Origin of the sequence: Enterobacter sp. 241F3, assembly GCF_034106785.1 — a bacterium.
Classification (GTDB): domain Bacteria; phylum Pseudomonadota; class Gammaproteobacteria; order Enterobacterales; family Enterobacteriaceae; genus Enterobacter; species Enterobacter vonholyi.
Window position 1 is genome coordinate 1 of sequence record NZ_JAWNDD010000011.1, and the last position, 81602, is coordinate 81602.

The 81602-nt window shown below is 56.2% G+C and carries 75 protein-coding genes, 6 tRNA genes and 1 rRNA gene; 21 read left to right on the top strand and 61 right to left on the bottom strand.

From position 1 onward, the window contains the following. Positions 1-159: 159 nt before the first annotated feature. From hemG to pepQ, 4 genes are read right to left on the bottom strand one after another with little or no spacing between them, the layout of a single operon-like run. Positions 160-705, bottom strand: coding sequence for a menaquinone-dependent protoporphyrinogen IX dehydrogenase (hemG, locus tag UR504_RS19870; RefSeq protein ID WP_115877030.1), 546 nt, complete (start codon positions 703-705; stop codon positions 160-162). A 10-nt stretch (positions 706-715) separates the two neighbouring features. Continuing rightward, positions 716-2167 carry a Trk system potassium transporter TrkH gene (gene trkH / locus UR504_RS19875; protein WP_023309600.1) on the bottom strand — a complete coding sequence of 484 codons (1452 nt, stop codon included), beginning with the start codon at positions 2165-2167 and terminating at the stop codon, positions 716-718. A 39-nt stretch (positions 2168-2206) separates the two neighbouring features. Continuing rightward, positions 2207-2821, bottom strand: a complete 615-nt coding sequence (locus tag UR504_RS19880) for an IMPACT family protein (RefSeq protein ID WP_024908007.1) — start codon at positions 2819-2821, stop codon at positions 2207-2209. Continuing rightward, positions 2821-4152 carry a Xaa-Pro dipeptidase gene (pepQ, locus tag UR504_RS19885; protein WP_111963551.1) on the bottom strand — a complete coding sequence of 444 codons (1332 nt, stop codon included), beginning with the start codon at positions 4150-4152 and terminating at the stop codon, positions 2821-2823. Before pepQ ends, UR504_RS19880 begins: the two co-directional genes overlap by 1 nt. Before the next feature lie 189 nt (positions 4153-4341). Between pepQ and fadB the strand changes: the two genes are divergently transcribed. Next, entirely contained in the window at positions 4342-6531 is a 2190-nt protein-coding gene (gene fadB, locus UR504_RS19890) for a fatty acid oxidation complex subunit alpha FadB (protein WP_302238148.1), read from the top strand. A gap of 9 nt (positions 6532-6540) precedes the next feature. Further along, the gene (gene fadA, locus UR504_RS19895; protein WP_302238150.1) at positions 6541-7704 is read left to right on the top strand and encodes an acetyl-CoA C-acyltransferase FadA; all 1164 of its coding nucleotides are present in this window, start codon (positions 6541-6543) and stop codon (positions 7702-7704) included. A 78-nt stretch (positions 7705-7782) separates the two neighbouring features. Here the strand turns inward: fadA and fre are convergent, their stop codons facing one another. Together fre and ubiD are read right to left on the bottom strand one after the other, a co-directional pair. Continuing rightward, positions 7783-8484 carry an NAD(P)H-flavin reductase gene (gene fre, locus UR504_RS19900; protein ID WP_008501516.1) on the bottom strand — a complete coding sequence of 234 codons (702 nt, stop codon included), beginning with the start codon at positions 8482-8484 and terminating at the stop codon, positions 7783-7785. Positions 8485-8526: 42 nt separating this feature from the next. Continuing rightward, positions 8527-10020: a 4-hydroxy-3-polyprenylbenzoate decarboxylase gene (gene ubiD / locus UR504_RS19905; protein WP_133295312.1), complete on the bottom strand. Its 1494-nt coding sequence runs from the start codon at positions 10018-10020 to the stop codon at positions 8527-8529. Between the two features lie 170 nt (positions 10021-10190). On the opposite strand from ubiD, the gene rfaH reads away from it, so the two are divergent. Further along, positions 10191-10682 (top strand): transcription/translation regulatory transformer protein RfaH, encoded by a 492-nt coding sequence (gene rfaH / locus UR504_RS19910; RefSeq protein WP_111963548.1) that lies wholly within the window; start codon positions 10191-10193, stop codon positions 10680-10682. On the opposite strand, the gene tatD is transcribed toward rfaH, so the two are convergent. The 9 genes from tatD to udp all read right to left on the bottom strand — a co-directional run bounded on the left by tatD (position 10679) and on the right by udp (position 18589). Then, complete coding sequence (gene tatD / locus UR504_RS19915) at positions 10679-11461, bottom strand: 3'-5' ssDNA/RNA exonuclease TatD (RefSeq protein WP_302238159.1); 783 nt, start codon at positions 11459-11461, stop codon at positions 10679-10681. The genes rfaH and tatD overlap by 4 nt on opposite strands. Positions 11462-11502: 41 nt before the next feature. Then, a complete protein-coding gene (gene tatC / locus UR504_RS19920; RefSeq protein WP_115877026.1) occupies positions 11503-12273 on the bottom strand; it encodes a Sec-independent protein translocase subunit TatC in 771 nt (256 codons plus the stop codon). A 2-nt stretch (positions 12274-12275) separates the two neighbouring features. Then, positions 12276-12818 carry a Sec-independent protein translocase protein TatB gene (tatB, locus tag UR504_RS19925; protein WP_302238164.1) on the bottom strand — a complete coding sequence of 181 codons (543 nt, stop codon included), beginning with the start codon at positions 12816-12818 and terminating at the stop codon, positions 12276-12278. Positions 12819-12821: 3 nt separating this feature from the next. After that, positions 12822-13076, bottom strand: coding sequence for a Sec-independent protein translocase subunit TatA (gene tatA, locus UR504_RS19930; RefSeq protein ID WP_020882874.1), 255 nt, complete (start codon positions 13074-13076; stop codon positions 12822-12824). A 76-nt stretch (positions 13077-13152) separates the two neighbouring features. Continuing rightward, positions 13153-14793, bottom strand: a complete 1641-nt coding sequence (gene ubiB, locus UR504_RS19935; RefSeq protein WP_111963544.1) for a ubiquinone biosynthesis regulatory protein kinase UbiB — start codon at positions 14791-14793, stop codon at positions 13153-13155. Beyond that, a complete protein-coding gene (gene ubiJ, locus UR504_RS19940; RefSeq protein WP_302238168.1) occupies positions 14790-15395 on the bottom strand; it encodes a ubiquinone biosynthesis protein UbiJ in 606 nt (201 codons plus the stop codon). The genes ubiB and ubiJ overlap by 4 nt, the downstream gene beginning before the upstream one ends. Before the next feature lie 13 nt (positions 15396-15408). Beyond that, on the bottom strand, positions 15409-16164 hold the full coding sequence (gene ubiE, locus UR504_RS19945) for a bifunctional demethylmenaquinone methyltransferase/2-methoxy-6-polyprenyl-1,4-benzoquinol methylase UbiE (RefSeq protein WP_023309612.1): 756 nt from the start codon (positions 16162-16164) through the stop codon (positions 15409-15411). Positions 16165-16230: 66 nt separating this feature from the next. Then, complete coding sequence (rmuC, locus tag UR504_RS19950) at positions 16231-17688, bottom strand: DNA recombination protein RmuC (protein WP_320740065.1); 1458 nt, start codon at positions 17686-17688, stop codon at positions 16231-16233. A 139-nt stretch (positions 17689-17827) separates the two neighbouring features. Beyond that, the gene (gene udp / locus UR504_RS19955; protein WP_003860792.1) at positions 17828-18589 is read right to left on the bottom strand and encodes a uridine phosphorylase; all 762 of its coding nucleotides are present in this window, start codon (positions 18587-18589) and stop codon (positions 17828-17830) included. Between the two features lie 255 nt (positions 18590-18844). On the opposite strand from udp, the gene UR504_RS19960 reads away from it, so the two are divergent. Continuing rightward, positions 18845-19651, top strand: a complete 807-nt coding sequence (locus tag UR504_RS19960; protein WP_115877022.1) for a dienelactone hydrolase family protein — start codon at positions 18845-18847, stop codon at positions 19649-19651. Positions 19652-19700: 49 nt separating this feature from the next. On the opposite strand, the gene metE is transcribed toward UR504_RS19960, so the two are convergent. Further along, on the bottom strand, positions 19701-21962 hold the full coding sequence (gene metE, locus UR504_RS19965; RefSeq protein WP_320740066.1) for a 5-methyltetrahydropteroyltriglutamate--homocysteine S-methyltransferase: 2262 nt from the start codon (positions 21960-21962) through the stop codon (positions 19701-19703). Between the two features lie 115 nt (positions 21963-22077). On the opposite strand from metE, the gene metR reads away from it, so the two are divergent. Then, the gene (gene metR, locus UR504_RS19970; RefSeq protein ID WP_274241236.1) at positions 22078-23031 is read left to right on the top strand and encodes an HTH-type transcriptional regulator MetR; all 954 of its coding nucleotides are present in this window, start codon (positions 22078-22080) and stop codon (positions 23029-23031) included. Here the strand turns inward: metR and UR504_RS19975 are convergent. The 3 genes from UR504_RS19975 to pldB form a co-directional block, all read right to left on the bottom strand. Beyond that, the gene (locus UR504_RS19975; RefSeq protein WP_115877019.1) at positions 22919-23818 is read right to left on the bottom strand and encodes a carboxylate/amino acid/amine transporter; all 900 of its coding nucleotides are present in this window, start codon (positions 23816-23818) and stop codon (positions 22919-22921) included. The genes metR and UR504_RS19975 overlap by 113 nt on opposite strands. Positions 23819-23900: 82 nt before the next feature. Beyond that, positions 23901-24701: a sugar/pyridoxal phosphate phosphatase YigL gene (gene yigL / locus UR504_RS19980; protein ID WP_029741831.1), complete on the bottom strand. Its 801-nt coding sequence runs from the start codon at positions 24699-24701 to the stop codon at positions 23901-23903. A gap of 31 nt (positions 24702-24732) precedes the next feature. Next, the gene (gene pldB, locus UR504_RS19985) at positions 24733-25725 is read right to left on the bottom strand and encodes a lysophospholipase L2 (protein WP_149367412.1); all 993 of its coding nucleotides are present in this window, start codon (positions 25723-25725) and stop codon (positions 24733-24735) included. Between the two features lie 110 nt (positions 25726-25835). Between pldB and rhtB the strand changes: the two genes are divergently transcribed. Then, positions 25836-26456 carry a homoserine/homoserine lactone efflux protein gene (gene rhtB / locus UR504_RS19990; RefSeq protein ID WP_111963537.1) on the top strand — a complete coding sequence of 207 codons (621 nt, stop codon included), beginning with the start codon at positions 25836-25838 and terminating at the stop codon, positions 26454-26456. On the opposite strand, the gene rhtC is transcribed toward rhtB, so the two are convergent. The 3 genes from rhtC to pldA all read right to left on the bottom strand — a co-directional run bounded on the left by rhtC (position 26453) and on the right by pldA (position 29924). Further along, a complete protein-coding gene (gene rhtC, locus UR504_RS19995) occupies positions 26453-27073 on the bottom strand; it encodes a threonine export protein RhtC (RefSeq protein WP_111963536.1) in 621 nt (206 codons plus the stop codon). The two genes, rhtB and rhtC, sit on opposite strands and share 4 nt — an antisense overlap. Before the next feature lie 61 nt (positions 27074-27134). Continuing rightward, positions 27135-28964, bottom strand: a complete 1830-nt coding sequence (gene recQ / locus UR504_RS20000; protein ID WP_047345452.1) for an ATP-dependent DNA helicase RecQ — start codon at positions 28962-28964, stop codon at positions 27135-27137. Between the two features lie 90 nt (positions 28965-29054). Then, positions 29055-29924: a phospholipase A gene (gene pldA, locus UR504_RS20005; protein WP_045417650.1), complete on the bottom strand. Its 870-nt coding sequence runs from the start codon at positions 29922-29924 to the stop codon at positions 29055-29057. Between the two features lie 163 nt (positions 29925-30087). On the opposite strand from pldA, the gene yigI reads away from it, so the two are divergent. After that, positions 30088-30555, top strand: coding sequence for an acyl-CoA thioesterase YigI (gene yigI / locus UR504_RS20010; RefSeq protein WP_008501538.1), 468 nt, complete (start codon positions 30088-30090; stop codon positions 30553-30555). Positions 30556-30606: 51 nt separating this feature from the next. Beyond that, complete coding sequence (gene rarD, locus UR504_RS20015) at positions 30607-31503, top strand: EamA family transporter RarD (protein WP_008501539.1); 897 nt, start codon at positions 30607-30609, stop codon at positions 31501-31503. A gap of 83 nt (positions 31504-31586) precedes the next feature. On the opposite strand, the gene corA is transcribed toward rarD, so the two are convergent. The 8 genes from corA to lptM all read right to left on the bottom strand — a co-directional run bounded on the left by corA (position 31587) and on the right by lptM (position 38515). Next, positions 31587-32537, bottom strand: a complete 951-nt coding sequence (corA, locus tag UR504_RS20020) for a magnesium/cobalt transporter CorA (protein ID WP_008501540.1) — start codon at positions 32535-32537, stop codon at positions 31587-31589. A 150-nt stretch (positions 32538-32687) separates the two neighbouring features. Beyond that, positions 32688-32744 (bottom strand): YsgD/CorL family protein, encoded by a 57-nt coding sequence (ysgD, locus tag UR504_RS20025; RefSeq protein WP_212743980.1) that lies wholly within the window; start codon positions 32742-32744, stop codon positions 32688-32690. Positions 32745-32893: 149 nt separating this feature from the next. Next, positions 32894-35056 carry a DNA helicase II gene (gene uvrD / locus UR504_RS20030; protein ID WP_032646073.1) on the bottom strand — a complete coding sequence of 721 codons (2163 nt, stop codon included), beginning with the start codon at positions 35054-35056 and terminating at the stop codon, positions 32894-32896. Positions 35057-35132: 76 nt separating this feature from the next. Next, on the bottom strand, positions 35133-35849 hold the full coding sequence (gene yigB, locus UR504_RS20035) for a 5-amino-6-(5-phospho-D-ribitylamino)uracil phosphatase YigB (protein ID WP_111963534.1): 717 nt from the start codon (positions 35847-35849) through the stop codon (positions 35133-35135). Then, positions 35849-36751, bottom strand: coding sequence for a tyrosine recombinase XerC (xerC, locus tag UR504_RS20040; RefSeq protein ID WP_023345086.1), 903 nt, complete (start codon positions 36749-36751; stop codon positions 35849-35851). Before xerC ends, yigB begins: the two co-directional genes overlap by 1 nt. Further along, complete coding sequence (locus UR504_RS20045) at positions 36748-37455, bottom strand: DUF484 domain-containing protein (protein WP_248175586.1); 708 nt, start codon at positions 37453-37455, stop codon at positions 36748-36750. Before UR504_RS20045 ends, xerC begins: the two co-directional genes overlap by 4 nt. Then, positions 37452-38276 carry a diaminopimelate epimerase gene (gene dapF, locus UR504_RS20050; protein WP_008501545.1) on the bottom strand — a complete coding sequence of 275 codons (825 nt, stop codon included), beginning with the start codon at positions 38274-38276 and terminating at the stop codon, positions 37452-37454. The genes UR504_RS20045 and dapF overlap by 4 nt, the downstream gene beginning before the upstream one ends. 35 nt (positions 38277-38311) lie before the next feature. Then, positions 38312-38515 carry an LPS translocon maturation chaperone LptM gene (gene lptM, locus UR504_RS20055; RefSeq protein ID WP_024907980.1) on the bottom strand — a complete coding sequence of 68 codons (204 nt, stop codon included), beginning with the start codon at positions 38513-38515 and terminating at the stop codon, positions 38312-38314. 135 nt (positions 38516-38650) lie between these two features. Between lptM and cyaY the strand changes: the two genes are divergently transcribed. After that, on the top strand, positions 38651-38971 hold the full coding sequence (gene cyaY, locus UR504_RS20060) for an iron donor protein CyaY (RefSeq protein ID WP_111963531.1): 321 nt from the start codon (positions 38651-38653) through the stop codon (positions 38969-38971). 91 nt (positions 38972-39062) lie between these two features. On the opposite strand, the gene cyaA is transcribed toward cyaY, so the two are convergent. Beyond that, positions 39063-41606, bottom strand: coding sequence for a class I adenylate cyclase (gene cyaA / locus UR504_RS20065; RefSeq protein ID WP_115877016.1), 2544 nt, complete (start codon positions 41604-41606; stop codon positions 39063-39065). Between the two features lie 349 nt (positions 41607-41955). On the opposite strand from cyaA, the gene hemC reads away from it, so the two are divergent. The 5 genes from hemC to UR504_RS20090 all read left to right on the top strand — a co-directional run bounded on the left by hemC (position 41956) and on the right by UR504_RS20090 (position 47437). After that, a complete protein-coding gene (gene hemC / locus UR504_RS20070) occupies positions 41956-42897 on the top strand; it encodes a hydroxymethylbilane synthase (protein WP_143345649.1) in 942 nt (313 codons plus the stop codon). Beyond that, positions 42894-43634 carry a uroporphyrinogen-III synthase gene (gene hemD, locus UR504_RS20075; RefSeq protein WP_302238193.1) on the top strand — a complete coding sequence of 247 codons (741 nt, stop codon included), beginning with the start codon at positions 42894-42896 and terminating at the stop codon, positions 43632-43634. Before hemC ends, hemD begins: the two co-directional genes overlap by 4 nt. A 20-nt stretch (positions 43635-43654) precedes the next feature. After that, positions 43655-44851, top strand: a complete 1197-nt coding sequence (gene hemX, locus UR504_RS20080; protein WP_302238196.1) for a uroporphyrinogen-III C-methyltransferase — start codon at positions 43655-43657, stop codon at positions 44849-44851. Between the two features lie 2 nt (positions 44852-44853). Continuing rightward, positions 44854-46053, top strand: a complete 1200-nt coding sequence (hemY, locus tag UR504_RS20085; RefSeq protein WP_008501551.1) for a protoheme IX biogenesis protein HemY — start codon at positions 44854-44856, stop codon at positions 46051-46053. 172 nt (positions 46054-46225) lie between these two features. Continuing rightward, positions 46226-47437: an MFS transporter gene (locus UR504_RS20090; RefSeq protein ID WP_302238199.1), complete on the top strand. Its 1212-nt coding sequence runs from the start codon at positions 46226-46228 to the stop codon at positions 47435-47437. Between the two features lie 506 nt (positions 47438-47943). On the opposite strand, the gene UR504_RS20095 is transcribed toward UR504_RS20090, so the two are convergent. From UR504_RS20095 to trxA, 17 genes are all read right to left on the bottom strand, one after another. Further along, positions 47944-48020: transfer RNA gene (locus UR504_RS20095), tRNA-Pro, on the bottom strand. Between the two features lie 45 nt (positions 48021-48065). After that, positions 48066-48151, bottom strand: a tRNA-Leu gene (locus UR504_RS20100). A 22-nt stretch (positions 48152-48173) separates the two neighbouring features. After that, positions 48174-48249 (bottom strand) — tRNA-His (locus UR504_RS20105). A gap of 67 nt (positions 48250-48316) precedes the next feature. Continuing rightward, positions 48317-48393 (bottom strand) — tRNA-Arg (locus UR504_RS20110). A gap of 102 nt (positions 48394-48495) precedes the next feature. Beyond that, a complete protein-coding gene (gene thrP / locus UR504_RS20115) occupies positions 48496-49881 on the bottom strand; it encodes a bifunctional threonine/serine APC transporter ThrP (protein WP_111963524.1) in 1386 nt (461 codons plus the stop codon). A 197-nt stretch (positions 49882-50078) separates the two neighbouring features. Continuing rightward, the gene (gene wecG, locus UR504_RS20120) at positions 50079-50819 is read right to left on the bottom strand and encodes a lipopolysaccharide N-acetylmannosaminouronosyltransferase (RefSeq protein WP_115877011.1); all 741 of its coding nucleotides are present in this window, start codon (positions 50817-50819) and stop codon (positions 50079-50081) included. 12 nt (positions 50820-50831) lie between these two features. Continuing rightward, positions 50832-52184, bottom strand: coding sequence for an ECA oligosaccharide polymerase (gene wzyE / locus UR504_RS20125; RefSeq protein WP_111963522.1), 1353 nt, complete (start codon positions 52182-52184; stop codon positions 50832-50834). Next, positions 52181-53260 (bottom strand): TDP-N-acetylfucosamine:lipid II N-acetylfucosaminyltransferase, encoded by a 1080-nt coding sequence (locus UR504_RS20130; RefSeq protein ID WP_271369691.1) that lies wholly within the window; start codon positions 53258-53260, stop codon positions 52181-52183. Before UR504_RS20130 ends, wzyE begins: the two co-directional genes overlap by 4 nt. Next, a complete protein-coding gene (gene wzxE / locus UR504_RS20135) occupies positions 53257-54507 on the bottom strand; it encodes a lipid III flippase WzxE (protein ID WP_111963520.1) in 1251 nt (416 codons plus the stop codon). Before wzxE ends, UR504_RS20130 begins: the two co-directional genes overlap by 4 nt. A 1-nt stretch (position 54508) precedes the next feature. Then, entirely contained in the window at positions 54509-55639 is a 1131-nt protein-coding gene (gene rffA, locus UR504_RS20140; protein WP_023309640.1) for a dTDP-4-amino-4,6-dideoxygalactose transaminase, read from the bottom strand. A 4-nt stretch (positions 55640-55643) separates the two neighbouring features. Beyond that, positions 55644-56321, bottom strand: a complete 678-nt coding sequence (rffC, locus tag UR504_RS20145) for a dTDP-4-amino-4,6-dideoxy-D-galactose acyltransferase (RefSeq protein ID WP_302238208.1) — start codon at positions 56319-56321, stop codon at positions 55644-55646. Continuing rightward, the gene (gene wecC / locus UR504_RS20150; protein ID WP_302238211.1) at positions 56318-57580 is read right to left on the bottom strand and encodes a UDP-N-acetyl-D-mannosamine dehydrogenase; all 1263 of its coding nucleotides are present in this window, start codon (positions 57578-57580) and stop codon (positions 56318-56320) included. The genes rffC and wecC overlap by 4 nt, the downstream gene beginning before the upstream one ends. Continuing rightward, positions 57577-58707, bottom strand: coding sequence for a non-hydrolyzing UDP-N-acetylglucosamine 2-epimerase (wecB, locus tag UR504_RS20155; RefSeq protein ID WP_115877005.1), 1131 nt, complete (start codon positions 58705-58707; stop codon positions 57577-57579). The genes wecC and wecB overlap by 4 nt, the downstream gene beginning before the upstream one ends. A 56-nt stretch (positions 58708-58763) precedes the next feature. Then, on the bottom strand, positions 58764-59810 hold the full coding sequence (gene wzzE, locus UR504_RS20160) for an ECA polysaccharide chain length modulation protein (RefSeq protein ID WP_111963515.1): 1047 nt from the start codon (positions 59808-59810) through the stop codon (positions 58764-58766). Between the two features lie 13 nt (positions 59811-59823). Continuing rightward, entirely contained in the window at positions 59824-60927 is a 1104-nt protein-coding gene (gene wecA, locus UR504_RS20165) for a UDP-N-acetylglucosamine--undecaprenyl-phosphate N-acetylglucosaminephosphotransferase (RefSeq protein WP_111963514.1), read from the bottom strand. A gap of 242 nt (positions 60928-61169) precedes the next feature. After that, positions 61170-62429, bottom strand: a complete 1260-nt coding sequence (gene rho / locus UR504_RS20170; protein ID WP_008501566.1) for a transcription termination factor Rho — start codon at positions 62427-62429, stop codon at positions 61170-61172. Between the two features lie 345 nt (positions 62430-62774). Then, positions 62775-63104, bottom strand: coding sequence for a thioredoxin TrxA (trxA, locus tag UR504_RS20175; protein ID WP_006179218.1), 330 nt, complete (start codon positions 63102-63104; stop codon positions 62775-62777). 144 nt (positions 63105-63248) lie between these two features. Here trxA and rhlB point away from each other — a divergent pair, with 144 nt between their 5' ends. Both rhlB and gppA read left to right on the top strand, forming a co-directional pair. Next, positions 63249-64517, top strand: coding sequence for an ATP-dependent RNA helicase RhlB (gene rhlB, locus UR504_RS20180; protein ID WP_111963512.1), 1269 nt, complete (start codon positions 63249-63251; stop codon positions 64515-64517). Positions 64518-64523: 6 nt separating this feature from the next. Beyond that, the gene (gene gppA / locus UR504_RS20185) at positions 64524-66008 is read left to right on the top strand and encodes a guanosine-5'-triphosphate,3'-diphosphate diphosphatase (RefSeq protein ID WP_320740070.1); all 1485 of its coding nucleotides are present in this window, start codon (positions 64524-64526) and stop codon (positions 66006-66008) included. 50 nt (positions 66009-66058) lie between these two features. Here the strand turns inward: gppA and rep are convergent, their stop codons facing one another. Continuing rightward, on the bottom strand, positions 66059-68083 hold the full coding sequence (rep, locus tag UR504_RS20190; protein ID WP_115877002.1) for a DNA helicase Rep: 2025 nt from the start codon (positions 68081-68083) through the stop codon (positions 66059-66061). Positions 68084-68195: 112 nt separating this feature from the next. Between rep and ppiC (UR504_RS20195) the strand changes: the two genes are divergently transcribed. Both ppiC (UR504_RS20195) and ppiC (UR504_RS20200) read left to right on the top strand, forming a co-directional pair. Beyond that, a complete protein-coding gene (ppiC, locus tag UR504_RS20195) occupies positions 68196-68477 on the top strand; it encodes a peptidylprolyl isomerase PpiC (RefSeq protein ID WP_004886860.1) in 282 nt (93 codons plus the stop codon). Positions 68478-68527: 50 nt separating this feature from the next. Further along, positions 68528-68809: a peptidylprolyl isomerase PpiC gene (gene ppiC, locus UR504_RS20200; protein WP_023309650.1), complete on the top strand. Its 282-nt coding sequence runs from the start codon at positions 68528-68530 to the stop codon at positions 68807-68809. Between the two features lie 93 nt (positions 68810-68902). Here ppiC (UR504_RS20200) and ilvC read toward each other — a convergent pair whose 3' ends face one another. Next, complete coding sequence (gene ilvC / locus UR504_RS20205; RefSeq protein ID WP_021242831.1) at positions 68903-70378, bottom strand: ketol-acid reductoisomerase; 1476 nt, start codon at positions 70376-70378, stop codon at positions 68903-68905. A 152-nt stretch (positions 70379-70530) separates the two neighbouring features. On the opposite strand from ilvC, the gene ilvY reads away from it, so the two are divergent. Then, entirely contained in the window at positions 70531-71421 is an 891-nt protein-coding gene (ilvY, locus tag UR504_RS20210) for an HTH-type transcriptional activator IlvY (RefSeq protein WP_111963506.1), read from the top strand. Here ilvY and ilvA read toward each other — a convergent pair. From ilvA to ilvL, 7 genes are all read right to left on the bottom strand, one after another. Further along, positions 71418-72962: a threonine ammonia-lyase, biosynthetic gene (gene ilvA / locus UR504_RS20215; protein ID WP_039267211.1), complete on the bottom strand. Its 1545-nt coding sequence runs from the start codon at positions 72960-72962 to the stop codon at positions 71418-71420. The two genes, ilvY and ilvA, sit on opposite strands and share 4 nt — an antisense overlap. A 2-nt stretch (positions 72963-72964) precedes the next feature. Beyond that, on the bottom strand, positions 72965-74815 hold the full coding sequence (gene ilvD, locus UR504_RS20220; protein WP_115877001.1) for a dihydroxy-acid dehydratase: 1851 nt from the start codon (positions 74813-74815) through the stop codon (positions 72965-72967). A gap of 60 nt (positions 74816-74875) precedes the next feature. Beyond that, a complete protein-coding gene (gene ilvE / locus UR504_RS20225) occupies positions 74876-75805 on the bottom strand; it encodes a branched-chain-amino-acid transaminase (protein ID WP_127732610.1) in 930 nt (309 codons plus the stop codon). 18 nt (positions 75806-75823) lie between these two features. Next, positions 75824-76087 carry an acetolactate synthase 2 small subunit gene (gene ilvM / locus UR504_RS20230; RefSeq protein ID WP_024907956.1) on the bottom strand — a complete coding sequence of 88 codons (264 nt, stop codon included), beginning with the start codon at positions 76085-76087 and terminating at the stop codon, positions 75824-75826. Continuing rightward, entirely contained in the window at positions 76084-77730 is a 1647-nt protein-coding gene (gene ilvG, locus UR504_RS20235) for an acetolactate synthase 2 catalytic subunit (RefSeq protein WP_302238228.1), read from the bottom strand. The genes ilvM and ilvG overlap by 4 nt, the downstream gene beginning before the upstream one ends. A gap of 2 nt (positions 77731-77732) precedes the next feature. Beyond that, positions 77733-77783 (bottom strand): peptide IlvX, encoded by a 51-nt coding sequence (gene ilvX, locus UR504_RS20240; RefSeq protein ID WP_166792073.1) that lies wholly within the window; start codon positions 77781-77783, stop codon positions 77733-77735. Positions 77784-77869: 86 nt separating this feature from the next. Further along, positions 77870-77968 carry an ilv operon leader peptide gene (ilvL, locus tag UR504_RS20245; RefSeq protein ID WP_001311244.1) on the bottom strand — a complete coding sequence of 33 codons (99 nt, stop codon included), beginning with the start codon at positions 77966-77968 and terminating at the stop codon, positions 77870-77872. 341 nt (positions 77969-78309) lie between these two features. Between ilvL and UR504_RS20250 the strand changes: the two genes are divergently transcribed. Further along, entirely contained in the window at positions 78310-79830 is a 1521-nt protein-coding gene (locus tag UR504_RS20250) for a YifB family Mg chelatase-like AAA ATPase (protein WP_115876998.1), read from the top strand. A 30-nt stretch (positions 79831-79860) separates the two neighbouring features. On the opposite strand, the gene UR504_RS20255 is transcribed toward UR504_RS20250, so the two are convergent. Further along, positions 79861-80199, bottom strand: coding sequence for a DUF413 domain-containing protein (locus UR504_RS20255; protein ID WP_008501577.1), 339 nt, complete (start codon positions 80197-80199; stop codon positions 79861-79863). A 118-nt stretch (positions 80200-80317) separates the two neighbouring features. Between UR504_RS20255 and hdfR the strand changes: the two genes are divergently transcribed. Then, positions 80318-81139: an HTH-type transcriptional regulator HdfR gene (gene hdfR, locus UR504_RS20260; protein WP_133295337.1), complete on the top strand. Its 822-nt coding sequence runs from the start codon at positions 80318-80320 to the stop codon at positions 81137-81139. Between the two features lie 97 nt (positions 81140-81236). On the opposite strand, the gene UR504_RS20265 is transcribed toward hdfR, so the two are convergent. The 3 genes from UR504_RS20265 to rrf all read right to left on the bottom strand — a co-directional run. After that, positions 81237-81312: transfer RNA gene (locus UR504_RS20265), tRNA-Trp, on the bottom strand. Positions 81313-81365: 53 nt separating this feature from the next. Further along, positions 81366-81442: transfer RNA gene (locus UR504_RS20270), tRNA-Asp, on the bottom strand. A gap of 55 nt (positions 81443-81497) precedes the next feature. After that, positions 81498-81602 (bottom strand): 5S ribosomal RNA (rrf, locus tag UR504_RS20275); the annotation flags it as partial.

Genomic DNA, 81602 nt, shown 5'->3' on the forward strand with positions numbered 1-81602 from the left:
GCTTCAGAGTCAAGCGTTTATTTACGCTATTCTCTGCTGACCCGGCGGCGTGTGTGCCGTTGTTCCGTGTCAGTGGAGGCGCATTATAGGGAGTTATTCCGACGTGACAAGCACAAAATACAAAAAACTTATCGTTCGCTCATTTTTCAAGCTTAACGCTTATTTAAGTCGCGAATCGCCCGTTAAATGTGCGATTTCCCGGGCAAAACTAGCCACCTGCGACCAGTCGGTATAAACCACTTCTTTACGCGTATCGGTTTCACCTCCGGTCATCTTCATAATAAGACGGATCATAAAGCGGTCATACCAACGATAACGAGGGTAGCGCAGCGCGCCGGCAAAGACAGCGCAAAGGTCTGGCTGCCACGGCGAGCTGAGTAAAAACTTGCGCGTGTAGCTGTTAGTCTGCGGCGTACGCTTCTCTGCTTTACGTGCGACCAGATTTACCGAGTAAAACGCTCCGGGCAATTTATTGAGCACCGCGGTGTGCTTTTTCACAAAGCGATCCAGCGCCGGATGGAAATGCCCGTAACGAATTGACGCGCCAATTACCACGCGATCGTAATCCTGCCAGGCTATCTGATCCGCACGGTTCAGGTTTACCACATCCGAATATATCCCCAGTTCTTTGAGTTCAGATGCCAGATACGCGGCAATCTCACGCGTTTGCCCGTCTCGCGTAGAGAAAAGAATGAGTGTTTTCATCAACGGCTCCTTACTCGCGCCAGAATGTAGGGGTGAAGAGCACCAGCAGCGTAAAGACCTCAAGGCGACCAAACAGCATATTGGCGATGAGGATCCATTTCGCGACGGGGTTCATACTCGCAAAGTTATCCGCCACAACCCCCAGGCCAGGCCCGAGGTTATTCAATGTTGCCACCACGGACGCAAAGGCGGAGAAATCATCCACACCCGTCGCGATAATCGCCAGCATACTGACGATAAAGACCAGCGCATACGCCGAGAAGAATCCCCACACCGCTTCGAGGATACGTTCCGGCAGCGCGCGGTTCCCCAGCTTAATGCTGTAGACCGCGTTCGGGTGGACCAGGCGCTTCAGCTCACGGTTGCCCTGCTTAAACAGCAGCAGAATACGAATTACCTTCAGGCCACCGCCCGTGGACCCCGCACAACCCCCAATAAATGCAGAGCATAAAAGCAGCACCGGCAGGAACAGCGGCCAACGGGCGATACTGTCCGTGGTAAACCCGGCTGTCGTCGCCATCGATACCACCTGGAAGAACGCCTGATTTAGCGTGGTCAGCGCGGAGTTGTAGACATCATGGAACCACAGCACCAGGGTACAGATGATCACCAGCGTAAGCTGGACGCCAATGAACATGCGGAACTCAGGATCGCGCCAGTACACCTTCAGGCTGCGTCCGCTCAGTAAAGAGAAGTGCAGGCCGTAGTTACAGCCAGAGATCAGCAGGAAAATGGCAATGATAGTGTTAATCGTTGGGCTGTCGAAGTAGCCCACGCTGGCATCGTGGGTAGAGAACCCGCCAATGGCAATCGTCGCGAAACTGTGTCCGATGGCGTCGAAAGCAGGCATCCCGGCAAACCATAGCGCCAGCGCACAGGCTACCGTCAGCAAGACATAAATCAGCCACAGGGTTTTCGCCGTCTCGGCAATACGCGGGCGCATCTTGTTATCTTTCAGCGGCCCGGGCATTTCGGCGCGATAGAGCTGCATGCCACCAACGCCCAGAATAGGGAGAATAGCCACCGCCAGGACGATGATCCCCATACCGCCGAACCACTGCAGCATCTGGCGATAAAAGAGAATCGCGTGCGGAAGCGAATCCAGCCCGACCAGCGTCGTCGCCCCAGTGGTTGTTAAACCTGAGAACGATTCAAAAAAGGCATCCGTGATGCTCAGATTAGGCTGTTCAGAGAAGATAAAGGGCAGCGAACCGACGCTCCCCAGCACCGTCCAGAACAGGACCACAATCAAAAATCCTTCGCGGGATTTCAGTTCACCTTTCTGACGACGGTTTGGCCACCACAGCAGCGAGCCAATCGCCAGCGCGACAAAGAAGGTCTGGGTGAATGCCCGCCCCGCACCGTCCCGGTAGATAAGCGCCACCAGTCCTGGGAGAATCATCGTCCCGGAAAAGAGTATGACCAGCAGTCCAACGATTCGGGTTATGGCACGAAAATGCATCTCTGCCGCTTCCTTTGGTATTCAAAAGTGAGGTGGGGATTATTCTTCAATCGGCAGCAATTGCAACGAACCACGACTAAAATCAGCCAGTTTTGCTGAAAAAGCAGCCAGCTCCGCCTGAGGAAGCGCCACGCGTAATTGCACCATTGCCTGATATTCGCTGTGTGCGATGACACCGTTAAACTGCCGCAGCAGCGCTTCAATACCCGATAGCTGGGCGTAATCGCATAATAAAGTATATTCGGTAAGCGGCGTTTTGCGGGTAGTGACCAGCATATTAAGCGCCTGCTGCACGCCCCCGCCATAGGCTTTTACCAGCCCACCGGTGCCTAACAAAATGCCGCCGTAGTAGCGCACCACCACGGCGGTTATTTCGCCCACGCCGCTGCCCATCAGCTGCGAAAGCATAGGCTTACCGGCCGTGCCCGCCGGTTCACCGTCGTCGGAAAACCCCAGCTGTTGTGAATCGTCCGGCGGCCCTGCTACCCACGCCACGCAGTGGTGGCGGGCGTCAGGATGCTCAGCCCGAACGGACTCGACAAACGCCTTTGCCGCCTCTACGCCGTCGGTATGCGCCAGCAGCGTAATAAAGCGGCTTTTCTTGATTTCCTCAACAAAGGTGACCGGTTCAGCCGGTATCAGCCAGCTTTCCATCAGGCCAGCTTCAGGTCTCGCGTCATGTTCTCGATACCGTTTTCATGAACCACAACGTTATCTTCGATGCGAATACCGCCAAACGGCTTCAGCGCGTCAATTTTTTCCCAGTTGAAGTGCTTGCTGAACTGGCCTTCACGCCACGGCGCCAGCAGGGATTCAATAAAGTAGATCCCCGGCTCAATCGTCAGCACCATACGCGGCTCCAGAATACGGGTGCAGCGCAGGTAAGGATATTTAGACGGTGCCGCCAGGTGCGTGCCGGTATCATCCTGCATAAAGCCCGCAACGTCGTGAACCTGCAGGCCCAGCGGGTGGCCGATACCGTGCGGCATGAATGGCCCGGTCAGATCGTTCTCGACCATCGCCTCTTCGCTCATGTCTTTCACAATCTGATGCTTACGCAGCAGTTTAGCAATGCGCTGATGGAACTGAATGTGGTAATCCACATAGCTGGTTCCCGCCTTCATGGTGCCAATAAGCGCCAGCTGTTCATCGTTTACGTCTTTAATAAGCTGCGCGAAATCGGTATCCGCATTCGCCGCCCAGGTACGGGTCAGGTCAGCCGCGTAGCCGTTATATTCTGCCCCTGCGTCCAGCAGGAAGCTGCGCATTTCCGACGGAACATGGTGATCCAGTTTGGTGTAGTGAAGCACAGACGCGTGCTCATTCAGCGCGACGATGTTGCTGTACGGCACGTCGGTATCGCGATGACCGGTGGCGGTCAGGTACGCCTGGTTGATATCGAACTCGCTCATGCCGGACTGGAAGGCTTCATGCGCCGCACGGTGACCGTTCACCGCGGTCTTTTGCGCTTCACGCATGCAGTAAAGTTCGTAGTCGGTTTTATACGCGCGGTAATAGTGGAGGTAATCCAGCACCCCTTTCGGGTTGAGTTTGTCTGCCGCAATATCCAGGCCTAATGCACGCTCCGGAACAGGGCCAATATAAGCGATGTTGCCACGCGCGGCAGGCAGCTGGCTGCCAATGCCGTCCGCTTTTGGCAGCGCAATCACCTCAATTTCTTCCGTCCAGAAAGAGGTCGGCAGCGGCTCAACGTTGTGCCAGTAATCGACCGGCAGGTAGAACCACAGTTTCGGCTTGTTCACACCATCTACCAGCAGCCAGCAGTTGGGAACCTGCGTCACCGGCACCCAGGCCTTAAACTGTGGGTTCACCTTAAACGGATAAGCGTGGTCATCCAGAAAGGTATTCATTAGCTCGCCGGAGTGGATCAGCAGCGCATCCAGCTTAAAACGGGCCAGTACATCGCGGGTACGTTCCTGTAGGGTAACGATATGATTTTTATAAAGCGAAGCCAGTGAGTCCATCATTATTCCTTTCGTTTTTTGACCTCAAGTCATCGCATCTTAGCACACCTCACTCCGGCTGCGTGATTTCCACCGACCGTGATCAATGCAGCATTTTCTTAATGAGTAATTTGCATTTTATTAACATAAATCCCACACTCCGATTCATCTGGTATGACCAGATCCAATTGCTGGATTCAGGAGACTGACATGCTCTACAAAGGCGACACCCTGTACCTCAACTGGCTGGAAGATGGCATTGCCGAACTGGTGTTCGATGCCCCCGGCTCAGTGAACAAACTTGATACCGCGACGGTGGCCAGTCTTGGCCAGGCGCTGGATGTTCTTGAAAAACAACCTGAATTAAAAGGGCTGCTGCTGCGTTCGAACAAAGCGGCCTTTATCGTCGGTGCCGATATCACCGAGTTCCTTTCGCTATTCCTGGTTCCGGAAGAACAGTTGAGCCAGTGGCTGCACTTTGCCAACAGCGTCTTTAATCGTCTGGAAGATCTGCCTGTCCCGACCATTTCCGCCGTTAACGGTTATGCGCTGGGCGGTGGCTGCGAATGCGTGCTGGCGACCGACTACCGCCTGGCGACGCCGGACCTGCGCATCGGCCTGCCGGAAACCAAGCTGGGCATCATGCCGGGCTTTGGCGGCTCCGTGCGTATGCCGCGCATGCTGGGTGCCGACAGCGCCCTGGAGATCATTGCCGCAGGTAAAGATGTCGGCGCCGAACAGGCGCAGAAAATTGGCCTGGTCGACGGCGTTGTAAAACCTGAGAAGCTGGTTGAAGGCGCACTCGCCATTCTGCGTCAGGCAATCAACGGCGATCTCGACTGGAGAGCCAAACGTCAGCCGAAGCTGGAACCGTTAAAACTCAGCAAGATTGAAGCCACCATGAGCTTCACTATCGCCAAAGGCATGGTGATGCAGACGGCGGGTAAACACTACCCGGCGCCGATCACGGCGGTGAAAACCATTGAAGCTGCTGCCCGCCTTGGTCGCGATGAAGCGCTGAAGCTCGAAAATCAGAGCTTTGTCCCGCTGGCGCACACCAATGAAGCTCGCGCGCTGGTCGGTATCTTCCTCAACGATCAGTTCGTGAAAGGGAAAGCCAAACAGCTGACCAAAAACGTTGAAACGCCAAAACATGCGGCGGTACTCGGCGCAGGCATTATGGGTGGCGGCATCGCTTACCAGTCCGCCTGGAAAGGCGTGCCGGTGGTGATGAAAGACATCAGCGAGAAATCCCTGACGCTGGGCATGACCGAAGCGGCCAAGCTGCTGAATAAACAGCTGGAACGCGGAAAAATTGACGGGCTGAAGCTCGCAGGCGTGATCTCCACCATCCAGCCCGTGCTGGAATACAGCGGTTTTGATCGTGTCGACGTGGTGGTCGAAGCCGTCGTCGAGAACCCGAAGGTCAAAAAAGCGGTGCTGGTGGAAACGGAAGACAAGGTTCGCCCGGATACCGTGCTGGCCTCTAACACCTCCACCATTCCAATCAGCGAACTGGCGAGCGTGCTGAAGCGTCCGGAAAACTTCTGCGGTATGCACTTCTTCAACCCGGTACATCGTATGCCGCTGGTCGAAGTGATCCGCGGGGAAAAGACCTCTGACGACACCATCGCCAAGGTGGTGGCGTGGGCCAGCAAGATGGGCAAAACCCCGATCGTTGTTAACGACTGCCCGGGCTTCTTCGTCAACCGCGTGCTGTTCCCTTACTTCGCCGGATTCAGCCAGCTGCTGCGCGACGGCGCGGACTTCCGCAAAATCGACAAAGTGATGGAAAAGCAGTTCGGCTGGCCGATGGGCCCGGCGTATCTGCTGGACGTTGTAGGCATTGATACCGCCCACCACGCCCAGGCGGTGATGGCGGCAGGCTTCCCGCAGCGCATGCAGAAAGACTATCGCGACGCCATTGACGCGCTGTTCGACGCTAACCGCTTCGGCCAGAAAAACGGTCTGGGCTTCTGGCGCTATAAAGAAGACAGCAAAGGCAAACCGAAGAAAGAAGAAGATGCCGCGGTGGATAGTCTGCTGGCCGACGTTAGCCAGCCAAAACGCGACTTCACCGACGATGAGATCATCGCCCGCATGATGATCCCGATGATCAACGAAGTGGTGCGCTGCCTCGAAGAAGGCATCATCGCCAGCCCGGCAGAAGCCGACATGGCGCTGGTTTACGGCCTGGGCTTCCCTCCGTTCCACGGCGGCGCGTTCCGCTGGCTGGACACGCTCGGCAGCGCCCGCTATCTCGATATGGCTCAGCAGTATCAGCACCTCGGCCCGCTTTATGAGGTGCCGGAAGGGCTGCGTAACAAAGCGCGCCATAACGAACCCTACTATCCCGCAGTTGAGCCAGCCCGTCCGGTTGGCGAGCTGAAAACGGCTTAAGGAGTCACAATGGAAAAGGTTGTCATTGTTGATGCGATTCGCACCCCGATGGGCCGTTCAAAAGGCGGCGCGTTCCGTAACGTGCGTGCGGAAGACCTCTCCGCGCACCTGATGCGTAGCCTGCTGGCGCGTAACCCGGTGCTGGATCCGGCTGCGCTGGACGATATCTACTGGGGCTGCGTGCAGCAGACCCTGGAGCAGGGCTTCAACATCGCCCGCAACGCGTCGCTGCTGGCGGAGATCCCGCATTCGGTTCCGGCCGTCACCGTCAACCGCCTGTGCGGTTCATCAATGCAGGCGCTGCACGACGCGGCCCGCATGATCATGACCGGTGATGCGCAGGCCTGCCTGGTGGGCGGCGTCGAGCATATGGGGCACGTGCCGATGAGCCACGGGGTCGATTTCCACCCGGGGATGAGCCGCAACGTGGCGAAAGCCGCGGGGATGATGGGTCTGACCGCCGAGATGCTCTCCCGCCTGCACGGCATCAGCCGCGAAATGCAGGATGCCTTTGCCGCGCGCTCTCACGCTCGCGCCTGGGCCGCCACGCAGTCCGGCGCCTTTAAGAATGAGATCATCCCGACCGGCGGCCACGATGCAGACGGCGTTCTGAAGCAGTTCAGCTACGACGAAGTCATCCGCCCGGAAACCACCGTCGAAGCGCTTTCCACGCTGCGTCCGGCGTTTGACCCCGTCACCGGTACGGTCACAGCAGGGACCTCGTCGGCGCTGTCAGACGGCGCCGCCGCGATGCTGGTGATGAGCGAAAGCCGCGCCCGCGAGCTGGGATTAACGCCTCGCGCTCGGGTACGCTCGATGGCGGTCGTGGGCTGCGATCCGTCGATCATGGGTTACGGCCCGGTTCCGGCTTCTAAGCTAGCGCTGAAAAAAGCGGGATTAACCGCCAGCGACATCGACCTGTTTGAGATGAACGAAGCGTTCGCCGCGCAGATCCTGCCGTGCATTAAGGATCTGGGGCTGATGGAGCAGATCGACGAGAAGATTAACCTCAACGGCGGCGCGATCGCCCTCGGTCACCCGCTGGGCTGCTCCGGGGCGCGTATCAGCACGACGCTGATCAACCTGATGGAACGCAAAGATGCCCAGTTTGGTCTGGCAACGATGTGTATTGGGCTGGGTCAGGGTATCGCGACGGTGTTTGAGAGAGTGTGATAAAAAACCGGGTCGCAAATGCGACCCGGCAGAAGTTTAGTTGCCGTTCTTCCCGCCTGTCAGGGGCGGGTTTTTTACTTAAATGAAGGCAAACGCATCGCCAAACAGGCGGTCTTCACGCGCGTCACGTTCGTTACAGAACAGGTCACGGGCAATTTTCGCCATCTCAAAACGGCCAGCGATATAGATATCGTGTCCTGCCAGCGTGCCGTGATCCTGCAGCACCGCCGTCAGCACCGTCCCGCTACGCCCGCGCCAGCCCTCTTCCGGCTGCTCAACCACCGGCTCAATGCGCAGGTTAGGATGGGTTACGCTCAGCGCTTCCAGTTCAGACAGGTCATACAGGTGTTTCTCTTCACGGCCACCCCAGTAAATGGTGATGTCACGGTCCGGGTTACGCGCCAGGGCGGTTAACAGAATGGATCGCACGTAGGAGAAGCCTGTACCACCGGCAATCAGGATCAGCGGACGGTCTTCGTCATCGCGCAGCCACGCATCGCCGTGCGGAATATCCACCACGATTTCACGTTCCTTCAGGATCCGATCCATCACCGCCATTGCATACAGGTTAAGCTCTGACGCACCAATATGAAGCTCAATAAATTCCTGCTCCGCTGGCGTGGAGGCCATGGAGAAAGGACGCTTATCACGCTCATCCATCACAACCATCAGGTACTGACCCGCGCGGAAAGAGAATGGCGCTTCTGGCACTAAACGGACGCGATATACGGTGTCGGTGATGGCATCTACCGAGGTCACTTTACAGCTTAAGGTTGTCATTCGCTCTCTCTGTCGGGAAGTCTATAGGGCTTAACGGTCAGCTCAGGGTTTACCGTTATTCATTATGGCCAGCTCGTCCCAGATCGCGTCAATGCGCGCGGTCACAGCAGGATCTTTTTTGATCGGGCGACCCCATTCACGGTCGGTTTCGCCAGGCCATTTATTTGTGGCATCCAGTCCCATCTTTGAGCCAAGACCGGAAACCGGCGAGGCAAAATCCAGATAATCAATCGGCGTGTTTTCGACTAACACGGTATCGCGCGCCGGGTCCATTCGCGTGGTAATGGCCCAGATTACGTCATTCCAGTCGCGGGCGTTAACGTCATCATCGCAGACAATAACAAATTTGGTATACATAAACTGGCGCAGGAAAGACCACACGCCCATCATCACGCGTTTCGCGTGACCAGGATACTGCTTCTTCATCGTGACCACCGCCATGCGATACGAGCATCCTTCAGGCGGCAGATAAAAATCAACAATTTCCGGGAACTGCTTTTGCAGAATCGGCACAAACACTTCGTTCAGCGCCACGCCCAGTACCGCGGGTTCATCCGGTGGACGCCCGGTATACGTGGAGTGATAAATCGCATCTTCACGCTGCGTAATGTGCGTTACGGTGAACACCGGGAAGTTATCCACTTCGTTGTAATAGCCGGTGTGGTCGCCGTAAGGGCCTTCTGGCGCCATTTCACCCGGTTCAATGTAACCTTCCAGCACAATTTCTGCACTGGCCGGGACTTCGAGATCGTTAGAGATACACTTCACAACTTCCGTTTTCGTCCCGCGCAGCAGGCCTGCAAAGGCATATTCCGAGAGCGTATCCGGTACGGGTGTGACGGCCCCCAGAATGGTGGCCGGATCGGCGCCCAGGGCGACAGATACCGGGAAACGTTCACCCGGGTGTGCAGCACACCACTCCTGAAAATCCAGCGCGCCGCCGCGATGCGACAGCCAGCGCATGATGAGCTTATTCTTGCCAATCAACTGCTGGCGGTAAATACCGAGATTCTGGCGTTCTTTGTGCGGGCCGCGCGTGACGGTCAGTCCCCAGGTGATCAGCGGCGCAGCATCTTCCGGCCAGCACTGCATGATAGGGATTTTAGTCAAATCAACCGCATCGCCTTCCAGCACCTTCTGCTGGCACGGCGCGCCGCGCAGGCGTTTGGTGGGCATGTTCAGCACCTGCTTAAACTGCGGCAGTTTGTCGAACAGATCGCGGAAGCCTTTCGGCGGCTCCGGCTCTTTCAGGAAGGCCAGCAGCTTACCGACTTCACGCAGCGCCGTGACGTCTTCCTGCCCCATCCCCAGTGCGACGCGACGCGGTGTACCAAACAGGTTGCACAGAACCGGCATTGAGTAACCTTTTGGATTTTCAAACAGTAATGCGGGGCCACCGGCACGCAGGGTGCGGTCAGCAATTTCTGTCATCTCCAGATAAGGATCAACAGGAAGTGTAATACGCTTGAGTTCACCCTGCTTTTCCAGCAGCGTCAGGAAGTCGCGGAGATCGTGGTATTTCATGCAGTTAATCATGGCCTCTCTGTAAGCGCTTCATTATACGGCGTAAGCCTGCTTGATGCTGTAATTTTGTTAAATAAGCGTGAACTTATGCGTTCTGTTCCATTTTCCCCCATTATAATCAACTTAGCGATCCCGCCAGGGTTTTGATATGCTTGCGCCCCGAACTAAGGGAAAGAGTGATTATGCAGGCCTGGTATTTACTGTATTGCAAACGCGGGCAACTTCAGCGCGCGCAGGAACATCTTGAACGTCAGTCTGTAAATTGCCTGACGCCCGTGATCACGCTTGAAAAAATGCAGCGCGGGAAGCGCACAACCGTCAGCGAGCCGTTGTTCCCGAACTACCTCTTCGTGGAATTCGACCCGGAAGTCATCCACACCACCACCATCAGTGCAACGCGCGGCGTCAGCCACTTCGTTCGTTTTGGTGCCCACCCGGCAACAGTTCCGTCGACGGTTATTCATCAGCTGTCGATATATCAACAGCCCGAAGGTCTCACCGACCCGGAAACACCCTATACGGGCGATAGCGTCGTGATTACCGAAGGGGCTTTCGAAGGCCTGCAGGCGATTTTTGCCGAGCCGGACGGGGAAGCGCGCTCTATGCTGTTGCTTAATCTGCTGAACAAGCAGGTGCTGCAGAGCGTTAAAAACACCGACTTCCGTAAACTTTAAACATTTATCCCGAACAGCTTACGCACGTTGTCATCCGTCTGTGCCGAAAGCCAGTGCGGATCGTCTCCGCGCCACTTCGCGACGCTCTCAATAATGTGCCCCAGATAAGCGGGCTCATTTCGTCGCGATGCCGGTTTGGGTTTCATATCGCGCGGCAGGAGATAAGGTGCGTCCGTTTCAAGGAGCAACCGGTCAGCCGGGATCGCTGGCAACAGCTCCCGAAGCTCAAGCCCGCGGCGCTCATCGCAAACCCAGCCGGTAATCCCCAGATAAAGCCCACGCTCCAGGCATTCCAGCGCCTCCTGCCGTGAGCCGGTGAAGCAGTGCAGCACCGCGCCGGGCAGTTTCTCGAGCCACGGATCAAGCAGAGTCAGAAAACGCTCATGCGCGTCGCGGCAGTGCATAAATACGGGCATTTCAAGCTCTGCCGCTAGCGCAAGCTGGGCAGTGAATGCCTTTTCCTGCTCTTCAGGCGTGGAAAAGTTACGGTTGAAATCGAGGCCGCACTCGCCAATCGCCACCACTTCTGGTGTCTTTGCCAGCCTGCGTAGGGTGTCGCCACTTTCCGCGGTCCACTGGCTGCTGTCGTGAGGATGCACGCCAGCAGTAGACCAACAGCGATCGTATCGTTGCGCCAGCTGCTGCGCCTGCTCGCTCTCATGCAGGTTGGTGCCCGTCAGCAGCAGTCCTTTCACCCCGGCGGCAAACGCACGCGCAACCACCTCATCACGATCTTTCGCAAACTGCGAGCTGGTCAGGTTGAGTCCGATATCAAACATGCAAATCCCCATATAACAACCGCCCTCACGGGCGGCTGGTTTTACTCTTCAGTGGTCTTGTCGGACGTATCGTCTTCGTCATCCGCTCGACGTCCTTTACCCACGTAGAAACGCGAGAAGAAAACGCCGACCTCAAACAGACAGTACATCGGTATGGCCAGCAGCGTCTGCGAGAACACATCCGGCGGCGTTAGCAGCATGCCGACCACGAAGGCGCCCACCAGAATATACGGACGCTTCTTACGCAGGTCATCCGGAGTCGTAACCCCTACCCAGCAAAGCAGCACAATGGCCACCGGCACTTCGAATGCCACGCCAAACGCCATAAACAGCGCCATCACAAAGCTGAGGTAGCTGGCAATATCCGTCGACACCTGGACCCCTTCCGGCGCGGTATGCGTCAGGAAGCCGAAGGCCAGCGGGAAGACAACGAAATAGGCAAACGCCATGCCGATATAGAACAGCAGCGAGCTGGACACCAGCAGCGGGATAACCAGCTTGCGTTCGTGTTTATACAGCGCGGGCGCCACAAACGCCCATACCTGGTAAAGAATGACGGGCGCAGAGGCTATCAACGACACCCAGAAGGTCAGCTTGATGGGGGTAAAGAACGGAGAAGCCACATCCGTCGCAATCATCGTTGCGCCCAGCGGCATCTGCTTAATTAATGGTGCAGAGACAACCTGGTAGATATCGTTGGCGAAATAAACCAGGCATAGAAAAATAACAAAAACTGCAATAATGCAGTTTAACAGGCGCTTACGCAGCTCTATGAGGTGCGTAATCAGCGGTTGAGTATCATCTACTGCCATGTTTACGCTTTATCACTCGACGAGGGGGATGATTCGGAAACGGACGCAGCGGGCTTTACTTCCGCCGTTTTAGTTACCGGTTCTTCCGGCTGCGTCTGTTTTTTCACTTCGGTTTCCTGCGGCGTCTGTTCTGGCGCAGCAGCCTGATGTTCAGCGCTGGCAGGCGTTACGCCCTCGCGCTGCTCCTCGCTGCCCTTCACCACCGGGTTATGGATGGTGTTCGCTTCATCGCTCGCTTTTTCAGGATCGTTGACGCTGTAAGAGCGCTTCATGGATTCCGCCGCTTCACGCAGTTCATCCATTGAGGCTTTCAGTTCCGGCGTCAGATTATCCATGCTCGCCTTCTCGACCTTTTTGAGGCTTTCCTGAAATTCCTGCAGCTTAAGCTCCTGCGCCAGCTCATTCTGAACGGTCGATGCCAGCGATCTCAGCGCACGCACCCAGCCCGCAACGGTTTTCACCGCCACCGGCAGACGCTGCGGCCCCAGCACGATCAGGCCAATCACAAAGACCAGCAGCAGCTCACCAAAACCAATGTCAAACACGACTTATACCTGCTCTTTATCGTGGCGTTTGGCGTCTTCCTTTTTGGCTTCTTCTTGCTTGTCGGAGATGGATTTAGCAGTAAAGTCAGCGTCCTGGCTGGTTTTATCCTGCTTGCTCTCATCATCGCTCATCGCTTTCTTAAAGCCTTTGATAGACGCGCCCAGATCGGAACCAATAGAACCGAGCTTTTTGGTGCCAAACAGCAGCACGACGATGACGGCAATGATCAACAATTGCCAGATACTGATACCACCCATACATGTTCCTCAGGGATAGATGATTAATGAGTCAGGTCGCATTATACGTATGCGACCCATCGATGGCGACGCAAACTCAGCGCGTTTTTCGCCATCCGGCAAGCCAGACTACCACCCCGCCAGCCATCAGCCAGGCTGGCATCATCTGCCAGTCCGGACGGTTGATCAGCAGCAGCGTACCGCTCAACAGCAGCGTTGCGCCAATCCCAAAGAGATAGCGGGACTGCCCCTGGCGAACGCGGCTGGACTGAAGCTCGCGGGCGATTTTATCCATGCTGTGCTGAAGGTTCTTGCTCTGACGCAAACTGTCATAAACCAGTTCGGGAATTTCAGGCATTTTTTCTATCCAGAACGGGCCCTTCTCTTTCAGCGAGCGCACCAGCGCCGGAATGCCAACCTGATCCTTAATCCAGGATTCAAGGAAAGGTTTCGCAGTCTTCCACAAGTCTAACTGAGGATAGAGCTGTCGGCCTACACCCTCAACGTAAAGTAATGTTTTCTGAAGTAAAACTAGCTGTGGCTGAACTTCCATATTAAACCGGCGAGCCGTGTTGAACAGGTTCAACAGTACGTGCCCAAAGGAGATTTCCGCCAGTGGTTTTTCAAAAATCGGTTCACAAACGGTCCGGATCGCAAACTCGAACTCTTCGACGTTAGTGTCCGGCGGAACCCAGCCGGAATCGACGTGCAGCTCGGCCACCTTACGGTAGTCGCGGTTGAAGAACGCGATGAAGTTCTCAGCCAGATACCGTTTATCTTCTTTGTTCAGCGACCCCACAATCCCGCAGTCGATACCGATATATTTCGGGTCCTCAGGGTGTTCGTAGCTCACAAAGATATTGCCCGGATGCATGTCCGCATGGAAAAAGCTGTCGCGGAATACCTGGGTAAAGAAGACCTGTACGCCACGTTCGGCCAGGAGCTTCATGTTTGTTCCCTGCTTCTCCAGGGCTACGACATCCGAAACCGGAATACCGTAGATACGCTCCATCACCATCATGTTCTGGCTGCAGTAGTCAGAATAGACTTCAGGTACATAGAGCATCGGGCTGTTTTCAAAGTTGCGGCGCAGCTGAATGGCGTTTGCCGATTCGCGCAGCAGGTTAAGCTCATCAATCAGCGTTTTTTCATATTCCCGCACCACTTCCAGTGGACGAAGGCGGCGCCCGTCCGGCAGCAAGCGTGGCACCCAGCGCGCCAGACGATAAATCAGCTTCATGTCCGCTTTGATGACTGGCAGGATGTCCGGACGAATAACTTTGATAACGACTTCTTTGCCGTTTTCTTTCAAACGCGCGGTGTGCACCTGCGCGATAGAGGCCGACGCCAGCGGCTGAATATCGAAATCGTCAAACCAGGTTTCGACGGGTACATTTCCCATCGCCTCTTCAATTTGCTTTTTCGCGCGCGCGCCGTCAAAGGGTGCGACGCGGTCCTGAAGCATTGCGAGCTCATCGGCAATGAGAGGCGGGAAGAGGTCGCGGCGGGTCGAGAGCATCTGCCCGAATTTAATCCATACCGGACCGAGTTCCTGCAGCGCCAGGCGCAGACGCTCACCCAGCGGTTGACCTTTGTGGCGATTAGGCATCCAGAACAGCATTCGCCGCCATATGCGAAGCGGCAGCGTGATGCGCATTTTGGGAATAAGCTCGTCGAGCCCGTAGCTCAAAAAGGTGCGAATAATAAAATAGAGGCGCCGAATTTCACCAGGCGTCATTTGCCCTCCAGTTTTTCCAGCCGTTTGGTAAACGCATCAACCGCGCGTTCAACAGCAGCGGTTTCTTCCGCAAACCATGCAACTTCCAGTGGCCCGGGCGCCATTCGCCACTCCTCAGTCATCACTTCCGCCACATAGCGTTGTTGGCGCTGGAGGCTTTTACGCGCAAAGGAGGCGCCACCATGAAGGACTTTCCCGATGCCTTCGGCAGCAATGTCGCCGATAAAAGGCGCGAGCAGCTCTGCCGGATCGAACTCCGCCAGATCGGTGAGGGCAACGAAGTTCTGCACGACCTGAATGTCGCCTTCCACCTCCAGCTCACCGCTGCGGATAAGCGCCGTTAATTGCTGGCGATCGCGCAGTTTTGGCAGCACGCTCATGTGCGTGATGACCGAGCAGTCAGCTTCACCTTTCCACGCCCCCAGAACGTCAAGCTGGCGTTCGCTGAATACCAGCACAAGCGGCGTCGAGAACTCTTTTAAAACAATACGTAATATCTTCCCGTTTAGCCGCTGACGCGCTGCTTTCAGCGCCGGAGCACGATAGAGAAAGGCATTCAGTACGTTTTCGATACCTGCGGTGACTAAGGGCTTAAAGGGCACGGGACACCTCCACTCAGAACTTGTAACCGCGATGCAGCGCGACGACGCCCGCCGTCAGGTTGAAATATTCAACGTTCTCAAATTCTGCATCCTGCATCATGGCTTTTAATGTGTCCTGATCCGGGTGCATACGGATAGATTCCGCCAGATAACGGTAGCTTTCAGCGTCGTTAGCCACAAGCTCACCGATGCGCGGCAGCACGTGGAAGGAATAGGCGTCGTAAGCTTTGCTCAGCGGCTCAATAATCGGTTTGGAGAATTCAAGCACCAGCAGGCGTCCACCCGGCTTCAGCACGCGGTACATGGAGCGCAGCGCTTTTTCTTTATCGGTCACGTTACGCAGACCGAAGGAGATAGTGATGCAGTCAAAGGTATTGTCCGGGAACGGCAGCGCTTCGGCGTTTGCCTGCACATATTCAACATTCCCCACCACACCGATGTTACGCAGCTTTTCGCGTCCCATTTTCAGCATGGAGTCATTAATATCGGCGAGAACAACGCGACCGGTTTCACCCACCAGACGAGAGAATTTCGCGGTTAAATCGCCCGTACCGCCAGCTAAATCCAGCACCGTTTGTCCGCGACGCACGCCGCTACAGTCAATGGTGAAGCGCTTCCACAAGCGATGAATGCCGAACGACATCAGGTCATTCATCACATCGTACTTCGCCGCCACGGAATGAAATACGTGGGCCACCATGTCAGCTTTCTGCGCTTTGGCGACAGTCTGAAAGCCAAAGTGCGTTGTGTCTTGTGAATCGTCAGCCATCTTAGAGCCTGCTTATCAGTAAAATGTTCGTGAAGTGTATCAGATTGGGCGCGTTTGCCCTACGTTTCAACCACCGCGAAAAAAACGCGCTGGAATCTCGTCTGGTGATGAATCCGCCGCTAACGTATTGTCTTCACTGTTTGTCTTTTGTTCGTTCGCCCCTTCTCGCAGGCGAAACTCGTCGTCCTGGGCGGTGGCCTGCTCGACCAATTCCGGATTAATCTCGCGTTTAACTTCTACTCCCAGACTGCGGAATGATTCAGCCTGCGCCAGCAGATTGCCACGTCCGGAGGCGAGTTTTTTCATCGCCTGGCGATAGTTATCCTGCGCACGATCCAGGCTTTGCCCGACTGAAGACATGTCGTCCACAAAGAGGCGCATTTTGTCGTACAGCTTGCTGGCACGATCGGCAATCTGCTGCGCGTTGCGGCTCTGGTGCTCATAGCGCCACAGGTTCGCAATGGTGCGTAACGCCACCAGCAGCGTGGTGGGGCTGACCAACATAATATTATTTTTGAGCGCTTCGGTTATAAGCTCAGGCTGTCTGTCGATTGCCAGCAGAAATGCGGGCTCTACCGGAATAAACATCAGGACATAGTCCAGTGAGCGCAAACCCGGCAGCTGCTGGTAGTCTTTTCTGCCGAGCAGGCGAATGTGATTACGCACCGAGGCAATGTGCTCCTGCAGCGCCGATTCGCGGGTGTATTCATCCTCCGCGTTGAAGTAACGCTCATACGCTACCAGCGTCATCTTGGCGTCAATCACCACATCTTTGCCCTGCGGCAGCCGCACGATCACATCTGGCTGCATGCGCGAGCGGGCATCGTTTTCGATACTCACCTGCGTTTCGTATTCATATCCTTCCCGCAGGCCGGAAGCTTCCAGTACGCGGGTCAGCACCACCTCACCCCAGTTGCCCTGGGTTTTGTTGTCCCCTTTGAGCGCTCGGGTGAGGTTGACCGCTTCCTGCGCCATCTGTGCATTTAGCTGCTGAAGATTGCGAATCTCATGAGCCAGGGTGTGCCGCTCACGAGCTTCCTGACCAAAACTGTCCTGCACCTGACGACGAAAACCGTCCAGCTGTTCACGCAGGGGCGTCAGCAGACTGTTCAGGCTCTGGCGGTTTTGTTCGTCAACGCGGCGGTTGCTGTGCTCAAAAATGCGGTTCGCGAGATTCTCAAACTGTTCGCTGAGACGCTGCTCGCTGTTGATCATCTGGCGGATTTTGTCTTCCGCATGCAGTTGGGTGGATTCAAGGCGGGTGGTCACTTCGCGGAGATCGGCCTCCAGTGACGTGTTGATATCACGCAGGTTGCGCAGCTCGTTGTTGAGCAACTCACACTCATCGCGCCAGTGTTCGCTCAGCACAAGCTGCTGTTTTATAGCGCTTAAATCTGCGACCATCTCTTCTCGCTCAGCCAGCTGGTCGGCCTTCTGCTGCGCATGCTGGTAGCTGGAAATCAGCCAGCCAATCCCTAAGCTCACCAACGCAATCACCGCGTAAATCAGGATTGAGATATCCACAATGCCCCCTGCATCAACGTATTACCCGCACAAAATAGAATTGTGCTGTATAAACGTCCAGTTTGAAAGGGTTTTCCTGCGAGGCGCTACGCAAAAAATAAAGGCCGAACGTGTCGGCCTTTGATTTAAGAAGAGAGGACTAGATCAGGCGACGCGCTGCTTCCACCACGATTTTCACTGCATGACTTTCGGTCTGCTTCATGGTTTCGGCGTTCGGGATCTCCTGCTGGGTACGGTTGACGATAACGCCCGCCACCATACCGGCACGCAGACCCTGGCTTGCGCACATGGTCAGCAGCGTTGCGGATTCCATTTCGTAGTTCATCACACCCATGGACTGCCACTCTTCCATTGAGCCTTTGAAACGGCTAACCACGCGGCCTGAGAAGGTATCGTAACGCTCCTGGCCCGGGTAGAAGGTGTCGGAAGACGCGGTTACGCCCACGTGAGTGGTTGCGCCTACGGATTTCGCAGCTTCAACCAGCGCGGTGGTACATTCGAAATCAGCCACTGCCGGGAATTCCATTGGTGCAAAATGCAGGCTTGCGCCGTCCAGACGGACGGACGCGGTCGTGACCAGAACGTCGCCGACGTTGATATGCGGCTGAATAGCGCCGGTCGTACCGATACGCAGGAAAGTGCGGATACCCAGCTGCGCCAGCTCTTCAACAGCAATAGACGTAGACGGACCACCGATACCGGTAGAGCACACGATCACCGCTTTGCCATCCAGCTCTGCGCGCCAGGTGGTGAACTCACGATGGGCAGCCAGCTTGACCGGCTTATCCATCAGCGCGGCGATCTTTTCCACACGCTCCGGATCGCCAGGGACGATGGCGAGCGTAGCCCCTTGTAAATCGTTTTTAGTGAGGCCGAGATGAAAAACATCAGACTTAGACATAGGTGACTCCTCTGTGGGTCGGTTAGTCAGAAGAAGTAAAACGGTACTTTACAGAAGCAGTAAGCATATTTTCGTGACGAACCTCACCATGAATGAAAATGGTTACATTGAATTTCCATAAAAAAGTGATTTACATCACATTAACAAGTTATATCGCCAGGTGCTGCACAAAAGATAGACCGTTTAAGGCACTGTGAGTTGTTAACCTGGTGTCTATATTTACCTTTGCGCTAACTCATTGGTACGGAGAATGCCATGACTGAAAAAACCGGTTTTGCACCTGCTGCGGCCCCACATGCTTCAACCATCGTGTCGACTCCAGAAGCGGCAATTACCGCGGGCGAGACCTCTATTCCCTCGCAGGGGGAGAATATGCCTGCTTATCACGCCCGACCAAAATCGGCAGAGGGTCCGCTACCCATCGTGATTGTGATTCAGGAGATATTTGGTGTTCACGAACACATTCGCGACCTCTGCCGCCGGCTGGCGCTGGAAGGGTATCTGGCCGTTGCGCCAGAGCTCTACTTCCGTCAGGGCGATCCGAACGACTACAGTGATATTCCAACATTGCTCAGCAACCTGGTCAGCAAAGTCCCGGACGCGCAGGTGCTGGCCGATCTCGATCATGTCGCCAGCTGGGCGGCGCGCAACGGCGGCGATCCGCATCGTCTGCTGGTCACCGGTTTCTGCTGGGGCGGTCGCATTAGCTGGCTGTATGCCGCGCATAACCCGCAGCTCAAAGCTGCTGTCGCCTGGTACGGCAAACTGGTGGGTGAAAAAACGCTGAATTCGCCTAAACATCCCGTCGATATCGCCACCGAGTTAAATGCCCCCGTGTTAGGGCTTTATGGCGGTCAGGACACCGGTATTTCGCTGGATTCGGTAGAAACCATGCGCCATGCGCTGCGTGCGGCCAATGCGAAGGCGGAGATTGTGGTGTACCCGGATGCCGGGCATGCGTTTAACGCCGATTATCGTCCGAGCTATCACGCGGAATCAGCCAAAGATGGCTGGCAGAGAATGCTGGCGTGGTTTAGCCAGTACGGCGGTAAGAAAGCGTAATAACAATAAGCCCGGAGGCAGTTACGCCTTACCGGGCCATCCAATACCCCTACGCCTGACGCAAATTCTGCGCTGCCTTCACCATGTTCGCCAGCGCTGCGCGGGTTTCAGGCCAACCGCGGGTTTTCAGTCCGCAGTCCGGGTTTACCCAAAGACGCTCTGCCGGAATACGCTGGGCCGCTTTTTTCAGCAGGGCTTCAATCCACTCCACGCTCGGCACGTTCGGGGAGTGGATGTCGTACACGCCCGGCCCGATTTCGTTCGGGTAGTCGAATTCTTCAAACGACTCCAGCAGCTCCATATCTGAACGCGAGGTCTCAATAGTGATCACGTCGGCGTCCAGCGCGGCAATCGAATCCATGATGTCGTTAAATTCGCAGTAACACATGTGGGTGTGGATCTGAGTGTCGTCCTTCGCCACCGCGGCGTTGATGCGGAACGCCTCCACGCCCCACTGCAGGTAGGCGTCCCAGTCGCTGCGACGCAGCGGCAGACCTTCGCGCAGGGCCGGTTCGTCAATCTGAATAATGCCAATGCCTGCGGCTTCCAGATCCGCCACTTCATCACGCAGCGCCAGGGCGATCTGTTTGGCGATGGTTTCACGGGTCACGTCTTCACGCGGGAAGGACCAGCAAAGAATGGTCACAGGACCGGTGAGCATGCCTTTCACCGGCTTGTCGGTCAGGGACTGGGCGTACTTCGCCCACTCCACGGTGATCGCTTCCGGACGGCTGACGTCACCGATGACCACCGGCGGCTTCACGCATCGGGAGCCATAGCTCTGCACCCAGCCGTTCTGGGTAAAGACGAAGCCGTCCAGGTGCTCCCCAAAATATTCCACCATGTCGTTACGCTCGGCCTCACCGTGCACCAGCACGTCCAGCCCCAGGCGTTCCTGCTCGATAATCGCCTGCTTGATGTGTTCCGCGATCCCGGTGCGGTAGTGATTCGCATCCAGATTGCCCTTTTTAAAGTCCAGACGCAGGCCTCGGATCTCGGTGGTCTGCGGGAAGGAACCAATCGTCGTGGTCGGCCACGCAGGTAGATTGAAGCGGGCGCGCTGGGCTTCGGCGCGCACCTCATACGGGCTCTGGCGCTGGCTGTCCTGGGCGGTGATGGCCGCCAGACGTTTTTCCACCGCCGGGTTATGCACGCGCGCGGAGTGGCGGCGCGCCCGGATCGGGGCGCTCCATTCGGTAATTGCCGCCGTGTAGCCGCTGTTCAGCGCGTCGCGCAGCAGGGCCAGCTCTTCACATTTTTGCAGCGCGAAGGCAAACCAGCTCTTTACTTCAGGGTCGAGACGGGTTTCCACGCTCAGGTCGATCGGGCTGTGCAGCAGCGAGCAGGACGAGGCCACCCACAGCTCACGTTTACCGACGATGTCTTTGATTTGTGCGTATTTCTCGGTCAGGTCGGCGCGCCAGACGTTACGGCCATTCACCAGACCGGCGGAGAGCAGCCAGTCTGCGGGCAGGCGCTTGTGCAGCTCCGTCACATCATCTTTACCGTGTACAAGGTCTACGTGCAGGCCCTGCACCGGCAGCGCGGTAATCGTGTTCAGGTTCGGCGTCACGCCTTCGAAATAGGTTGTCAGTAGCAGCTTCACCTCCCCGGTGAGCGCGTCATACGCCGGTTTGAAGGCATCGAGCCATTCCTGAGGCAACTCGAGCACCAGCGCCGGTTCGTCGATTTGCACCCACTGAATGCCGCGTTTGCCCAGCTCAATCAGCACCTGTTTGTAGACCGGCAGAATGTCCTTCAGCAGGCTCAGACGATCGAACTGCTCGCCTTTGACTTTCCCCAGCCACAGATAGGTCACTGGCCCCAGCAGCACGGGTTTAACCTGGTGGCCCAGCGCCAGCGCTTCGTCCACTTCATCCAGAAGCTGCGTCCAGGTCAGTTTAAACTGCTGACCTTTTACGAACTCCGGCACCATATAGTGATAGTTAGTGTTAAACCACTTAGTCATTTCCGCCGCTGCCGCTGGCTCACCCGTTGGCGCACGGCCACGGCCGATGCGGAACAGGGTATCGATATCTACCGATCCATCTTTGTTCTGATGACGAGCCGGCACGTTGCCAAGCAGCAGGCTGGTCGTCAGAACATGGTCGTACCAGGCGAAATCGCCCACCGGCAGCAGGTCAATGCCCGCCTGCTTCTGCTGATCCCAGTGGCGGGCGCGCAGCTCGCGTCCCACTGCCAGCAGCTCTTCACGCGTGGCGTTCCCCGCCCAGTAGCTTTCTTGCGCTTTTTTCAGCTCGCGACGCAGGCCAACGCGAGGGAAACCGAGAGTGTGATTGCGGATTGTCATGGTGTACCCCTTGTGAAATTCGTTATTTAGACGTCCAGATGTTTACACTTCTATAATTGGCAGGTACTGTATATTCCTCAAGCGCAAAATGTTCATGGCGAAGTGAAGGACTTTCATGATCGAGATTAAACACCTGAAAACGCTACAAGCGTTGCGAAACTGCGGTTCGCTCGCGGCTGCTGCGGCCACGCTGCACCAGACACAGTCCGCCCTTTCTCACCAGTTCAGCGATCTGGAACAACGCCTCGGCTTCCGTCTTTTTGTGCGTAAAAGCCAGCCGCTACGCTTTACGCCGCAGGGTGAAATTCTCCTTCAGCTGGCGAATCAGGTTCTGCCACAGATCGCGAGCGCGCTGCAGGCGTGTAACGAACCGCAGCAGACCAAACTGCGTATCGCTATTGAGTGCCACAGCTGTATTCAGTGGCTGACCCCCGCGCTTGAGAACTTCCGCCAGAAGTGGCCGCAGGTGGAGATGGACTTTAAATCCGGCGTGACGTTCGACCCGCAGCCCTCGCTGCAGCAGGGCGAGCTGGATCTGGTCATGACCTCTGACATTCTGCCGCGCAGCGGCCTGCACTATTCGCCGATGTTTGATTATGAGGTGCGCCTGGTGCTGGCGCCGGACCACCCGCTGGCGGCCAAAACGCGCATCACGCCGGAAGACCTGGCGACGGAAACGCTGCTGATTTACCCGGTTCAGCGCAGTCGTCTGGATATCTGGCGTCACTTCCTGCAGCCCGCGGGCATTAGCCCGCAGCTAAAAAGCGTGGATAACACCCTGCTGCTGATTCAGATGGTGGCGGCCAGAATGGGTATCGCGGCGCTGCCGCACTGGGTGGTGGAGAGCTTTGAACGCCAGGGTCTGGTGGTGACCAAAACCCTGGGAGAAGGACTGTGGAGCCGGCTGTACGCTGCCGTGCGCGATGGGGAGCAGCGTCAGCCGATTACGGAGGCGTTTATTCGCTCAGCGCGGAACCACGCGTGCGACCATCTTCCGTTTGTGCGGAGCGCGGAGCGACCCAGCGTCGATGGACCCACAGCGAAGCCAGGATCACCGCTCCCCCAATAAGGAAGCTTGGCCAGTGCGGCTGTTGCTGCCAGATGGCAAGGTTGACCAGCAGCCCTGCCGGGACATGCACGTTGTTCATAATCCCCAGCGTACCGGCGTCGACCTGCGTCGCGCCGTAGTTCCACATGAAGTACCCCAACCCGGAAGCCACGACGCCCAGCCAGACCAGAACACCCCACTGTACGATGGTGGTAGGCAACTTTTGCGGGTTACCGAGCATAAACCACGCCGCTACCGCGACAATCGCGGCGCCCATATAAAACCATGCGAACGCGTTATGCTGCGGCATCGGACGGGTTTCCATCAGGCGTTTGTAGCCCACCATGCCGATAGCGAAACTGATGTTGGCGAGCTGGACGAACATCAGCCCGGTCCAGAAGTGATCGCTTACTTTGTCGTAGCGAATAATCGCCGCGCCAATCACCGCCAGCGCCGCGCTCAGCAGGTATCCCCAGCGCAGACGGCGTTTACTCAGCAGATCGTAAATCAGCGTGATGTAGAGCGGCGTCAGCACGGTAAAGAGCAGGAATTCCGAGACGGACAGATAGACGTAAGCCCGGAAGCTGAACAAATACATGATGCCGAGCTGCATCGCCCCCACCAGCATATACAGCACAATCGTTTTCAGCGACTGTCCGCGCGTGCGCAGAAACGGCAGGAACACCAGTGCCGCCAGCCCCACGCGCATCAGCACCGAGAAGTAGCTGTCGACCGAACCGGCAAGGTATTCGCCAATCAGGCTAAAGGAGAAGGCCCACAGGATAGTGGTGATAATGAGTAGCGCCACAATGCTTGTCTCTCAGAAAGAAGGAGAGGCATTGTAGCGAACTCTTTAGTTGACAACTGAGCAATAAACAATCAAGTGAAGATTATTCAAGGAACAGCTTGCGCAGATACTTCGGTACCGCGTTGTCAGCGTTAGAACCAATGACTTCCAGTTCAGGGTGGAGATCCTTCAGACGCTGGTGCGCGTTCTGCATGATGCAGCCCTTGCCTGCCATTGAAAGCATCTCGGCGTCGTTCATGCCGTCACCGAAGGCGATACAGTCTTTGAGCCCGAAGCCCAGGCGTTTCGCAACCGCTTCCAGCGCGTGACCTTTGGAGACGCCACCCGCCATCACTTCAAGACAGGTCAGGGTTGAGAAGCTTACGTTGACGCGATCGCCCCAGCGAGCGTTGATCGCCTGTTCCAGCGGGAGCAGCTCTTCGTGGCTGTCGCAGGTGAAGAACACCTTGCTGATCCCTTCCGGCTCCAGCAGGCCCGGTTCGTAAAGGGAGTAGTTGAATACCGCTTCCTTGAAGAAACGCATTTCATCCGGGCGGTGGCGGTTCATAAACCAGTCGTCGTCGCGGTAAACGTTAGTGACGATAGCCGGGTTGTTATGCACCACGCCAAACAGATCGGCGGCAATATCGCGATCCAGGTTGTGGGTAAAGATCAGGTTGCCGTCGGTATCATGCACGCGCGCACCGTTGGAGGTGATCATGTACGATTTGATCTCGAGATTATCGCGGATCTGCCCCACGTCGACGTGGTGGCGGCCGGTGGCGAACACAAAGTTCACGCCACGGGCAGTCAGGAGTTTTAAGGTCTCTTTCGCGTAAGGCGACAGGGTGTGGTCGGGGGAAAGCAGCGTGCCATCTAAATCAGATGCAACAACCTGGTACATAGGGATTTCAACCTCTGGTGGAAAACAAAAATCAATTATGCCTGTTGAAAAATTCAACAATGGCGTTGAGCGCGACTGAGCGCATAGCGTCCTTTTCAAAAAGGATCTCATGGAACGCGCCGTTAATGACCAGCGGTTTACCCCCTTCACAAGGGTGACCGGCAGCAGCGCGCAGTTCACAATAGCGGTCATGCATGCGGTTATCCACCACACGCTCTTCTTCCGCCTGAATCAGAAGCGTCGGCGTGTCATCATCGCCTACGCCCGCCAGCACCTGCTCACCGGCCATAATACCCTCCCGCACCCAGTGCCAGGTCGGGCCGCCGACGCGTAAGCGTGGTTCATCGGCATAAAAGCGCAGGTTGCGGCGATAACGCTGCCGACTGTGGGTTAAGACGTTGATGGCGAACGGCAGCGCGCGCCAGCGTCCTGTACCTATGGCGTAACCTTCACGAATGCGCTGATGGCCCTCAGCCCAGTCAAGAAGATGGCGCACCATCCAGTCAGGAAAACGGATAACGATACCGTACATCGGCGCGGTCAGCGCAATGGCATCGCACTGGTGTTCATAACGCTGCAAAAACAGCGTCGATATCGCGCCCCCCATGGAGTGCGCAAGGATGTATCGCTTACGCCAGGGACCGGGCTGAACGTCCTGCTGCCAGAACGCGGCAAAATCGTCGACGTAATCGCTGAAGCGATCGACGTGCCCACGGTGCGTGTCCGGTAGCAGTCTTCCGGACAGCCCCTGTCCACGATGGTCGATAATCAGGACATCGAACCCCATATGGACCAGGTCGTAGGCCAGCTCAGCGTATTTAACGTAGCTTTCAATACGCCCAGGGCAGACCACAATCACCCGGTCATTTTTTTCATTTCGGAAACGAACGAAACGCACCGGGATGCCCCCGACGCCCGTAAACTCATCTTCCTCACGCTGCCGCCAGAAATCGGTCAGCGGCCCCATAGAGAAAGCAGCAAAAGCGTTTTCTCGTGTTTCCCAGTCCTTTTTCTGCTGAAACATTGGGTTTCCACTCACGTAATCCAGGGAATATCGTTTTTTTCGTCACCGGTCACAAAATGACTCAATAATAGCGTATTGTGGCATAAAAATAGACGGTTCGGGAGTTTCAAATGACCTTCGAGTGGTGGTTCGCCTACCTGCTGACATCCATTATCCTCAGCCTTTCTCCGGGTTCAGGTGCTATTAACACCATGACTACCTCAATCAACCACGGTTACCGCGGTGCGGTGGCATCCATTGCCGGACTGCAGGCCGGGCTGGGCATTCATATCGTGCTGGTCGGGATTGGTCTGGGGACACTTTTCTCCCGCTCGGTGCTGGCGTTTGAAGTGCTGAAATGGGCCGGGGCAGCCTATCTGATTTGGCTCGGCATCCAGCAGTGGCGCGCGGCAGGTTCCATCAACCTGAATACTCTCGCGCAGACGCAAAACCGCGGCCATCTGTTTAAGCGAGCGGTGTTCGTCAACCTGACCAACCCGAAGAGCATCGTTTTCCTCGCCGCGCTGTTCCCGCAGTTTATCGTTCCGCATCAGCCGCAGGTGATGCAGTACGTGGTGCTGGGCGCGACCACCATTATCGTCGATATCATCGTGATGATTGGATACGCGACGCTGGCGCAGCGAATTGCGGCGTGGATTAAAGGGCCTAAGCAGATGAAGGCCCTGAATAAAGTCTTTGGCTCGCTGTTTATGCTGGTTGGCGCGCTGCTTGCGTCAGCGCGTCATGCTTAGCGAGAAATGATGAGATGAATGCCGAAGCCGGCGAACAGCGCGCCGGCGCAGCCGTCAATCCACTTCGCGATACGCTGGTAGCCGCGGCGCATCGCCGGTAAGGCGAACAGGCTGGCCACGATAGTAAACCAGGCAAAGGTTTCAACGACGATCAGCAGGAAGATGCCCCAGCGTGCGCCCGCACCGACGCTATCGCCGACAAACAGCGAGAACACGGAGCCGAAATAGATAATCGCTTTTGGGTTCGCCAGATTAGTCAGCAACCCTTTTACAAAGCTGCGACCGCCCGTTGCCAGCTCCACCTTTGGCTCTTCCGGTTTTTTCTCTTCTTTCTTCAGCGCCCCGCGCAGCATTTGGTAGCCCATCCAGCACAGGTACAGCCCGCCGCCGACCATAATGATGTTATGCAGCCAGGCCATCTTCGCCAGGATCAGGTTCAGACCGAGCAGCGCAACGGCCGCCCAGACCATAACGCCCATGGTGATACCGAGCACGCCCATCATCGCCTCTTTTCGGGAGCGGCTGACGGCCGTTTGTGACACGAAGAAAAAGTCTGGGCCGGGGCTCATCAGCGCAACGATGTGCACTAATGCCACGGTGAGAAATAGCATTAACATAATTAGCTCGCGGGGAAATAATTTAGTGAGTCATCATCCTGGCACTTTTTCGCCCGGCTGACTACTCCTCATCGTCACCGTCGGCGTGAGAGCGGATGAGCGCCATAAACTCTTTACCGAAGCGCTCCAGCTTGCGCGTGCCGACGCCGTTGACGCTGAGCATTTCGCTGGCGCTGAGCGGCATCTGCTCGGCCATCTCAATCAGCGTCGCGTCGTTGAACACCACGTAAGGCGGGATGTTTTCCTCGTCGGCGATGGCCTTACGCAGCTTGCGCAGTTTGGCGAACAGCTTGCGGTCGTAATTGCCGCCGTAGGACTTCTGCATCACGCGCGGCTTCAGGGCGATGACGCGCGGCACGGCGAGCTTCAGTTCAACGTCACCGCGCAGCACCGGACGCGCCGCTTCTGTCAGCTGCAGGGCGGAGTGCTGGGCAATGTTCTGCGTGGCGAAGCCGAGGTGGATTAGCTGGCGAATGATACTCACCCAGTGCTCGTGGCTCTGGTCCTTGCCAATACCGTAGACAGGCAGCTTGTCGTGGCCCATGTCGCGGATACGCTGGTTGTTGGCGCCACGCAGCACTTCCACCACGTAGCCCATCCCGAAGCGCTGGTTCACGCGGTAAATGGTCGAGAGCGCCTTACGCGCGTCCATCAGGCCATCATACTGCTTCGGCGGATCGAGGCAGATATCGCAGTTGCCGCACGGCTCCTGTCGCCCTTCACCAAAGTAGTTGAGCAGAACCAGACGACGGCAGGTTTGCGCTTCGGCAAACGCGCCCATCGCGTTGAGCTTGTGGCGCTCGATATCCTGCAGCTGTCCCTGCGGCTTCTCTTCCAGACAGCGGCGCAGCCACGCCATATCGGCCGGATCGTAAAACAGCATCGCTTCCGCAGGCAGGCCGTCGCGCCCGGCGCGGCCGGTTTCCTGATAGTAGGATTCGATATTGCGCGGAATGTCGAAATGCACCACAAAGCGCACGTTGGGCTTGTTGATCCCCATCCCAAACGCTACCGTCGCGACCACGATCTGCAGGTCATCGCGCTGGAATTTTTCCTGCACGTCGGCGCGGATGTGGTTCTCTAATCCGGCGTGATAGGCGGCGGCGCTAAAGCCGCGGTTTTGCAGACGCGCGGCGGTGTCTTCCACCTTCGCACGGCTGTTGCAGTAGATGATGCCGGACTTGCCGCGCTGCTCCTGGACGTAGCGCAGGAGCTGATCCAGCGGCTTGAACTTTTCCATCAGCATATAGCGGATGTTTGGGCGATCGAAGCTGCTGACCTGGATATAGGGGTCGTTCAGCCCGAGCAGGCGAACGATATCCAGCCGCGTGGTATCATCCGCCGTGGCGGTAAGCGCCATAAACGGCAGCTCGGGGAAGCGCTGACGCAGCTGGCCGAGGGCGGCGTATTCCGGGCGGAAATCGTGTCCCCACTGGGAAATACAGTGCGCTTCATCCACCGCCAGCAGGACCGGGTTCCAGTGCGCCAGGTGATCGAGGAAGTTATCCAGCATCAGGCGCTCCGGCGCGATATACAGCAGGCGGATCTGCCCGGTGCGGCACCCTGCCATGACCTCTTGCTGCTGCTCCCGGGTTTGGGTCGAGTTGAGACAGGCCGCCGCCACGCCGTTGGCGAGTAGCTGGTCAACCTGGTCTTTCATCAGAGAAATGAGGGGGGATACCACGACCGTCAGGCCGTTAAGCACCAGCGCGGGAACCTGATAACAGAGGGACTTGCCGCCACCGGTAGGCATCACCACCAGGCAATCACGACCTTCCAGCACCGTTTCAATGATGGTTTCCTGGCCAGGGCGGAACTGCTGGTAGCCAAAGGTTTCATGCAAAACCTGTTTAGCCAGCGACTCCTGATTCAATACTTCCGCCTGCGCCACGTTAACCCCATATGCCTGAAATGAAACAGGCGCTATTTTCAGCGCCTGAGAGAGAAACTTCAACGTTTAACGCAAAAACATTCGAACAGCCTAGAGAATATCGTTCAGCATCACGCCCACGCCGACGCGGGTCTGGTTGAAGTTGTAATCGATAAGCGACTCGCCGTAACCGCTGTAGACTTGTGTATAAAGGCGGACATGCTTGCTTACCGGATAGCTTAAGCCCACTTCCGCGCCGCCGTAGCCGGTGTTCCAGTTGTACTGACCTTTCGCACTCAGCACGGCATCACCTAACTGGTAGCCGACTTTAAGCTGGTAGTAGCCCATATATTTGGTGATGTCCGGGTTGTCATCAGTGCTGCCGACCACATACCACGGCTTCACTTCCACCATCCAGTTACCGTTCTGCGCCATCAGGCGCGTATAGGCACGGTTCCAGCTACGGGATGTCGGATCGGAACGTCCGTTAGAATCATGGTTAAAGCCCACTTCCACATCGCGTAACGTCCAGCCCGCAAATTCATAATCCGTTGCGAAGCCGAGGAACAGCTGGGGCTCATAGTTGGTTTCGCGGAACGGCGAGGATTCCCCGCTGTTAGAGAGCTGCCACCAGGACTTCTGCGTATAGGAGGCACCAAACACCGAGTTCGGTCCCAGAATGCCGCGCCAGAACGGGAAAGCGAGGCTGAGCTGGAACTTCACCTCATCTTTACGCGCATTATCAGACCAGTTATAGGAGCTTATCGCCTCTTTGTTGAGATCGCTGGTCTGGGTGTAAATCACGTAGTTGGTGTCATACGGATAGAGCGTGAACGGATTGTCATGCTCCTGAAGAAGGTTCGCGATAATGCTACCGTGAACGGCAGGCTTATCATGCACCTCTTTGATTGTCGCTTCCTGCGCATAGGCTGTGAGGGGCAGCGAAATCGCCGCCAGTAACCAGGCCAGATACGTCCGCATCGGTGGTGTTCTCCTGCAAAAGAGTAAAATTAGCTAAATAGTTATGTGGCGGACATTCTACAGACTTCTGCGACAACTGCTGCATCCTCGTTTCTGAAAGTGGAATTCCTTGTTGCTGAGGCATAAAATCAACATTTCGTTAACAATAAGGATGTGATGCCTCATGTCAGCCATGCTTACCGCCGAAGAAGTGTTAAAACTCGTGGGCGAGATTTTTGTTTACCATATGCCGTTTAACCGCGCGCTGGGACTGGAGCTGGAGCGTTACGAGAAAGACTTTGCCCAGCTGAGCTTCAACAACCAGCCGATGATGGTAGGTAACTGGGCGCAAAGTATTTTGCACGGCGGCGTGATTGCCTCCGCGCTTGACGTGGCGGCAGGTCTGGTCTGCGTGGGCAGTACGCTGACCCGCCATGACACCATCAACGAAGACGAACTCCGCCAGCGTCTGGCGCGCATGGGCACCATCGATCTGCGCGTCGACTATCTTCGGCCGGGACGTGGAAATCGCTTCACCTGCACGAGCAGCCTGCTGCGCGCGGGGAATAAAGTCGCCGTGGCGCGCGTTGAATTACACAACGAAGAACAGGTGTATATCGCCAGCGCAACCGCCACTTATATGGTGGGTTGAGGCGGCAAAATCGGGTAAAATTAATTCACTTTTTTGTAACGGATTTTCCCGATGGATGCTAAACAGACGCGGCAGGGCGTTTTACTCGCCCTTGCCGCTTATTTTATTTGGGGTATCGCCCCGGCGTATTTCAAGCTTATCGCCTACGTTCCGGCCGATGAGATCCTGACTCACCGCGTCATCTGGTCGTTCTTCTTTATGATTGCGCTGATGAGCCTCAGCCGTCAGTGGTCGGGCGTCAAAACGCTGCTGCAAACCCCGAAGAAGATCTTCCTGCTGGCACTTTCTGCCGTGCTGATTGGCGGCAACTGGTTGCTGTTTATCTGGGCGGTGAATAACCATCACATGCTCGAAGCGAGCCTGGGGTACTTCATTAACCCGCTGGTGAATATCGTGCTGGGGATGATTTTCCTCGGTGAGCGCTTCCGCCGGATGCAGTGGGTGGCGGTGATTCTGGCCTTCTGCGGCGTACTGGTGCAGCTCTGGACCTTCGGCTCGCTGCCGATTATTGCCCTCGGCCTGGCGTTCAGCTTTGCGTTCTACGGCCTGGTGCGTAAGAAGATTGCGGTAGAAGCGCAGACGGGGATGCTGTTTGAAACCTTGTGGCTGCTGCCCGTGGCGGCGATTTATCTTTTCGGCATCGCCGACAGCCCAACCAGCCACATGGGCAGCAACCCGTGGTCGCTAAACCTGATGCTGATGGCGGCGGGCGTGGTGACCACTATTCCACTGCTGTGCTTCACCGGTGCGGCGACGCGCCTGCGTCTCTCCACGCTGGGTTTCTTCCAGTACATTGGCCCGACGCTAATGTTCCTGCTGGCGGTGGTGTTTTACGGCGAGGTGCCGGGGGCGGATAAGATGGTGACGTTCGCCTTTATCTGGGTGGCGCTGGCGATTTTCGTCGCCGATGCGATTTATACCCAGCGCAGGGGGCGCAAAGGGCTGTGAAGTTGCCCTAACTCTAACCCTCTCCCACAGGGAGAGGGAATTCGATCGTAGGGCGGGTAAGCGCAGCGCCACCCGCCAGATTTTTACAGCCAGTTCCGGCGCTTAAAGTACAGATACGGTGCCAGCCCCGCGAGGATCATAAAGATAATCGCCCCCGGGTAACCAAAGCTCCACTTCAGCTCCGGCATAAACTCGAAGTTCATCCCATAGCTGGATGCCACCAGCGTTGGCGGCAGGAACACTACGGACACCACCGAGAAGATCTTGATGATGCGGTTCTGCTCGATGTTGATAAAGCCCATCGCCGCCTGCATCAGGAAGTTAACCTTCTGGAACAGGGATTCGTTGTGCGGCAGCAGGGATTCGATATCGCGCAGGATCTCACGCGCCTGCTCCAGCTGACCGCCCGGCAGACGCGCCTTGCGCACCAGGAAGTTCAGCGCGCGCTGGGTATCCATCAGACACAAACGCACCTTCCAGCCGATATCTTCCAGCTCAGCCAGCGTGGAGAGTGCCTCGTCGTACTCATCGCCCTGATGGCCTTCCATGATCACGCGGCTCAGCTTTTCCAGATCGCTATAGATGTTTTCAATTTCGTCCGCCAGCTGTTCAATTTTGGTCTCGAACAGATCGAGCAGCAGCTCGTAGGCGTTGCCGTCCACCATCGCCTGGCTGCGGGCGCGCATGCGGTAGAGACGGAATGCCGGCAGCTCGCGCTCGCGCAGCGTAAACAGGCGGCCGTCGCGAATGGTAAACGCCACGGTGGAGTTACCCGCGTGGTCTTCCGCATCTTCAAAGAAGAAGAAGGAGTGAATATGCAGGCCGTCTTCGTCTTCAAAAAAACGCGCGGATGCTTCGATGTCTTCCAGTTCCGGGCGGGTTGCCAGGCTTTGCCCCAGCTCAGATTGTACGCGAAGGCGCTCATCGTCGTCCGGCTCGACCAGATCCACCCATACGGCATCAATGAGGGGCTGTGACTCTTCGGCTTCAAGCCGAGTCAGTCGGTTATTTTCGAGTTGAAATGCGCTCAACATGACCGGGACTCCCAATGCAAAAAATATCGGACAGTTCGGTGGGCACACAGAAACAAATTGGGTTTCAGACCATTAAACAGCCTGACTCAGCGCGACGGGAATAATGCAGTCGCTGACAACCACTAAGGCCATCAGCAAGAGGAGATAGCCTTAGGAGTTGTTCCTGGATGACAGGGAATTGAGCCAGTATCTACTGGGTGTGTCCAAGGCGAATGTCCTCTTAGCGTAATCGTGCGCGCATGTTACGCCAGCTATAACTGTGGCGTCAACACGCAACGAAACGCTGAAGGGCATTAATTGACCTTCAACGTATAAGGCTAGCAGATTATTACAAAATAATGATATTTTTCTGAATGTTAGACTGTTTCCAGCTTCGCGTAGGCCGCCACCAGCCATTTGATCCCCTGCCCCTGGAACGCCACCTGCAGGCGGCTGTGCTCGCCGCTGCCTTCCAGATTCACAATGGTGCCCTCGCCAAACTTCGAATGGCGCACGCGCTGGCCCAGCTTGTAGCCAGTGTCGGTTTCCGCAATCGGCGATCCCATGCGCTGATGGCTGACAGGACGACTGATGCTTGCCCGCAGACGCACCTCCTCCACGCACTCTTCCGGCAGTTCACCGATAAAGCGCGACGGACGGTGATAGACCTCTTTACCGTACAGACGGCGGGTTTCCGCATAGGTCAGCGTCAGCTTTTGCATCGCGCGCGTCACGCCCACGTAGGCCAGACGACGCTCCTCTTCCAGACGGCCGCCTTCATCCAACGACATCTGGCTCGGGAACATCCCCTCTTCCATCCCGACGATGAATACCTGCGGGAACTCCAGCCCTTTGGCGGAGTGCAGGGTCATGAGCTGAACCGCATCCTGCCAGGTATCGGCCTGTCCTTCCCCCGCTTCCAGCGCGGCGTGGGAGAGGAACGCCTGCAGCGGCATCAGGTCTTCGTCTTCTTCGTTGTAGCTGAACTGGCGCGTTGCCGTGACCAGTTCCTCTAAGTTCTCAATACGGGTCTGGCCCTTCTCACCTTTTTCCTGCTCATACATGGTGCGCAGGCCGGAATCTTTAATCACCCGGTCGGTCTGCACGTGCAGCGGCATGTCGGCCGTTTCCTGCGCGAGGGCGTCAATCAGCTCAAGGAAGCGCTGCAATGCGCTGGCGGCACGTCCGGCGAGCGCTTTTTCCTGCAGCAGCTCGCGGCACGCCTGCCACAGAGTCAGCTGGCGGTCGCGCGAGGCCTGACGCACCACGTCCAGCGTGCGGTCGCCAATCCCGCGGGTCGGAGTGTTGACCACGCGTTCAAACGCCGCGTCGTCGTTACGGTTGGCAATCAGACGCAGATACGACAGCGCATCTTTGATTTCCTGACGTTCGAAGAAGCGCATGCCGCCATAAATGCGGTACGGCATGCTCACCTGCAGCAGCGCCTCTTCCAGCACGCGCGACTGGGCGTTGCTGCGATAGAGAATGGCGCACTGCTCCAGCGCGCCGCCGTTGTCCTGCCAGGTTTTAATGCGGTTCACCACGAAGCGCGCTTCGTCGAGCTCGTTGAAGGCGCAGTAAATCGAAATCGGTTCGCCATCGACGCCGTCGGTCCACAGCTTTTTGCCCAGACGCCCGTTGTTGTTCTCAATCAGGGCGTTGGCCGCGCTCAGGATGTTGCTGGTTGAGCGGTAGTTCTGCTCCAGACGGATGGTTTCCGCGCCGGGGAAATCGTTGAGGAAGCGCTGGATGTTCTCCACCTGCGCCCCGCGCCAGCCGTAGATCGACTGGTCATCATCGCCCACGATCATCACCTTGCCGGTATCGCCGGCCAGCAGGCGGATCCACGCGTACTGGATGTTGTTGGTATCCTGGAATTCGTCCACCAGGATATTGGTGAAGCGTTCACGGTAGTGCTGCAGGATGTGCGGTTTGTTCAGCCACAGCTCGTGGGCGCGCAGCAGCAGCTCGGCAAAATCCACCAGACCGGCGCGATCGCACGCTTCCTGATAGGCCTTGTAGACGTTCTGCCAGGTCTGCTCGACCGGGTTGCCGAAGCTCTGAATGTGGTGCGGGCGCAGCCCCTCGTCTTTCTGGCCGTTGATGTACCACATCGCCTGACGCGGCGGCCACTGCTTCTCGTCGAGGTTCATCGCCTTGATCAGGCGTTTCAGCAGACGGAGCTGGTCTTCGCTGTCGAGGATCTGGAAATCCTGCGGCAGGTTGGCGTCCATGTGGTGTGCGCGCAGCAGGCGGTGCGCCAGGCCGTGGAAGGTGCCGACCCACATGCCGCCCTGGCTGGTGCCCATCAGTTGGGCGATGCGGTGGCGCATCTCCGCCGCCGCCTTGTTGGTGAACGTGACCGCCATGATGGAGTACGGCGAGCAGTTTTCCACGCTCTGCAGCCAGGCGATACGGTGAACCAGCACGCGCGTCTTACCACTGCCCGCTCCAGCCAGCACCAGCAGGTTGGTGCGCGAGGCGGCAACCGCGTCACGCTGTTTGTCATTAAGGCTGTCGAGCAGGTAAGAAACGTCCATTGGCACCGTCACGTCATGTCGGGCTGGCGAATAGCATTCGTCAAAACCCTGTTAATTTATACAGAACAATTGATGATTATATCAGCGTCGTGAGGGATGCCAACCGTGAAATTTCCACGTGCGGCAGAAGACGGCTATCGGAGGCGATCATCAGGTCAGCATTTTCCGGCTTGATCCAGCAGGCCTGCATCCCGCAGCGGATGGCGCCGGCCACGTCTGTGGTCAGGTCATCCCCCACGTGCAGGATCTCACCCAGCGGCAGGTTAAGCTTATCTGCCGCCAGATGGTACATGTCACTGAACGGCTTCGCGCGCCCGTGAGGACCCGCACGCAGCACGAATTCAAAATAATCGCTGAGGCCAAACAGCTCCGGCTGGGCATTGCCGTTGGTGATGGCCACCAGCGGCCACTTTTCGGCAAGCTTCGCCAGCGTGTCGTGGGTTTCCTGCGGCACGTCGATGCGGCTGCGCCATTTAGCAAAGTTTTCCATGGCCGCTTCCGCCCCAATGGCGGCATCCTGCGTGCTCAGACCCACGTTGAGCATCGCCTGCTCAACCGCGCGACGACGCCATTCGGTCACGTCGTGGTAAATGTCCGGCTCGGTCTCACGCAGGGACTGGCGCAGCTTCTGGAAGTCCTTGTTCTGTATCGCCTTCAGCGCGGGATGGTAGTTCTGCACAAACGCCAGGGACTCCTGCTCGGTGCGCAGGATCACCTCGCGGTTGTCATAAAGAGTGTCATCAAGGTCAAACGTCAGGGCTGAGATCTGACCGAGTGGGCGGTAAAAACGCATTATTTCCCCCGTTTGGCGCGTGGATGCGCCGCGTCATACACCGAGGCAAGGTGCTGGAAGTCTAAGTGGGTATAGATTTGAGTGGTCGACAGATTTGCGTGGCCAAGCAGTTCCTGCACGCCGCGCAGATCGCCGCTCGACTCAAGCATGTGTGTCGCAAAGGAGTGGCGCAGCTTGTGCGGGTGAACGTGGCTGTTCAGCCCCTGCTTAATGCCCCACTCCGCAAAGCGCTTCTGAACGTTACGCGCCGAGATCCGCTTGCCGAGCTTCGACAGGAACAGCGCATCTTCGTCGGTGCCAAACAGCCCGCGCAGGTCAAGCCAGTGCTCAATCCAGGAGACCGCATTGCGCCCAATCGGCAGGCGGCGCTCTTTGCTGCCCTTACCCATTACCCACACTTCGCCAGATTCCAGATCGAGATGCTTGAGGTCGAGGTTAACGAGCTCAGACAGACGTAATCCGGCACCGTACATCACCTCCAGCATCGCGCGGTCGCGCACGGCCAGCGGATCGTTAAGGTCGATATCCAGCAGGCGGTTTACGTCGTCAACGTCAATATTTTTAGGCAGATGGCGCGGCGCCTTCGGCGTGGCTATCCCCTTTGCCGGGTTGGCTTTTAAGCCCCCCTGGCTGACCAGCCAGTCGAAGAAGCTGCGCAGCGCTGAGAGCCTGAGCGCCAGGCTCGCCGGGCTGAGATTTTTTTTACGGCTACGCACAACAAACCCGCGTACCGTCGCAGCGTCACATTGTTGCCAGCTTTTCAGGCCGATTTCGTCGGCGATCTGCATGATGGCATCAAGCTGACGCTGATAGTTAAGCAGCGTAATGGGGCTAAGCTGACGTTCCACGCCGAGATAGCGCAGAAAGCGCGAGACGTCAGTGGCGAGCAGTCCGTCCGTCATACGCGCTCAATCCAGCGCTCCAGCAGCTCAGGCAGCATCAGGGCGATCTCCTGCAGCAGGTGCGTGGCTTGCCCCTGCTCGTAGTGATGCGCGTCGCGGCTGGTAAATAATATGACGCCCAGATCGCCATCGCGCCCCATCAGCGACATCGCCACCGAGCCAATCGCTTTGGCTTCCGGTAATACCACCAGCAGCTCAGGCCCGTTCAGCGGCCCCAGATAGTGGTGATCATGGCCCAGACGCTGAATGCGCAGCGGTTCAAATGCCTGACGGCTGAGTGCCAGATGGGTAAATCCCGACGGCGCGCCGATGCGCCAGCGGTCAGGGAAAAGACGAATCGTTGCGCCCGCCAGCCCCAGCTCGCGCGCCCAGCGGTGGAAACGGCTGAGGAACTCGTCGAGACTGTGCGCCGACGCCAGACGCGCCTGCAGATGCAGCAGTCGATAGAACAGGCTTTCGTTGGTGCTGGCCTGCTCCATCAGCAGCGTCATGTTCTCTTCAAGCTGGTTGATGTGGTTGCGCGAGCGCGCCATGTGCCATTCGACCAGCGACACGGTCCCGCGAACCGGATGCGGCACACGCATCTCTTCGACGACGCGTGCATTGCGAATAAAAAACTCAGGATTGCGCAGCAGATAATCAACAACAGCCCTGTCGTCCAGTTCCGTCACTGTTTCCTGCAGTTCTTCCCCTGGTTGTTTCATAGATGGATAAACCCGTCATAGACATGTGCCGCCGGGCCAGTCATATACAGTGGATGACCCGGTCCTTTCCAGGCGATATCAAGCCGACCGCCCGGTAATTCCACGCGAACCTCTTCAGCCAGTAACCCCTGGGAGATGCCCACGGCCACCGCAGCACAGGCACCGCTTCCGCAGGCCTGAGTCTCACCCGCGCCGCGCTCGTAAACCCGCAGGCGAATGTGCTCGCGCTTCACCACCTGCATAAAACCGATGTTCGCGCGCTCCGGGAAACGTTCGTGGCTTTCCAGTACCGGGCCGAGCGTTTCGACCGCGGCAGTTTCCACATCATCAACCTGAATCACGCAGTGTGGGTTACCCATTGAGACGACGCCGCACAATACTGTCTGCTCGGCCGCACGCATAATATAGGTCTTTTCCGCTTTGTTTGCGCGAAACGGCACGACGGAGGGCTCGAAGTTAGGCTCGCCCATGTTCACGCGCACCAGCTCATCATCGGTGACGCTGAGCACCATGCGACCATTGGCCGTGCTGACGCGAATATCACGCTTGTTGGTCAGCCCTTTCAGGCGGACAAAGCGGGCGAAACAGCGCGCGCCGTTGCCGCACTGGTTAACTTCGCTGCCGTCCGCGTTAAAAATACGGTAGTGGAAATCAAGATCGGGATCGTACGGTGGCTCGACCACCAGCAGCTGATCGAACCCCACGCCCAGATGCCGATCCGCCAGGCGACGGATCAGTTCAGGCGAGAAAAACACATTCTGCGTTACCGCGTCGACGACCATAAAATCGTTGCCAAGGCCATGCATTTTAGAGAACTGCATCATTTGCTCCATTGCGCGGGTACAGAACGTTGTCGTCAGAGATTAACCTGAGTCGGGCCACCGTTGTCGCCACGGTCGTTAGTATTTGGCGTGGTAGACTCAATGCCGCTGTTAACCGGTTTCGTCGGCGGCGGCGCGGTTTTATCCGCAGGCGGAAAGTACAGTGGTCCCTTCAGTCCGCAGCCAGTCAGGCTAAACAGCGTGATGAGAACGGCAAGCGTTCGGAAAGCGTTTTTCATTATAAAGTTGCCCGTAAGTTCAAATCTGTTTCTATCATCGCAGGAGAAGACACAAAAGCAAGAGTTTGCCGCTTTCCTGCAACGGGAATTATTTAGGGTTATACTGCCGGCATCACGAAAAACAGGAACAAAACCATGAACGACAGTGAATTCCATCGCCTTGCCGACAACCTGTGGATGACCATCGAAGAGCGTCTTGACGACTGGGACGGTGACAGCGATATCGATTGTGAAATCAACGGCGGCATTCTGACCCTGAGCTTCGAAAATGGCAGCAAAATTATTATTAACCGCCAGGAGCCGCTTCACCAGGTGTGGCTGGCCGCTAAACAGGGCGGCTATCATTTCGATCTGAAAGACGGGGAATGGGTTTGCGACCGTAGCGGCGTACCGTTCTGGGATCTGCTGGAGCAGGCGGCGACCGCGCAGGCGGGTGAGAACGTGAGTTTCAGGTAGTTTTCTTGCCCGGTGGCGGCTGCGCCTTACCGGGCCTACAACGGCTAGAACCGTAGGCCGGGTAAACGTAAGCGCCACCCGGCGAAAAGGCTCAGGAGAAATACTGCTGCAACAGCGGGGCGGTGTCCTGATTGGCAGGCGCTGCAGGCGTGACGGATTGGGTGCGGAACGGAATCACCTGCGTACGGCCGTCGACGTTCACAATCTGGTAGAACTGCGGCAGGTTAAAGTTGATAAAGCTTGAGCCGTAGGTAAAGCGGTCATGCGAAGAGGAGTAGAAGCGGCTGACGTCGCGCACCAGCTCCTCTTTACTGCCTTCACAATGGTGATACACCTCGGCGCGGTTAGTCTCATCCAGAATGTAGATGTTGAATCCGGCATCGTCGCCCGACTCTTCAAAGAAGAACTGAATAATCCCTTCACTGGCGAATCCGTCCACCACCTGCGGGAGCTTAACGTGGTTGGTTTCCACCTGCACCGACAGGCCATGCAGCTTGTTGTGTGAAATCGCGCCGTAAAACTCGATGGCGTTTTCCAGCTTCTGTACCGACACGTTCAGGCGCTCGAAGAACAGTCCCCAGGTCTGACCGGAGACGCGCAGCGCTTTAAATCGGCCTGTTTCCTGACGGGTACTGGAGAGACGCAGTTCGATACACTCAGAAACCAGCTGCTGCACGCGGGTGCGAATTAAACCGCGCAGGTGCTGGCTGTAGCAGAACACTTCCACGCTGTCCGGCGGCGCGGCATCCTGGTGCATCTTGCCAAGAATGGTTTTCAGCGCTTCGATCATTGCCTGCTCGCCGTTGAAGTGCAGGGTACGCACTTCGTTCCACGAGTTGCGGTACAACAGATCGACACTGCCTACCAGGCAGTTTTGCTGCTCGCCAAAGCTAAAGACGTCCAGCTTGCGGAAGTCAAAGTGAACCACCTGATTGCGGAAGGCCGCCGTCGGGTCGTATTCCAGGTTGACGATAATCGCCAGATGGCGAATCTCACACGGGCTGTAGAGCGCTTTCGGCGTAGGGGCAGGCAGACGCAGCGGGAAGTGGTGCGATACATCCGTGACCATCTCCTGCAGCTTAGCAAGATCAACCACCTCGTTGCCTTTGATAAACAGGCGCGTGCGCGAGGTCAGCAGACCGTTAAACCAGGCCCAGGCCACCAGCTTGTTCAGGTAGCGGTTATACTCCAGCGGCTGATGGCTGATAATTGAATCCATGCTTGGCGCACGGTTGTAAAGATACCACCCGGTGCGGTTTGCACGGCCCGGCGGCACAAAGATAAAGGTCAGATTCGGTTCAGACAGGTCTGGCGAAATCTGCGGGTTAACCAGGGTAACTTTACCCGGCAGCGCTTCAAACGCGGCGTAAAGCTTACGGGTCAATACCCCGATGTCCTGCGGGCTGGCAGAAACGCTGAGGTTGTTACGGCGCGCAAAGCGGATCAGGTTACGGTAGCTTTGCATCATCGCATCGAGCAGTTCGTTGTGCGCTTCACGCACCTGATCGATTTTCCAGTTGGCCCGGTTATCGAGCATGGACAGACGCGCTTCGTCCCATCCCCACTCTTTCACTAACTGGCTGACCACTTCACGACGCCAGCCCACGCAGGCGCGTTCGCGGCTCAATTTCTCACAGACTTTGAGATAGAAACATCGACGCACCAGGTCAAGACGCGTGGTGTCATCGATGGCTTTCAGGTACTCGGTTACGCGCTCCAGCATCATGCAGTAGGCGTCCAGCCCGAAGGAGACGATTTCCCCGTCGTGCAGACGCTGCTTGATATCTTTCGCCAGCAGGCGCGGCGTAGGGTATTCCCAGGAATAGGCTTCCAGCAGCAGCGTTTTCAGCACCGCTTTATACGGTGAGTCGATACTCTTATAGAGCTGCCAGAGGCTTGCGCCAAAATACTCTTCTGCTGACAGAGAGCTGAGGCCGCCGAGATCCAGCCATTCGTTTGGCGTCAGTACGCCCTGCGCGTAAAGCGACATGACGTAGTCATCGTAATGCTCTTCTTCTTCGCACGGGACCATATTCCACAGAATACGCTTCCCGGCCAGACGCACAGCAGTACGGTAGAATTCATCCAGCAATAAGATGTGCTGAGTCGAGCCGCAGTCCTCACCACCCAGACTGCCGCTTTCGTTATGGCGGAAACGGTTTTCATCAATCAGGAAGAAGCTCACTTCCACGCCGAGCGAGGCCGCCCAGCTCTCCAGCAGGCTGCATTTACGCTGCAGTAGCTGACGCTCGTCGTTATCGAGCCAGGACTGATGACAGACCCAGATGTCCAGGTCCGAAGAACAGCTTTGCCCTACCGATGAGGTGCTCCCCATTGAGTAAACGCCGGTAATAGGCAGTTCACCTTTTGGAGATTCCTGTGGCGGCATGCCGCGGTAAAGTTCCAGCTCGTTCAGATAATGCTGTTGGGTTTCATCAGGCGTGAAAAGGCAAATGCCCTGGGGAACGTTACCGTCAAGGTAGCCAGGCATCAGCGGATGGTGATAGTGCAATAATGTCGGCAGCAGACTGTATACCTGCTGGAAAGCAGGGCCCATGGCAGCAAGCGCGCGATCCACACGCAGTTGATTTATGGCATCCAGTCTCTGTTTCAGAGTCTCAATATAGAGGTACAAGACGTATCGCCTGATGTTTCCGGGTGTCGCAAGCTATTCAAAACACGAGTAACAGCGGACCCGCAGTATTTCAAAAAGATAACCGTTACCCTTTTTCGCCCTTATCATTTTTGGTGGTACCGACGAAAAAATGGTCTAAAACGTGATCAATTTAACACCTTGCCGGTTGACCGTAAAGAAAGATGCGCTACATACAAGTGTAGCACCGTTCTGTACGTGTAAATTCCTGAATACGGCTCTGGCTGACGAATACGCCGCCTTGTCCCTCTCACGCTCATCAACCGTAAAACTGCCATCCCAGAGTCAACAATGTTAGGATGGTTAGCGATTGATAATGACGGTAACAAGCATGTTAGACAATGTTTTGAGAATTGCCACACGCCAAAGCCCTCTCGCGCTCTGGCAGGCACATTATGTGAAGCAGCGCCTGGAAGCCTGCCACAGTGGATTGCGCGTCGAGCTGGTGCCGATGGTCACACGCGGTGACGTGATCCTCGATACGCCCCTGGCGAAAGTGGGCGGCAAAGGCCTGTTTGTCAAAGAACTGGAACTGGCATTGCTTGAGAACCGCGCCGATATCGCCGTACATTCGATGAAAGACGTGCCCGTCGAGTTCCCGGAAGGGCTGGGACTGGTGACCATCTGCGAGCGCGAAGATCCGCGCGATGCGTTTGTCTCCAACCACTACGACTCGCTCGACGCGCTGCCGGAGGGTAGCGTGGTTGGCACGTCCAGTTTACGCCGTCAGTGTCAGCTGGCGGAGCGTCGTCCTGACCTGATCATCCGCTCACTGCGCGGTAACGTCGGCACGCGTCTGGGCAAGCTGGATAACGGCGATTACGATGCCATTATCCTCGCCGTTGCCGGTCTGAAGCGTCTGGGGCTGGAGTCGCGCATTCGCGTGGCGTTGCCGCCAGAGCTGTCGCTGCCGGCCGTGGGCCAGGGTGCAGTCGGCATCGAGTGCCGCCTGAACGATGCGCGTACCCGCGAACTGCTCGCACCGCTGAACCATGACGAGACCGCTACCCGCGTAAAAGCGGAACGGGCGATGAATACCCGCCTCGAAGGCGGGTGCCAGGTTCCAATTGGCAGCTATGCTGAATTGACGAATGGCGAACTGTGGCTGCGCGCGCTGGTGGGCGCCCCGGACGGTTCGCAGATGGTACGCGGCGAACGTCGCGGTAAAGCGCAAGATGCCGAGCAGCTTGGCGTGTCGCTGGCGGAAGAGCTACTGGATAACGGCGCCCGCGAGATTCTGGCTGACGTTTACAACGGAGAACCCCCTGCATGAGTATTCTCGTCACCCGCCCTTCTCCCGCAGGAGAGCAGTTAGTGAGCCGTCTGCGCGCACTGGGGCAGGTGGCCTGGAGTTTTCCTCTCATTGAATTCTCCCCCGGTCGGGAGCTCTCTGCGCTCGCCGACCAGATGAATACCCTTCAGGAAGGTGACCTGCTGTTTGCGCTGTCGCAACATGCCGTGGAATTTGCCCACGCTCAGCTGCAGCAGCAGGACCTGGCCTGGCCAGCCGCCCCCCGCTATTTCGCGATTGGCCGAACAACGGCACTGGCGCTGCATACAGTAAGCAGCGCGGACGTTCGTTACCCGTTAGATCGGGAAATCAGTGAAGTCTTGCTACAATTACCTGAATTACAAACTATTGCCGGAAAGCGTGCGCTCATTTTGCGCGGCAACGGTGGCCGCGAGCTGCTGGGTGAAACGCTGCGTGAACGTGGTGCCGACGTAACGTTCGTTGAGTGCTATCAGCGCTGTGCAAAACACTACGATGGCGCGGAAGAGGCGATGCGCTGGCACGCGCGCGGCATTAATACGCTGGTGGTCACCAGCGGTGAAATGTTACAACAGCTTTGGTCGCTGATACCGCTTTGGTATCGCGAAAACTGGTTACTCCGCTGTCGGCTTCTGGTCGTCAGTGAGCGTCTGGCGAACCAGGCCCGGGAACTGGGCTGGCAGGATATTCGGATCGCTGATAACGCCGACAACGATGCGCTGCTGCGCGCATTACAATAACTCTCAAATGGGAAGCCATAATGACGGAACACGACAAATCCTCCGCCGTGGTTGAAGAGACCAGGGAGACTGTGGAGACGACGCCACAGCCAGAGACGACTGAGAAAACCGCTGAGAAGAAAAACAGCAGCAACAAAACGAGCCTCGCGCTGAGCGCGATTGCCATCGCCATTGCGCTGGCAGCGGGGGGTGGCCTGTACGGGCTGGTGAAACAACAGAGCGCTAACCAGACGTCCACCAGCGACGCGCTGGTGAATCAGCTCACTGCCCTGCAAAAAGAGCAGGAGACGCAGAAAACCGAGCTGGAAGCCGTGATTAAGCAGCAGGCCGCCGCGCTTGCCGAAGCGAACGGTAAACAGGAAGAGCTGACTAAACAGCTGGGTGAAGTACAGCAGAAAGTCGCCACGATTTCCGGCACCGATGCCAAAACCTGGCTGCTCTCGCAGGCCGACTTCCTGGTGAAGCTCGCCGGACGTAAGCTCTGGAGCGACCAGGACGTGACCACCGCCGCCGCACTGCTGAAAAGCGCCGATGCAAGCCTGGCCGACATGAACGATCCAAGCCTTATCACCGCCCGTCGCGCGATAACCGAAGATATCGCCAGCCTCTCTGCCGTTTCGCAGGTGGATTACGACGGCATTATCCTCAAGGTGAACCAGCTTTCGAATCAGATTGATAACCTGCAGCTGGCGGATAATAACGACGACGACTCCCCGATGGATTCCGACGGTACCGAGCTTTCCAGCTCCCTGAGCGAATGGCGCATAAACCTGCAAAAAAGCTGGCAGAACTTTATGGACAGCTTTATCACGATCCGCCGTCGCGACGAAACTGCCGTACCGCTGCTCGCGCCTAACCAGGACATCTATCTGCGCGAGAACATTCGTTCCCGCCTGCTGGTGGCGGCCCAGGCCGTGCCGCGTCATCAGGAAGAGACCTATAAACAGGCGCTTGATAACGTCTCAACGTGGGTACGCGCCTACTACAACACCGATGATGCGACGACCACCGCCTTCCTCGAAGACATTGATAAGTTAAGCCAGCAGAACATCACCATGAACGTGCCGGACAAGCTGGCCAGCCAGCCGATTCTGGAGAAACTGATGCAGACGCGCGTACGCAATCTTCTGGCGCAGCCGGGCGTACCTGCAGAGCAGACGAGCGGAGCGGCACCTGCTCCGGCTGCTGCGCCTGAAAGCGCACCGCAAGGAGAGTAATGATGCTAAAAGTTCTCTTACTCTTCATCCTGCTGATCGCCGGGATCGTCCTCGGGCCTATGCTTGCGGGTCATCAGGGTTACGTCCTGATCCAGACCGATAACTACAACATTGAAACCAGCGTAACGGGTCTGACGATCATTCTGATCCTCGGCGTGGTGGTGCTATTTGCGATCGAGTGGATCCTGCGCCGTATTTTCCGTACCGGTGCCCATACGCGCGGCTGGTTCGTTGGCCGTAAGCGCCGCCGCGCCCGTAAACAGACCGAGCAGGCGCTGCTTAAGCTCGCCGAGGGTGACTATCAGCAGGTTGAAAAGCTGATGTCGAAAAACGCCGACCACGCCGAACAGCCGGTAGTGAACTATCTGCTGGCGGCCGAAGCGGCGCAGCAGCGCGGTGATGAAGCCCGCGCTAATCAGCACCTGGAGCGGGCGGCTGAGCTGGCTCACGGCGACCCGATTCCGGTGGAAATCACGCGCGTTCGTCTGCAGCTGGCACGCAATGAGAATCACGCTGCTCGCCACGGTATCGACCGTCTCCTGGAAGTCGCGCCACGTCATCCGGAAGTGCTGCGTCTTGCCGAGCAGGCCTATATTCGTACCGGCGCCTGGGGTTCACTGCTGGACATCATTCCGTCGATGGCGAAGGCCGAGGTAGGCGACGATGAACATCGTGACGAGCTTCAGCGTCTGGCGTGGATTGGCCTGATGGATCAGGCGCGCGCTGACCTGGGCAGCGACGGTCTGAAAACGTGGTGGAAGAATCAGAGCCGTAAAACGCGCCAGCAGGTTCCTCTGCAGGTGGCAATGGCGGAACACCTCATTGAGTGTGACGATCACGACACGGCTCAGGAGATCCTCCTCGACGGTCTGAAGCGCCAGTACGACGATCGCCTGGTGATGGTAATCCCGCGCCTGAAAACCAACAATCCTGAGCAAATAGAAAAAGTGCTGCGCCAGCAGATTAAAACCGTTGGTGACCGCCCGCTGCTGTGGAGCACGCTTGGCCAGTCGTTGATGAAGCACGGCGAATGGCAGGAGGCAAGCCTCGCCTTTCGCGCGGCGCTGAAGCAGCGTCCGGATGCCTTCGACTACGCGTGGCTTGCCGATACGCTGGACAAGCAGCATAAGCCGGAAGAGGCGGCCGCCATGCGCCGTGATGGGCTGTTGCTGACGCTGCAAAATAACGGTACGCAGCAGTAATTCATCAGGAGGCCAGATGGCCTCCTTTTTTTATCGCATTTCTCCTGCTACATTCTTTACACCCGCATCCGCAAACGAACCCGCCAATGTAACGATGTCTTTTCATTAACTTTTTTTCACACACGCGCACTTTCTGCAGCGTGGACTAAATCGTTTTTGAAAGGAAATCGTCATGAACTCGCTTTTATATGCGCTTATTGAAGCGCTGCGCTGCCACCGCTGGCTGCGCCTGCTTGCCTGTGCTTTTATCTTTTCTTCGCTGGGGAATGGCTTAACCCAGGTCGTGGTCTTCGGCTTGCTGTTAGCGTGGTCAGCTCCGCCCGGTCTGCTCACACTCGCTTTTCTTTTCGCTACGATACCGGGATTTATCGGCAGTACGATCGGCGAAAAGCTGTGCTCACGCTGTTCTCCGATATCCCTGCTGATACTGACCGAAGGGCTGGGCCTGCTCGCCCTGCTCTTTCCCCTGCTTGGCGTGGGTTACCACAGCGTTGCCGCATTGCTCGCTGTGCAATCCACCGAGGCGATGCTCAGCGGGATGAGCTGGCCCGCGCTGACGTTGCTCTTTAAGCGCGGTCTCAGCGAAGCAGAGCTGCCTGCTGCAACCTGTCTGGAAAATGTGATTTTTGCTTCGCAGGTATTATTAGGGACAGGCCTGGGCGTGGTGCTGTTCCAGAAGACGTCCGTGTTTACCCTGCTGGCCATTGATGCCGCCAGCTTTCTCGGATCACTGCTCATGCTATGGCTGGCTGGACGCCGGTTTTCTGCGCCTTCACTCCAGCCTCTCGAGGAAGAGGAAGCCCCTGCGGCATTATGCTGGAGGACGTTGACCGTTCGGCAGAAACGCAGTCTGCTCATCCTGCCGTCGCTGGCGGCCGTTGGCTCACCGGCCATGGCGCTGCTTCCGGCCCTGGCACAGCAAATCCATCCTCAGGATGCGGCGGGTCTTGCCCTGCCTCTGCTTTTTGCAAGGAGCATGGGACAGCTTTGCGGCCCCATGCTGCTAAAAAAAGAGAGTCTGACGCGCTTCGCCGCTCGCACACCGCGCATCATCTTTTGTCTGGGCATCTTTCTGGCCGCTTATGGAACGCTACCGTTGTTGTCCGGGTGGATGGCATGTGCGCTGGGGGCGATCTTTATCGCGCATCTGGCTTCGAATATTCTGTTCGCGGCCGGGACGTTTGGCGTTCTCAGTAGTTTTCATATTACGCAAACCGCGTCAGCCAGTGGGAAAGCCTGGCGCTGGCAAACGCTCAGCGCCTCTCTCTTCACCGGCATTGCAGCGGCAGTGGCTGCCGGGTTTGGCTCAGTAGCGGCACTCTATGCTGTCTCCGCAACGGCTCTGGTGATGGTTGCCCTGATCGTGCGCCGGTATCGGGAATAAGGCATAAAAAAACGCCTGCTATAAAAGCAGGCGTTAAAACAGGTCTGTAAGACAACATATTTGGTGCTTCACTCAACGTTGTGTCCATGGTGTCTGATGAGGCCGAAGCGACATCTGTCAGTGGACGATAAGCACCGTAAATGGCTCTGCGTCATTCCTGAGTTTATGAGGCACTAAGGCGAACATAAGAGATGGAATGAGCATCTACACGCATATTATTGCACGTAACGTGCCAACATGACAGCCAGAACTTTTACATAACGCAACATTTTAAGATAAAAGGAAATTATGCTGCTAAGCGCCGTTTTAAGCTCTAAAACGTATCGGGAAAAGGCGGGCATATGTCGCCAGGAGGAGACAGCAAAACCCATAAATGGTTTTTTATCTAACTTTCAATGAGTTGCATGTCGCTGGATTGCGACAACGAAAAGGACATTGTTGGGGAATGACTACAGGGATGAAGAATCTCAGAAAACAAAAAACCCCGCCGAAGCGGGGTTCAAAATTGGTCGGCGAGAGAGGATTCGAACCTCCGACCCACTGGTCCCAAACCAGTTGCGCTACCAAGCTGCGCTACTCGCCGATGTACTGCTTTTTGAATTTTTAGTTCAATTCATTTAAAAAGTCGTGGTGCGAGGGGGGGGACTCGAACCCCCACATCCAAAGGACACTAACACCTGAAGCTAGCGCGTCTACCAATTCCGCCACCTTCGCAATTCACAACTCTTTCAAATAATGGGGTGGCTAATGGGATTCGAACCCACGACAACTGGAATCACAATCCAGGGCTCTACCAACTGAGCTATAGCCACCACTGTATTCTTTCACGCGGTACTGACTACTTCTCAGACCACCGCAGCTCTAGCGCCGGGACTAAAATGGCGCGCCCGACAGGATTCGAACCTGAGACCTCTGCCTCCGGAGGGCAGCGCTCTATCCAGCTGAGCTACGGGCGCTTAGCGCCGTTGCGGGGCTGGATATTACGTACCTCCGTCCCCGCTGTCTAGTGCTTTTTTGAAAAAAATGCGCGTTTGGTTATGGTTTGCACATTTTGCCGTTTATTCCTCCACTTTCTGCGTGGTGGCACGGCGACCCAGGCCAAAAAGCTTATATGCGGCCGTCACAGCCGCCAGGAAGATCACCCCGACAAACAGCGACATGCGGGTATCTTCATTAAAGTACATCCCGATTAATACGCAAATCAGGAACGCCATCGTCAAATAGTTCGCATACGGGAACAGAATTGAGCGGAACGGATGGCTTTCAATCGCTTTTTTATGCGCATGACGGAAACGCAGCTGGCTGATGAGGATAACAAACCACGGCACCATGCCCGGCAGCACGCTGGCGCTGTAAACGTAAACGAACACGCGCTGCGGGTTAGGAATAATGTAATTCAGGCAAGAGCCAATCAGCAGTATTGCAATGGAAACCGCCACACCCGCCACCGGCACGCCGGCACGTGAAACTTTACTCATCACCGCAGGCAGCTGGTTATTCTTCGAAAGCGCATAGAGCATACGCCCACAGCTGTACATCCCACTGTTACAGCCTGACAACGCTGCCGTCAGGACCACAAAGTTGATGATACCCGCCGCTGCCGTGATGCCAATTTTGGCAAAGGTTAAAACAAACGGGCTACCCGTCGTGCCAATTTCGTTCCACGGGAAGATGGTCACGATAACGAAGATCGCGCCCACATAGAAAATCAGGATACGCCACAGCACTTTGCCCACCGCGCTACGCAGCGTGACCTGCGGGTTTTTCGCTTCACCGGCGGTAATACCGATCAGCTCCACGCCCTGATACGAGGCCACAACGATACACAGCGCCGTCAGGAAGCCCTTCCAGCCGCCGGCAAAGAAGCCGCCGTTTTCGGTCAGATTGCCAAAGCCGATAGCGTGTCCACCGTTGCCAAAGCCGAAGAAAATCACGCCCAGGCCGACGACAATCATTACGATAATCGTGGTGACTTTAATCATTGCGAACCAGAACTCAATCTCACCGTAAAGGCGCACGGCAGCCAGGTTTGCCAGCGCCACCAGCCCCACGGCGATGAGCGCGGGAATCCACTGGACCATGTCAGGGAACCAGAACTGGACGTAAACCCCTATCGCAGTGATCTCTGAGATCCCCACCGCCATCCACATAAACCAGTATGACCAGGCCGTCAGGTAGCCGAAGAACGGGCTCATATAACGATGCGCGTAAACGGCGAAGGAGCCGGTTACCGGCTCCAGGAAGAGCATTTCGCCCATGGAACGCATGATGAAGAAAACAAACAGCCCGGCAATTATGTAAGCCAGTAATACGGAAGGGCCTGCCCATTTGAGCGTGCTTGCGGAGCCCATAAACAGGCCCACGCCGATAGTGCCGCCCAGCGCTATCAGTTCAATATGACGAGCTTCCAGCCCACGCTGTAGCTCCGGTTTTTTCTCTGCCATAGATCCTCGATTGTGTTTGCTGTTTCCCGGCTTAATACCGGGTATTGTTTTTTAGGGGTACTAAAATACGGAGCGAATGGTTTCTTAAAATCTGCCAAATGGCAAACGATGCATTAAAAAAATGAATGCATTGCACAGATTATCAGCAGTTTTGCAGGCGAGTTGCAGCGCGAATAGCATATCGCGCTACATTTTGATTACATTTTCCCGGTGTAATGCCAGGCGAGGTAGCGAAGCAGACGGATCTGTCGTTTAATGCGCGTCGGTTGCGATAGCAGACGGTACAGCCACTCCAGCCCCAGATTTTGCCATACCTTGGGCGCACGCTTAACGTGGCCGGTAAAGACGTCGTACGTACCGCCGACGCCCATGTAGAGGGCATCCGGACAGACCAGACGGCAGTCGCGCATCAGGATCTCCTGGCGCGGGGAGCCCATCGCCACGGTGACAATCTTCGCCCCGCTGTCACGAACGCGCTCAAACAGAGCCTGCCGATCTTCCGGTTTGAAGTAACCATCCTGACTGCCGACAATATTAACATTCCATTGACGACGCAGTTTCTCCTCCGTCTGGGCCAGTATCTCCGGCTTCCCGCCAATCAGGAACACGGGCGTGCCCTGTTCACCTGCGCGGGCCATAAGCTGCTCCCAGAGATCGGCCCCCGCCACGCGAGATACATTAGCGTCAGGATACTTTTTACGGATAGAGCGGACCACGCTGATCCCGTCCGCGTATTTAAATTCCGCCGCTTCAATCAGGCTTTTGACTTCCGCGTTATCCTCAACCGCCAGCATTTTTTCCGCGTTGATCGCCACCAGCGTACCGGATTTCATCTGGCCGTCGGCGAAAAGAAAGTCCAGCGCGTGCTGCATGTCGCGCCAGCCAATAAGCTGCAGGCCACGTAGCGCATAGCGCGGTGCAGAAATTTTATCAGTCATTACTATCCTTACTCAGACTTGCGACAGCGTTGTGCTGCCCTGCCGCTCGCGCCTGTGCACAAGCCCTGCGCTGTCAAACAGCCAGTACAGCAGTTTGGCCAGTAACAGGCAGAGGCCGAAAACAACCATGAAGAACACCACGCGCGAAACGAACGAGTCCAGCCCTTCGCGCGCCAGAACGATCATATTGAAAATGGCACCAAAGCAGAAACTGTGCAAAATGGCGGCCTTATAGCGGTTGGTCTCTTCGTTGCCACGCACGTAAAGCCAGTCGAACCACTTGATAATCAGCCCCACGGCAACCGCCCCGGGGAGAATGAACCACGCTCCTCCCATCACCACCAGGGAACCAATCAGCGTTGGCGAGATTGCCAGACCAGAATGGTTGTTCAGCACTTCCCAGGTAAAGTAATTTGCCGTGTTAAGCACCACGCCAGGCCGGTCCGGCCATAGCCAGGAAGGGATAAATACGTAGAAGTCGCGAACAATCGGCGCCAGCCCCTGGAAATCAATCTTGTCGTAGTTTTGCAGCAGCAACGCCAGGTTTTCCCACGGCGAGAAGGTATCGCGCGTCAGGTAAAGGAACGTGTAAAACGCCTCATCTCCCGCCACGTTCATTCCATAGCGCTTTAGCGCCAGCCAGAACATACCCACAATGCCAAACGCGCCTGCCGCAACCAGCATCCACAATGAGATCCAGCCGCGGATGATGCCGATAAACAGGAAGATCGCGAAGGCGATGATGATGTTCGCGCGCGTGCCGCCCACGATCATGTAGGTCAGGATGCCAAACGCGACGGTGCTAACCAGGAAGAACAGCCACGCTTTGCTGTCCTGGCGCAGGAAGAAGATCACCAGCATCGCCGGGATGAAGAAGTAGAAGAAACGCTTAAGCGCCACGCCCGAAACCTCGGCCGAAAAAATCTGGCTGTAGGAGTGGAGCTTAAACAGCAGGAAGCCGTTATGCATGAAGAAGATGCCGACGCTGACCAGGGCGATGGTCATCAGCATCACCCACGTCAGGTGGGTCTCCACCCTATTCATGGTAAAGAGCGCCCGACGCGGGGCAGCTGTCTGCGCTGAACGCAGACGCGTTTTATAGGTGACGTAATAGACGGCATAGAAGCAGGTTGCCGCCAGAAGCGCCTGGAGCAGGATTTCCGGCGGCGCGACGCTCACGTCAAAACGGAATACCAGAATGCTGGTTAGCGGGAAGCCGAAAAAGAAGGTCAGCAGAAACAGTAACGAGAAGAACACGTTAAAGTTGAAGCGCACCCGGCGGAATTCAAACCAGGTAAGCGTGGCGATAAACAGGGTGCTCAGAAGCCAGACAATCAGTAAGCCGCTGAATTGCAACTGACTCATACTTTGTCTCCTGAAGCGATACGCAGCGCGCGGTGCCACGGCGTGAGGTAATTCGGGCTGAAAAAATCAATGCTATTTTTATCCACCAGCGTGAGCTGGCGTTGGGCTTCCCGTACCACCTCGACGTTCAGCGTGTCTGAGGTAAACAGCACGGGAATATGCTGCTCGGCCATGTCCTGCCAGAACGGGTTCTCGCGGTTTAGCACGCACGGTACCCCCGCCTGAATCAGCAGACATAGGGTGCCAATCCCCTGCTGTCGGGCAAAGATGAAATAGCCGAGATCGCATTTTCTCAGCAGCGCGAGATATTCCTCAAATTCCAGCTTATCGCTGAGAATGTGCAGATTTTCTGCGCTAAACAGCGCAAGCCCCTGTCGGCGAACCTCATCTATGTAAGCGTCGTTATTGGCGGGATAACCCATCGGCACCACCACGTTCACCGTGTCGCCGAACTGCTGATGCACCGCCCTGAGCGCCGCGACGTGTTCGTTACTACGATCGCCGGAATTCCCCACCAGGATCGTTAGTTTGCCTTCACGCACCGTGTCATTCGCCATGGCGTTAAGCGCCGGATCCATGCGGGTGGGGAAATAAAGCAACTCGCCGCGCACGTTGGGGTGCTGTTTAGCAAAATAGTTGAGATCGCCGCGGGTAGCAAAAACGCAGCCCACGCGCCCCTGCGCCATGCGGCGCAACGGATAGAAAAGACGGAATTTCCAGCCTCGGGAGACTTCGTAGAGATCGGCTCCCCAGATATGCCAGCTGCACTGGGAGGGTTTAATTCCCCCGCTGAGAAGCGCCAGCCACAGGCCGGTATTAAACTGTCCGTGGAAGAAGAATCGTTGCTCGCGGTCGGCTTTCGCTTTGGCGACAACCGCCTTCGCCAGCGTGGCCTTATCCGGCCAAAAGCGAATCGTCAGCGCCTGAAACGCCTCGCTCAGGCCCTTATCCTGACCTGCAACCATAAACTCACGCGCATCTGGATTACCCGATGCCAGCTCGTCGTTGAAAAACCGCAAAACGGTCTGGTTATGGTGTGGGATGTCCGATCCCAGGATGTGAATCAGTGCAGTCATGCGCGTTTACGCCACAATAAAAATACGCCGCAACAGGCAGCGAAATAAACGATATAGGTTGCCATGTAGGCCTGAGCCGCCCCCAGCGCGCCGTGCATGGGTATCAGCCAGTGCGAAAATGCTGTCAGTAACGCAAACTGGCTAATTTCCGCCAGGATATACAGCCGCAGGGACGCTTTTGCAATCACCAGGTAGCCGAAAACGTATGCACCCACTTTCAGCACATCCCCCACCAGCTGCCAGGCAAAGAGATCGCGCATGGCGATGAATTTCGCCGAGAACAGCAGCCAGATGGCGACATCGCGCAGTAGCCAGACGGTAAAGCTGGCAGCCGCGACGGCCGGTAACACAAAGCGCAGCGATCGGAAAATCTCGCGCGTTATTTCCTGTCTGGACGTCAGTCGCGATAAGGTTGGCAGCAGGTAAACGCTAAAGGAAGCCGTAATAAACTGGAGATAGGCGTCGGAAATACTGCTTACGCCCTGCCAGATCCCGACCTCATCCCAGCTATAATGCGCTGCCAGCAGGTTTCGCATCATCACGTAGGCCACCGGCAGCGTGACGGAGGTAATGAGCGCCATCAGGGTAAATTTACCCAGCTGGCTGGCAAGGACCTTGTCCCATTGCGGTTTCAGGTAGCTAAGAGGGATGACGCCCCGGCGCATCAGCATAAATGCCGCAGGCACAACCACCAGCGCCGGGACCAGCGCAAGCCCCAGCAGTGCGCCTTCATAGCCGCCCAGGCGATAGCAAAAGTAATAGGCAATCACGCCGATGACGCTGCCCAGGATTAACGCAAGCGCGTTTCCGGCAGCATCACGAAACCCTTTCATCAGCGCCAGCAGCAGGTTAGCCCAGGCAATCCCCATCTGAACCAATGCGACCAGACGCACCAGCCCCTGGTAATGGGTGTGCCCGAACAATCCCTGGCTGATGGGTGCCGCCGCCAGCAGAAAGACAATCGCCATCAGGGTTGAAAAACCCGTGACCATAGCCGAAGAGGTGCCCACCACTCTGCGCAGCTGAGCCGCATCATCGTGATACTGCGCAACGTATTTGGTCACGCCGTTGAAGATACCGGCACCGGCCAGCACACCAAGGACGGTGATAAGCTGACGGAAATTACCCGCCAGCCCCACACCAGAGGGGCCAAATGAGACGGCCAGCAGCTTGACGACCAACAGCCCGGCGCCAATTTTTACAAGCGTGGACGCGGCGGTCCACACCGATGCTTTTGCCAGAGACATATCAGCCGAAATAACTCAGAAGGGTATTAATCACCGTACGCTGGTTAACGGGCGCGAGGTTGTAGAACAGTGGCAGGCGAAGCAAACGCTCACTTTCTTTAGTGGTGTAGCGGTCTTCACCCGCAAACGTGCCAAACGCTTCGCCGGCCGGACTGGAGTGCAGCGGGATATAGTGGAACACCGCCATAATTTCGGCCTCTTTCAGCCAGGCGATGAGCTCGCTGCGGTCGTCGTTATCGCGCAGCTTGATGTAGAACATATGCGCGTTGTGGACGCAATCTGCCGGGATGGTTGGCAGTTCAATACGCCCGGCTTTTGCCAGAGGCTCAAGCGCATCGTAATAGGTTTGCCACAGGGAAAGACGCTGAAGGTTGATTCGCTCCGCCGCTTCCAGCTGCGCCCACAGGTACGCAGCCTGCAGATCCGCCATCAAATAGCTGGAGCCGATATCGCGCCAGGTGTATTTGTCTACCTGCCCCCGGAAGAACTGGCTGCGGTTAGTGCCTTTTTCGCGGATCACTTCTGCACGCTCCACGAGAGCCCGGTCGTTAATCAGCGTCGCGCCACCTTCTCCGCCCGCCGTGTAGTTTTTGGTTTCGTGGAAGCTAAAGCAGCCAATGTGGCCGATAGTGCCCAGCGCGCGTCCCTTGTAGGTGGACATCACGCCCTGCGCGGCATCTTCCACCACGAACAGATTATGTTTTTTGGCGATGGCCATGATGGTGTCCATTTCACAGGCCACGCCCGCGTAGTGAACCGGCACGATCGCGCGCGTTTTGTCAGTGATCGCTGCTTCAATCAGCGTCTCATCAATGTTCATGGTATCCGGGCGGATATCCACAAAAACAATTTTCGCCCCGCGCAGGACAAAAGCATTCGCCGTGGAAACGAAGGTATAGCTCGGCATAATCACTTCATCACCGGGCTGGATATCCAGCAGCAGTGCCGCCATTTCCAGCGATGCCGTACAGGACGGGGTCAGCAGCACTTTGGCGCTGCGAAAACGCTGTTCCATCCACTGCTGACAGCGCCGGGTGAAACCGCCGTCACCACAGAGTTTGCCGCTGCCCATAGCAGACTGCATATAGTCGAGTTCAGTTCCGACAACGGGTGGTGCGTTAAATGGAATCATCTTGTCACCTGTATAACCAGTAGGCGGTGGCGTCGATGTTGGCACCACTCGCAATATAACGTTTAAGCGCCGCGGTGTTGCCCAGTTGGGTCGCTACCCGCAGCGTCACTAGCTGTTGCTGTTGCGACCAGTGCAGCGCCGCCTGCATGAGTTTTTCACCCATGCCGCGCCCGGCTAATAAGCCAATACGCGCCTCGCGCTCGTTGAGCTTACGCAGCGAGACGAACCCCTTGATTTGACCGTCTCCTGCACGGAAAACCAGGCAGACGTGGTCAAAGGTGCCTTTAACCGCATTCTCTACCCACTGGGCATAGAAACGCCCGCTATCGTCAGGTGCATACCAGGGCGCACGAAAGCGGCTCTGCGCAAACGCCTGGGTCGCCATCTGACGCAGCACGGGGATGTCCTGATCGGTTGCAATTTCCGCGCCTGACGCATCGTGCCGGGTGAGGGTTATGGAAAAGTCTACCTCACCTTCAACCAGCTGAAAGCCGTGTTGCTGGAGCGCGTCAAGCAGATCGGCTCGCTCCGCCGGGATCTTAGCCTGCACCCGTTGCCAGGCGGTAAAATCTGGTTCAGTCAGTACCGGCGCGTCATTGCTCAGACGCACGATGGCCGACGGCAGACTGAAAAAGGTACTCTCCCACTGCAGGGGCTCGAGTACCCCGTTCAGGCTGTTCAACGCCAGACACCTTTGGTATCAACTACATACTGCTGACGCACCGCATCAGCGGATGTCGCTTTAAACTCTTTGTGATCCACCAGCAGCACCAGCACGTCCGCCGTCGCGAGCGCTTCATCCAGCGCCGTCAGCGTGCAGTGCCCCGCCAGTTTTGTCGGCAATTCATGGATATTCGGCTCAACCACCAGCGTTTCCCCCTTGTGCCATCCGGCAATCATCTCAGCAATTTCCATCGCCGGGCTTTCACGCAGATCGTCAATGTTGGGTTTGAATGCCAGACCGAAACAGGCAATTTTCAGCTCGCTGGCGCGCTTGCCGCTCTCTGCCAGACAATCCGCTACCGTGGTTTTGACCTGATTGAGCACCCAGTGAGGTTTGCTGTCGTTCACTTCACGCGCGGTGCGAATCAGGCGCGCCTGCGCTGGATTCTGCGCCACGATAAACCACGGGTCGACGGCAATACAGTGTCCGCCCACCCCCGGGCCTGGCTGGAGAATATTCACACGCGGATGGCGATTAGCCAGGCTAATCAGCTCCCAGACGTTAATTCCCTGATCGGCGCAGATGAGTGAAAGTTCGTTCGCAAAGGCAATATTCACGTCACGGAAGCTGTTTTCCGTCAGCTTGCACATCTCGGCGGTGCGGGAGTTTGTCACCACGCACTCGCCTTCCAGGAAAATCTTATACAGCGCGCTGGCACGTTCGGAACAGACTGGCGTCATACCGCCAATGACGCGGTCGTTTTTAATCAGTTCGACCATGACCTGGCCCGGGAGTACGCGCTCCGGGCAGTAGGCGATGTTGATATCCGCCTGCTCGCCAACCTGCTGTGGGAAGCTCAGGTCTGGACGGGCCTCTGCCAGCCACTGCGACATCTGTTCAGTCGCCCCCACCGGAGACGTGGACTCGAGGATTACCAACGCCCCTTTTTTCAGCACAGGCGCGATTGATTTTGCCGCCGCCTCGACGAACGCCATGTCGGGCTCGTGGTCGCCTTTAAAGGGGGTTGGGACTGCAATTAGATAGGCATCCGCTTCAACGGGCGTCGTGCTGGCATGCAGGAAGCCTCCTTCCACCGCCTCTTTCACCACACGATCCAGATCGGGTTCCACAATATGAATTTCGCCACGGTTAATGGTTTCTACCGCGCGGGCGTTAATATCCACACCGACAACCTGTTTTTGACGAGAGGCAAACGCGGCCGCAGTAGGCAAGCCGATGTAGCCAAGACCAATGACAGAGATGGTAGTAAAACTCATAGCGATACCCGATTGTGTTTAAGTGCATGCAAAATACGGCCACAAGCCTGCCCGTCTCCATACGGATTATGGGCCCGGCTCATCGCCTGATACGCTTCATCGTCATGCAGCAGGCGCGTGACCTCTTCGACGATGAGCTGCGCGTTGGTGCCGACCAGACGCACCGTACCGGCTTTGACGGCTTCCGGACGTTCGGTCGTTTCACGCATCACCAGTACCGGCTTGCCGAGAGAGGGCGCTTCTTCCTGAATGCCGCCGGAATCGGTGAGGATCAGCCAGGCGTGATTCATTAGCCAGACAAACGGCATGTAGTCCTGCGGTTCAATCAGTAGAACATTGTCGACATGGCCCAGAATGCGATTAACCGGCTCGCTGACGTTAGGATTGAGATGGACCGGATAGACAATTTGCACATCGTCATTTTCCGCAGCGATTTCAGCCAGCGCGTGACAGATTTGCTCAAAACCCCGGCCAAAGCTTTCGCGACGGTGGCCGGTGACCAGGATGGTTTTTTTGCCGTTGTGCAGGAATGGATAGCGGGCAGCGAGGTCTTTCTGAAGATCGCTATTTGCCAGAACGCGGTCACGCACCCAAATTAACGCATCAATGACCGTATTGCCTGTCACAAAGATTTTGTTATCGGCGATATTTTCACGCAGCAGGTTCTGACGAGAATTTTCCGTTGGCGCAAAGTGGTACATCGCCAGATGGCCCGTTAACGTGCGGTTGGCCTCCTCCGGCCACGGCGAATAAAGATTGCCGGTACGCAAACCCGCCTCAACATGCCCCACAGGAATTCGCTGGTAAAACGCGGCCAGGCTTGTCGCCACGGTAGTGGTGGTGTCACCGTGTACCAGCACCACGTCAGGCTTGAATGACTCCAGGATCGGCTTAAGCTCTTGCAGAATGCGACAGGTTATCTCCGTTAAACCTTGCCCCGGTTTCATAATATTGAGGTCGTAATCCGGGACGATGGAAAAGAGCGTTAAGACCTGGTCGAGCATCTCACGGTGCTGGGCCGTGACGCAGACTTTTGCTTCAATATCCGGATCGCTGGCCAGCGCATGAACCAGAGGTGCCATCTTAATGGCCTCCGGCCTGGTGCCAAATACGGTTAGTACTTTCACATCGATTCTCTTCGATTAGGCGATGAAGGCCGCAGCCTTCATCGTAGACGGCGTTCTTAGTTTTTGCGACGACGCGTTAACGCCACGCCAGCGCCCGTCAGTGCGCCTACAATCCCCCACATAATCATCAGGAATGCACGACGCGGACTATCGCGTTTTACAGGTTCTTCAGGCGTTCGCAAATAACGATAGGTCTGAAAACGCGGGTCCAGAGAAGGACCTACATTAAGCGTGTTGAGCATCGCGCGATTTTGATCGTAATCGAGGTCAAAATCAGGACCGACGGCCTGGAGGTTTTCCAGGCGCGCCTGCAGCATGGGGCGGCCAAGGAGGAACATCTCTGAATCAGGCAGCTCATCAGCCGGCACGTCCGTCTCAGTGCGGGAAATATTGTGCTGTTCCGCAATTTTCAGCGCCTGCTCAATATTATGAACACGACGAGCGAAAATGGCTTTAGCCACCTCTTCCTGACGTTTCACCTGTGCTTTCATCTGGATTGTACGAGCCGCCCAGGCGCCTTTAAGCTCTTCGTTAAGATGGCTTGCGGCACGCTGGCTGGCAAACGCGACATACTGACGCAACAGGTTGTTAGCATCCGGCGCGGTTTCTGCAATCAGTTTGACGCTGTCGTTCACGTTACGCAGCGCATCGCCCGGCATAAACTGAATATTGTTAATCAGATCGTCCAGCAGAGCGGCATCGGCTTTAGTGTTATCAACCCGACGCTGCTTGTAATAATCCGTCTGAGACCAGAAGTCGCGGCGCGTATCCCACGAAGCCAGTTGCATCACAAACTCTTTATAAGCCTCATCCATAACGGAGACCTGATCTGGCGTGGCGAGGTTGGCTTTGATATCCAGGTTTCGCAGGAATTGCTGCTGGGAATAGTATCCCCCAAGCATGTTAACCGTTGGTTTGTCCGTGATTGCCGTGGAGCTCCATTCTTGTTTTGCAAAGAACGTATAGGCCAGCGCTAACAGTGCAAAACCCAGCGCGATCCCCGCAATCCAAAGTTTGCCTGCCCATAACACGCGAAACAAACCCCGAATATCCAGTTCATTCTCAGTTACCACTGATTTCGCTCCCGCCAACGGTTGAGTCATCATAGTCCCGGTTTTACTTAGTTAATGTTGTGTTTTTGCCACTGTTACGACGCATCCGGCGTTTAATACGTTTTATGAACCGCGCTACTTTCCATGCGCGCTTGATGCAGTAGCCGTACAGGAAAAATGCTAGCAAGAATAATGCCAACATAACCCACTCAGGAATGATATGAGAATATTCTGCAGCTACGCCAATTGCGGCCAAAATAGCAGCGGCCAGAGTAATCAGCACAAACGCCTGACGAGAAGTAAAACCCGCACGCATGATGAGATGATGAATGTGTTGGCGGTCTGGAGAGAAAGGACTCATCCCTTTGCGCAGGCGGCGATACATAATCGCCACCATATCCATCAATGGAATGGCAATAATCCAAAGCGCGGTTACCGGACTTATCGGGTGGGTTTGACCCTGCGTGGTTTCAAGCAGGATCCAGATAACCGTAAAACCAATCAGCGTACTGCCCGCGTCCCCCATAAAGACTTTATAGCGACGGCCCAGCACGCCGAGGTTTAAGAGGATATAAGGCAGAATGGCGGCAATCATGGCAAAACACCACATTGCCAGGCTGTACTGGCCATCAAACCATAAGATAATGCCAATAGCGGCGAAAGAAACGGATGACAGTCCACCGAGCAGGCCGTCAATGCCGTCCACCATGTTGAAAGCATTGATTGCCGCCCAGACGGCAAAGAGCGTCAGGAAGAAGCCAAATGGACCCAGAACTAACTCCCACGGGCCAAACACATAGCCGAGGCTACGCAGATACAGTCCGCCGACAACCATCATCACCACGCCAATGGCCGCCTGAACGGTGGCGCGTATTTTCACCGCGATATCGAAGCGGTCATCAAGAGCCCCGACTAACACCAGGACACCGGCGCAGGCAATATAGAGGGCGGCATGCGGGATATAATAGTCAGCAATACCAAACGTGAAGCAAATCCCTGCGTAAACAGAAATCCCGCCGACTAAAGGAATAAGTCCCTGATGGCGTTTACGAAAATTAGGCTTATCCACCAACCCTATTCGTTTTGCCACCTTGCGCGCAATGAACAAAAAACAGGTTGTGAATAAAAAAATACTGATCAGTTCAGTAACGGCGGTGAATAGATTCACAATGGATTGCTCTCAACAAATGTTAGTCCCGGAAGTATAACCATGAAGCCACAGCCTCAGAAGTAATAAAGATGGCTTCTTACAACTCCCTTTGTATATTTTTCAATCAATTATTTCTTTGGCTGCAGAAACGGCCCTATTGTCGCACCGACCGGTCAAAATTGGGAGTAGATGGTACTAGCGTATAGTCCATAAAAGAAAAACGCCACGTAAAAACGTGGCGTTTGCTGGCTTTATTTGCGTTACGAGCGTTTCATCATGTCAAAGAAATCGTCGTTGGTTTTGGTCATCGCCAGTTTGTTAATGAGGAACTCCATAGCGTCGATTTCACCCATTGGATGGATGATTTTACGCAGGATCCACATTTTCTGCAGCTCTTCCTGGGTGGTGAGCAGCTCTTCTTTACGAGTACCGGAACGGTTGTAGTCGATAGCCGGGAAGACGCGTTTTTCAGCGATTTTACGAGAAAGATGCAGTTCCATGTTGCCTGTACCTTTAAATTCTTCGTAAATCACTTCGTCCATTTTAGAACCGGTATCGATCAGCGCCGTCGCAATGATGGTCAGGCTGCCGCCCTCTTCCACGTTACGTGCTGCACCGAAGAAGCGTTTTGGGCGATGCAGGGCGTTAGCATCCACACCACCGGTCAGGACTTTACCGGACGCCGGCACCACGGTGTTGTAGGCACGCGCCAGACGAGTGATGGAGTCGAGCAGGATGATCACGTCTTTCTTGTGCTCAACCAGGCGTTTCGCCTTCTCGATAACCATTTCGGCTACCTGAACATGGCGAGATGCCGGTTCGTCGAAGGTAGAAGCAACCACTTCACCTTTAACCAGACGCTGCATCTCGGTCACTTCTTCCGGACGTTCGTCAATCAGCAGCACCATCAGCACGCAGTCTGGGTGGTTATAGGCGATGCTCTGAGCGATGTTCTGCAGCAGCATGGTTTTACCCGCTTTTGGCGGCGCCACAATCAGACCACGCTGGCCACGACCAATTGGTGATGCCAGATCCAGTACACGCGCGGTTAAGTCTTCAGTAGAACCGTTACCACGCTCCATGCGCAGGCGAGAGTTCGCGTGCAGCGGCGTTAAGTTCTCAAAGAGGATCTTATTACGCGAGTTTTCCGGTTTGTCGAAGTTAACTTCATTGACTTTCAACAGCGCAAAGTAGCGTTCACCCTCTTTAGGAGGACGAATCTTACCTGAAATGGTGTCACCAGTGCGGAGGTTGAAACGGCGGATTTGGCTGGGGGATACGTAGATGTCGTCAGGGCCGGCGAGGTAGGAGCTGTCTGCAGAGCGGAGGAAACCAAATCCGTCTTGCAATATCTCCAGCACACCGTCGCCAAAGATATCTTCGCCACTCTTAGCGTGCTGCTTCAGGATGGCGAAAATGATGTCCTGCTTGCGCATACGAGCCTGGTTTTCCAGCCCCATATTTTCGCCGAGAGTGATCAGCTCAGAAACCGGCGTATTCTTTAATTCGGTAAGATTCATAATGGTGTGGGTTCTTAAACTCGGGGTGATTCTCGAACTTAATGTTGTGAATGGTATGGCAGGGTCATCCATGCCTGTTTAGCGGCCATCAACTCATGTCTGTTCGCTGTCTGGTCACAGGGAAAGAACGCAGAACTGAAACGACAAGACGGATTGAGCGACAAGCCCGGAATTTAGCCACTTCACGCACTGTTCATGTCAACAACGGGAAGTATCGGGTAAAACAAGATTCAAACAACAAGATATGTTTAAAACGAAGTCATAGCTAACTTAGCACGACTTCAGCCGGGCGTCCAGAGTTCCACATCATTTAGCCGGGAGCTCTGAACGCACAGCGGAGAAACCTTACGCCAGGTTAGCGTCCAGGAACTCTTTCAGTTGACCTTTGGACAGCGCACCCACTTTGGTCGCTGCCACTTCGCCGTTTTTGAACAGCAGAAGGGTTGGGATTCCACGGATACCGTATTTTGGTGCGGTGCCCGGGTTCTGGTCGATGTTCAGCTTGGCAACGGTCAGTTTGCCCTGATATTCGTCGGCGATCTCATCCAGAATCGGGGCGATCATTTTGCAAGGACCACACCATTCAGCCCAGAAATCGACGAGGATCAGCCCGTCAGCCTTAAGTACGTCCGTGTCAAAACTGTCGTCAGTCAGGTGAATAATTTTATCGCTCATATATAACTCCACAGGAATAAGCCTGGTACGTTGGTTTTGTCTCCACCAACGACGTGTTGATGTCGCATTAACCAACTAAAGGTTGACTTTATTTCACCGGATACGCTTTCGTAAAGCAATAGTAAGCTGATATTCTACCACACTATGAGCAAAACACATTTAACAGAACAGAAGTTTTCCGACTTCGCGCTGCACCCGAAGGTGATTGAAGCCCTTGAAAATAAAGGGTTTCATAACTGCACGCCCATTCAGGCCCTCGCGCTGCCGCTGACGCTGGCCGGTCGCGATGTTGCCGGGCAGGCGCAAACCGGTACCGGCAAAACGATGGCGTTTTTAACGTCAACGTTTCATTATTTACTTTCTCACCCAGCGATTGCAGACCGCAAAGTTAACCAGCCGCGCGCGCTAATTATGGCCCCGACGCGAGAACTGGCGGTACAGATCCACGCAGACGCTGAACCCCTGGCGCAGGCTACGGGCCTGAAGATTGGCCTGGCCTACGGCGGCGACGGCTACGATAAACAGCTGAAAGTGCTCGAAAGCGGTGTGGATATCCTGATCGGTACCACCGGCCGTCTTATCGACTACGCTAAACAGAACCACATTAACCTCGGTGCCATCCAGGTTGTGGTGCTCGATGAAGCAGACCGCATGTACGATCTCGGCTTCATTAAAGACATTCGCTGGCTGTTCCGCCGTATGCCTCCGGCCAATCAGCGTCTGAATATGCTGTTCTCTGCAACCCTCTCATACCGCGTACGCGAACTGGCGTTCGAACAGATGAACAACGCCGAATATGTTGAAGTGGAACCTGAGCAGAAAACGGGTCACCGCATTAAAGAAGAGCTCTTCTATCCTTCCAATGAAGAGAAAATGCGTCTGCTGCAAACGCTGATTGAAGAAGAGTGGCCAGATCGCGCCATCATCTTTGCGAACACCAAACATCGTTGTGAAGACATCTGGGGCCATCTGGCTGCAGACGGTCACCGTGTTGGCCTGTTGACCGGCGACGTCGCACAGAAAAAACGCCTGCGTATTTTGGAAGAGTTCACCCGAGGCGATCTTGATATTCTGGTCGCAACCGACGTGGCGGCACGTGGTTTACACATTCCAGCCGTGACGCATGTCTTTAACTACGATCTGCCAGACGACTGCGAAGACTACGTACACCGTATCGGTCGTACCGGTCGCGCGGGCGCAAGCGGACACTCTATTAGCCTTGCATGTGAAGAGTATGCGCTGAATCTCCCAGCCATTGAGACTTATATCGGTCACTCTATCCCGCAGAGCAAATACAATCCGGAAGCGCTGTTAAGCGAACTGCCGCCGCCTAAGCGTCTAACCCGCCCACGCTCCGGCAATGGTCCGCGTCGTTCAGGCGGCGCACCGCGTAATCGTCGTCGTTCAGGTTAAGAAAATATGCTCAGCTCCACCTCGCTTTATGCGGCAATTGATCTCGGTTCGAATAGTTTTCATATGCTGGTTGTGCGCGAGGTGGCGGGAAGCATACAAACGCTGACGCGCATCAAGCGCAAGGTCCGCCTCGCGGCGGGCCTGAGCAGCGATAACCACCTCTCACCTGAAGCCATGGAACGTGGCTGGCAGTGTCTGCGACTCTTTGCCGAGCGTCTGCAGGATATCCCGCATGCCCAAATCACCGTCGTCGCCACTGCGACACTTCGCCTGGCGGTTAACGCCGTTGATTTTATTGCCAGAGCGCAGGAAATCCTCGGTTGCCCGGTTCAGGTTATCAGCGGTGAAGAAGAAGCTCGTCTGATTTATCAGGGAGTTGCACACACCACGGGGGGTGACGATCGCCGCCTGGTGGTGGATATCGGCGGTGCCAGTACCGAGCTTGTGACCGGCACCGGCGCGCAGGCAACGTCGCTGTTCAGCCTCTCGATGGGCTGCGTGACCTGGCTTGAGCGCTACTTTACCGATCGTAATCTGGGTAAAGAGAACTTCGACGAGGCGGAAAACGCCGCGCGCGAGGTATTACGCCCGGTCATGGATGAACTGCGCTATCACGGCTGGAAAGTCTGCGTGGGTGCGTCCGGGACCGTGCAGGCCCTGCAGGAAATCATGATGGCGCAGGGAATGGACGAGCGGATTACGCTTGCTAAGCTTCAGCAGTTGAAACAGCGCGCCATTCAGTGCGGACGCCTGGAAGAGCTGGAAATTGAAGGCCTGACGCTCGAACGCGCGCTGGTCTTCCCGAGCGGGCTGGCCATTCTTATCGCTATTTTCACCGAGCTGAACATCCAGTGTATGACCCTGGCCGGCGGTGCGCTGCGTGAAGGCCTGGTCTACGGGATGCTGCATCTGTCGGTCGATCAGGATATCCGTAGCCGTACCCTGCGCAACGTGCAGCGTCGTTTTCTGGTTGATATCGATCAGGCAGGACGCGTATCGCAGCTGGCGTCACGCTTCGCCGATCAGGTCGCTAACGTCTGGGATCTTGATCACCTGAGCCGGGATTTACTCCTGAGCGCGTGCGCGCTACATGAAGTAGGGCTGAGCATTGATTTTAAGCAGGCACCGGCTCACGCAGCGTATCTGGTCCGCAACCTTGATTTACCGGGCTACACGCCCGCGCAGAAAAAATTGCTGGCAACGCTGCTGCTGAACCAAACCAATGCAGTCGATCTCTCCTCTCTGCATCAGCAAAACGCCGTACCGCCGCGCGTGGCCGAGCATCTCTGCCGCCTGCTGCGTCTGGCGATCCTGTTTGCCAGCCGCCGCCGCGATGATTTGCTGCCAGCCATTAATCTTGTGGCCGATGACGAGAAGCTTTCGCTGACGCTGCCGGAAAACTGGATTGAACGTCACCCGTTAGGGGCCGAGATGATCGAGCAGGAGTGCCAGTGGCAGAGCTATGTGCACTGGGTGCTGAAAGTAAAGTAATACGCTGAACATTGCCGGGTGGCGGCTTCGCCTTGCCCGGCTACTCATCATTATCCTTTCTCTTTGGCTTTAGCCAGCATGGCGCGAATGTTCGCCACGTTAGCCTGCCCCTTGTGCATCCGCTCTTCCGCGGTAATCACTTTGCGCTCCTGCTCCCAGATCAGGTCATCCTGCGGCAGTTCCAGCAGGAAACGACTCGGCTCCGGGCGGACGAGTTCGCCATACTGGCGGCGCTCTTTACACAGCGTGAACGTCAGCTCTTTCTGCGCGCGGGTGATCCCCACGTAGGCCAGGCGGCGCTCCTCATCGACGTTATCTTCATCAATGCTGCTCTGGTGCGGCAACAATCCCTCTTCCATACCAACCAGATAGACATACGGAAACTCCAGCCCTTTTGACGCATGCAGCGTCATGAGCTGAACCTGATCGGCCTCTTCTTCGCTCTCACCGCGCTCCATCATGTCGCGCAGGGTAAAGCGGGTGACGACCTGCGTCAGGGTCATAGGCTCGTCGATTTCAGAGCCCTCCAGCATTTCGGTCATCCAGCTGAAAAGCTGGTTAACGTTCTTCATGCGCATCTCAGCCGCCTTCGGGCTGGCTGAGGTTTCATACAGCCAGGACTCATAGTCGATGCCGTGAATGAGATCGCGCACTGCAGCCACCGGCTCGCGCTCCGCGAGACGCTGTACTTCGCCGAGCCAGTGGGTGAAGCGGGTTAACGAGTCATAGCCACGCCCGGTTAACGTCTGGCTCAGCCCCATGTCAAAGCTGGCAGTAAACATACTTTTGTTGCGGGTCATCGCCCACTCGCCGAGCTTTTGCAGCGTCGCCGGGCCTATCTCGCGTTTTGGCGTATTCACAATACGCAGAAACGCGCTGTCGTCATCCGGGTTAGTGAGCACGCGCAGATAAGCCAGCAGGTCTTTGATTTCTGGTCGTGAGAAGAACGACGTGCCGCCCGAAATTTTGTACGGAATGCGGTTCTGCATCAGCATCTTTTCAAAGACGCGCGACTGGTGGTTACCGCGATAGAGGATCGCGTAATCCTTATATTCGGTTTTGTTGACGAAGTGGTGAGCGATGAGTTCTCCCGTGACTCGCTCCGCTTCATGATCCTCATTGTTGGCGCTGAGCACTTTCAGCTCCGTTCCGTAGCCCAGTTCGGAGAAGAGACGCTTCTCGAATACGTGCGGGTTATTGGCAATCAGGATGTTTGCTGCCTTCAGGATACGCCCGGAGGAGCGGTAGTTCTGCTCGAGCTTAATCACCTGCAGCGCCGGGAAATCTTTGCTCAGCAGCACCAGGTTTTGTGGACGCGCGCCGCGCCAGGAGTAAATTGACTGATCGTCGTCGCCTACCACGGTGAAACGCGCCCGATTCCCCACCAGCAGCTTCACCAGCTCGTACTGACTGGTGTTGGTGTCCTGATATTCATCCACCAGCAGGTAGCGGATTTTATTCTGCCAGCGCTCGCGCACCTCTTCATTGCGCTGCAGCAGCAGCGTGGGCAGCAGGATCAGGTCGTCAAAGTCCAGCACGTTGCACGCTTTCATATGCGCATCGTACAGACCGTAGCAGTGGGCGAAGATCCGATCCCGTTCGCCTTTGGCGATCGCCGCGGCCTGAGCCGGGGTCATCAGATCGTTTTTCCAGTTCGAGATCGTCGAGATCAGCTGCTGCAACAGCACTTTGTCATCTTCGATCAGCCCCTCGGTGAGCTCTTTGAGCAACGCCACCTGGTCAGTGTCATCGAAGAGGGAGAAGTTGGACTTCATTCCCAGCGCCGCATACTCGCGTTTGATGATATCCAGCCCCAGCGTGTGGAAGGTGGAGATCATCAGGCCACGCGCTTCTTTACGGCCAAGCGTCTGACCGACGCGCTCTTTCATCTCACGCGCCGCTTTATTGGTAAAGGTGACCGCCGCAATGTGTCGCGCCTGATACCCGCAGTTGCGGATCAGATGGGCGATCTTGTTGGTGATCACACGGGTTTTACCCGAACCGGCCCCTGCCAGCACCAGGCATGGTCCAGTAACGAATTCGACCGCTTGTTGTTGTCCAGGGTTTAAACGCATGGGAGTGTTGCTCAATCTTCGAACGGGGTGTGGATTGTAGCAGAAAGCCGGGCGCAGATTTACCGGCTAATGATAAAGTGGAGAAATCGCGTTTAACCCGTAGAGCAGAACCATGAAAAAGACCGCAGCAGCCCTGCATATTCTGGTAAAAGAAGAGAAACTGGCCCAGGAGATCCTGGCCAAGCTGGAGCGCGGCATCAGCTTTGATCATCTGGCGAAGCGCTACTCTAAATGCCCTTCCGGGCGCAATGGTGGGGATCTCGGCGAGTTTCAACAAGGTGCGATGGTCGGCCCGTTCGATCAGGCGGTCTTTAGCTGCCCGCTTCTGAAGCCCTACGGCCCGGTAAAAACTAAATTTGGCTACCATATCATTAAGGTGCTTTATCGCCGCTGACGCGTGGTATATTGCGCCCCGATTTATTTCAACCTATTCAAGGCACGATCATGGCAAAAACAGCAGCAGCAGTGCACATCCTCGTTAAAGAAGAGAAACTGGCTTTGGATCTTCTGGAGCAGATTAAAAACGGTGCCGACTTCGGGAAGCTGGCGAAGAAGCACTCCATCTGCCCGTCAGGCAAACGCGGCGGCGATCTGGGTGAGTTCCGCCAGGGTCAGATGGTTCCGGCGTTCGATAAAGTGGTCTTCTCCTGCCCGGTGCTGGAGCCAACCGGCCCGCTGCATACCCAGTTCGGGTATCACATTATCAAAGTGCTGTACCGGAAATAAACAGCAAGGCCTTCTCTTAGAGAAGGCCTTTAATGTTTGCACCCTCTCCCCGTGGGAGAGGGTCGGGGTGAGGGCATCAGCCCGCCCCTGTTGTTAACCCGCTACCGCGATACGCTTCATATCGGTCATGTAGCCACGCAGTTTGTGACCCACTTTCTCGATCTGGTGGCTGCGAATGGCTTCGTTCACATCGCGCAGCTGCGCGTTGTCCACGGCACCTTCTGCAATCGCTTTACCCAGATCGCCAGTCTGCAGAGTAGTCATAAACTCTTTCAGCAGCGGTACGCAGGCGTAAGAGAACAGGTAGTTACCATATTCCGCGGTATCAGAGATCACCACGTTCATTTCGTACAGACGCTTACGGGCGATGGTGTTCGCAATCAGCGGCAGCTCGTGCAGTGATTCGTAGTACGCAGACTCTTCGATGATGCCGGAATCCACCATGGTTTCGAACGCCAGCTCAACGCCTGCTTTCACCATCGCGATCATCAGCACGCCTTTATCGAAGTACTCCTGCTCGCCGATTTTACCTTCGTACTGTGGCGCGGTTTCGAACGCGGTTTTACCGGTCTCTTCACGCCAGGTCAGCAGTTTCTTATCGTCGTTCGCCCAGTCCGCCATCATGCCGGAAGAGAATTCGCCGGAGATAATGTCGTCCATGTGTTTCTGGAACAGCGGTGCCATGATGGTTTTCAGCTGTTCAGACAGCGCGTAAGCACGCAGTTTTGCCGGGTTGGACAGACGGTCCATCATCAGCGTAATACCGCCCTGCTTCAGCGCTTCGGTGATGGTTTCCCAGCCGAACTGAATCAGTTTTTCCGCATATGCCGGGTCGGTACCCTCTTCCACCAGCTTATCGAAGCACAGCAGAGAACCGGCCTGCAGCATGCCGCACAGAATGGTCTGCTCGCCCATCAGGTCAGATTTCACTTCGGCAACGAAGGACGATTCCAGCACGCCCGCACGGTGACCGCCGGTCGCCGCTGCCCATGCTTTGGCAATCGCCATGCCTTCGCCTTTCGGATCGTTTTCCGGGTGAACCGCGATCAGGGTCGGCACGCCGAAGCCACGCTTGTACTCTTCACGAACTTCGGTACCCGGGCACTTCGGTGCAACCATCACCACGGTGATGTCTTTACGGATCTGCTCGCCCACTTCAACGATGTTGAAGCCGTGGGAGTAACCCAGCGCCGCGCCGTCTTTCATCAGCGGCTGTACGGAACGCACAACGTCTGAGTGCTGCTTGTCCGGGGTCAGGTTAACTACCAGATCCGCCTGCGGGATCAGCTCTTCGTAGGTACCCACTTTGAAGCCGTTTTCGGTCGCTTTGCGCCAGGAAGCACGCTTCTCGGCAATCGCTTCTTTGCGCAGGGCGTAGGAGATATCCAGACCGGAGTCACGCATATTCAGGCCCTGGTTCAGACCCTGTGCGCCACAGCCGACGATGACCACTTTTTTACCCTGAAGGTAGCTCGCGCCATCGGCAAATTCGTCGCGCGCCATGAAGCGGCATTTGCCCAGCTGCGCCAGCTGCTGGCGCAAGTTCAGTGTATTAAAGTAGTTAGCCATGGGTGATACCTCGTGATGTTGTGTGTCTTATTGTTCGGTTCGCGTTTCAGCGAGAATGTACCCACATTACAACAGGAAATTTATTGCGGAAATTGATATATTCACAACGTCATGTTGCAATTTTTGCAATGTAAAAAGAGGGAGTGGAATCGGTGGATTTACGCGATCTGAAAATGTTCCTGCACCTGACGGAAAGCCGTCATTTTGGCCGCAGCGCCCGGGCGATGCACGTTAGCCCCTCCACGCTTTCACGCCAGATCCAGCGCCTTGAGGAAGACCTCGGCCAGCCCCTGTTCGTGCGCGACAACCGCACCGTCACCCTCACGGAAGCGGGCGAAGAGCTACGCATTTTTGCCCAGCAGACGCTGCTGCAGTACCAGCAGCTGCGGCACTCGATTGACCAGCAGGGGCCGTCACTTTCCGGCGAGCTGCATATTTTTTGCTCCGTGACCGCCGCCTACAGCCATCTGCCACCCATCCTTGACCGCTTCCGCGCGGCGCATCCGTCGGTTGAAATTAAGCTCACCACCGGCGATGCCTCCGACGCAATGGAAAAAGTGGTGACGGGCGAAGCGGATCTCGCCATTGCCGGGAAACCTGAAACCCTGCCGGGCGCGGTGGCATTCTCCATGCTGGAGAATCTGGCGGTGGTACTCATTGCCCCGGCCCTGCCCTGCCCGGTGCGTAACCAGGTGTCGGTGGAAAAACCGGACTGGTCCACGGTACCGTTTATCATGGCCGATCAAGGGCCGGTGCGCCGTCGTATTGAGCTGTGGTTCCGCCGCCAGAAAATCAGCAACCCGTCGATTTACGCCACGGTCAGCGGCCATGAGGCGATGGTGTCGATGGTGGCGCTCGGCTGCGGCGTGGCGCTGCTGCCGGAGGTGGTGCTGGAAAATAGCCCGGAACCGGTGCGCAATCGCGTGATGATTCTGGAGCGCAGCGATGAGAAAACGCCGTTTGAGCTTGGCGTGTGCGCACAAAAAAAGCGGCTGCATGAGCCGCTTATTGATGCGTTCTGGACGATATTGCCAAACCACTAACCTGCCAGGAAGAACCTGAACGCCGGGTTATGGGTTTCGTCGTGACACTCATAGCCCAGCTCGTTCAGCCGCGTTTCGAAATCCGGCTCGTGCTCGCCCAGTTCAAACGCCGCCAGCACGCGGCCGTAGTCGGTACCGTGGCTGCGGTAGTGGAAAAGGGAGATGTTCCAGTGCGTGCCCAGCGTGTGCAGGAACTTGAGCAGCGCGCCCGGCGATTCCGGGAACTCAAAGCTGAACAGGCGTTCCCTGAGCGGCTTCGATGGACGCCCGCCGACCATGTAGCGCACGTGCAGCTTCGCCATCTCATCGTCGGAGAGATCGACTACGCTATAGCCGCCTTCATGCAGCAGGTTGAGGATCTCTTTACGCTCCTCCACGCCACGGCTCAGACGCACGCCGACAAAAATGCAGGCGTCTTTGGCATCGGCAAAACGGTAGTTAAACTCCGTCACCGAACGGCCGCCCAGCAGCTGACAAAATTTCAGGAAGCTGCCCTTCTCTTCCGGAATGGTCACCGCCAGCAGCGCTTCACGCTGTTCCCCCAGCTCGCAGCGCTCGGACACGTAGCGCAGACCGTGGAAGTTCACGTTGGCACCAGAAAGCACGTGCGCCAGACGCTCGCCGCGAATGTTGTGCTGCGCGATGTATTTTTTCATGCCCGCCAGCGCCAGAGCGCCGGACGGTTCCGCCACCGCACGAACGTCTTCGAAGAGATCCTTCATCGCCGCGCAGATCGCATCACTATCCACCGTGACGATATCGTCGAGATATTCCCGGCACAGGCGGAAGGTTTCGTCGCCAATACGCTTCACCGCCACGCCCTCGGCAAACAGCCCGACGCGCGGCAGGTCTACCGGATGCCCGGCATCCAGCGCCGCTTTCAGGCAGGCAGAATCTTCCGCTTCCACGGCAATGACTTTGATCTGCGGCATCAGCTGTTTGATCAGCACCGCCACGCCTGCGGCTAAGCCACCGCCGCCCACCGGAACAAAGACGCGGTCGAGATGGGCATCCTGCTGCAGGAGCTCCAGCGCCAGCGTGCCCTGCCCGGCAATCACCATCGGGTGGTCGAACGGCGGCACCCAGGTGAAACCCTGCTGCTGCGCCAGCTCAATCGCTTTGGCTTTTGCTTCGTCAAAGTTAGCCCCGTGGAGTAATACTTCACCGCCGAAACCGCGCACCGCGTCGACCTTGATGTCTGCGGTAGCAACCGGCATCACGATCAGCGCTTTCAGCCCCAGACGAGCAGACGAGAACGCCACGCCCTGCGCGTGGTTGCCCGCCGACGCGGTAATCACGCCGCGCGCTTTTTGCTCATCGGTCAGTCCGGCCATCATCGCGTAGGCACCGCGCAGCTTGAAGCTGTGCACCGGCTGGCGGTCTTCGCGCTTCACCAGAATGACGTTGTCGAGGCGCGAAGAGAGCTTTTCCATTTTCTGCAGGGGCGTGACCTGCACGGCTTCATAGACCGGTGCGCGCAGCACCGCCCTGAGATATTCCGCCCCCTCAGGGGCGGCGGATAAGGGTTGTGACTCGGCCATCGTTAGCCCCCGAGTTTCGATTTATCGCGCACCGCGCCTTTATCTGCACTGGTGGCAAGGCTCGCGTAGGCGCGCAGGGCAAAGGAGACTTCGCGCTGGCGATCTTTGGGCGTCCAGGCTTTGTCGCCGCGCGCTTCCTGCGCTTCACGACGGGCTGCGATCTCCTGGTCACTCAGCTTGAGCTGAATGCCGCGATTCGGAATGTCGATTTCGATCAGATCGCCGTCTTCGATGATGGCAATGTTGCCGCCGCTTGCCGCTTCCGGGGAAACGTGGCCGATAGAGAGGCCGGAAGTACCGCCGGAGAAACGCCCGTCGGTGATCAGCGCGCAGGCTTTACCGAGGCCCATCGATTTCAGGAAGGTGGTTGGGTAGAGCATCTCCTGCATGCCCGGACCGCCTTTCGGCCCTTCGTAGCGAATAACAACCACGTCGCCTTCAACCACTTTACCGCCAAGGATGGCGTCTACCGCTTCATCCTGGCTTTCGTACACCTTCGCCGGACCGGTGAATTTCAGGATGCTGTCGTCCACGCCTGCGGTTTTCACGATGCAGCCGTTTTCCGCAAAGTTTCCGTACAGCACGGCCAGGCCGCCGTCTTTGCTGTAGGCGTGTTCCAGCGAGCGGATGCAGCCTTCGGCGCGGTCATCGTCCAGCGTGTCCCAGCGGCAATCCTGGGAGAAGGCCTGCGTGGTACGAATACCGGCAGGACCGGCGCGGAACATTTTTTTCACCGCGTCGTCTTTGGTCAGCATCACGTCGAACTGGTCCAGCGATTCCGGCAGCGTCAGCCCGAGCACGTTTTTCACGTCACGGTTTAGCAGACCGGCGCGATCCAGCTCGCCCAAAATACCGATTACACCACCGGCACGGTGCACGTCTTCCATGTGGTACTTCTGGGTACTTGGTGCGACCTTACACAGCTGCGGCACTTTGCGGGACAGCTTGTCGATATCGCTCATGGTGAAGTCGATTTCGGCTTCCTGTGCGGCAGCCAGCAGGTGCAGAACGGTATTGGTGGAACCGCCCATGGCGATATCCAGCGTCATGGCGTTTTCGAACGCGGCTTTACTGGCAATGCTGCGCGGCAGCGCGCTGGCGTCATCCTGCTCGTAGTAGCGCTTGGTCAGCTCAACGATGCGCTTACCGGCGTTGAGGAACAGCTGCTTACGGTCGGCGTGGGTCGCCAGCAGCGAGCCGTTGCCCGGCTGAGACAGGCCCAGCGCTTCGGTCAGGCAGTTCATGGAGTTCGCCGTGAACATACCGGAACAGGAGCCGCAGGTCGGACACGCGGAGCGTTCCACCTGATCGCTCTGCTCGTCAGAGACTTTCGGGTCCGCGCCCTGGATCATCGCATCGACCAGGTCGAGCTTGATGATTTTGTCGGAGAGCTTGGTTTTCCCCGCTTCCATTGGGCCACCGGAGACGAAGATCACCGGAATATTCAGGCGCAAGGAAGCCATCAGCATCCCCGGGGTGATTTTGTCGCAGTTGGAGATACAGACCATGGCATCGGCGCAGTGGGCGTTAACCATATACTCTACGGAGTCGGCGATCAGCTCGCGCGACGGCAGTGAATAGAGCATGCCCCCGTGACCCATCGCGATACCGTCATCGACCGCAATGGTGTTGAACTCTTTCGCCACGCCGCCGGAGGCTTCGATTTGCTCGGCTACCAGTTTACCCAGATCGCGCAGGTGCACGTGGCCCGGTACGAACTGGGTGAAGGAGTTCACCACGGCGATAATCGGCTTACCGAAATCGGCGTCGGTCATTCCAGTGGCGCGCCACAGCGCGCGGGCACCCGCCATGTTGCGGCCGTGGGTGGTGGTGGCTGAACGATACTTAGGCATGCTTTATTGACTCCCGTCTGACTATGTAATGGGACGGTGCGTGCCGTCCCAAATTTATGCTTAGTGATTAACCTGATCCAACCAGCCGTATTTATCTTCTGTTTCGCCGGTGAAGAGGCCAAAGAACGCTTTCTGAATGCGTTTGGTGACCGGGCCACAGCGGCCTTCGCCCACCTGAATACCGTCTACGCTGCGCACCGGGGTGATTTCAGCCGCGGTACCGGACATAAACACTTCATCGGCCAGGTACAGGGATTCGCGGGACAGCACCTGCTCGCGCACTTCGATACCCAGGTCTTTCGCCAGCTTGATGATGGCGTCACGGGTTATGCCCGGCAGCGCGGAGGAGGTGAATGGTGGCGTAAACAGAATGCCGTCTTTCACTTCAAACAGGTTTTCACCTGCGCCTTCGGAGATGTAGCCATTCACATCGAGCGCGATACCTTCCTGGTAGCCGTGACGGCGCGCTTCGCTGCCGACCAGCAATGAAGAGAGGTAGTTACCGCCCGCTTTCGCGGCGGTCGGGATGGTGTTTGGCGCAACGCGGTTCCAGGAAGAGACCATTGCGTCGATCCCCTGCTCCAGGGCTTCAGCACCCAGGTAAGCACCCCACGGGAACGCGGCAATGATCACATCAGTGGTATAGCCGGCCGGCGGGTTCACGCCCATACCGACGTCACCCACGAAGACCAGCGGACGAATATAGGCGCTGGTGAGGTTGTTCTTACGGATCACGTCGCGGCAGGCTTCCATCAGCTCATCAACGCTCTGAGATACCGGGAAACGATAAATTTTGGCTGAGTCATGCAGACGCTGCATGTGTTCGCGATGGCGGAACACCACTGGCCCTTTGTGAGAATCGTAGCAGCGGATGCCTTCAAACACGGAGGTACCGTAATGCAGCGCGTGGGACATCACGTGGACCTTCGCGTCCTCCCAGCGAACCATCTCACCGTTGAACCAAATGTAATCAGCTTTTTTTGTCGTCATTTTTTCGTCCTGTCACGCTTAAGCGCGGATTTGTTGTGATGTGGTTGTGCTCTGGCAGATGGCAACATGGGCAACGTCTACCAGCTTTGATAACTGACTAAACAGTAAGTCGACCGACCGCGGGCTGGCAACGGTTAATTCGATACTGATATTCCGGGCGTCAGTGGCTGTCTCCATATTCATAGAGCAAATCTGAAAACCACGATGACGCACCACACGCAAAACGCGTTCTAAAGTTTCCGGGTTGAAGCGAGCCTGTACGGCGACCTGATGCTGCATCATGATAATTTCTCCATCATTTGTGAGTTACTGGCACCAGGCGGTACCAGCGGCCAGACGTTCTCGAGTTCGTCGATTGAGACATGAAGCAGGTAAGGCCCATCGCTGTTCAGCATGGTGTCGAGCGCCGCTTCAACCTGATCTTTACGGGTGATGTGCTGGCCAGGGATGCCAAAGGCGCTGGCCAGGGTGAGGAAATCGGGGTTATCGGTGAGAGTCGTTTCGCTGTAGCGCTCCTGGAAGAACAGCTGTTGCCACTGGCGAACCATCCCTAAACGCTGGTTGTCGAGCAAGACGATTTTCAGCGGCAACTGCTTGCGTTTAACGGTGCCGAGCTCCTGGACGTTCATCATGAAGGAGCCGTCACCGGAGATACAGATAACGGTATCGTTCGGGCGGGCGACCTGCGCGCCAACGGCTGCTGGCAGACCGAAGCCCATCGTCCCTAACCCACTGGAGGTGATGAAATTTTCCGGGCTGGTGTAGGTCATATGCTGCGCGGACCACATCTGGTGCTGGCCGACGTCGGTGGTGACGACGCTATCAGCAGGTTTGCGATCCGACAACTGCTTCAACAGCAGCGGCGCGTAGATGGCCTCGCCGGGGTGATCGTAACGCCATGCGTGCTCGGCGCGCATATCGGCGGTGTGCTGACGCCATGCGTTGATATCCAGCGGCTTCTGCAATGCCGGTAACAGCGCGTTGAGATCGCCCTGCAGCGCAACGTGCGCCTGACGCAGCTTGTTCATCTCCGCCGGGTCGATATCCATATGGATGACTTTAGCGTTCGGCGCAAAGGTATTCAGCTTGCCGGTGACGCGGTCGTCAAAACGGGCACCTACGGCGATGAGCAGATCGCACTCCTGCACCGCCAGGTTTGCCGCTTTGGTGCCGTGCATCCCCAGCATGCCCAGATAGTACGGGTAGTCTGCATCTACCGCACCCAACCCTTTCAGCGTGCAGGTGGCAGGTATTTGCGTTACCGCGATAAATTCACGCAGGGCGGGAACGGCCTGCGCCATCCCGACGCCACCGCCGACGTACAGCATCGGCTGTTTCGCCTGCGCCATCATCTGACGGGCCTCTTCAACTTCCGCATGCGGAAACGCGTCGTCGCTTTCAACGGTGGAGAAGTGGGGTTCCAGATCGCCAGGTTCCACCTGGATATCTTTCGGGATATCGACCAGAACCGGACCAGGACGGCCTGAGCTGGCCACTTCGAAAGCTTCTGCCATTACGCGCGGCAGCTCTTCCAGAGACTGAACGAGGAAACTGTGTTTGGTGCAGGCCAGCGATAAACCCAGTACATCGACTTCCTGAAAAGCGTCGGTACCGATGAACGGAGACGCCACCTGCCCGGTGATGGCGACAACGGGAACGGAATCCAGCAGCGCGTCAGCCAGGCCGGTGATGAGGTTAGTTGCGCCCGGGCCTGACGTCGCCATACACACGCCGGTTTTGCCGGTCGCGCGGGCGTAGCCAATGGCCGCCATCACTGCGCCCTGCTCGTGTCGGCACAAGAGATGTTCCACGCCGCCGTCATACAGTGCATCGTAAATCGGCATAATTGCGCCACCTGGATAACCGAATACTGTCTCGACTCCCTGCGCGCGCAACGCATGTACTACCCACTGTGCCCCATTCATAGTTAGTTCCCCGTCATAAATCGGGAGAAACAGAATTTTGTGCTAGTCGTCATTCTCTGCTCCTCATTTACGTTTTTTAGTCATAAAAAAACCCCCGGACCTTTCGGTGCGGGGGTCTTAGTTCGTTAAGGCTTGATTTCTAAGCCTTTCCTCGTCCAAGTGCAGCCCCGCACGGTGGGATAATAATCACCACCACGCTAATCACGACCAGGCTAATCACTCGTAGAAGGGCTGTCATTTTCAGTTCTTTTTGCATCTTGTTCGAAGGAATACCTAAAGAGTTATCACAGTTTTTAAATCAAACACAAGATTTATTTATGACGGATTTGATTAGGCAGCGAATCATATTTCTTAAAATCTTTGTTTTATATAAAGAAATTAGAAAATGAATATTTTTCATTTTTTTACTGCAGTTCTTAACGTCAAAACGGGGCTTTTTACATTCTGCGAGGAAGCTTCCACGGTTATGCAATTGTTTCAGCGTGCGCTTAAAATCTCTGAACAGGCGGCGTAAATCAGCAAAATGACGCTAAAAAGACAAAAAAGGCGCTGGCATAGTCACACCAGGAGGTAGTGCAAATGTCACTGTCAGTTGTTTATACGCGTGCGGCTCTCGGGGTAAAGGCACCGCTTGTTTCCGTTGAGGTTCATTTGAGTAATGGGCTACCCGGACTCACGCTTGTCGGTTTACCTGAAACGACGGTTAAAGAGGCCAGGGATCGCGTTCGCAGCGCAATAATAAATAGCGGTTATACCTTCCCTGCGAAGAAGATCACCATCAACCTTGCTCCCGCCGATCTGCCTAAAGAGGGGGGACGATACGATTTACCTATCGCAATTGCCCTTCTCGCGGCTTCTGAGCAGCTTAATACGACAAGGCTAGGCTCGTATGAGTTCGTGGGTGAACTCGCGCTCACAGGCGCGTTAAGAGGCGTTCCCGGTGCGATATCAGGAGCGCTGGAGGCCATACGTGCCGGGCGGCAAATCATTGTCGCAAATGAAAACGCATCAGAAGTGAGTCTTATCGCCGAGAAAGGATGCCTCATCGCGGGACATTTACAGGAAGTTTGTGCCTGGCTGGAAGGACGACATGAACTGTCCGAGCCGGAGGAGTGTGACGATGTTATAACCGACGTCCCGGAGGATCTCAGCGAGATTATGGGGCAGGAGCAAGGGAAACGGGCGCTGGAGATTACGGCCGCAGGTGGGCACAATCTTCTGTTGATTGGTCCACCAGGTACGGGGAAAACGATGCTGGCGAGCAGGTTGAGTGGATTGCTTCCACCGCTCAATAATCATGAAGCGCTGGAAAGCGCAGCCATATATAGCCTCATCAGTTCTGCATCGTTGCAAAAACAGTGGCGCCGTCGCCCTTTTCGTTCCCCGCATCATAGCGCTTCACTGACGGCAATGGTCGGCGGCGGGTCTATCCCCGGGCCGGGAGAGATCTCACTGGCCCATAATGGAATTCTATTTCTCGATGAGCTGCCCGAGTTTGAGCGCCGCGTGCTGGATGCACTGAGAGAACCTATTGAATCTGGCGAAATACATATCTCGCGCACGCGGGCCAAAATAAGCTATCCCGCGCAGTTTCAGCTGGTCGCGGCGATGAATCCCAGCCCGACGGGCCACTACCAGGGAAACCATAACCGCTGTACGCCGGAGCAGACGTTGCGCTATCTGGGTAAGTTATCCGGCCCGTTCCTCGACCGTTTCGATTTATCCCTCGAAATCCCCCTTCCTCCGCCGGGTCTGCTCAGGCAGACGGGTATCACGGGTGAAAGCTCAGCGGATGTACGCGAGCGGGTGATTGCGGCCCAGACGCGACAGTATGCTCGTCAGAACAGGCTAAATGCGCGGCTGGATAATGCCGGGATCCGGCAGTTTTGTTCCCTTAACAGTGAGGATGCGGGATGGCTGGAGGAAACGTTGACCCGCTTTGGGCTGTCTATACGTGCGTGGCAGCGTTTGCTAAAAGTGGCCAGAACCATTGCTGACGTGGAGGGGTGCACTGACATTGAGAGAAAGCATTTGCAGGAGGCGCTGAGCTACCGCGCTATCGATCGTTTGCTGCTGCATCTGCAGAAGTTGCTGGCATAAAAAAAGGGGCCGTAGCCCCTTCTCTTCATTTTAATCATCAGACTCGGTGTAGTCTTCTGCACCTTCCATCTGCGGCTTGCCGCCAGACAGCGTATGGAAGCGCTTTGGACGCTTAATGCGTGCCATATACTTGATCCACACACGTTCCGCTTCAGACTGAGGCTCACGCTCACCACGGCAAACGGAAACAAACTGTTTTTCGTCTTCGGTCGCAGGTTCACGCTTACCCAGATCCAGCTCGTTAAAGGCATAACCATGGCGCTCAAGCAGTTGAGCTTCTTTGATGGTGAAATCGCCGTGACGAGAGAACCCGCGCGGATAATGTTTATTGTCGAAAAAACGATTAGTCGTCGTAAAGCTTTCCGCCATCCTACACGCTCCTAATTCTTTGGCCGAGCTATTTATGGCGCGGAGTATTAGTTACGCTTGACAGAGTGTAAAACAAAACATTTAAATCATAACGACAAATAATTTTGCGGAGAAAGATGTGGATACGGAATTGCTTAAAACTTTCCTTGAAGTGAGCAGAACACGCCACTTTGGGCGAGCAGCTGAAGCCCTTTACCTGACGCAGTCAGCAGTCAGTTTTCGTATTCGACAGCTGGAAAATCAACTGGGTGTGAATCTTTTTACTCGCCATCGCAACAATATTCGCTTAACGCCTGCCGGTGAGAAACTGCTGCCGTACGCAGAAACGCTCATGAATACCTGGCAGGCAGCACGTAAAGAGGTGGCGCATACTTCGAGGCATAATGAGTTCTCGATTGGGGCCAGCGCTTCTCTGTGGGAATGTATGCTAAGTCAGTGGCTTACCCGGCTGTATCATTCACACGGCCACCTGCAATTTGAAGCGAGAATTGCGCAACGGCAGTCGCTGGTTAAGCAGCTTCATGAGCGTCAGCTTGATCTTCTGATCACAACTGAAGCCCCCAAGATGGACGAATTTAGCAGCCAGATTGTAGGCCAGTTTGGTCTGGCGCTTTATGCCTCTGAACCTTCGATGATGAAGGCAGATCTGACCTATTTGCGCCTGGAATGGGGGCCAGATTTTCAGCAGCATGAGACTGGATTGATTGCACCTGATGATGTTCCACAGTTAACGACCAGCTCTGCGGAGATCGCCTGTCAGCAACTGCCCTTGCTGAGAGGATGTACCTGGTTACCTGTTCGCTGGGCAGACGCTAAAGCGGGGCTGCATACGGTGATGGATTCCACCACGCTTACCAGACCGCTGTATGCAATTTGGCTGCAAAATAGTGATAAGCAAGCACAGATAAAAGATCTGTTAAAAATCAATGTAATGGATTGATACATCAGCCAGCAGAAATGCTGGCTGAATATTAAGAAGAGGCCTTTTGCTGGATTTCAGGCAAAAAAAATCCTTTGCCGAAGCAAAGGATTATATATGGCAGGGGCGGAGAGACTCGAACTCGCGACACCCGGTTTTGGAGACCGGTGCTCTACCAACTGAGCTACGCCCCTAAAGTTTTTTGCCATTAAGCCTGCCAAAAAGGCAGGCTTAATGTCTTAATAAGTGGCGGAACGGACGGGACTCGAACCCGCGACCCCCTGCGTGACAGGCAGGTATTCTAACCGACTGAACTACCGCTCCACCGAAGACTGCTGTAACCACCGGATTTATGCACCGGCTTACTACTTAATTTGATGCCTGGCAGTTCCCTACTCTCACATGGGGAGACCCCACACTACCATCGGCGCTACGGCGTTTCACTTCTGAGTTCGGCATGGGGTCAGGTGGGACCACCGCGCTA

Bases quoted from the DNA above. Each gene is read 5' to 3' on its own strand.
- ubiE (WP_023309612.1), bottom strand. From the start codon at position 16,164: ATGGCTGACGATTCACAAGACACAACGCACTTTGGCTTTCAGACTGTC.
- lptM (WP_024907980.1), bottom strand. From the start codon at position 38,515: ATGAAAAACGCTTTCCGAACGCTTGCCGTTCTCATCACGCTGTTTAGC.
- rffA (WP_023309640.1), bottom strand. From the start codon at position 55,639: ATGATTCCATTTAACGCACCACCCGTTGTCGGAACTGAACTCGACTAT.
- wzyE (WP_111963522.1), bottom strand. From the start codon at position 52,184: ATGAGTCAGTTGCAATTCAGCGGCTTACTGATTGTCTGGCTTCTGAGC.
- trxA (WP_006179218.1), bottom strand. From the start codon at position 63,104: ATGAGCGATAAAATTATTCACCTGACTGACGACAGTTTTGACACGGAC.
- metR (WP_274241236.1), top strand. From the start codon at position 22,078: ATGATCGAGATTAAACACCTGAAAACGCTACAAGCGTTGCGAAACTGC.
- rarD (WP_008501539.1), top strand. From the start codon at position 30,607: ATGGATGCTAAACAGACGCGGCAGGGCGTTTTACTCGCCCTTGCCGCT.
- UR504_RS20130 (WP_271369691.1), bottom strand. From the start codon at position 53,260: ATGACTGCACTGATTCACATCCTGGGATCGGACATCCCACACCATAAC.
- pldA (WP_045417650.1), bottom strand. From the start codon at position 29,924: ATGCGGACGTATCTGGCCTGGTTACTGGCGGCGATTTCGCTGCCCCTC.
- UR504_RS20090 (WP_302238199.1), top strand. From the start codon at position 46,226: ATGAACTCGCTTTTATATGCGCTTATTGAAGCGCTGCGCTGCCACCGC.
- tatC (WP_115877026.1), bottom strand. From the start codon at position 12,273: ATGGCAGTAGATGATACTCAACCGCTGATTACGCACCTCATAGAGCTG.
- yigI (WP_008501538.1), top strand. From the start codon at position 30,088: ATGTCAGCCATGCTTACCGCCGAAGAAGTGTTAAAACTCGTGGGCGAG.
- hemY (WP_008501551.1), top strand. From the start codon at position 44,854: ATGCTAAAAGTTCTCTTACTCTTCATCCTGCTGATCGCCGGGATCGTC.
- ilvM (WP_024907956.1), bottom strand. From the start codon at position 76,087: ATGATGCAGCATCAGGTCGCCGTACAGGCTCGCTTCAACCCGGAAACT.
- UR504_RS20255 (WP_008501577.1), bottom strand. From the start codon at position 80,199: ATGGCGGAAAGCTTTACGACGACTAATCGTTTTTTCGACAATAAACAT.
- rep (WP_115877002.1), bottom strand. From the start codon at position 68,083: ATGCGTTTAAACCCTGGACAACAACAAGCGGTCGAATTCGTTACTGGA.
- ilvG (WP_302238228.1), bottom strand. From the start codon at position 77,730: ATGAATGGGGCACAGTGGGTAGTACATGCGTTGCGCGCGCAGGGAGTC.
- UR504_RS19880 (WP_024908007.1), bottom strand. From the start codon at position 2,821: ATGGAAAGCTGGCTGATACCGGCTGAACCGGTCACCTTTGTTGAGGAA.
- ubiB (WP_111963544.1), bottom strand. From the start codon at position 14,793: ATGACGCCTGGTGAAATTCGGCGCCTCTATTTTATTATTCGCACCTTT.
- wzxE (WP_111963520.1), bottom strand. From the start codon at position 54,507: ATGTCTCTGGCAAAAGCATCGGTGTGGACCGCCGCGTCCACGCTTGTA.
- UR504_RS20250 (WP_115876998.1), top strand. From the start codon at position 78,310: ATGTCACTGTCAGTTGTTTATACGCGTGCGGCTCTCGGGGTAAAGGCA.
- ilvA (WP_039267211.1), bottom strand. From the start codon at position 72,962: ATGGCCGAGTCACAACCCTTATCCGCCGCCCCTGAGGGGGCGGAATAT.
- ilvD (WP_115877001.1), bottom strand. From the start codon at position 74,815: ATGCCTAAGTATCGTTCAGCCACCACCACCCACGGCCGCAACATGGCG.
- wecG (WP_115877011.1), bottom strand. From the start codon at position 50,819: ATGACTGATAAAATTTCTGCACCGCGCTATGCGCTACGTGGCCTGCAG.
- rfaH (WP_111963548.1), top strand. From the start codon at position 10,191: ATGCAGGCCTGGTATTTACTGTATTGCAAACGCGGGCAACTTCAGCGC.
- ilvE (WP_127732610.1), bottom strand. From the start codon at position 75,805: ATGACGACAAAAAAAGCTGATTACATTTGGTTCAACGGTGAGATGGTT.
- rhlB (WP_111963512.1), top strand. From the start codon at position 63,249: ATGAGCAAAACACATTTAACAGAACAGAAGTTTTCCGACTTCGCGCTG.
- hemC (WP_143345649.1), top strand. From the start codon at position 41,956: ATGTTAGACAATGTTTTGAGAATTGCCACACGCCAAAGCCCTCTCGCG.
- rho (WP_008501566.1), bottom strand. From the start codon at position 62,429: ATGAATCTTACCGAATTAAAGAATACGCCGGTTTCTGAGCTGATCACT.
- udp (WP_003860792.1), bottom strand. From the start codon at position 18,589: ATGTCTAAGTCTGATGTTTTTCATCTCGGCCTCACTAAAAACGATTTA.
- yigL (WP_029741831.1), bottom strand. From the start codon at position 24,701: ATGTACCAGGTTGTTGCATCTGATTTAGATGGCACGCTGCTTTCCCCC.
- fadA (WP_302238150.1), top strand. From the start codon at position 6,541: ATGGAAAAGGTTGTCATTGTTGATGCGATTCGCACCCCGATGGGCCGT.
- trkH (WP_023309600.1), bottom strand. From the start codon at position 2,167: ATGCATTTTCGTGCCATAACCCGAATCGTTGGACTGCTGGTCATACTC.
- hemG (WP_115877030.1), bottom strand. From the start codon at position 705: ATGAAAACACTCATTCTTTTCTCTACGCGAGACGGGCAAACGCGTGAG.
- ilvL (WP_001311244.1), bottom strand. From the start codon at position 77,968: ATGACAGCCCTTCTACGAGTGATTAGCCTGGTCGTGATTAGCGTGGTG.
- fre (WP_008501516.1), bottom strand. From the start codon at position 8,484: ATGACAACCTTAAGCTGTAAAGTGACCTCGGTAGATGCCATCACCGAC.
- yigB (WP_111963534.1), bottom strand. From the start codon at position 35,849: ATGCGTTTTTACCGCCCACTCGGTCAGATCTCAGCCCTGACGTTTGAC.
- wzzE (WP_111963515.1), bottom strand. From the start codon at position 59,810: ATGACTCAACCGTTGGCGGGAGCGAAATCAGTGGTAACTGAGAATGAA.
- corA (WP_008501540.1), bottom strand. From the start codon at position 32,537: ATGTTGAGCGCATTTCAACTCGAAAATAACCGACTGACTCGGCTTGAA.
- tatA (WP_020882874.1), bottom strand. From the start codon at position 13,076: ATGGGTGGTATCAGTATCTGGCAATTGTTGATCATTGCCGTCATCGTC.
- metE (WP_320740066.1), bottom strand. From the start codon at position 21,962: ATGACAATCCGCAATCACACTCTCGGTTTCCCTCGCGTTGGCCTGCGT.
- fadB (WP_302238148.1), top strand. From the start codon at position 4,342: ATGCTCTACAAAGGCGACACCCTGTACCTCAACTGGCTGGAAGATGGC.
- hemX (WP_302238196.1), top strand. From the start codon at position 43,655: ATGACGGAACACGACAAATCCTCCGCCGTGGTTGAAGAGACCAGGGAG.
- rhtC (WP_111963536.1), bottom strand. From the start codon at position 27,073: ATGTTAATGCTATTTCTCACCGTGGCATTAGTGCACATCGTTGCGCTG.
- wecC (WP_302238211.1), bottom strand. From the start codon at position 57,580: ATGAGTTTTACTACCATCTCTGTCATTGGTCTTGGCTACATCGGCTTG.
- thrP (WP_111963524.1), bottom strand. From the start codon at position 49,881: ATGGCAGAGAAAAAACCGGAGCTACAGCGTGGGCTGGAAGCTCGTCAT.
- gppA (WP_320740070.1), top strand. From the start codon at position 64,524: ATGCTCAGCTCCACCTCGCTTTATGCGGCAATTGATCTCGGTTCGAAT.
- UR504_RS20045 (WP_248175586.1), bottom strand. From the start codon at position 37,455: ATGAAACAACCAGGGGAAGAACTGCAGGAAACAGTGACGGAACTGGAC.
- ppiC (WP_004886860.1), top strand. From the start codon at position 68,196: ATGAAAAAGACCGCAGCAGCCCTGCATATTCTGGTAAAAGAAGAGAAA.
- pldB (WP_149367412.1), bottom strand. From the start codon at position 25,725: ATGTTTCAGCAGAAAAAGGACTGGGAAACACGAGAAAACGCTTTTGCT.
- hemD (WP_302238193.1), top strand. From the start codon at position 42,894: ATGAGTATTCTCGTCACCCGCCCTTCTCCCGCAGGAGAGCAGTTAGTG.
- xerC (WP_023345086.1), bottom strand. From the start codon at position 36,751: ATGACGGACGGACTGCTCGCCACTGACGTCTCGCGCTTTCTGCGCTAT.
- dapF (WP_008501545.1), bottom strand. From the start codon at position 38,276: ATGCAGTTCTCTAAAATGCATGGCCTTGGCAACGATTTTATGGTCGTC.
- UR504_RS19960 (WP_115877022.1), top strand. From the start codon at position 18,845: ATGACTGAAAAAACCGGTTTTGCACCTGCTGCGGCCCCACATGCTTCA.
- uvrD (WP_032646073.1), bottom strand. From the start codon at position 35,056: ATGGACGTTTCTTACCTGCTCGACAGCCTTAATGACAAACAGCGTGAC.
- ubiD (WP_133295312.1), bottom strand. From the start codon at position 10,020: ATGATTAACTGCATGAAATACCACGATCTCCGCGACTTCCTGACGCTG.
- ilvC (WP_021242831.1), bottom strand. From the start codon at position 70,378: ATGGCTAACTACTTTAATACACTGAACTTGCGCCAGCAGCTGGCGCAG.
- tatD (WP_302238159.1), bottom strand. From the start codon at position 11,461: ATGTTTGATATCGGACTCAACCTGACCAGCTCGCAGTTTGCGAAAGAT.
- ppiC (WP_023309650.1), top strand. From the start codon at position 68,528: ATGGCAAAAACAGCAGCAGCAGTGCACATCCTCGTTAAAGAAGAGAAA.
- pepQ (WP_111963551.1), bottom strand. From the start codon at position 4,152: ATGGACTCACTGGCTTCGCTTTATAAAAATCATATCGTTACCCTACAG.
- rhtB (WP_111963537.1), top strand. From the start codon at position 25,836: ATGACCTTCGAGTGGTGGTTCGCCTACCTGCTGACATCCATTATCCTC.
- cyaY (WP_111963531.1), top strand. From the start codon at position 38,651: ATGAACGACAGTGAATTCCATCGCCTTGCCGACAACCTGTGGATGACC.